Source organism: Pseudomonas sp. KCJK9016 (assembly GCF_046231795.1).
Taxonomy (GTDB): domain Bacteria; phylum Pseudomonadota; class Gammaproteobacteria; order Pseudomonadales; family Pseudomonadaceae; genus Aquipseudomonas; species Aquipseudomonas bananamidigenes.
Map to the genome: position 1 here is coordinate 57,672 of NZ_JBJJMM010000013.1, position 109,701 is coordinate 167,372.

The 109,701-nt window shown below is 61.1% G+C and carries 101 protein-coding genes and 1 pseudogene (1 of these 102 cut by a window edge); 42 read left to right on the forward strand and 60 right to left on the reverse strand.

What is annotated here, in order from left to right; genetic code table 11:
- From dapD to ACK6BI_RS14745, 3 genes are all read left to right on the forward strand, one after another.
- Nucleotides 1–382 carry the 3' portion of a 2,3,4,5-tetrahydropyridine-2,6-dicarboxylate N-succinyltransferase gene (gene dapD, locus ACK6BI_RS14735; RefSeq protein ID WP_409317635.1) on the forward strand. It extends 653 nt beyond the left edge of the window, so only the last 382 of its 1,035 coding nucleotides appear in the window; the start codon falls outside the window, past its left edge; the stop codon is at nucleotides 380–382.
- A 129-nt stretch (nucleotides 383–511) separates the two neighbouring features.
- Nucleotides 512–1,717 (forward strand): aminotransferase class V-fold PLP-dependent enzyme, encoded by a 1,206-nt coding sequence (locus ACK6BI_RS14740; RefSeq protein WP_409317636.1) that lies wholly within the window; start codon nucleotides 512–514, stop codon nucleotides 1,715–1,717.
- Entirely contained in the window at nucleotides 1,714–2,118 is a 405-nt protein-coding gene (locus ACK6BI_RS14745) for a SufE family protein (RefSeq protein ID WP_409317637.1), read from the forward strand. The genes ACK6BI_RS14740 and ACK6BI_RS14745 overlap by 4 nt, the downstream gene beginning before the upstream one ends.
- An 88-nt stretch (nucleotides 2,119–2,206) precedes the next feature.
- Here the strand turns inward: ACK6BI_RS14745 and tcdA are convergent, their stop codons facing one another.
- Nucleotides 2,207–3,025, reverse strand: a complete 819-nt coding sequence (gene tcdA, locus ACK6BI_RS14750; protein WP_260522373.1) for a tRNA cyclic N6-threonylcarbamoyladenosine(37) synthase TcdA — start codon at nucleotides 3,023–3,025, stop codon at nucleotides 2,207–2,209.
- A 213-nt stretch (nucleotides 3,026–3,238) separates the two neighbouring features.
- Between tcdA and ACK6BI_RS14755 the strand changes: the two genes are divergently transcribed.
- The 4 genes from ACK6BI_RS14755 (at nucleotide 3,239) to ACK6BI_RS14770 (ending at nucleotide 8,456) form a co-directional block, all read left to right on the forward strand.
- Complete coding sequence (locus tag ACK6BI_RS14755; protein WP_409317638.1) at nucleotides 3,239–5,830, forward strand: glycosyltransferase; 2,592 nt, start codon at nucleotides 3,239–3,241, stop codon at nucleotides 5,828–5,830.
- A gap of 211 nt (nucleotides 5,831–6,041) precedes the next feature.
- On the forward strand, nucleotides 6,042–7,193 hold the full coding sequence (gene dapE / locus ACK6BI_RS14760) for a succinyl-diaminopimelate desuccinylase (protein ID WP_409317639.1): 1,152 nt from the start codon (nucleotides 6,042–6,044) through the stop codon (nucleotides 7,191–7,193).
- Nucleotides 7,193–8,002 carry a putative RNA methyltransferase gene (locus ACK6BI_RS14765; RefSeq protein ID WP_409317640.1) on the forward strand — a complete coding sequence of 270 codons (810 nt, stop codon included), beginning with the start codon at nucleotides 7,193–7,195 and terminating at the stop codon, nucleotides 8,000–8,002. The genes dapE and ACK6BI_RS14765 overlap by 1 nt, the downstream gene beginning before the upstream one ends.
- Before the next feature lie 76 nt (nucleotides 8,003–8,078).
- On the forward strand, nucleotides 8,079–8,456 hold the full coding sequence (locus ACK6BI_RS14770; protein ID WP_409317641.1) for a hypothetical protein: 378 nt from the start codon (nucleotides 8,079–8,081) through the stop codon (nucleotides 8,454–8,456).
- Nucleotides 8,457–8,591: 135 nt separating this feature from the next.
- Here the strand turns inward: ACK6BI_RS14770 and ACK6BI_RS14775 are convergent, their stop codons facing one another.
- Nucleotides 8,592–8,801 carry a cold shock domain-containing protein gene (locus ACK6BI_RS14775; RefSeq protein WP_077044286.1) on the reverse strand — a complete coding sequence of 70 codons (210 nt, stop codon included), beginning with the start codon at nucleotides 8,799–8,801 and terminating at the stop codon, nucleotides 8,592–8,594.
- A gap of 239 nt (nucleotides 8,802–9,040) precedes the next feature.
- On the opposite strand from ACK6BI_RS14775, the gene plsB reads away from it, so the two are divergent.
- From plsB to ACK6BI_RS14790, 3 genes are read left to right on the forward strand one after another with little or no spacing between them, the layout of a single operon-like run.
- Nucleotides 9,041–11,545, forward strand: coding sequence for a glycerol-3-phosphate 1-O-acyltransferase PlsB (gene plsB / locus ACK6BI_RS14780; protein ID WP_409317642.1), 2,505 nt, complete (start codon nucleotides 9,041–9,043; stop codon nucleotides 11,543–11,545).
- 51 nt (nucleotides 11,546–11,596) lie between these two features.
- Nucleotides 11,597–11,995: a YbaY family lipoprotein gene (locus tag ACK6BI_RS14785; protein ID WP_409317643.1), complete on the forward strand. Its 399-nt coding sequence runs from the start codon at nucleotides 11,597–11,599 to the stop codon at nucleotides 11,993–11,995.
- Nucleotides 11,996–12,019: 24 nt separating this feature from the next.
- The gene (locus tag ACK6BI_RS14790; protein ID WP_409317644.1) at nucleotides 12,020–12,709 is read left to right on the forward strand and encodes a DUF4197 domain-containing protein; all 690 of its coding nucleotides are present in this window, start codon (nucleotides 12,020–12,022) and stop codon (nucleotides 12,707–12,709) included.
- Between the two features lie 79 nt (nucleotides 12,710–12,788).
- Here ACK6BI_RS14790 and ACK6BI_RS14795 read toward each other — a convergent pair.
- The 3 genes and pseudogenes from ACK6BI_RS14795 to ACK6BI_RS14805 form a co-directional block, all read right to left on the reverse strand.
- A pseudogene (locus ACK6BI_RS14795) lies at nucleotides 12,789–13,199 on the reverse strand (Fic family protein); the annotation flags it as partial.
- Nucleotides 13,200–13,603: 404 nt separating this feature from the next.
- Nucleotides 13,604–16,669: an efflux RND transporter permease subunit gene (locus tag ACK6BI_RS14800; RefSeq protein ID WP_409317645.1), complete on the reverse strand. Its 3,066-nt coding sequence runs from the start codon at nucleotides 16,667–16,669 to the stop codon at nucleotides 13,604–13,606.
- A 6-nt stretch (nucleotides 16,670–16,675) separates the two neighbouring features.
- Nucleotides 16,676–17,776, reverse strand: a complete 1,101-nt coding sequence (locus ACK6BI_RS14805; protein WP_409317646.1) for an efflux RND transporter periplasmic adaptor subunit — start codon at nucleotides 17,774–17,776, stop codon at nucleotides 16,676–16,678.
- Nucleotides 17,777–17,870: 94 nt separating this feature from the next.
- On the opposite strand from ACK6BI_RS14805, the gene ACK6BI_RS14810 reads away from it, so the two are divergent.
- Nucleotides 17,871–18,506 carry a TetR/AcrR family transcriptional regulator gene (locus ACK6BI_RS14810; protein WP_409317647.1) on the forward strand — a complete coding sequence of 212 codons (636 nt, stop codon included), beginning with the start codon at nucleotides 17,871–17,873 and terminating at the stop codon, nucleotides 18,504–18,506.
- A 105-nt stretch (nucleotides 18,507–18,611) separates the two neighbouring features.
- Here the strand turns inward: ACK6BI_RS14810 and ACK6BI_RS14815 are convergent, their stop codons facing one another.
- Complete coding sequence (locus ACK6BI_RS14815) at nucleotides 18,612–19,394, reverse strand: class I SAM-dependent methyltransferase (protein ID WP_409317648.1); 783 nt, start codon at nucleotides 19,392–19,394, stop codon at nucleotides 18,612–18,614.
- A 92-nt stretch (nucleotides 19,395–19,486) separates the two neighbouring features.
- Here ACK6BI_RS14815 and ACK6BI_RS14820 point away from each other — a divergent pair, with 92 nt between their 5' ends.
- A complete protein-coding gene (locus ACK6BI_RS14820) occupies nucleotides 19,487–20,101 on the forward strand; it encodes an energy transducer TonB (RefSeq protein ID WP_409317649.1) in 615 nt (204 codons plus the stop codon).
- A gap of 12 nt (nucleotides 20,102–20,113) precedes the next feature.
- Here ACK6BI_RS14820 and ACK6BI_RS14825 read toward each other — a convergent pair whose 3' ends face one another.
- From ACK6BI_RS14825 to ppc, 6 genes are all read right to left on the reverse strand, one after another.
- Complete coding sequence (locus tag ACK6BI_RS14825) at nucleotides 20,114–20,950, reverse strand: oxaloacetate decarboxylase (RefSeq protein ID WP_409317650.1); 837 nt, start codon at nucleotides 20,948–20,950, stop codon at nucleotides 20,114–20,116.
- Between the two features lie 32 nt (nucleotides 20,951–20,982).
- The gene (locus ACK6BI_RS14830; protein WP_409317651.1) at nucleotides 20,983–21,843 is read right to left on the reverse strand and encodes a DUF72 domain-containing protein; all 861 of its coding nucleotides are present in this window, start codon (nucleotides 21,841–21,843) and stop codon (nucleotides 20,983–20,985) included.
- Nucleotides 21,843–22,151, reverse strand: coding sequence for a hypothetical protein (locus tag ACK6BI_RS14835; RefSeq protein WP_409317652.1), 309 nt, complete (start codon nucleotides 22,149–22,151; stop codon nucleotides 21,843–21,845). Before ACK6BI_RS14835 ends, ACK6BI_RS14830 begins: the two co-directional genes overlap by 1 nt.
- A 256-nt stretch (nucleotides 22,152–22,407) precedes the next feature.
- A complete protein-coding gene (gene tsaB, locus ACK6BI_RS14840) occupies nucleotides 22,408–23,082 on the reverse strand; it encodes a tRNA (adenosine(37)-N6)-threonylcarbamoyltransferase complex dimerization subunit type 1 TsaB (protein WP_409317653.1) in 675 nt (224 codons plus the stop codon).
- A 93-nt stretch (nucleotides 23,083–23,175) separates the two neighbouring features.
- Complete coding sequence (gene adk / locus ACK6BI_RS14845) at nucleotides 23,176–23,823, reverse strand: adenylate kinase (protein ID WP_409317654.1); 648 nt, start codon at nucleotides 23,821–23,823, stop codon at nucleotides 23,176–23,178.
- 300 nt (nucleotides 23,824–24,123) lie between these two features.
- Nucleotides 24,124–26,754 (reverse strand): phosphoenolpyruvate carboxylase, encoded by a 2,631-nt coding sequence (gene ppc / locus ACK6BI_RS14850; protein WP_409317655.1) that lies wholly within the window; start codon nucleotides 26,752–26,754, stop codon nucleotides 24,124–24,126.
- Between the two features lie 214 nt (nucleotides 26,755–26,968).
- On the opposite strand from ppc, the gene ACK6BI_RS14855 reads away from it, so the two are divergent.
- The 3 genes from ACK6BI_RS14855 to ACK6BI_RS14865 all read left to right on the forward strand — a co-directional run bounded on the left by ACK6BI_RS14855 (nucleotide 26,969) and on the right by ACK6BI_RS14865 (nucleotide 28,940).
- Complete coding sequence (locus ACK6BI_RS14855) at nucleotides 26,969–27,313, forward strand: pilin assembly protein (protein ID WP_065259688.1); 345 nt, start codon at nucleotides 26,969–26,971, stop codon at nucleotides 27,311–27,313.
- A 378-nt stretch (nucleotides 27,314–27,691) separates the two neighbouring features.
- Nucleotides 27,692–28,096 carry a DUF4398 domain-containing protein gene (locus ACK6BI_RS14860; RefSeq protein ID WP_065259687.1) on the forward strand — a complete coding sequence of 135 codons (405 nt, stop codon included), beginning with the start codon at nucleotides 27,692–27,694 and terminating at the stop codon, nucleotides 28,094–28,096.
- A 55-nt stretch (nucleotides 28,097–28,151) separates the two neighbouring features.
- The gene (locus ACK6BI_RS14865; RefSeq protein ID WP_409317656.1) at nucleotides 28,152–28,940 is read left to right on the forward strand and encodes an OmpA family protein; all 789 of its coding nucleotides are present in this window, start codon (nucleotides 28,152–28,154) and stop codon (nucleotides 28,938–28,940) included.
- Nucleotides 28,941–29,006: 66 nt separating this feature from the next.
- On the opposite strand, the gene ACK6BI_RS14870 is transcribed toward ACK6BI_RS14865, so the two are convergent.
- The 14 genes from ACK6BI_RS14870 to ACK6BI_RS14935 all read right to left on the reverse strand — a co-directional run bounded on the left by ACK6BI_RS14870 (nucleotide 29,007) and on the right by ACK6BI_RS14935 (nucleotide 44,540).
- Complete coding sequence (locus ACK6BI_RS14870; protein WP_065259685.1) at nucleotides 29,007–29,336, reverse strand: hypothetical protein; 330 nt, start codon at nucleotides 29,334–29,336, stop codon at nucleotides 29,007–29,009.
- Nucleotides 29,333–30,238 carry an alpha/beta hydrolase gene (locus ACK6BI_RS14875; protein WP_409317657.1) on the reverse strand — a complete coding sequence of 302 codons (906 nt, stop codon included), beginning with the start codon at nucleotides 30,236–30,238 and terminating at the stop codon, nucleotides 29,333–29,335. Before ACK6BI_RS14875 ends, ACK6BI_RS14870 begins: the two co-directional genes overlap by 4 nt.
- A 161-nt stretch (nucleotides 30,239–30,399) precedes the next feature.
- A complete protein-coding gene (locus tag ACK6BI_RS14880) occupies nucleotides 30,400–31,677 on the reverse strand; it encodes a flavohemoglobin expression-modulating QEGLA motif protein (protein WP_409317658.1) in 1,278 nt (425 codons plus the stop codon).
- A gap of 33 nt (nucleotides 31,678–31,710) precedes the next feature.
- Entirely contained in the window at nucleotides 31,711–32,265 is a 555-nt protein-coding gene (locus ACK6BI_RS14885) for a hypothetical protein (protein WP_409317659.1), read from the reverse strand.
- A gap of 46 nt (nucleotides 32,266–32,311) precedes the next feature.
- Nucleotides 32,312–33,016 (reverse strand): TetR/AcrR family transcriptional regulator, encoded by a 705-nt coding sequence (locus ACK6BI_RS14890; RefSeq protein ID WP_065259698.1) that lies wholly within the window; start codon nucleotides 33,014–33,016, stop codon nucleotides 32,312–32,314.
- A gap of 118 nt (nucleotides 33,017–33,134) precedes the next feature.
- Nucleotides 33,135–34,637 (reverse strand): lysine--tRNA ligase, encoded by a 1,503-nt coding sequence (lysS, locus tag ACK6BI_RS14895; RefSeq protein ID WP_065259681.1) that lies wholly within the window; start codon nucleotides 34,635–34,637, stop codon nucleotides 33,135–33,137.
- 113 nt (nucleotides 34,638–34,750) lie between these two features.
- Nucleotides 34,751–35,846, reverse strand: a protein-coding gene (gene prfB, locus ACK6BI_RS14900; RefSeq protein WP_260522355.1) for a peptide chain release factor 2 whose coding sequence is annotated in 2 segments (ribosomal slippage) — nucleotides 34,751–35,773 and nucleotides 35,775–35,846 — 1,095 coding nt in all. Because the reading frame shifts where the segments join, the coding sequence is not laid out codon by codon here.
- Between the two features lie 221 nt (nucleotides 35,847–36,067).
- Nucleotides 36,068–37,069 (reverse strand): diguanylate cyclase domain-containing protein, encoded by a 1,002-nt coding sequence (locus tag ACK6BI_RS14905; RefSeq protein ID WP_409317660.1) that lies wholly within the window; start codon nucleotides 37,067–37,069, stop codon nucleotides 36,068–36,070.
- A 48-nt stretch (nucleotides 37,070–37,117) separates the two neighbouring features.
- Nucleotides 37,118–38,128: a chemotaxis response regulator protein-glutamate methylesterase gene (locus ACK6BI_RS14910; RefSeq protein ID WP_409317661.1), complete on the reverse strand. Its 1,011-nt coding sequence runs from the start codon at nucleotides 38,126–38,128 to the stop codon at nucleotides 37,118–37,120.
- Nucleotides 38,125–40,431: a hybrid sensor histidine kinase/response regulator gene (locus ACK6BI_RS14915; RefSeq protein WP_409317662.1), complete on the reverse strand. Its 2,307-nt coding sequence runs from the start codon at nucleotides 40,429–40,431 to the stop codon at nucleotides 38,125–38,127. The genes ACK6BI_RS14910 and ACK6BI_RS14915 overlap by 4 nt, the downstream gene beginning before the upstream one ends.
- Nucleotides 40,428–41,111, reverse strand: a complete 684-nt coding sequence (locus ACK6BI_RS14920; RefSeq protein ID WP_409317663.1) for a chemotaxis protein CheW — start codon at nucleotides 41,109–41,111, stop codon at nucleotides 40,428–40,430. Before ACK6BI_RS14920 ends, ACK6BI_RS14915 begins: the two co-directional genes overlap by 4 nt.
- Nucleotides 41,108–42,385 carry a CheR family methyltransferase gene (locus ACK6BI_RS14925; RefSeq protein WP_409317664.1) on the reverse strand — a complete coding sequence of 426 codons (1,278 nt, stop codon included), beginning with the start codon at nucleotides 42,383–42,385 and terminating at the stop codon, nucleotides 41,108–41,110. The genes ACK6BI_RS14920 and ACK6BI_RS14925 overlap by 4 nt, the downstream gene beginning before the upstream one ends.
- On the reverse strand, nucleotides 42,382–42,918 hold the full coding sequence (locus ACK6BI_RS14930) for a chemotaxis protein CheW (protein ID WP_409317665.1): 537 nt from the start codon (nucleotides 42,916–42,918) through the stop codon (nucleotides 42,382–42,384). Before ACK6BI_RS14930 ends, ACK6BI_RS14925 begins: the two co-directional genes overlap by 4 nt.
- Complete coding sequence (locus ACK6BI_RS14935) at nucleotides 42,918–44,540, reverse strand: methyl-accepting chemotaxis protein (RefSeq protein ID WP_409317666.1); 1,623 nt, start codon at nucleotides 44,538–44,540, stop codon at nucleotides 42,918–42,920. Before ACK6BI_RS14935 ends, ACK6BI_RS14930 begins: the two co-directional genes overlap by 1 nt.
- 350 nt (nucleotides 44,541–44,890) lie before the next feature.
- Between ACK6BI_RS14935 and ACK6BI_RS14940 the strand changes: the two genes are divergently transcribed.
- The 8 genes from ACK6BI_RS14940 to ACK6BI_RS14975 all read left to right on the forward strand — a co-directional run bounded on the left by ACK6BI_RS14940 (nucleotide 44,891) and on the right by ACK6BI_RS14975 (nucleotide 54,924).
- Nucleotides 44,891–45,805 carry a LysR family transcriptional regulator gene (locus ACK6BI_RS14940; RefSeq protein ID WP_065259672.1) on the forward strand — a complete coding sequence of 305 codons (915 nt, stop codon included), beginning with the start codon at nucleotides 44,891–44,893 and terminating at the stop codon, nucleotides 45,803–45,805.
- 144 nt (nucleotides 45,806–45,949) lie between these two features.
- Nucleotides 45,950–47,407, forward strand: coding sequence for a gamma-aminobutyraldehyde dehydrogenase (locus ACK6BI_RS14945; RefSeq protein WP_409317667.1), 1,458 nt, complete (start codon nucleotides 45,950–45,952; stop codon nucleotides 47,405–47,407).
- A gap of 82 nt (nucleotides 47,408–47,489) precedes the next feature.
- Nucleotides 47,490–48,641, forward strand: a complete 1,152-nt coding sequence (ydcS, locus tag ACK6BI_RS14950) for a putative ABC transporter substrate-binding protein YdcS (RefSeq protein WP_260522346.1) — start codon at nucleotides 47,490–47,492, stop codon at nucleotides 48,639–48,641.
- A gap of 214 nt (nucleotides 48,642–48,855) precedes the next feature.
- The gene (locus tag ACK6BI_RS14955) at nucleotides 48,856–49,893 is read left to right on the forward strand and encodes an ABC transporter ATP-binding protein (protein WP_409317668.1); all 1,038 of its coding nucleotides are present in this window, start codon (nucleotides 48,856–48,858) and stop codon (nucleotides 49,891–49,893) included.
- A gap of 1 nt (nucleotide 49,894) precedes the next feature.
- Nucleotides 49,895–50,830: an ABC transporter permease gene (locus ACK6BI_RS14960; RefSeq protein WP_409317669.1), complete on the forward strand. Its 936-nt coding sequence runs from the start codon at nucleotides 49,895–49,897 to the stop codon at nucleotides 50,828–50,830.
- Nucleotides 50,820–51,644: an ABC transporter permease gene (locus tag ACK6BI_RS14965; RefSeq protein WP_065259667.1), complete on the forward strand. Its 825-nt coding sequence runs from the start codon at nucleotides 50,820–50,822 to the stop codon at nucleotides 51,642–51,644. Before ACK6BI_RS14960 ends, ACK6BI_RS14965 begins: the two co-directional genes overlap by 11 nt.
- Before the next feature lie 171 nt (nucleotides 51,645–51,815).
- Nucleotides 51,816–53,240: a gamma-aminobutyraldehyde dehydrogenase gene (locus ACK6BI_RS14970; RefSeq protein ID WP_409317670.1), complete on the forward strand. Its 1,425-nt coding sequence runs from the start codon at nucleotides 51,816–51,818 to the stop codon at nucleotides 53,238–53,240.
- Nucleotides 53,241–53,439: 199 nt separating this feature from the next.
- Nucleotides 53,440–54,924, forward strand: coding sequence for an APC family permease (locus tag ACK6BI_RS14975; protein ID WP_409317671.1), 1,485 nt, complete (start codon nucleotides 53,440–53,442; stop codon nucleotides 54,922–54,924).
- Between the two features lie 75 nt (nucleotides 54,925–54,999).
- On the opposite strand, the gene ACK6BI_RS14980 is transcribed toward ACK6BI_RS14975, so the two are convergent.
- Together ACK6BI_RS14980 and ACK6BI_RS14985 are read right to left on the reverse strand one after the other, a co-directional pair.
- Entirely contained in the window at nucleotides 55,000–55,401 is a 402-nt protein-coding gene (locus tag ACK6BI_RS14980; protein ID WP_409317672.1) for a type II toxin-antitoxin system VapC family toxin, read from the reverse strand.
- Nucleotides 55,401–55,646, reverse strand: a complete 246-nt coding sequence (locus ACK6BI_RS14985) for an AbrB/MazE/SpoVT family DNA-binding domain-containing protein (RefSeq protein WP_065259664.1) — start codon at nucleotides 55,644–55,646, stop codon at nucleotides 55,401–55,403. The genes ACK6BI_RS14980 and ACK6BI_RS14985 overlap by 1 nt, the downstream gene beginning before the upstream one ends.
- 189 nt (nucleotides 55,647–55,835) lie before the next feature.
- Here ACK6BI_RS14985 and ACK6BI_RS14990 point away from each other — a divergent pair, with 189 nt between their 5' ends.
- Nucleotides 55,836–56,141, forward strand: coding sequence for a hypothetical protein (locus ACK6BI_RS14990; RefSeq protein WP_147407019.1), 306 nt, complete (start codon nucleotides 55,836–55,838; stop codon nucleotides 56,139–56,141).
- The gene (locus ACK6BI_RS14995; protein ID WP_409317673.1) at nucleotides 56,113–56,604 is read left to right on the forward strand and encodes a Bro-N domain-containing protein; all 492 of its coding nucleotides are present in this window, start codon (nucleotides 56,113–56,115) and stop codon (nucleotides 56,602–56,604) included. The genes ACK6BI_RS14990 and ACK6BI_RS14995 overlap by 29 nt, the downstream gene beginning before the upstream one ends.
- A gap of 55 nt (nucleotides 56,605–56,659) precedes the next feature.
- Here ACK6BI_RS14995 and ACK6BI_RS15000 read toward each other — a convergent pair whose 3' ends face one another.
- A complete protein-coding gene (locus tag ACK6BI_RS15000) occupies nucleotides 56,660–56,845 on the reverse strand; it encodes a hypothetical protein (protein ID WP_409317674.1) in 186 nt (61 codons plus the stop codon).
- A gap of 403 nt (nucleotides 56,846–57,248) precedes the next feature.
- Between ACK6BI_RS15000 and ACK6BI_RS15005 the strand changes: the two genes are divergently transcribed.
- Nucleotides 57,249–58,877 carry a glucan biosynthesis protein D gene (locus ACK6BI_RS15005; protein ID WP_409317675.1) on the forward strand — a complete coding sequence of 543 codons (1,629 nt, stop codon included), beginning with the start codon at nucleotides 57,249–57,251 and terminating at the stop codon, nucleotides 58,875–58,877.
- A 39-nt stretch (nucleotides 58,878–58,916) separates the two neighbouring features.
- Here ACK6BI_RS15005 and ACK6BI_RS15010 read toward each other — a convergent pair whose 3' ends face one another.
- From ACK6BI_RS15010 to ACK6BI_RS15025, 4 genes are all read right to left on the reverse strand, one after another.
- Nucleotides 58,917–59,450, reverse strand: coding sequence for a GNAT family N-acetyltransferase (locus ACK6BI_RS15010; RefSeq protein ID WP_409317676.1), 534 nt, complete (start codon nucleotides 59,448–59,450; stop codon nucleotides 58,917–58,919).
- An 89-nt stretch (nucleotides 59,451–59,539) separates the two neighbouring features.
- Complete coding sequence (locus ACK6BI_RS15015; protein WP_409317677.1) at nucleotides 59,540–60,646, reverse strand: NADH:flavin oxidoreductase/NADH oxidase; 1,107 nt, start codon at nucleotides 60,644–60,646, stop codon at nucleotides 59,540–59,542.
- Between the two features lie 214 nt (nucleotides 60,647–60,860).
- Nucleotides 60,861–62,570 carry a single-stranded-DNA-specific exonuclease RecJ gene (recJ, locus tag ACK6BI_RS15020; RefSeq protein ID WP_409317678.1) on the reverse strand — a complete coding sequence of 570 codons (1,710 nt, stop codon included), beginning with the start codon at nucleotides 62,568–62,570 and terminating at the stop codon, nucleotides 60,861–60,863.
- 54 nt (nucleotides 62,571–62,624) lie between these two features.
- Nucleotides 62,625–63,167 carry a YaeQ family protein gene (locus ACK6BI_RS15025; protein WP_065259657.1) on the reverse strand — a complete coding sequence of 181 codons (543 nt, stop codon included), beginning with the start codon at nucleotides 63,165–63,167 and terminating at the stop codon, nucleotides 62,625–62,627.
- A 146-nt stretch (nucleotides 63,168–63,313) separates the two neighbouring features.
- Between ACK6BI_RS15025 and ACK6BI_RS15030 the strand changes: the two genes are divergently transcribed.
- Nucleotides 63,314–64,513, forward strand: a complete 1,200-nt coding sequence (locus ACK6BI_RS15030; protein ID WP_409317679.1) for a CaiB/BaiF CoA transferase family protein — start codon at nucleotides 63,314–63,316, stop codon at nucleotides 64,511–64,513.
- On the forward strand, nucleotides 64,440–65,420 hold the full coding sequence (locus ACK6BI_RS15035; RefSeq protein ID WP_409317680.1) for a TIGR02285 family protein: 981 nt from the start codon (nucleotides 64,440–64,442) through the stop codon (nucleotides 65,418–65,420). Before ACK6BI_RS15030 ends, ACK6BI_RS15035 begins: the two co-directional genes overlap by 74 nt.
- Before the next feature lie 174 nt (nucleotides 65,421–65,594).
- On the opposite strand, the gene ACK6BI_RS15040 is transcribed toward ACK6BI_RS15035, so the two are convergent.
- The 12 genes from ACK6BI_RS15040 to ffh all read right to left on the reverse strand — a co-directional run bounded on the left by ACK6BI_RS15040 (nucleotide 65,595) and on the right by ffh (nucleotide 76,535).
- A complete protein-coding gene (locus ACK6BI_RS15040) occupies nucleotides 65,595–65,876 on the reverse strand; it encodes a DUF3509 domain-containing protein (RefSeq protein WP_065259654.1) in 282 nt (93 codons plus the stop codon).
- Nucleotides 65,877–66,040: 164 nt separating this feature from the next.
- The gene (locus ACK6BI_RS15045; RefSeq protein ID WP_409317681.1) at nucleotides 66,041–66,448 is read right to left on the reverse strand and encodes a DNA-binding protein; all 408 of its coding nucleotides are present in this window, start codon (nucleotides 66,446–66,448) and stop codon (nucleotides 66,041–66,043) included.
- A 128-nt stretch (nucleotides 66,449–66,576) separates the two neighbouring features.
- A complete protein-coding gene (locus ACK6BI_RS15050) occupies nucleotides 66,577–67,926 on the reverse strand; it encodes a transporter substrate-binding domain-containing protein (RefSeq protein ID WP_409317682.1) in 1,350 nt (449 codons plus the stop codon).
- Nucleotides 67,927–68,045: 119 nt separating this feature from the next.
- Nucleotides 68,046–69,455: a threonine synthase gene (thrC, locus tag ACK6BI_RS15055; protein WP_409317683.1), complete on the reverse strand. Its 1,410-nt coding sequence runs from the start codon at nucleotides 69,453–69,455 to the stop codon at nucleotides 68,046–68,048.
- A 103-nt stretch (nucleotides 69,456–69,558) separates the two neighbouring features.
- On the reverse strand, nucleotides 69,559–70,863 hold the full coding sequence (locus ACK6BI_RS15060) for a homoserine dehydrogenase (protein ID WP_011332618.1): 1,305 nt from the start codon (nucleotides 70,861–70,863) through the stop codon (nucleotides 69,559–69,561).
- Between the two features lie 131 nt (nucleotides 70,864–70,994).
- Nucleotides 70,995–71,726, reverse strand: a complete 732-nt coding sequence (dsbC, locus tag ACK6BI_RS15065) for a bifunctional protein-disulfide isomerase/oxidoreductase DsbC (RefSeq protein WP_065259650.1) — start codon at nucleotides 71,724–71,726, stop codon at nucleotides 70,995–70,997.
- Nucleotides 71,727–71,867: 141 nt separating this feature from the next.
- Nucleotides 71,868–72,764, reverse strand: a complete 897-nt coding sequence (xerD, locus tag ACK6BI_RS15070; protein ID WP_409317684.1) for a site-specific tyrosine recombinase XerD — start codon at nucleotides 72,762–72,764, stop codon at nucleotides 71,868–71,870.
- Nucleotides 72,765–72,963: 199 nt separating this feature from the next.
- The gene (gene rplS / locus ACK6BI_RS15075) at nucleotides 72,964–73,314 is read right to left on the reverse strand and encodes a 50S ribosomal protein L19 (protein ID WP_409317685.1); all 351 of its coding nucleotides are present in this window, start codon (nucleotides 73,312–73,314) and stop codon (nucleotides 72,964–72,966) included.
- A 46-nt stretch (nucleotides 73,315–73,360) separates the two neighbouring features.
- Entirely contained in the window at nucleotides 73,361–74,113 is a 753-nt protein-coding gene (trmD, locus tag ACK6BI_RS15080; RefSeq protein ID WP_409317686.1) for a tRNA (guanosine(37)-N1)-methyltransferase TrmD, read from the reverse strand.
- Between the two features lie 3 nt (nucleotides 74,114–74,116).
- A complete protein-coding gene (gene rimM, locus ACK6BI_RS15085) occupies nucleotides 74,117–74,653 on the reverse strand; it encodes a ribosome maturation factor RimM (RefSeq protein WP_409317687.1) in 537 nt (178 codons plus the stop codon).
- 5 nt (nucleotides 74,654–74,658) lie between these two features.
- Nucleotides 74,659–74,910 carry a 30S ribosomal protein S16 gene (rpsP, locus tag ACK6BI_RS15090; protein ID WP_065259645.1) on the reverse strand — a complete coding sequence of 84 codons (252 nt, stop codon included), beginning with the start codon at nucleotides 74,908–74,910 and terminating at the stop codon, nucleotides 74,659–74,661.
- A gap of 248 nt (nucleotides 74,911–75,158) precedes the next feature.
- Nucleotides 75,159–76,535: a signal recognition particle protein gene (ffh, locus tag ACK6BI_RS15095; RefSeq protein ID WP_409317688.1), complete on the reverse strand. Its 1,377-nt coding sequence runs from the start codon at nucleotides 76,533–76,535 to the stop codon at nucleotides 75,159–75,161.
- 210 nt (nucleotides 76,536–76,745) lie between these two features.
- Here ffh and ACK6BI_RS15100 point away from each other — a divergent pair, with 210 nt between their 5' ends.
- The 3 genes from ACK6BI_RS15100 (at nucleotide 76,746) to ACK6BI_RS15110 (ending at nucleotide 80,364) form a co-directional block, all read left to right on the forward strand.
- Nucleotides 76,746–77,558: an inner membrane protein YpjD gene (locus tag ACK6BI_RS15100; protein WP_409317689.1), complete on the forward strand. Its 813-nt coding sequence runs from the start codon at nucleotides 76,746–76,748 to the stop codon at nucleotides 77,556–77,558.
- A 12-nt stretch (nucleotides 77,559–77,570) separates the two neighbouring features.
- A complete protein-coding gene (locus ACK6BI_RS15105; RefSeq protein ID WP_409317690.1) occupies nucleotides 77,571–78,812 on the forward strand; it encodes a transporter associated domain-containing protein in 1,242 nt (413 codons plus the stop codon).
- 235 nt (nucleotides 78,813–79,047) lie between these two features.
- Nucleotides 79,048–80,364 (forward strand): MFS transporter, encoded by a 1,317-nt coding sequence (locus ACK6BI_RS15110; RefSeq protein ID WP_409317691.1) that lies wholly within the window; start codon nucleotides 79,048–79,050, stop codon nucleotides 80,362–80,364.
- 46 nt (nucleotides 80,365–80,410) lie between these two features.
- Here the strand turns inward: ACK6BI_RS15110 and purT are convergent, their stop codons facing one another.
- The 5 genes from purT to ACK6BI_RS15135 form a co-directional block, all read right to left on the reverse strand.
- Entirely contained in the window at nucleotides 80,411–81,592 is a 1,182-nt protein-coding gene (purT, locus tag ACK6BI_RS15115; protein WP_409317692.1) for a formate-dependent phosphoribosylglycinamide formyltransferase, read from the reverse strand.
- A gap of 100 nt (nucleotides 81,593–81,692) precedes the next feature.
- The gene (locus ACK6BI_RS15120; RefSeq protein ID WP_179692548.1) at nucleotides 81,693–82,160 is read right to left on the reverse strand and encodes a preQ0 transporter; all 468 of its coding nucleotides are present in this window, start codon (nucleotides 82,158–82,160) and stop codon (nucleotides 81,693–81,695) included.
- Between the two features lie 64 nt (nucleotides 82,161–82,224).
- A complete protein-coding gene (locus ACK6BI_RS15125; RefSeq protein ID WP_409317713.1) occupies nucleotides 82,225–82,434 on the reverse strand; it encodes a DUF1289 domain-containing protein in 210 nt (69 codons plus the stop codon).
- Nucleotides 82,435–82,436: 2 nt separating this feature from the next.
- Nucleotides 82,437–82,961, reverse strand: a complete 525-nt coding sequence (locus tag ACK6BI_RS15130) for a gamma carbonic anhydrase family protein (RefSeq protein WP_409317693.1) — start codon at nucleotides 82,959–82,961, stop codon at nucleotides 82,437–82,439.
- A 28-nt stretch (nucleotides 82,962–82,989) separates the two neighbouring features.
- Nucleotides 82,990–83,589, reverse strand: a complete 600-nt coding sequence (locus ACK6BI_RS15135) for a CoA pyrophosphatase (RefSeq protein WP_409317694.1) — start codon at nucleotides 83,587–83,589, stop codon at nucleotides 82,990–82,992.
- Between the two features lie 147 nt (nucleotides 83,590–83,736).
- Here ACK6BI_RS15135 and ACK6BI_RS15140 point away from each other — a divergent pair, with 147 nt between their 5' ends.
- The 7 genes from ACK6BI_RS15140 (at nucleotide 83,737) to nagE (ending at nucleotide 92,292) form a co-directional block, all read left to right on the forward strand.
- A complete protein-coding gene (locus ACK6BI_RS15140) occupies nucleotides 83,737–84,288 on the forward strand; it encodes an NUDIX hydrolase (RefSeq protein WP_409317695.1) in 552 nt (183 codons plus the stop codon).
- A 49-nt stretch (nucleotides 84,289–84,337) separates the two neighbouring features.
- Nucleotides 84,338–84,853 carry a murein L,D-transpeptidase family protein gene (locus tag ACK6BI_RS15145; RefSeq protein WP_409317696.1) on the forward strand — a complete coding sequence of 172 codons (516 nt, stop codon included), beginning with the start codon at nucleotides 84,338–84,340 and terminating at the stop codon, nucleotides 84,851–84,853.
- A gap of 282 nt (nucleotides 84,854–85,135) precedes the next feature.
- Nucleotides 85,136–85,867, forward strand: a complete 732-nt coding sequence (locus tag ACK6BI_RS15150) for a GntR family transcriptional regulator (protein ID WP_260522321.1) — start codon at nucleotides 85,136–85,138, stop codon at nucleotides 85,865–85,867.
- Between the two features lie 30 nt (nucleotides 85,868–85,897).
- Nucleotides 85,898–87,004: an N-acetylglucosamine-6-phosphate deacetylase gene (nagA, locus tag ACK6BI_RS15155; protein ID WP_409317697.1), complete on the forward strand. Its 1,107-nt coding sequence runs from the start codon at nucleotides 85,898–85,900 to the stop codon at nucleotides 87,002–87,004.
- The gene (locus ACK6BI_RS15160; protein WP_409317698.1) at nucleotides 86,985–88,007 is read left to right on the forward strand and encodes an SIS domain-containing protein; all 1,023 of its coding nucleotides are present in this window, start codon (nucleotides 86,985–86,987) and stop codon (nucleotides 88,005–88,007) included. Before nagA ends, ACK6BI_RS15160 begins: the two co-directional genes overlap by 20 nt.
- Before the next feature lie 35 nt (nucleotides 88,008–88,042).
- Entirely contained in the window at nucleotides 88,043–90,553 is a 2,511-nt protein-coding gene (ptsP, locus tag ACK6BI_RS15165) for a phosphoenolpyruvate--protein phosphotransferase (RefSeq protein WP_409317699.1), read from the forward strand.
- Nucleotides 90,554–90,576: 23 nt separating this feature from the next.
- Nucleotides 90,577–92,292, forward strand: coding sequence for an N-acetylglucosamine-specific PTS transporter subunit IIBC (gene nagE, locus ACK6BI_RS15170; RefSeq protein ID WP_409317700.1), 1,716 nt, complete (start codon nucleotides 90,577–90,579; stop codon nucleotides 92,290–92,292).
- Nucleotides 92,293–92,470: 178 nt separating this feature from the next.
- Here nagE and ACK6BI_RS15175 read toward each other — a convergent pair whose 3' ends face one another.
- A complete protein-coding gene (locus ACK6BI_RS15175) occupies nucleotides 92,471–92,782 on the reverse strand; it encodes an NGG1p interacting factor NIF3 (RefSeq protein WP_409317701.1) in 312 nt (103 codons plus the stop codon).
- A gap of 5 nt (nucleotides 92,783–92,787) precedes the next feature.
- Nucleotides 92,788–96,684: a phosphoribosylformylglycinamidine synthase gene (gene purL, locus ACK6BI_RS15180; RefSeq protein ID WP_409317702.1), complete on the reverse strand. Its 3,897-nt coding sequence runs from the start codon at nucleotides 96,682–96,684 to the stop codon at nucleotides 92,788–92,790.
- 285 nt (nucleotides 96,685–96,969) lie between these two features.
- Between purL and mltF the strand changes: the two genes are divergently transcribed.
- Entirely contained in the window at nucleotides 96,970–98,430 is a 1,461-nt protein-coding gene (gene mltF, locus ACK6BI_RS15185) for a membrane-bound lytic murein transglycosylase MltF (RefSeq protein ID WP_409317703.1), read from the forward strand.
- 43 nt (nucleotides 98,431–98,473) lie between these two features.
- On the opposite strand, the gene pdxJ is transcribed toward mltF, so the two are convergent.
- The 8 genes from pdxJ to lptF form a co-directional block, all read right to left on the reverse strand.
- The gene (gene pdxJ, locus ACK6BI_RS15190) at nucleotides 98,474–99,217 is read right to left on the reverse strand and encodes a pyridoxine 5'-phosphate synthase (protein ID WP_007957371.1); all 744 of its coding nucleotides are present in this window, start codon (nucleotides 99,215–99,217) and stop codon (nucleotides 98,474–98,476) included.
- A gap of 111 nt (nucleotides 99,218–99,328) precedes the next feature.
- Nucleotides 99,329–100,018: a DNA repair protein RecO gene (recO, locus tag ACK6BI_RS15195; RefSeq protein WP_409317704.1), complete on the reverse strand. Its 690-nt coding sequence runs from the start codon at nucleotides 100,016–100,018 to the stop codon at nucleotides 99,329–99,331.
- Nucleotides 100,019–100,185: 167 nt separating this feature from the next.
- Nucleotides 100,186–101,088: a GTPase Era gene (era, locus tag ACK6BI_RS15200; protein ID WP_065261871.1), complete on the reverse strand. Its 903-nt coding sequence runs from the start codon at nucleotides 101,086–101,088 to the stop codon at nucleotides 100,186–100,188.
- Entirely contained in the window at nucleotides 101,081–101,770 is a 690-nt protein-coding gene (rnc, locus tag ACK6BI_RS15205; protein WP_065261872.1) for a ribonuclease III, read from the reverse strand. The genes era and rnc overlap by 8 nt, the downstream gene beginning before the upstream one ends.
- Nucleotides 101,771–101,952: 182 nt before the next feature.
- Nucleotides 101,953–102,807, reverse strand: coding sequence for a signal peptidase I (gene lepB, locus ACK6BI_RS15210; protein ID WP_409317705.1), 855 nt, complete (start codon nucleotides 102,805–102,807; stop codon nucleotides 101,953–101,955).
- Nucleotides 102,808–102,816: 9 nt separating this feature from the next.
- Complete coding sequence (gene lepA, locus ACK6BI_RS15215) at nucleotides 102,817–104,613, reverse strand: translation elongation factor 4 (RefSeq protein ID WP_065261874.1); 1,797 nt, start codon at nucleotides 104,611–104,613, stop codon at nucleotides 102,817–102,819.
- Between the two features lie 172 nt (nucleotides 104,614–104,785).
- Nucleotides 104,786–105,847: an LPS export ABC transporter permease LptG gene (gene lptG, locus ACK6BI_RS15220; RefSeq protein ID WP_409317706.1), complete on the reverse strand. Its 1,062-nt coding sequence runs from the start codon at nucleotides 105,845–105,847 to the stop codon at nucleotides 104,786–104,788.
- Nucleotides 105,840–106,961 carry an LPS export ABC transporter permease LptF gene (lptF, locus tag ACK6BI_RS15225; RefSeq protein ID WP_409317707.1) on the reverse strand — a complete coding sequence of 374 codons (1,122 nt, stop codon included), beginning with the start codon at nucleotides 106,959–106,961 and terminating at the stop codon, nucleotides 105,840–105,842. Before lptF ends, lptG begins: the two co-directional genes overlap by 8 nt.
- 307 nt (nucleotides 106,962–107,268) lie before the next feature.
- Between lptF and ACK6BI_RS15230 the strand changes: the two genes are divergently transcribed.
- Genes ACK6BI_RS15230 through ACK6BI_RS15240 form a run of 3 tightly spaced genes read left to right on the forward strand, consistent with a single transcriptional unit; the run spans nucleotide 107,269 to nucleotide 109,646 of the window.
- Complete coding sequence (locus ACK6BI_RS15230) at nucleotides 107,269–108,759, forward strand: leucyl aminopeptidase (protein WP_409317708.1); 1,491 nt, start codon at nucleotides 107,269–107,271, stop codon at nucleotides 108,757–108,759.
- A gap of 60 nt (nucleotides 108,760–108,819) precedes the next feature.
- On the forward strand, nucleotides 108,820–109,248 hold the full coding sequence (locus ACK6BI_RS15235) for a DNA polymerase III subunit chi (RefSeq protein ID WP_409317709.1): 429 nt from the start codon (nucleotides 108,820–108,822) through the stop codon (nucleotides 109,246–109,248).
- Between the two features lie 8 nt (nucleotides 109,249–109,256).
- Nucleotides 109,257–109,646 (forward strand): DNA polymerase III subunit chi, encoded by a 390-nt coding sequence (locus ACK6BI_RS15240; protein WP_409317710.1) that lies wholly within the window; start codon nucleotides 109,257–109,259, stop codon nucleotides 109,644–109,646.
- Nucleotides 109,647–109,701: the final 55 nt, after the last annotated feature.

A 109,701-nucleotide genomic window follows, 5' to 3' on the forward strand; every position in this document is an offset into this window, starting at 1 on the left:
CATGATCGAAGGCCGTGTCTCCGCTGGCGTGTTCGTCGGCAAGGGTTCGGACCTGGGCGGCGGCTGCTCGACCATGGGCACCCTGTCGGGCGGCGGCAACATCGTGATCAAGGTCGGCGAAGGCTGCCTGATCGGCGCCAACGCCGGTATCGGCATCCCGCTGGGCGACCGCAACACCGTCGAGTCGGGCCTGTACGTGACCGCCGGCACCAAAGTCGCACTGCTGGACGAAAACAACAACCTGGTCAAAGTCGTGAAGGCGCGTGAGCTGGCCGGCCAGACCGACCTGCTGTTCCGTCGCAATTCGGAAACCGGTGCCGTGGAATGCAAGACCCACAAATCGGCGATCGAACTGAACGAAGCGCTGCACGCTCACAACTAAGCAGCACATTGACCGGTGTGGGAGCGAGCCTGCTCGCGAAGCTTTTGGCGTCCATAAGGACGCCTTCGCGAGCAGGCTCGCTCCCGCAAGGTTTTGTGTACACCCGCCCAAGTTCACAGGGCTGAACAGATGATGATCCCCTCCCCCTGGCGCGCCGATTTCCCGGCCATCGCCGCCCTGCAACGGCAGGACCAGACCTATCTGGACAACGCCGCCACCACGCAAAAACCCCAGGCCCTGCTCGACGCGCTGGCGCATTACTACGCCAATGGCGCAGCCAACGTGCACCGTGCGCAGCACTTGCCCGGCGCTCACGCTACGCAGGCGTTCGAGGACAGTCGCCTGAAGGTCGCGCAGTGGCTGAATGCCGGTGACAGCGGGCAGATCATCTTCACCCACGGCGCCACCAGTGCGCTGAATCTCCTGGCGTACGGCCTGGAGCATCTTTTCCATCCGGGCGATGAAATTGTCATCAGCGCCCTGGAGCATCACGCCAACCTGCTGCCGTGGCAGCAACTGGCACAACGTCGCGACCTGAAACTGGTGATCCTGCCGCTGGACGATGACGGTGTGATCGACCTCGCCGCCGCCGTTCACCTGATCGGTCCGCGCACCCGTCTGCTGGCGGTCAGCCAATTGTCCAATGTGCTCGGCGCGTGGCAACCGTTGCCGGCGCTGCTGGCGATGGCCAAGTCGCACAATGCGCTGACCGTGGTCGATGGTGCTCAAGGCGTGGTCCATGGCCGCCATGACGTGCAGGCCCTGGGTTGCGACTTTTACGTGTTTTCCAGCCACAAGCTGTACGGCCCCGATGGCCTCGGCGTGCTGTTCGGGCGCAACCAGGCGCTTGAGCGACTGCGCCCGTGGCAGTTCGGCGGCGAAATGGTGCTGGAAGCCAATTATCACGAATCCCGTTTCCGCCCTGCGCCGCTGGGTTTCGAAGCGGGCACGCCGCCGATCGCCAGCGTGATCGGCCTCGGTGCGACCCTCGACTACCTCGCGGGACTGGATCTGGACGCGGTGGCCGCCCACGAAGCCGCGCTGCACAACTACCTGTTGCGCGGCCTCGCCGCCCGCAATGGCATTCGCCTGCTGGGCAAGCCACAACTGGCGCTGGCCAGTTTTGTCGTCGAAGGCGTGCATAACGCCGACCTGGCGCACTTGCTGACCGAACAGGGCATTGCCGTGCGCGCCGGGCATCATTGCGCGATGCCGTTGCTCAAGCGTTTCGAACTGGCCGGGGCGATCCGCGTGTCGCTGGCGCTGTACAACGATTCCGAAGATCTGGAGCGCTTCTTTGACGCGCTGGATCAGGCGCTGGAGTTGTTGCGATGAGCCTGCCGGCCGAGGCTGCCGAAGCCCTGCAAACCTTTCAGAATGCTGCCGGCTGGGAACAACGGGCGCGCCTGCTGATGCAGATTGGTGATCGCCTGCCGCCGTTGAGCGATACGGACAAGTGCGAGGCCAACCGGGTGCACGGCTGCGAAAGTCAGGTGTGGCTGGTCGGGGAGTTCCGCGATGGCCGCTGGCAGTTCGCGGCGAGCAGTGATGCCCGGATGATTCGCGGGTTGGTGGCGTTGTTGCTGCTGCGGGTCAACGGTTTGTCTGCCGCTGAGTTGCAGCAAATCGATCTGCCAGATTGGTTTAATCAACTCGGCCTGTCGCGGCAACTATCGCCTTCTCGCAGCAATGGCTTGAATGCCGTGCTCAAGCGGATGAATGAGTTGGCTGGTTAATCGCTTTCGCGAGCAGGCTCGCTCCCACATGTGAATGCATTCCAATGTGGGAGCGAGCCTGCTCGCGAAGAGGCCTTGAGGCGCCACATCAAGCCTGAGGCTTGACCCGATCCGCCGGCCGCCGGACGCCCGCGACAATCTTGTCCACGGCCTTGGTCGCCGCAACCATGCCGAACGTCGCCGTCACCATCATCACCGCGCCAAACCCGCCGGCGCAGTCCAGCTTCACGCCATCACCGACAAAACTCTTCTGCAGGCAGATGCTGCCATCCGGTTTCGGATAGCGCAGCTGTTCGGTAGAGAACACGCAAGGCACGCTGTAGTGACGGGTCACGGTGCGCGAAAAACCGTAGTCGCGGCGCAATGTAGAGCGCACTTTCGAGGCCAGTGGATCATTGAAGGTGCGGTTGAGGTCGCAGACCTGAATCAGCGTCGGATCGATCTGCCCGCCGGCGCCGCCGGTGGTGATGATCTGGATCTTGCGGCGCTTGCACCAGGCGATCAGCGCAGCCTTGGCGTTGACGGCGTCGATACAGTCGATCACGCAGTCGATATCCGGCGTGATGTACTCGGCCATGGTGTCGCGGGTGACGAAATCGGCCACGGCGTGCACCTTGCAGTCCGGGTTGATCCCGCGCAGACGTTCGGCCATCACCTCGACCTTGGGCTTGCCGACGGTGCTGTCCAGTGCATGCAACTGCCGGTTGGCATTGCTGACGCAGACGTCGTCGAGATCGAACAACGAGATTTCGCCCACCCCGCAACGGGCCATGGCTTCCGCCGCCCAGGAACCGACGCCGCCTACGCCGACAATCGCCACGTGGGCGGCGCGCAGACGCGCCATTCCCTCAACGCCATACAAACGGGCGATGCCTGCAAACCGCGGATCTTCTGTACTCATGACCATTACCCCAAAAACCGGCGCGCATTATAGGGCCACGCAGCGACAAGTTTTAAGCTTCGAGCTACAAGTGTAAGAACTTAAGTCAAAGTGTATTGCCCAACGTCCGGCATTTCCCTGTCTGTTGTAGGACTCGGCGAACTGCCGGTGTAGGATGCGCGCCCTCAGGCGTCAACCAGCCGACCCTTCGTTCCACAGACCTTGGAACCCGACACAGCTATGTCATCGCGTAAATTTGGACTCAACCTGGTGGTGGTTCTGGCAATCGCCGCCCTGTTCACCGGTTTCTGGGCGCTGATCAACCGCCCCGTCTCCGCGCCGAACTGGCCGGAGCAGATCTCCGGTTTCTCCTATTCACCGTTCCAGCAGGGACAATTCCCGCAGAAGGATCAGTATCCGTCCGACGATGAAATGCGTCGGGACCTGGAGATCATGAGCAAGCTGACGGACAACATCCGCATCTACTCGGTCGACGGCTCCCTGCAGGACATCCCGAAGCTGGCTGAAGAGTTCGGCCTGCGCGTGACCCTGGGCATCTGGATCAGCCCGGATCAGGAACGCAACGAACGGGAAATCACCCGCGCCATCGAACTGGCCAACACTTCGCGCAGCGTTGTTCGCGTGGTGGTCGGTAACGAAGCGATCTTCCGCAAGGAAATCACCGCCGAACAACTGAGCGTGCTGCTCGACCGCGTGCGTGCCGCCGTGAAAGTACCGGTCACCACGTCCGAGCAATGGCACGTCTGGGAAGAGCACCCGGAGCTGGCCAAACACGTCGACCTGATCGCCGCCCACATCCTGCCCTACTGGGAATTCATTCCGGTGGACAAGGCCGGGCAGTTCGTTTTCGACCGCGCCCGCGACCTGAAAAAGATGTTCCCGAAAAAGCCGCTGCTGCTGTCCGAAGTGGGCTGGCCGAGCAACGGCCGCATGCGCGGTGGCGCCGATGCGTCGCCGGCGGATCAGGCAATCTACCTGCGCACGCTGGTCAACAAACTCAATCGCCAGGGCTTCAACTACTTCGTGATCGAAGCGTTCGACCAGCCGTGGAAGGCCAGTGACGAAGGCTCGGTAGGCGCCTACTGGGGCGTGTTCAACGCCGCACGCCAGCAGAAATTCAACTTCGAAGGCCCGGTGGTGGCGATCCCGCAATGGCGCGTGCTGGCCATCGGTTCGGTGGTGCTGGCGCTGTTGTCGCTGACCCTGCTGATGATCGACGGCTCGGCCCTGCGCCAGCGCGGTCGTACCTTCCTGACCTTTATTGCATTCCTGTGCGGGTCGGTGCTGGTGTGGATCGGTTACGACTACAGCCAGCAATACAGCACGTGGTTCAGCCTGACAGTGGGTTTCCTGCTGGCGCTCGGTGCGCTGGGGGTGTTTATCGTGCTGCTGACCGAGGCCCATGAACTGGCCGAGGCGGTGTGGATCCACAAGCGTCGCCGCGAATTCCTGCCGGTGGTCGGCGATTCGGACTACCGCCCGAAAGTGTCGATCCATGTGCCGTGCTACAACGAGCCGCCGGAGATGGTCAAACAGACCCTCAACGCCCTGGCCAATCTCGACTATCCGGACTTCGAAGTCCTGATCATCGACAACAACACCAAGGATCCGGCGGTTTGGGAACCGGTGCGCGACTATTGCGAAACCCTCGGCCCGCGCTTCAAGTTCTTTCACGTTTCGCCCCTGGCCGGTTTCAAGGGCGGCGCGTTGAACTACCTGATCCCGCACACCGCCAAGGACGCCGAAGTGATCGCGGTGATCGACTCCGACTACTGCGTGCACCCGAACTGGCTCAAGCACATGGTGCCGCACTTCGCCGACCCGAAAATCGCCGTGGTGCAGTCACCGCAGGACTATCGCGACCAGAACGAAAGCACTTTCAAGAAGCTCTGCTACGCCGAATACAAAGGCTTCTTCCACATCGGCATGGTGACCCGAAACGACCGCGACGCGATCATCCAGCACGGCACCATGACCATGACCCGTCGTTCGGTTCTGGAAGAACTGGGCTGGGCCGACTGGTGTATCTGTGAAGACGCCGAACTGGGCCTGCGGGTATTCGAAAAAGGCCTGTCGGCGGCGTATTACCATGACAGTTACGGCAAAGGTCTGATGCCGGACACCTTCATCGACTTCAAGAAGCAGCGTTTCCGCTGGGCCTACGGTGCGATCCAGATCATCAAGCGTCACACCCGCAGCCTGCTGCGGGGCAAGGACACTGAACTGACTCGCGGCCAGCGCTATCACTTCCTTGCGGGCTGGCTGCCGTGGGTGGCGGACGGCATGAATATCTTCTTCACCGTCGGCGCGTTGCTGTGGTCGGCGGCGATGATCATCGTGCCGCAGCGGGTCGATCCGCCATTGCTGATCTTCGCGATCCCGCCGCTGGCGCTGTTCATTTTCAAGGTCGGCAAGATCATCTTCCTCTACCGTCGCGCCGTGGGCGTGAACCTCAAGGACGCGTTCTGCGCCGCACTGGCGGGCCTGGCGTTGTCGCACACCATCGCCAAAGCGGTGCTGTACGGTTTCTTCACCAGCAGCATTCCGTTCTTCCGCACCCCGAAGAACGCCGATAACCACGGCTTCTGGGTGGCGATTTCCGAAGCCCGGGAAGAGCTGTTCATCATGCTGCTGTTGTGGGGCGCGGCGCTGGGGATTTTCCTGGTGCAGGGCATTCCGAGCAACGACATGCGTTTCTGGGTGGCAATGCTGCTGGTGCAGTCGCTGCCATACGTGGCGGCGCTGATCATGGCGTTCCTGTCGTCGCTGCCGAAACCGGCGGCAGCGCCTGAACCGGCACCTGTCGTCTAATTCCTCGACGAAGCACTAAACGGCGGCCAATGGTCGCCGTTTTGCTTTAAGATAACCGCCATTTTGCGGGGCCAAGACCCCGATGGCCTGCCACTAGACCTGTGGAGCGAGCTTGCTCGCGATGAGTCCGTCACATTCAACACTTATGTTGAACAGGACATCGTCATCGCGAGCAAGCTCGCTCCCACATTTACAGCATCCGGAGTTTTCCATGACGGCCCACGCCGACCTCTCGCCGACCCTCCAACTGGCCATCGACCTGATCCGCCGTCCGTCCGTGACGCCGGTCGACGCCGATTGCCAGACGCAGATGATGCAGCGCCTGGGCGATGCCGGTTTCCAGCTGGAACCGATGCGCATCGAAGATGTGGATAACTTCTGGGCGACTCACGGTAAAGGCGACGGCCCGGTGCTGTGCTTCGCCGGTCACACCGACGTGGTACCGACCGGACCGGTGACCGCGTGGCAGATCGACCCGTTCGACGCGGTGATCGACGAGCACGGCATGCTCTGTGGCCGTGGCGCGGCGGACATGAAAGGCAGCCTGGCCTCGATGACCGTGGCCGCCGAACGCTTCGTCGCCGACTACCCGGATCACAAGGGCAAGGTTGCGTTCCTGATCACCAGCGACGAAGAAGGCCCGGCGCATCACGGCACCAAGGCTGTGGTCGAGCGTCTGGCAGCCCGTAACGAGCGTCTGGACTGGTGCATCGTCGGCGAGCCATCGAGCACGGCGCTGGTGGGTGACGTGGTGAAGAACGGTCGTCGCGGCTCCCTCGGCGCCAAACTGACCGTGCGCGGTGTGCAGGGCCATGTGGCCTATCCGCACCTGGCGAAGAACCCGATCCACCTCGCCGCGCCGGCCCTGGCCGAGCTGGCTGCCGAGCATTGGGATCACGGCAACGATTTCTTCCCGCCGACCAGTTTCCAGATCTCCAACGTCAACTCCGGCACCGGCGCGACCAACGTGATTCCGGGCGATCTGGTGGCGTTGTTCAACTTTCGTTTTTCCACCGAGTCGACGGTCGAAGGCCTGCAAAAGCGAGTCGCCGACATCCTCGACAAACACAACCTGGACTGGCACATCGACTGGGCGTTGTCCGGTCTGCCGTTCCTCACCGAACCGGGCGCGCTGCTCGATGCCGTGTCGTCGAGCATCAAACAGATCACCGGCCGCGAGACCAGGGCGTCCACCAGTGGCGGCACGTCCGATGGCCGCTTCATTGCCACCATGGGCACCCAGGTGGTTGAACTGGGCCCGGTCAACGCGACCATTCACCAGGTCAACGAGCGTGTGCTGGCTTCCGATCTCGATTTGCTGACCGAGATCTACTACCAGACCCTGATCAAGTTGCTCGCCTGATGCTCTCGTGCCCGATCTGCAGTGAACCGCTGAACGCGGTGGACAACGGCGTGGTCTGCCCCGCCGGCCACCGCTTCGACCGCGCACGTCAGGGTTACCTGAACCTGCTGCCGGTGCAGCACAAGAACAGTCGCGATCCCGGCGACAACCAGGCCATGGTCGAGGCCCGCCGCGACTTCCTGAACGCCGGGCACTATGCGCCGGTGGCCAGGCGCCTGGCGGAACTGGCGGCGGGTTATGCGCCGGCCCGTTGGGTCGATATCGGTTGTGGCGAGGGCTACTACACCGCGCAGATCGCCGAAGCCTTGCCGGACGCTGACGGCTACGCGCTGGACATCTCGAAGGAAGCGGTCAAACGCGCCTGCAAACGCAATCCGACGCTGACCTGGTTGATCGCCAGCATGGCCCGGGTGCCGCTCGCTTCCGGCAGTTGCCAATTCCTGGCCAGCGTCTTCAGTCCGCTGGACTGGGAGGAGGCCAAGCGTCTGCTCAGCGTCGGCGGCGGCCTGATGAAAGTCGGCCCGACCAGCGGCCATCTGATGGAACTGCGCGAACGCCTGTACGACGAAGTGCGGGAGTACACCGACGACAAGCACCTGGCCCTGGTGCCGGAGGGCATGGCGCTGGTCCACAGTGAAACACTCGAATTCAAACTGACGCTGGACAAGCCCGAGGATCGCGCCAACCTGCTGGCGATGACGCCTCACGGCTGGCGCGCCAGTGCCGAACGCCGTGCGGCGGTGATAGAACAGCCTGAGCCGTTCGTGACCACCGTGTCGATGCGCTACGATTATTTCGTTCTTCAATAACTTTTGGACTCGGGCAAGTAGCCCGGGGCCGGCTAAATCCGCGAATGGATTTTTCAGACCCGCAGTGAGGATATCCATGCGCCAACCGGACATCGAGATTTACCTGAAAGACGCCGACGTCGACCACAAGGCCATTTCCACCTGGCTGGGCGCCGCCCTCGGCCCATGCAGCGACTGGGAACAGAAAGGCCAGACCTGGAAGTGCAAGGCCGGCAACATTCCGGTGACCTGGCTGCCGAAAGCCGTGGGCAAGTGGAACAGCCTGTACCTGGAAAGCGATGAAACCCCGTGGGACGACGACATCGCCTGCGCCCGGGCCGCTTTCGCCGCGCTGAACGTCGAAGTGCGCTGCGCGCCTGGCAGCTGGGTCGAGGAGGAAGGTGAGGAATCGGCCGATCGCTGGATCCGGATCAGCGCCGATGGTGAAGAAGAAATCACCTGGAAAACTGCGTAACAGACAATGCACAAAACCTGTGGGAGCGAGCTTGCTCGCGATGGGGCCCTTTCAGTCAACAATGATGCTGAATGTCAGCCTGCTATCGCGAGCAAGCTCGCTCCCACAGAGTTTTCGGTGTTCTGAAGATTTGCGTTACAGACCTACAACGTCTTCGGCCTGCAACCCCTTCTGCCCTTCCACCACCGCGTATTCGACCTGCTGACCTTCGGTCAGCGAACGGTGGCCTTCGCCGCGGATCGCGCGGTAGTGCACGAACACGTCCACCCCGTCTTCGCGCTGGATGAAGCCGTAGCCCTTGGCATCGTTGAACCACTTCACGCTGCCGGTTTCACGTGTTGCCATCTGTTCATACTCCTTTTTTATTATTGAACAGGCTTTTCGCAGGAAAGCCTTTGCGGAACGTCAGCCTGCGTCCGACGTCCATAAAAGGGCCCCGGCGACAGACCGCCGAGTATATGACAGGCGACGAAACTCTCAACAGGAGATTACTTCGCCGCTTTTTTGCCGATTTTCGAGTAATCCGGCAAACTGTCGCGCCTACCGAGCATTTGCTCGGTTTCTTCAACTCACGCAGAAGCCGTATGACCCGTTCCCCGTTCCGCCGTCTTGTTTTTGGCACCTTGCGCCGACTGTTGTATCTCTGGGTTCGCTCCGAGACGATCAACCAGTCGTCGTTCACCCTCAACCTCGACCGCAGTCGTCCGGTGTTCTATGTCCTGCAAAACCCTTCGCTGACCGATCTGGCCGTGGTCGACACCGAGTGCACCAAGGCCGGCCTGCCGCGCCCGGTGCTGCCGGTGTCCGTGGGTTCATTGATCGAACCGGCGGCGTTCTTTTATCTGACGCCGGACCCGGACTGGCTCGGCCGTCAGGACAAACGCGGCGCACCGCCGACGTTGACCCGGCTGGTCAGCGCCCTCAGCCAGAATGCCGCCGAAGACGCGCAGATCATTCCGGTCAGCGTGTTCTGGGGCCAGTCGCCGGACAGCGAAAACAGCCCATGGAAACTGCTGTTCGCCGACAGCTGGGCGGTCACCGGGCGTCTGCGCCGGCTGTTGAGCATCATCGTGCTGGGACGCAAGACCCGGGTGCAGTTCTCCGCGCCGATCCACCTGCGCGAACTGATCGAACACAACAAGGGCCACGAGCGCACCGTGCGCATGGCCCAGCGGATCCTGCGAGTGCACTTTCGCAACCTGAAAGCGGCGGTGATCGGCCCGGACATTTCCCACCGGCGCAATCTGGTCAAGGGCCTGCTCAACCAGCCATTGGTCAGGCAGGCCATCCTCGACGAAGCCGAGCGCGAGAACATCTCCCTGGAAAAAGCCAAAGCCCAGGCCCTGCGCTACGGTAACGAGATCGCTTCGGATTACACCTACACCGCGATCCGCTTTCTGGAAGTGGTATTGAGCTGGTTCTGGAACAAGATCTACGACGGGATCAAGGTCAACCACATCGAAGGCGTGCAGAAGGTCGCCCCGGGTCACGAAGTGATCTACGTGCCGTGCCACCGCAGCCATATCGACTACCTGTTGCTCTCCTATCTGTTGTTCCGCAACGGTCTGACCCCGCCGCACATTGCCGCCGGGATCAACCTCAACATGCCGGTGATAGGCGGTCTGTTGCGTCGTGGCGGCGCGTTCTTCATGCGGCGTACGTTCAAGGGCAATCCACTGTACACCTCGGTATTCAACGAATACCTGCACACCCTGTTCACCAAAGGGTTTCCGGTCGAGTACTTCGTCGAGGGCGGGCGCTCGCGCACAGGGCGCATGCTCCAGCCGAAAACCGGGATGCTGGCGATCACGATGCGCAGCTTCCTGCGGTCCTCGCGGATGCCGATCGTGTTCGTGCCGGTGTACATTGGCTACGAGCGCGTGCTTGAAGGCCGGACTTACCTCGGCGAACTGCGTGGCGCGAGCAAGAAGAAAGAATCGATCTTCGACATCTTCAAAGTCATCGGTGCCCTCAAACAGCGCTTCGGCCAGGTGGCGGTGAACTTCGGCGAGCCGATCAAACTGGCGCAATTCCTCGACAGCGAACAACCGGGCTGGCGCCAGCAGGAACTGGGCCCGCAGTACAAGCCTGCGTGGCTCAACGAAACCACCAACCGTCTCGGCGAGAAAGTCGCGCAGCATCTGAACGAAGCAGCGGCGATCAACCCGGTCAATCTGGTGGCGCTGGCGCTGCTGTCGACCACTCGCCTGGCACTGGACGACCGCGCCATGGCGCGAGTGCTGGATCTGTACCTGGCGCTGTTGCGCAAAGTCCCGTACTCGCCGCACACCACCCTGCCTGAGGGTGATGGCCGGGCGCTGATCGAACACGTGAAGGACATGGATCTGCTGTCCGAGCAGAACGATGCACTGGGCAAGATTCTCTATCTGGACGAGCAGAACGCCGTCCTGATGACCTACTACCGCAACAACGTGCTGCACATCTTCGCCCTGCCGGCGTTGCTGGCGAGTTTCTTCCAGAGCACTTCGCGCATGAGCCGCGAACAGATCCTGCGCTACACCCGCGCGCTGTATCCGTACCTGCAGGCGGAGTTGTTCATCCGCTGGAGCCTGGAAGAACTGGATGCGGTGATCGATCAGTGGCTGGAGGCCTTCGTCGAACAAGGCCTGCTGCGCTTCGAGAAAGACGTTTACCTGCGCCCCGCTCCAAGTTCACGGCATTTCGTGCTGCTGACCCTGCTGTCGAAGAGCATCGCCCAGACCCTGCAGCGCTTCTACATGACGGTATCGTTGCTGCTCAACGCCGGTCAAAACGCCCTCAGCGCCGAAGAACTGGAAGATCTGTGCACGGTCATGGCCCAGCGCCTGTCGATCCTGCATGGCCTGAACGCGCCCGAGTTCTTCGACAAGAGCCTGTTCCGTCACTTCATCCAGACCATGCTCGACCTCGATGTGTTGCGTCGCGACGAAGCAGGCAAGTTGAGCTATCACGAACTGCTCGGCGAACTGGCCGAAGGTGCAGCCAAACGGGTACTGCCGGCGGAAATTCGTCTGTCGATCCGTCAGGTGGCCTTGCATCGCAGTGAGGATGCGGCCGATCAGCCCGCCGCCTCCACGCAAAACGACTAGATTGCTACAGGCGTCAGGCTTTTTCTGGCGCCATCGATGCGGAGAATTCCGATGAAAAAACTTTCCCTGCTGGCCGCGGCCACATTGCTCAGCGCCTGCCAGTCCGCTACACCGGGCGGCAAAGCGAGCCTCGACGGCGAAGTGTTCTACCTGCAACGCATCGCTCTGCCTCCAAGCGCGACCTTGAGCGTGAGCCTGCAGGACGTTTCGCTGGCCGATGCGCCTGCCGTCGTGCTCGATGAACAGAAAGGCCCGGTCAAAGGCCAGGTGCCTCTGCCGTTCCACTTGAGCTACGATCCGGCCCAGGTCAAACCCGGCCACCGTTATTCCGTCAGTGCGCGCATCGAAGTCAATGGCGAGCTGATGTTCATCACCACCGAAAACCATGCCGTGCAACTGGATGGCAAGGATCCGCAGCCACTGAAGATCCGCGTCGACTCTGCCCGCTAACGCTTATCGAACAAGGAAGCTTGCATGCTCCGCCCTACCCTTCGCTTCGCCGGCCTGTGCGCAGGCCTGATGATCTCCGCCAGCGCCATGGCCCTGTCCCTCAGCGACCTGTCGCAAGGCGACGCCACCGGCGGTCTCAAGGATGCCCTGACCCAGGGCGCGCAACTGGCCGTCAAACAACTCGGCACCCCGGGTGGTTTCAGCAATAACCCGGAGGTGAAAATCGAGCTGCCAGGCAAACTCGGCAAGGTTGCCGGCAAGATGAAAGCGTTTGGCATGGGCGCCCAGGTCGATGAGCTGGAAACCGCCATGAACAAGGCCGCGGAAACCGCCGTGACACAGGCCCAGCCGATCCTGGTCGATGCGGTGAAGAAAATGAGCGTGGCCGACGCCAAAGGCATCCTCAGCGGCGGCAACGATTCCGCCACCCAATACCTGGACAAAACCAGTCGCGAACAGATCCGCGCGAAGTTCCTGCCGATCGTCAAACAGGCGACCGACAAAGTAGGCGTGGCGCAGAAGTACAACTCGTTCGCCGGTCAGGCTGCGACGCTGGGTGTGGTCGACGCGAAGAGCGCCAACATCGAAAGCTACGTGACCGAACAAGCGCTGAACGGCCTGTTCGAGATGATCGGCAAACAGGAAGAAACCATCCGCAAGAACCCGGCCGCTGCGGCGACGAGTCTGGCGAAGAAGGTGTTTGGTACGCTCTAGGCCGACGCTGCACGGGAGCGAGACAACTCGCTCCCGTCCTTCAACACACCGGCTGGACTGCGTAAGAAGCGACAGTCGACGGCGGTGCATGCACCGTGTTGCCCTCGCCAACCTGTACCACCACTTCATCGTTCGTCCTGAAAAAACCGGGACTGTATTGCGCGTCATCGATCCCCTCGACGCCCACCCGATGCATTGCCGCGATCAAGTCGACGCTCAAGGGCTGGTAACGGTTTTCCCGGGCGAAATTCATCATCCTGTAATTGCCCATGACCATGCGCTCATCCGGCGTGCGCGGCTGCCGTTGATACTTGAGCATGTCCTTGGCAACTCGCGTTGTCGTTGCCGCACCTTCCAAATGGCTGCTGGCGATCACTACGTCTTCGATCAGATCATTGAGCAAATAACTGAAATGCGACCGTTCGCCGATCTGCCCGGTCATGCATTCCAGCGAAGCGGAAGTCGCCTGCAGATCGACGGCCGAAAGGGTTTCCCGTGCCGATGGTGTAGCCCATAGCCCATAGCCACTCAAACACGATGAGCGTTAGCTCGAGTAAAGCTTTTGACGTGCCGGCCCCATCGGCAGGCTGAGTGGAGGGATTTATCCGGGGGCAGGCGCGCAGCGCCGTTTGGCGAAGCCAAACACATCGAGAGGAGGTGCAGCGAAGCAAACCGTAGGCGATGCCCCCGGATGAATCCCGTAACGAAGGAACACCGAGCCAAAGCGAGGTGCCGAACGCCGGGGCCAAGCGTTTTTGGTTACTTTTTTGGCGTTTGAAAAAAGTGACTCGCCGTCAGGGCGAAACCGCCAGCCGCAACGCCGAACAAACGGATATTCACAAAGAACACCCAAAGCATGGTCGGCCCGAAGGCCGCCACGTTCACCAAACCCAATCAAGCCTCCTTGCGAACCCGGAACCAGGCCGCATACAACGCCGGCAAAAACAACAGCGTCAAGGCAGTCGCCACAATCAACCCACCCATGATCGCCACCGCCATCGGCCCGAAAAACACACTGCGCGACAACGGAATCATCGCCAGCACCGCCGCCAGCGCGGTCAGCACAATCGGCCGGAACCGCCGTACCGTCGCCTCGATAATCGCCTGCCAGGGCTTGAGGCCCGCCGCAATATCCTGCTCGATCTGATCCACCAGAATCACCGAGTTGCGCATGATCATCCCCGACAGCGCAATCGTCCCCAGCATCGCCACGAACCCGAACGGCTGGCGGAATACCAACAGAAACAGCGTCACCCCGATCAACCCCAGCGGCGCCGTCAGGAACACCATCGCCGTTCGTGAGAAGCTGCGCAGTTGCACCATCAGCAACGTCAGCACCACGACGATGAACATCGGCACACCGGCATTCACCGATTTCTGGCCGCGCTCGGAGTCTTCCACGGTGCCGCCGACGTCCAGCAGATAACCGTCAGGCAACTCGGCACGGATCGGATCGAGGGTCGGCTGAATCTGCTTCACCAGCGTTGCCGGTTGCTCCTTGCCATAGATATCGGCCCGCACCGTCACGGTCGGCAGTCGATTGCGATGCCAGATGATGCCTTCCTCGAAACCGTATTCCAGGGTGGCGATCTGCGACAGCGCAACGCTGCGACCATTGTCGGTCGGCACTGCCAGGCTCGGCAGCAGCGACAGCTCGGTGCGCTCGTGCACGGTGCCGCGCAGGAGGATTTCGATCAGCTCGTTGTCTTCGCGGTACTGGCTGACACTGGAGCCGGTCAGCGAACTCTGGAGGAATTTCGCCAGGTTCGCCGTACTCACACCCAGCGCCCGGGCGCGGTCCTGATCGATGTTCAGGTACACGACCTTGCTCGGCTCCTCCCAGTCCAGATGCACGTTCACCACGTGCGGATTCTCGCGCACCTTGGCTGCGACTTTCCGGGCCAGCGCACGGACTTCCTCGATGTGCTCGCCAGTCACGCGAAACTGCACCGGATAGCCGACCGGTGGGCCGTTCTCCAGCCGCGTGACCCGCGAGCGCAGGGCCGGGAACTGTTCGTTCAAGGTATCGATCAGCCACGTGCGCAGTGCTTCACGCTCTTCGATGGTTTTCGCCAGCACGACGAATTGGGCAAAGCTTGCCGCCGGCAGTTGTTGATCCAGCGGCAGGTAGAAACGCGGTGAACCGGTGCCGACGTAGGCCACGTAATTGTCGATGCCGGCGCGGTCCTTGAGCATCGCTTCCAGCCGTTTGACCTCGGCGGTGGTGTTGGCCAGCGAAGCGCCTTCCGCCAGTTTGAGGTCGACCATCAGTTCCAGGCGGTTGGAGGCCGGGAAAAACTGCTGTGGGACAAACTTGAACAGCATCACCGAAGCGACGAACAGTCCCACCGTCAGCACGATCACCGTCTTGCGCCGACGCACGCACCATTCCACCAGCCGTCGGACCCTTTGGTAGAACGGCGTGCCATAGGGGTCCGGTTGACCGTCGCCACCGTGTTTGGCCGCATGAATTTTCGCCAGATCCGGCAGCAACTTTTCCCCGAGATACGGCACGAACATCACCGCCGCCACCCACGAAGCAAGCAACGCGATGGTGACGACCTGGAAAATCGAGCGGGTGTATTCACCGGTGCCGGACTGGGCAGTGGCAATCGGCAGGAAGCCTGCGGCAGTGATCAGCGTACCGGTCAGCATCGGGAACGCGGTGCTGGTCCAGGCGTAACTGGCCGCCTTGATCCGGTCGAAACCCTGCTCCATTTTGATCGCCATCATTTCCACGGCGATGATCGCGTCGTCCACCAGCAAGCCCAGCGCCAGCACCAGCGCCCCGAGGGAGATCTTGTGCAGGCCGATCCCGAGGTAATACATGCAGGCGAAGGTCATCGCCAGCACCAGCGGAATGGTCAGCGCCACCACCATGCCGGTACGCACACCGAGGGAGAAGAAGCTCACCAGCAGCACAATGGCCAGCGCCTCGACCAGCACCTGGACGAACTCGCCGACACCGGTTTTCACCGCCGCCGGCTGATCGGAAACCTTGCGCAGTTGCATCCCGGCCGGCAGGTTTTTCTGGAGGCGAGAGAATTCGCTTTCCAGCGCCTTGCCCAGCACCAGAATGTCGCCACCGTCCTTCATCGCCACTGCCAGGCCAATCGCATCTTCGCCCATGAAGCGCATGCGTGGCGCTGGCGGATCGTTGAAGCCACGTCGCACATCGGCGACATCGGAGATGCGGAACGTGCGATCGCCGACCCGGATCGGGAAGTTCCTGATCTCGTCGACCGTCTGGAAATTCCCCGAGACCCGCAGTTGCAGGCGTTCGCTGCCGGTTTCGAAGAAGCCGGCAGTGGACACCGCATTCTGTTCTTCCAGCGCCTGCTGAACCGAAGCCAGCGGCAGGCCCAGGGTGGCGAGTTTGACGTTGGACAGCTCGACCCAGATCTTTTCGTCCTGCAGCCCGAGCAAATCGACCTTGCCCACGTCCTTGACCCGTTGCAGCTGGATCTGGATGCGATCGGCGTAATCCTTGAGCACGGCGTAGTCGAAACCGTCGCCGGTCAGCGCATAGATATTGCCGAAAGTGGTGCCGAACTCATCGTTGAAGAACGGGCCCTGGATCCCCGGCGGCAGGGTCTGGCGGATATCGCCGACCTTCTTGCGCACCTGATACCAGAGGTCCGGGATTTCCACCGAATGCATCGAGTCGCGGGCGATGAAGGTGACCTGGGATTCGCCGGGGCGGGAAAACGAAACGATGCGTTCGTACTCGCCGGTTTCCATCAGCTTCTTTTCGATGCGCTCGGTGACCTGACGTGAGACTTCCTGCGCCGTGGCGCCGGGCCAGCGGGTCTGGATGACCATAGCCTTGAAGGTGAACGGCGGGTCTTCGCTCTGACCGAGCTTGGTGTAGGACAACGCGCCGACGATAGCCAGCAGAAGCATCAGGAACAGTACGATCTGGCGATTACGCAACGCCCATTCGGAAAGGTTGAAGCGCATCGGGACTTACTCCTTGTCCGCCAGTTTGACCACACGGTTGGAGCGATCCACGGGACGCACCTGCTGCCCTTCCAGCAAAACATGGACGCCGGCGGCCACGACCCAATCGCTGGCATTGAGGCCTTCCAGGACCGGTACGGTTTTCTCGCCGAATGGGCCGACGCGCACGGAGGTCTTTTTCAAGGTGTTGTTGGCGCTCACGACCCAGACGTAGGTCGCACCGTTTTCTGCGGTCAGGGCCGAGAGCGGCACCGACAGCGGGATCACGTCGGCGGTCTGCACGAACACTCGGGCGCTCTGGCCGAGTTCGACCGGCACGTTGCCGGCGGTGAAGGCGATGCGAGCGGCGAAGGTACGGGATTTCGGATCGGCCGCCGGCGACAGTTCACGGATCTTGCCGGCGAAGCGCTGGTTCGGTTGAGTCCAGAGTTCCACAGAAACAGGCTGCCCGACCTTGAACCGTCCGAAGCTTTGTTCCGGCAGACTGATCGACACCTCGCGTTCGCCGTCGGTCGCCAGGGTAAATACGGTTTGCCCCGCCGCCACGACTTGCCCGACTTCCACCGTACGCCTGGCCACTACTCCGTCCTGGGGCGCGCGCAAAACGGCATAGCTGGCCTGATTGGTCGAGACGTTGAATTCGGCTTTGATCTGTTTGAGGCGCGCCTCACCGGAGCGGTAGAGGTTTTCGGCATTGTCATAGGCCGAGCGACTGACCATCTGCCGCTCCATCAGCGTCTTGTAGCGATCACGCTCGGCGCGCGCCAGATTGAGGTTGGCTTCGGCGGCAGTAACCTGAGCGCGAGTGGCTTCCAGTTGCAGGCGCACGTCCTGCGGATCGAGCTCGGCCAATGGCTGATCGGCTTTCACCCGCTGGCCTTCCTCGACCAGTCGTCGGCTGACTTTACCGCCGATCCGGAACGCCAGATCCGGTTCATACCGGGCGCGAACCTCGCCCGGATAGCTTTCCATCGACTGCACCGAAGGCTCTGGCTGGACCACCATGGCCGGTCGGACGCCGACTTGCGCGACCTCCTCCTGGCCACATGCCGACAAAAAAACAGCCAGACCGATTGGCAACGCGACAGACAACGCATGGCGGAACATGGTGAAGGACCTTTCGCTAAGGTGGCTTGGAATAATTATACTGGCCGGTATGTTATTAATAGCAAACTCACCAGTCCAGTATTAAAAGCGAAGAATGCCGAACACTCTTTCAGCACCAAACGGCCCCGGCCGCCCGAAGGATCCGGCCAAACGCCAGGCCATTCTCGAAGCGGCGAAAATCCTGTTTCTGCGTCACGGCTACGCCAACACCAGCATGGACGCGGTGGCTGCCGAGGCTGGCGTGTCGAAGCTGACGGTCTACAGCCATTTCAACGACAAGGAAACGCTGTTTTCCGCCGCCGTCGTGGCCCGATGCGAGGAGCAATTGCCACCGCTGTTCTTCGAATTGCCGGACGGCATTGCGGTGGATAATGTGTTGCTGAACATTGCCAGAGGCTTCCATCACCTGATCAACAGCGATGAGTCGGTGAACCTGCATCGCCTGATCATGGCCCTGGGCAGTCAGGATCCGAAGCTGTCACTGATCTTCTTCGAGGCCGGTCCCCAGCGCATGGTGCAGGGCATGGAAAGGCTGCTGCGACGGATCGATGAAACCGGCGCGCTGCGCATCGACAACCCGCACAACGCCGCCGAACACTTCTTCTGCCTGATCAAGGGTGCGGGGAATTTCCGGCTGCTGTACGGCTGCGGAGAACCACTGACCGGCGAGGCAGCAGAAAGCCATGTGCAGGAAGTGGTCGAGTTGTTCATGCGGGCCTACAGGCCCTAGAAATCCAGAGTTTGGGCTGGCCCCTTTGCGAGCAGGCTCGCTCCCACATTTCAAATGCATTCCAATGTGGGAGCGAGCCTGCTCGCGAAGGACAGTGACCCGGGCTCAGGCCTTGAGCGCTTTCTTCGGGTAGATGTCATAACGACTGGACTTGCCGTCCAGCGCATGACTCGGCTTGGGCCCCTCGATACACGGTGCCTTGCGCGGACGCTTGACCACCACCCGGTGCGAGGCCAGCGCCAACGCTGCTTCCAGCAGTGCCGGTGCATCCGGATCATCGCCCACCAGCGGGCGGAACAGGCGCATTTCCTTCTTCACCAAGGCCGTTTTCTCACGGTGTGGAAACATCGGGTCGAGATAGATCACCTGCGGTGGCTCGCCCTCCCAGTTACGCATGACCTCGATGGAGTTGCCCTTGAGCAGCTTCATTCGCGCCACGATGGGCGCCACGTCGAAATCTTCCGCCGCCCGGGCCAGGCCATCCTCCAGCAACGCGCCGATCAGCGGCTGACGTTCGATCAGGCTCATCTCGCACCCCAGGCTCGCCAGTACGAACGCATCCTTGCCCAGGCCGGCCGTGGCATCCAGCACCCGTGGACGCACGCCCTGGGCGATGCCCACGGCCTTGGCGATCATCTGTCCGTTGCCGCCACCGTACAACCGGCGATGGGCCGCCCCACCCTCGACGAAGTCCACCCGTACCGGGCCCGGCGCATCCGGCCCCAGCTGTTGCAGCTGCAGGCCCTGCTCACCGACCTGCAAGGCAAACTCGCCATCAGCCAACTGCAACGGCAGATTCAGGCGCTCGGCCCACTGCCCGGCCTGCGCCTCGAAAGTCGGGCCGAGGGCTTCGACATGGATGCGGCAGGCCGCGGGTTGCTCAATCATGAAAACACGCTCAAAAAAGTTAAGGATCGGCAAAAACCGCCGATAACCCAATCAACGCGCATTTTGCCAGAGCTGAGCGTCGACCGAAAAAAATGTCAGGCATTCTTCCCACATCGATTGGCTACATTTCGCCCGCAGGCGATTTCAGCCGTCATAACACTCAAGCATTGGGCGGCGTCAGTCACCTGTGGCAGGATTTCTTTGCCCAGGCACTGGCCGAACAAGCGAGTGATGGGGTGCCGGCCTGCGGCACATTTCCGCCGGTCGATCTGGAAAGCCCTGAAGAACCGACCATCGGCAGCGAACTCCACGCCCACATCATCGACCAGCGCGAATGCAACGTGGTGGACACTCCGGTTCGCCCGCCTGAGCCACTGTTCCTGCCGATCGCCGAAATCGACATGGAACTGGCCCAGCCGTACCCTCCGTTCCCGCCGGAGGACATCAAGACTCAGCAAAAGCAGCAGGACTTCGACAGCAGCTGGGTACGCCCGATCGTGATCAACAACGGCCAGCCGCTGCCTGAGCCAGGCCCTGCCCCGCAGAAGAAACCGTTGTATCTGCCGATTGCCGAGTTCGACCTGGACCTGCTCCAGCCGTACCCGCCGTTCCCGCCGGAAGAACTCATCGAACAACAGAAAGCCCTGGACTTCGATAACGGCTGGGTACGCCCGATCGTTCAGCAGAACCTGCGCATCGCTGCCTGATCCCGCCTCGCTTCAATCCTTGAAGAATTGATTGGCCCTGGCGTACGGCATCGAGCGCGAGGTGAAGTCGAACGTGCCCGACTGCTGGATTTCCTCGGCAGCCCGGAAAAATTCGCCAAACGCCGCCAGTGCCAGCGCCGAGCCGGTGCTGATGCGCTTCACGCCCATGTCCTGCAACTGTTGCACAGTCAATTTAAGGCCACCAGACATCAATACGTTGACCGGTTTCGGTGCCACTGCACGCACCACAGCCAACACTTCTTCAGCCGTTCTCAACCCCGGTGCGTAGAGCACGTCGGCACCGGCCTCGGCGAACGCCTGCAAACGGCGAATGGTGTCGTTGATATCGGGATGACCGTGCAGGTAGTTTTCCGCGCGGGCCGTCAGGATGAAGGGAAACGGCAGCGTGCGCACCGCCGCAACCGCGGCTTCGATCCGCGCCACGGCGTGTTCGAAACAGTAGATCGGCGCATCCGGACGTCCCGTGGCATCTTCGATGGAACCGCCCACCGCACCCGCTTCGGCTGCGCGCATCAAGCTTTGCGCGGACTCGACCGGGGCGTCGGCAAAACCGTTTTCCAGATCCACCGCCACCGGCAAGTCCGTGGCGGCGGCAATCGCCCGAACGTTGTCCAGAGTCTGTTCGAGCCCCAACGCACCATCAGGTTTTCCTTGAGAAAACGCATGACCGGCACTGGTGGTCGCCAGCGCCTGGTAACCCAGGCTGGCAAGCATCTTCGCCGAACCTGCATCCCACGGATTGGGAATCACGAATATCCCGGGACGCGCATGCAGCGCTTTGAAGGCTTCGGCTTTGCGGGTTTGTTCTTTTAGGGCTGGGGCATCCATGGACAGGCTCCTGGGCAGGAAAAAAATCCGCCTCAGAGCAGGTCAAGTTGCTCGGCGGCGGGTTCTCTGTATAGCTCAGGCAGCGATGGCAGGCCAGGCAAACGTTGCATCAGTTGCGCATGGAACCGTTGCGCCAGCTTCGCCGCCAGAATGTTATCGGCGGTGTGCAGGAAGATGTACGGCGTGCGGCCCTCTTCGATCCACTCGGCGATCTTGGCCACCCATGGCACCAGAAACGGATCATTGGCTTCAAGTTCGGGATGGCCGATGAAGCGCACCTGCGGGAATTGGGTGAACGCTGCCGGACGCGTCGGCACGCGGGGCTTTTTCGATTGCGCATGAATCACCGAAGACTCGGTGGACAGACAACTGAACAACGCACGCGGATCGAGGCAGATGCGCTCGACGCCGCGATCCAGCAACAGGCGATTGAGCAGGCGTTCACTGTCGCCTTTGGCGAAGAACTGTTCATGGCGCACTTCCACCGCCAGCGGTCGATCAAACGCATCGATAAAGGCTGCCAGCTCTGGCAATCGCTGCGGAGTAAAGCTTTTCGACAGTTGCAGCCACAGCGGCGACACGCGCTCGCCGAGAGGAGCAAGTAGCTGGATGAAGCTTTGCGCGGCGGTCAGTTGATCGCGCAGATCACCACCATGGCTGATGTCGCCGGGGAATTTGGCAGTGAAGCGAAAGTGCTCGGGCATGACTTCGGCCCAACGCTGCACGGTGGCTGGTGACGGACTGGCGTAGAAAGTCGTGTTGCCTTCCACGGCGTTGAACACTTGCGAATACAGGCCGAGGAAATCGGTGGTCCTGGCATCTGCCGGATACAGATACTCGCGCCAGGCGTTTTCACTCCAGGACGGGCATCCGAGGTAGTAAGGCAGACCCATCAGATGTAGAGATCAAGGCCCAGCACGTCTGCTTCCCAATCGACAAAACCGGCGGTGCTCAGGTAGCTGGCCAGGGCCATGGCCACGCTTTTTTTCATCGCACGGTGATAAATCATGTCCTGTTGACGGGCGGGCAGGTTGCTCAGGCGTTGCGCGGCGGATTTGGCAGCACGGGCGGCCAGTTGTGCCTCGGAGGGGAATTCCGGTTCACCTTCGATATCGTCGACGGACTCATCCAGCGCCGGACTGCCTTTGCGAGGCTTGCGCTTGATGGGATAGGAATGAGTGGAAACGCCGTCTATACGCATAAAGTCATGCTCGGTATCGATGATGGCAATTTAGCGGCACCTGACCGACTTAGCAAATCGCCGAGTGATAACTAGAACACATAAAACACAAAAGGTTTAAAGCGCGGGGTTGGAAACGGACGATTGGCAGCGTTCAGCCATAACGCCGCACCTTGTGGGAGCGAGCCTGCTCGCGAAGAGGCCGGCACATTCAACATCAATTTACGCTGACACGACGCCTTCGCGAGCAGGCTCGCTCCCACAGGGTTGGGGTGGATCAGCGGGCTTTCGGCGTGGCGACCTTATCGCGCAGGTAAACCGGCTGGGCGTCGTCCGCCGGAATCGACTCGCCACGCTCCCAGGCGAACCGGGCCAGGGTCAGCAGGTCTTCGGCATGGGGCAGCATGCTTGCATCGGTACCGCTCGCCGTAACAGCCAGGCGCTCGCCATAGCCCCAACCGGTGCCCGCACCGAACCAGTCGCCGGCAGCATCATCCGGCAGTGCGACGGTTTCCGGCGGCAACACCGCCTCGGTACCGACCAGACGCATCTCTCCCGCCGTCTCGCGATAGCAGCCCCAATACACTTCATCCATTCGTGCATCGATGGCCGCTGCAACCTGTTTCACACCGTGCTCGCGATAAGCGCGTTGCGCCAGCACCGCCAGGTTCGATACCGGCAACACCGGACGTTCCAGAGCAAACGCCAGGCCTTGCACCACGCCGATGGCGATGCGCACACCGGTGAATGCGCCCGGGCCACGACCGAAGGCGATCGCGTCCACTGCCTGCAATGTGGTGCCGGCGTCCGCCAGCAGTTGCTGGATCATCGGCAGCAGTTTCTGCGCGTGCAGGCGCGGGATCACCTCGTAATGGCTTGTGACCTTGCCGTCGTGCAGCAAGGCAACGGAGCAAGCTTCAGTCGCGGTGTCCAGGGCCAGCAAGGTACTCATCGATGTGTCCGTAAATCAGGTGGGGAAAAGTGCGCCAGTATAAACAACTACGGCCCGCAAGCGGGCCGTGGATGATGCAGCGGATCAGGTTTTTCAGCTCAGCGCTTCAAGCACCTTGGCGGTGATCGCTTCAACCGAACCGACACCCGGAATGTGGCTGTACTTCGGCTTGCCGTTGGCGGCCGACAGCTTCTGGTAGAAATCCACCAGCGGCTTGGTCTGCGAGTGGTAGACCGACAGGCGATGGCGCACGGTTTCTTCGGTGTCGTCCTTGCGCTGCACCAGCTCTTCACCGGTGATGTCGTCTTTGCCGGCAATTTTCGGCGGGTTGTAGACGATGTGGTACACGCGGCCGCTGGCCTCGTGAACGCGACGGCCAGCAATACGCTGAACGATTTCTTCGTCGTCAACGGCGATTTCAACCACGGCATCCAGCTCGACACCGGCTGCCACCAGCGCTTCAGCCTGAGGGATGGTGCGCGGGAAACCGTCGAACAGGAAACCCTTGGCGCAGTCAGCCTGGGCGATGCGATCTTTGACCAGCGCAATGATCAGGTCATCCGACACCAGGCCGCCGACATCCATGATGCCCTTGGCCTTGATGCCCAGCTCGGTGCCGGCCTTGACCGCAGCGCGCAGCATGTCGCCGGTGGAAATTTGCGGAATGCCGAATTTCTCGGTGATGAACTTAGCCTGAGTACCTTTACCGGCCCCGGGAGCTCCCAGCAGAATGACGCGCATTAGATGTGCTCCTCAATTTTTTTATAAAAAGCTTTTGCAAAACAACGGATTCGCCTCATGGGGCGAAATCCTGAAAATAGGGTCGTGACCGCTCAAACGGCCAGAGGCTGACCAAGATACACAGCAGGCTGCCCCCACACAAGACGCCAAAAGTCGGAGAAACCGGCGTCTGCCGCGACCTTGCGACGCGGTTCCCCAAGTCGCAACCCCGTCATTAACTGTCGCTTGCCCGCCTGTTTCCCACGATCGATAAACGGCACCCGCCGCGAACCCCGGGTACCTCGTCCCCCGCAGAAAACCTTAGCCGGTATTTCGCAAACCGGCGGCAATCCCCGCCACAGACACCAGCAACGCCTGTTCCACCGGGCTGTCCTGCTCGACGTTGGGCTGTCGCGAACGGGCCAGCAATTCAGCCTGCAATAGATGCAGCGGGTCGAGATAGGTGTTGCGCAGGCGGATGAATTCCAGGGTGTCCGGGCTATGTGCCAGCAGTTGCGACTGACCGGTCAGGCCGAGGACCACGGAACATGCCTGCGACAATAGGTCGCGTAAGTGCACACCCAAAGGTAACAAGTCCGACTCAACCAGTCGCTCATCGTAGGACAACGCAATGTCGGCGTCGGCCTTGGCCAGCACCATTTCCAGCATGTCGATGCGGGTGCGGAAGAACGGCCACTGTTCGCGCATCTGCCCCAGGAGCTCGCCTTCGCCGCGCTCCAGTGCCTTGCTCAGCGCGGTTTCCCAACCCAGCCAGGCCGGCAGCATCAGGCGTGTCTGGGTCCAGCCGAAGATCCACGGAATCGCCCGCAGACTTTCGATGCCACCGGCGCGGCGCTTGGCCGGCCGACTGCCCAGCGGCAGACGCCCCAGCTCCTGCTCCGGCGTCGACTGGCGGAAATACTCGACGAACTGAGGATTTTCCCGCACCACGGCGCGGTAGGCGGCGACACCGTCGGCGGCCAGTTCATCCATCAGATGCCGCCATTGCGGCGTCGGTGGCGGTGGTGGCAGCAAAGTCGCTTCGAGCACGGCAGCCAGATAGAGATTGAGGTTTTGCTCGGCGATGTCCGGCAGGCCGAATTTGAAGCGAATCATTTCCCCCTGTTCGGTGGTGCGGAACCGTCCGGCTACCGAGCCCGGCGGCTGCGACAGGATCGCCGCGTGAGCCGGGCCACCGCCACGGCCCACGGTGCCACCGCGACCGTGGAACAACAGCAGTTCGACCTGCTGCTCGCGGCAGATCTCCACCAGCCGCTCCTGCGCCCGATATTGCGCCCACGCTGCAGCGGTGGTGCCGGCGTCCTTGGCCGAGTCGGAATAACCGATCATCACTTCCTGCGGGCCTTGCAGGCGTGCGCGGTAGCCCAGCAGCAGCAACAGGCGCTCGATCACCGGGCCGGCGTTGTCGAGGTCGGCGAGAGTTTCAAACAACGGCACCACGCGCATCGGCCGCAGTACACCGGACTCTTTGAGCAGCAGTTGCACCGCGAGTACATCCGAAGCGGCGCCGGCCATGGAGATCACGTAGGAGCCCAGCGACGCACCCGGTGCGGCGGCGATTTCCTTGCAGGTGGCGAGCACTTCGGCGGTGTCGGCCGAAGGCTTGAAATACGCCGGCAGCAGTGGTCGGCGGTTTTGCAGCTCGCGACTCAGGAAGCTGATGCGCTGCTCTTCGTCCCAATCCTCATAACGCCCGAGGCCGAGGTAATCGGTGATTTCGGTCATCGCTGCACTGTGGCGCGACGCGTCCTGACGCACATCCAGACGAACCAGGAACAGGCCGAACGTGACGGCCCGACGCAGGCAGTCGAGCAGCGGGCCGTCGGCGATCACGCCCATGCCGCATTCGTGCAGCGAGTGGTAGCACAGTTCCAGCGGATCGAGCAGGTCGCGATTGTTGTGCAGCACATCAGCCGGTGCCGGCGTGGTGGCGGTCAGCGAGGCATGGGCCCAATTACGCGTGGCGCGCAGGCGTTCGCGCAATTGCTTGAGCACCGCTCTATAGGGTTCGGCGCTGTCACCGGCCCTGGCCTTGAGCGTATCGCTGGCCTGTTGCATCGACAGTTCGGCCGCCAGGTGATCGACATCCCGCAGGTACAGATCCGCCGCCATCCAGCGCGCCAGCAATAGCACTTCGCGGGTCACGGCTGCGGTAACGTTCGGGTTGCCGTCGCGGTCTCCGCCCATCCATGAAGCGAAGCGGATCGGCGCGGCTTCCAGTGGCAAACGCAGGCCAGTGGCGGCGAACAGCGCCTGATCGGCCTTGCGCATGTGGTTGGGAATCGCCTGCCACAGCGAATGTTCGATCACCGCAAACCCCCACTTGGCCTCGTCCACCGGCGTTGGTCGAGTGCGGCGAATTTCCTCGGTATGCCAGGCTTCGGCGATCAGGCGTTGCAGGGTGTTGTGGATTTGCTCACGCTCGGCGCTGGTCAGGTCGCGGTGATCCTGCGCCGCCAGTTGCGCGGCAATCGCGTCGTACTTCTGGATCAGCGTGCGCCGGGCCACTTCGGTCGGGTGCGCGGTCAGCACCAGCTCGATTTCCAGTCGCGCCAGCTGGCGGGCCAGCGAATCGGCGCTGTGCCCTTCTTCACGCAGGCGGGCGAGCAGTTCCGGCAGCACACGGGATTCGAACGGCGCCGCCTGCGACTCTTCGCGGCGATGGATGAGCTGGTACTGCTCGGCGATGTTCGCCAGGTTGAGAAACTGGTTGAACGCTCGCGCCACCGGCAACAGCTCATCCTCGCTCAATTGATTGAGGCTGGCGCTGAGTTCGGCGTCCATCGAGCCACGCCGGTCGGCCTTGGCGCCCTTGCGAATCTGCTCGATCTTGTCGAGAAACGCCTCGCCATACTGGTCACGGATGGTGTTGCCCAACAGCTCACCGAGCAGGTGAACGTCTTCGCGCAAGCGTGCATCAATATCGGTCATCGGCATCTCTCCAGCAGTAATCGGTAACGGATCGCAAGTGAGCGGATGAACAGAGAGTGCCGCTGCGGGACGCTTCTTACAAGCAGACGACGAAGGGACTTTAAACCTTGTCCCTGGAAGCTAGTCTCAACAGTAAGCCCCACAACGGCTTGCCGCCGACTGACGGCGGACACTCACCCAGACCTGCCACGAGCAGGTACGACATGAGGTCATCATGAAAATCCGTGAACTCGCCCAGCATTGGGAAGAAACCGCCAAGGGTCGCCTGACCGACACTGGCTACACGATTCATCTGGATGTGGAAGCTGCCGCACGGCTGGCGGCGATCGCCGAGATGTACCCCAAACGCCATGCCGAAGAACTGCTCGGCGAGCTGATCGGCGCGGCGCTTGAAGAGTTCGAAGCGAGCCTGCCTTATGTGAAAGGCTCGACCGTGGTCGCCACCGATGAAGAAGGTGATCCGCTGTATGAAGATGTCGGTCCGACACCGCGTTTTCTCGCGCTTTCGAGAAGGCATTTGCAAGACCTCTGCGCTGCTGCCGGCAAACAAAAACACTGACACCAATGAGATCAAAACTGTGGGAGCGAGCCTGCTCGCGAAAGCGGGGCATCAGTCGACATCGATAGTGACTGTGCCACCGGATTCGCGAGCAGGCTCGCTCCCACATTGACTTTATTCCTGCCTGCAAACAGGTGTGTTTTTGGCATTTTAAACGCCTGCGCGTACCCCTCAGCACCGCCAAAGTTCCCGCCTTAGAGCCTTGCCCGTTCGGTCAGATTTTTTTTGGGCGATGAGCCATCTTTTCTGAACTTTTGAAAAATGCCTTCGGTCGGAACAGGTAACCACGCCTGGAACGAGCGTTTCAAAACGCACTTGCACATGACGGTTGCGGCTCCGCTACCAGGATGGATTTCGAAGCTTCCAAGGAATTAACCAATGGAGTTGAAGACCATGAAGACCCAAACCTCGTTCTCTCACCTGCGCGGTCTGAAACTGGCCGCCCTGGCCATCGGCACCAGCTTCGTACTGGCCGGTTGCGCCGGCAATCCTCCGACCGAGCAGTACGCCGTGACTCAATCGGCGGTCAACAGCGCGGTCAGCGCCGGCGGTACCGAATTCGCCGCCGTGGAAATGAAGCAGGCGCAGGACAAGCTCAAGCAAGCCGAAATCGCCATGCACGACAAGAAGTATGACGAGGCCCGCACGCTCGCCGAGCAAGCCGAGTGGGACGCCCGCGTTGCCGAACGCAAGGCTCAGGCGATGAAAGCCGAGCAGGCGCTGAAGGATTCCCAGAAAGGTGTTCAGGAACTGCGTCAGGAAAGTCAGCGCACTGTGCAGTAAGCGCGCATCCCGACCGCAAGGCTGAATCTCTTATCGATAGAAAGGACGAACGATTATGCGTAAACAACTGATGATCCCCGCTCTCCTGGCCGCAAGCGTTGCCTTGGCTGCCTGCTCCACGCCGCCCAACCCGAACCTGGAACAGGCCCGCACCAACTACGCCGGCCTGCAGGCCAACCCACAGGCGAGCAAGGTGGCGGCACTGGAAACCAAGGACGCCAGCGATTATCTGGACAAGGCTGACAAGGCCTATCTGGACAAGGAAAAAGCGTCCAAGGTCGACCAGCTGGCCTACCTGACCAACCAGCGCGTGGAAGTGGCCAAGCAGACCATCGCCCTGCGCACCGCTGAAAACAACCTGAAGAACGCCGCCGCCCAACGTGCCCAGGCCCGTCTGGATGCCCGCGATCAACAGATCAAACAGCTGCAGGACAGCCTCAACGCCAAGCAGACCGACCGCGGTACCCTGGTGACCTTCGGTGACGTGCTGTTCGCCACCAACAAGGCCGACCTGAAATCCAGCGGTCTGGTGAACATCAACAAACTGGCGCAGTTCCTCCAGCAAAACCCGGATCGCAAAGTGATCGTCGAGGGTTATACCGACAGCACCGGTTCGGCGAGCTACAACCAGTCGCTGTCCGAGCGTCGTGCCACTTCCGTACAGGTCGCACTGATCAAGATGGGCGTCGATCCGTCGCGCATCGTGACTCAGGGCTATGGCAAGGAATACCCGGTGGCGGATAACGGCAGCGTTTCGGGCCGTGCAATGAACCGTCGGGTGGAAGTGACCATTTCCAACGACAACCAGCCAGTGATGCCGCGTTCGGCTGTCAGCTCGAACTAAGCGTCACGCTGGAATGAGAAAGCCCCGCCTGAGTGATCAGGCGGGGCTTTTTTGTCTGTCGCAGGTTTATTCTTCGAGCTTCTGCGGCGTCTCCTGCCCCATGCAGCGCACGGCCTTTTTCTGGCTGTTGACCAGCACCCCGGTCAAACCTTTCTGTTCGGTGTCGAACAGCACCAGCACGCCATCGATGCACTGCGCCACTTGCGGCGCCGGGGTCAGCGAGACCTTGTAGTCCTCGCCGGGAATGGTCTTGAGCATGGTGAATTCGTTGAGCAGCAACGCATCCTCGGGTTTGGCGAAGTGCAGGTAGCCGTAGTACCACAGGGCGCCGACGGTGCCGAGGATGCTGCAGATACCGGTGATGATCAGCGGGATGGCGTTGCGTTCTTCAGTCATTGCGGACTCTCGTTTTCAGAATTCGGGGGTTGCGGGTAATTCGGGACTTCGCCGAGGCGGCGCAGTCCGTTGAAATGCTCGGGGTCGTCGAGGTAGCGCAGCATGACCTGGCGCCACACCGGATCGCCGAAGGTCTGCACATGCCCACCGCGAGTCAATTGCAGGACCCGGGGTGGCGGCGCAGCCTGATACAGGCGAATGCCGTTGGAAAGGGGCACCAGCGGATCGTCGATGCTGTGGAAGATCAGTTTCGGTACGCCTTTGAGCTGCGGCATCGAGTTGATCGCACTGTCGCTGTCCGGCACCAGCCACGACAGCGGCACCTGGAACGGCCAGGTCATCCACGAGGTGCTGAGGGCGTATTGGCCGACGCTGCGGTAACTGGCCGGAACCCCGTCGAGCACAAAGGCCTTGAGCTGTTTTTGCCTGTCCGGATGCTGCACCAGCCAATGCACGGCCATCGACCCACCGAGGCTCTGGCCGAGCAGGATCAGCGGCTTGCCTTTGACTTCCGGCGCTTGATCCAGCCAGGCAAACGCGGCGTCGATGTCCTGATAGATCGCCGGCAGGCTCGGTTTGCCTTCGGACAGGCCGTAACCGCGATAGTCCACCAACAGCACCTGATAGCCGTTTTTCGGCAACCACCAGCTCCCGCCCAGGTGCATCGGCAGGTTGCCGCCGTTACCGTGCAGGTGCAGCACCGTGCCCTTGACCTCGACACCGGGTCTGGCCGGCAGCCACCAGGCGTTCAGCTTGAGGCCGTCTGCGGTGGTCAGGGTGACGGTGCGGTAGTCGAGCTTCGCCCTTTCCGGGGTGAATATCTGGCCTGGCTCGGGGTAGAACAGCAAAGAGCTGCAACCGCCGAGGGTCAGGAGCAGGCAAAGGATGCCGAGGATTCTCATCCGGTGAAACCTCGCGAAGAGAGTTGAAACACAACCCTGAGGAAAACAAATGACCTTGTGGGAGCGGGCTTGCCCGCGATGGCGGCGGATCAATCGACATCAATGTTGAATGTCAGACCGCTATCGCGGGCAAGCCCGCTCCCACAGAGGACGGTGTGGGCCTACAGAATGTTGGAGTAATCGGCCTCGATCCGGTCCAGGCTCAAGTGATTGAGGAAGTTGGAGAAGCACATCCACGCCGACAACGCATTCATGTCACGGAACTGGTCCGGCAGGTACTTGGGCGGCACCACCAGGCCTTCGTCCACCAGTTGCCGCAGGGTCCGCATGTCCTCCAGCGTGGTCTTGCCACAGAACAACAGCGGAATCTGCTCGAGCTTGCCCTTGCGCACGGCCAACTGAATGTAGTTGTAAACCATGATGAAGCCCTTGAGGTAGGACAAGTCTTTGGTGAATGGCAGACCGGTCGGCGTCGATCCACGGAAAACCCGACTGGCGTTGCCGTAGCTTTCCGCCAACTCGAAGCCCTGTTCACGGAAGAACTCGAAGACCTGCAAGAAGTCCGCGCCCTCCTCGACCATGTGAATGGCGCGGGTGCGATTGGTCAGTTTGCGCAGGCGGCTCGGATAGGAAGCGAACGTGATGATTTCCATCAGGATCGCCAGGCCTTCCTGAGTCACCGTCGACGAGGGCGGCCCCTTGGACAGGAAAGTGCAGATCGGCTGATTCAATCCGTTGAGCGTGGTACCGACGTGCACCAGTCCTTCGTGGACTTCCAGCGCACGCACGTCGCGGTCGTTGAACATCGCGTCGGTGCGGATCTTGATGTAGTCGGCGCCCGCCGCCGCATCGGCGACGATACCGTCGGACTCAAACACCCGGATGGTTTCCTCGGCCTCGCCGAACACCTTGTTCAACCGGGTTTGCAGCAAGTGCACGGCATCCTTGGCCGTGAGCGACTTCGGTTCGTCCTTCAGGTCGCCGCGGCCATCAATGTTATTCAGATAGTCCGACATCATCAGGCCAAGGTCGGCCAGCGTCGGGTCACCGGCATGGAACGCATCGGATGCGGCGCCGTACAGCTCCTGGGAAATCAGGCCGAAATCTTCGGTGCCGCGCGCTTCGAGCATGCGCACCACCATGCGGTATTCCTTGCACATGCGCCGCATGATCTGGCCGACCGGGTTGAACTGACCGAGCTGGCGGGTGATATCCCGTTCGATGTTCTGGAATTCCAGCTTGACCTTGCTCGAATCGAAGGTCAGCGCCCGGTTGAGGTAATAGTCCCGATCCACCGCCGGCATTTCCTTGCCCTTGGCCTTCAGAAACCCCTTGCGGATGTTCTCGTCCCACTTGACCGCATCGAGCACGCGGATCGGCGTCTGCGCCAGCACAATGCGATCGGACAGCGTGCGTATCGTCTGCTGGTAATCGTCCACCCGAAACTCCTGTAGAAAACGTGACGAACTGAATTATTTGGCTTTGGCCTGATGCTGATAGCGCACCGCTTCGACGAATACGTCAGAGTTGGCCGGATCGTCGAGGTAAGCAAAGACCTTTTCCAGCGCGCTGTCGACCAGCACACCGTCACCGTCATCGGTCTGGAACCCTTGCCCGTCGAGGCTTTTCTGCGCGATGGCCTGGTTGATCTGTTCGAGGTCGAGGTTGTAGATCACCAATTCGCGCTTGTCGGTGATCTCGAAACCGGCGATGGTGAAGTGCCCGCCATAATGCGCCGGCACCTTTGCCGACAGGTACCAGCGGTTGCCATGGCGCGACACGGTAAAGGGGTAGGCTTCACGCTCCTGAGGCCGCGCCTTGAACCAGGTCACCGCCTGATAGCGGTCATTGCCCAGGCGTGTCAGCTCGAGATTCATCGGTTCGCCCCAGGCATTGGTGCTCGCCCATTGCCCGAGCAGCCCTTTGGGCGCCGGCTCACGGGCGGGCAGCGGATCCTTGAAGGTCACCAGACAACCGCTGAGCAGCAGGAACGACAGCGCGATCAACGCGCCACGCCAGGCTTTCATTCGACACTCCCTATGAACCGAACTCGCCACCGGACCTGTGGGAGCGTTACACCGACGCGAGTACCAGGTGCATGTAGCGCGTCAGAATGCCGAGCATGTCCTCTTCGGCCAAAGGCTCGGCGTCGTTGAGCAGGCCCTGATATTCCATCCGTCCGATAATCGCCGTCAACACCTTGGCGTCCTGCTTCGGCTCGCGCGAGCCCAGCACCTGGAACAACTGGCAGGTGCCCTGCAACAGAATCTGCTGATGAGAACGGACCAGTTCCGCCAGTCGCGGGTTGAGCAGTGCTTCCTGGCGGAAAGCCTGTTCAGCCATCAAATGCTCCCGGCGATTGACCAGTTGCCGGTGCACGTAGTCGGCCATCAACCGGGCGATATCGTCCGCCAGCTGCGAACGCGACTCCGGGCTGCCGTCGCCGCTGACCACCATTTCGCGCAACAGGCCTTCGTTGTTGATCCACAGCTTGGCCATGTAGGCCGCACTGCGTTCGACGTACTGGGCGAAGGTATCGGTGAGCAGGTCATCGATGTCCTTGAAGTAATAAGTGGTGGCCGACAACGGCACGCCAGCCTCGGCCGCCACCGCGCGATGGCGCACGGCGCGCACGCCATCGCGCACGACAATGCGCATCGCCGCATCGAGAATGTCCTGGCGACGCTGCTCGCTGCCCTGTCGGCTGGCCTTGCGACCCTGGTACTGAACACTTTCAGCGACCGCAGTGGCGATACCCGCTGCACCTTCTTGAGCCATTGCACCGATCACGACAGGCATACCTCTGTTGTTTTGTTCAAAATTAACCATTTGATACGTTTGTACCAGACAGGCAATAAAAAGCCGCCCATTTCAGGCGGCTTTTTTATTGAAACACTTACGCTTGTGGCCGCATGTGCGGGAACAGGATCACGTCGCGGATCGACGGCGAGTTGGTGAGCAACATCACCAGACGGTCGATACCGATACCCTCGCCTGCCGTTGGCGGCATGCCGTACTCCAGCGCGCGAACGAAATCGGCGTCGTAGTGCATGGCTTCGTCGTCGCCGGCGTCCTTGTCGGCCACCTGGGCCATGAAACGCTCGGCCTGGTCTTCCGCATCGTTGAGCTCGGAGTAGGCGTTGGCGATTTCACGGCCACCGATGAACAGCTCGAAACGGTCGGTGACGTTCGGGTTCTCGTCGTTGCGACGGGCCAGCGGCGAAACTTCGAACGGGTACTGGGTAATGAAGTGCGGCTGCTCGAGCTTGTGCTCGACCAGCTCTTCGAAAATCATCACCTGCAGCTTGCCCAGACCTTCGAAGCCCAGCACCTTGGCGCCGGCCTTTTTGGCGATTTCACGCGCCTTGTCGATGTCGTTCAGGTCATCGGCGGTCAGCTCGGGGTTGTACTTGAGGATCGAGTCGAACACCGAGAGACGGGCGAACGGCTCGCCGAAGTGGAACACCTTGTCGCCGTATGGCACATCGGTGCTGCCCAGCACCAGTTGTGCCAGTTCGCGGAACAGTTCTTCGGTCAGGTCCATGTTGTCTTCGTAGTCGGCGTAAGCCTGGTAGAACTCCAACATGGTGAATTCAGGGTTGTGACGAGTCGAAACGCCTTCGTTACGGAAGTTGCGGTTGATCTCGAACACTTTTTCGAAGCCACCGACCACCAGACGCTTCAGGTACAGCTCCGGCGCGATACGCAGGAACATTTCCATGTCCAGCGCGTTGTGGTGGGTTTCGAACGGTTTGGCCGCGGCGCCACCAGGAATGGTCTGCAGCATCGGCGTTTCGACTTCGAGGAAGTCGCGCTTCATCAGGAAGCTGCGGATGTGCGCGATCACTTGCGAACGCACGCGGAAGGTCTGGCGCACGTCTTCGTTGACGATCAGGTCAACGTAACGCTGACGGTAGCGCTGTTCGGTGTCGGTCAGGCCGTGGTGCTTGTCCGGCAGCGGGCGCAGGGATTTGGTCAGCAGGCGCACGCTGGTCATCTCGACGTACAGGTCGCCCTTGCCGGAACGGGCCAGGGTGCCTTCGGCGGCGATGATGTCGCCCATGTCCCAGGTTTTCACCGCGGCCAGGGTTTCTTCGGACAGGGTCTTGCGGTTGACGTAGACCTGAATGCGACCGGTCATGTCCTGGATCACCATGAACGAGCCACGGTTGAGCATGATGCGACCGGCAACCTTGACCGGGATTGCAGCCTCTGCCAGCTCTTCCTTGGTCTTGTCCGCGTACTGTTTCTGCAGCGCATCGCAGTAGTTTTCGCGACGGAAGTCGTTCGGGAAGGCATTGCCCTTGGCGCGCTCGGCAGCAAGCTTTTCCTTGCGCAGGGCGATCAGGGAGTTTTCTTCCTGTTGCAGGGCTTGCGAATCGGGTTGTTGGTCGCTCATGTCTTTAAATTTTCCATCACAGGTTCGTTGCCCCCGAGCCTGACGGCCCGGGGATCGCCAGCAAGGCTGGCTCCTACAGGAATCGCGGTGTCAGGCGATCCTGTATTGCAGGCTTACAGCCCCGATTTCAGGCTGGCTTCCAGGTAACCGTCGAGGTCGCCGTCGAGGACTTTCTGGCAATCGCTGCGCTCGACGCCGGTACGCAGGTCCTTGATGCGCGAGTCATCGAGAACGTACGAACGGATCTGGTGACCCCAGCCGATATCGGACTTGCTGTCTTCCAGCGCCTGGGAGGCGGCGTTGCGTTTCTGCATTTCCAGCTCGTACAACTTGGCCCGCAGCATTTTCATGGCGGTGTCCTTGTTCGCGTGCTGGGAACGTTCGTTCTGGCAACTGACCACGGTATTGGTCGGGACGTGGGTGATACGTACCGCGGAATCCGTGGTGTTTACGTGCTGACCACCGGCACCGGAAGAACGGTAGGTGTCGATGCGCAGATCCGACGGGTTGATGTCGATCTCGACGCGGTCGTCGATCTCGGGGGACACGAACACCGCCGAGAACGAGGTGTGGCGACGGGCGCCGGAGTCGAACGGGCTCTTGCGCACCAGACGGTGTACACCGATCTCGGTACGCAACCAGCCAAAGGCGTATTCGCCCTTGATGTGCACGGTCGCGCCCTTGATCCCGGCGACTTCACCGGCCGACAGCTCCATGATGGTCGCGTCGAAACCGCGCTTGTCGGCCCAGCGCAGGTACATGCGCAGCAGGATGTTGGCCCAGTCCTGGGCTTCGGTGCCGCCGGAACCGGCCTGGATGTCCAGGTAGGCGTTGTTCATGTCCATCTCGCCGCTGAACATGCGACGGAATTCCAGCTGCGCCAGGGACTCTTCGAGACCTTGCAGCACTTCGACGACGTCGTTGACCGCGCCTTCGTCGTTTTCTTCGACGGCCATGTCGAGCAGCTCACGGGAGTCGGCCAGGCCGGTGGCCAGTTCGTCAAGAGTCTCGACGATCTGCGCCAGCGCAGAGCGCTCGCGGCCCAGTTCCTGGGCGTATTCGGGCTTGTTCCAGACGGCAGGATCTTCAAGCTCGCGATTGACTTCGATCAGACGCTCATGCTTTTGATCGTAGTCAAAGATACCCCCGAATAGATTCGGAGCGCTCGGACAAGTCCTTGATGGTGTTCAGGATCGGATTGATTTCCATGGCGGGCAGCACTCGTTGGCAAACTTTTGAAAGCCGGCGAGTATAACGTAATCAGGCTGTCACGGCAGCCCGTCCGGCGGCTCTTGAGACGATTCACTTGACATGATGCTGATCGATTGTGGGAGCGAGCCTGCTCGCGAAGACTGTGCATCAGGCGACATCGATGTCGACGGTGCGGCCGCTTTCGCGAACAGGCTCGCTCCCACGGGGGTATTGCCTCCCTATTCGATCCCCACCTGATTGCGCCCGTTGTTCTTCGCCTGATACAGACCACGATCCGCCGCCGAGATCAGCAACCGGCAATCGCTGCCCGCCTCGGGCACCATGGTCGCCAGGCCGATGCTGATGGTCAGGCTGGAACCTTCAGCCGGCGCATTGTGCGGAATCTTCAGCGCGGCGACGGTCTGGCGCAGTTTTTCCGCCACCAGCCGCGCCCCGCCCGGCGAGGTATTGGGCAACACCAGCGCAAACTCTTCTCCGCCATAACGTGCCGGCAGATCGGACGGCCGTGCGCTGGCCTCGCGAATCGCCGTGGCGACCTTGCGCAAGGCTTCGTCGCCTTCGACATGACCGAAGGTGTCGTTGTAGGACTTGAAGTAATCAACGTCGATCATCAGCAACGACATCTGGCTCTGGTCCCGCAGCGAGCGGCGCCATTCCAGTTCCAGGTATTCGTCGAAGTGCCGGCGGTTGGACAGCCCGGTCAGGCCGTCGGAGTTCATCAAGCGTTGCAGTACGAGGTTGGTGTCGAGCAACTGCTGCTGGCTGACCCGCAGCGCGCGATACGCCGCGTCCCGTTGCAGCAGGGTCATATAGGAGCGCGAGTGGTAACGGATGCGCGCAACCAGTTCGATGTTGTCCGGCAGTTTCACCAGGTAATCGTTGGCCCCGGCGGAGAACGCCGCGCTCTTGATCAGCGGGTCTTCCTTGGTCGACAGGACGATAATCGGGATGTCCTTGGTCGCCGGATGATTGCGGTATTCGCGCACCAGCGTCAGACCATCGAGACCGGGCATCACCAGATCCTGCAGGATCACCGTCGGTTTGATCCGCACCGCATGGGCCACAGCCTGTTGTGGATCGGAGCAGAAGTGAAAGTCGATGTTCTCTTCATTCGACAGCCCGCGGCGCACGGCTTCGCCAATCATCGCCTGATCGTCCACCAACAACACCATGGCGGCGTTCTCGTCGGTTTTGATGTCATCGATCTGTAAATCATTCATGGGCGGTCACCTGAGTGATGCGGAGGCCAGGATTGCGGATGAATACGTTCATTTGGGGAAAATCTCCAGCAATCGTGGCGCAATCTTTTCCAGTGGACGGATTTCTACGGCTGCATCAATGGCCGCGGCGGCCTTGGGCATGCCGTACACGGCACTGCTTTGCTGATCCTGCGCGATGGTCAGATAGCCCTGCTGACGCATGAGCTTAAGCCCTTGGGCCCCGTCGCGTCCCATCCCGGTCAATAAAACCCCGACAGAGTCACCATTCCAGTAATGGGCCACGCTTTCGAAAAACACGTCGATCGAGGGGCGATAGATCTCGTTGACCGGCTCGGCGGTATAGGCCAGCGTGCCGTTCTTGAGTAACCGGATGTGATGATTGGTGCCGGCCAGCAGCACCGCACCCGCCTGCGGCGGCTCGCCTTCCCGGGCCAGGCGCACGTCAAGGCCGCTGGCGCTGGCCAGCCATTCGGCCATGCCGGCGGCGAACACCTGATCGACGTGCTGCACGAGCACGATGGCGGCAGAAAAATTGCGCGGCAGGCCTTTGAGCAGAACCTCCAGCGCCGCCGGGCCACCCGCTGACGAGCCGATCGCCACCAGCCGCTGGCATGACGCCGAACTGCGCGGCGGGGTCTGGGCCGGCCGCGAGCGCGCGGTCTTTTCGCCGATCAGCCAGCCGATGTTAAGGATTTTGCGCAGCAGCGGTGCCGCCGCCTGCTGGGCGTTGCCGGCGCCGAGGGCCGGCGTGTCGACTACGTCCAGCGCACCATGGCCCATGGCCTCGAACACCCGGTGCACGTTTTGCTGGCGGTCGACGGTGACGATGACAATCGCGCAGGGGCTCTCGGCCATGATTCGACGGGTGGCCTCGACGCCGTCCATCACCGGCATGATCAGGTCCATCAGGATCAGGTCCGGCGTATCTTCCGCACACAGCCGCACCGCTTCGGCGCCGTTATTGGCGACCCAGAGCACCTGATGCGCCGGTTCGAAGGCCAGCGCCCGGCGCAGGGCCTCCACCGCCAGGGGCATGTCATTGACGATCGCGATCCTCATGCCCGCGCTCCTCCGATGAGTTCAACCACAGCATCGAGCAAGGCGTCGTCATGAAAACTGGCCTTGGCCAGATAATAGTCCGCCCCGGCGTCCAGTCCCCGGCGCCGGTCTTCTTCGCGATCCTTGTAGGACACCACCATCACCGGCAGCGATTGCAGGCGATTGTCACGACGCAGCAGCGTCACCAGTTCGATGCCGTCCATGCGCGGCATGTCGATATCGGTGATCAACAGATCGAAATCCTCGGAACGCAGGGCGTTCCAGCCGTCCATGCCGTCGACGGCCACCGCCACGTCATAGCCGCGATTGAGCAGCAGCTTGCGTTGCAGTTCACGCACGGTGAGCGAGTCGTCGACCACCAGAATCCGCTTGCGCGCCGCTTCCGCACCCTGACGGCCATGGCGGGCGATACGCTCCAGGCGCCCGGTGTTCAGCAACTTGTCCACCGAGCGCAGCATGTCTTCGACATCGACGATCAGCACCACCGACCCGTCATCGAGCAAGGCCCCGGCGGAAATGTCCTGCACCTTGCCCAGTCGCTCGTCCAGCGGCAGCACCACCAGCGTGCGCTCGCCGATGAAGCGCTCGACCGCCACGCCGTAGATCGCCTCGCGCTCGCGGATCACCACGACCTTCAGCATTTCGCTGTTGTTCTGACTGGCCGGGCGCTGCAACAACTGACTGGCCGCGACCAGACCGACATGCCGCCCCTCGTGCCAGAAATGCTGACGGCCTTCGACCTGCACGATGTCGTCCGGCGCCAGGTCGCACATGCGCTCGATGTGTGCCAAAGGGAAAGCGTAGGCCTCGTCGCCGACCTCCACCACCAGACTTCGCACCACCGACAGGGTCAGCGGCACTTCGAGATGAAAGCGACTGCCCTCGCCTGCCGTCTGCTCCAGCACCACCGCGCCGCGCAACTGGCGGACCATATGCTGCACCGCATCGAGACCGACACCACGGCCGGAGACTTCAGTGACCTTGTCCCGCAGGCTGAAACCAGGCAGGAACAGGAAGCTCAGCAGTTCCTCTTCGCTCAACTGCGCGGCGGTTTCCGCCGGCGACAACTGACGCTCGACGATGCTGCGCCGGACTTTTTCCAGGTCCACACCATTGCCGTCGTCACTCAGTTCCAGCACCAGCAGGCCGGCCTGGTGCGAGGCCCGCAGGCGTATCAGCCCCTCTTCGGGCTTGCCTCTGAGCAAACGTTCCTGCGGCGTTTCGATGCCGTGATCCACTGCGTTACGCAGCAGGTGGGTCAGCGGCGCTTCGAGCTTTTCCAGCACGTCGCGGTCGACCTGGGTTTTCTCGCCTTCGATTTCCAGGCGCACCTGTTTGCCGAGGCTGCGGCCCAGGTCCCGCACCATGCGCACCTGTCCGGACAGCACATCGGCGAACGGCCGCATACGGCAGGCCAGCGCCGTGTCATACAGCACTTGCGCACGCTGACTGGCCTGCCAGGCAAACTCGTCGAGTTCGGCGTTTTTCTCCGAAAGCAATTGCTGGGATTCAGCGAGCAGACGTCGCGCATCCTCCAGCGCTTCCTGGGCCTCCAGACTCAGGGCATGTTCCTTGAGATGCACATTGAGACTTTCCAGCGCCCGCAGGCCATTGTTCTGCATGCGCTTGAGGCGCTGCATGGTGGCCAGGTGCGGTTTGAGGCGCTGGGTTTCCACCAGGGATTTGCTCGACAGATCGAGCAGGCTGTTCAGGCGTTCGGCCGTCACCCGCAGCACCCGCTCGCCGCCTTCGGCAGCGCGCTTGCTCTTGCGCGGTGCGGGTGAAGGTTCCGCCGGGAGAGTCTCGACGGGAGCCTCAACCGGCACCGGTTCACTCAACGGCGCAGGCACAGGCTCAAGCTGCAGTTCGGCCATCGCCGGCTTATTCGGTGCAACAACTTCGACCACCGGCCCTGCCGGATCGAGCAGCTTGCCCATCAACGCCACATAGGCGTCGATGTCCGCCGGTTGCGGGCCATTGGCCGGCGTGGCGATGCGCATCAGCAGGTCGGTGCCCTGCAACAGCGCATCAATATGTTCCGGACGCAGGAACAGGCGCCCCTCCTGGGCACTGACCAGACAATCTTCCATGACGTGGGCGACGCTGACGCCGCTGTCGATGCCGACGATCCGCGCGGCCCCCTTGAGCGAGTGCGCCGCACGCATGCAGGACTCAAGCTGATCGGCCTGGGTCGGATTGCGCTCGAGCGCCAGCAGCCCGGCACTCAGTACCTGGGTCTGGGCTTCGGCTTCGAGGCTGAACAGCTCCAGCAGGGACGCGTCGCGCATTTGCTCGGGGGTCATGTGAGGCTCCGGGTCACGGCAGACAGCAACTGTTCTTCATCCAGCCAGCGCAGGCTGCGGCCTCTGAAAGGCAGCACACCGCGGGTGTATTTGGCACTGGCCTGCGCCCCGGAGTGCGAGGCGGCATCAAGAATGCGTTCGTCGATCGCGTGAATGCCATCGACTTCATCCACCGGCACCACCACCGGACCGCCCTGAGCCGCAATGATCAGCATGCGCGGCATGATCCGCGCCCCCGTTACCGGGGCAGCACTGCTATCGAGATCGAGCAGCTCGACCAGCGACAGGCATGCCACCAGTGCGCCGCGCACGTTCGCCACGCCAAGCAGAGCCCGCGAGCGCTGGTGCGGCAAGGAATGAATGGCCTGCATCGGCGCGACCTCCACCAGACTGCGGGTGGCCAGGCCGAGCCATTCTTCGCCGAGGCGGAACATCAGCAGCGAACGGGTTTTCAGCTCGGTTTCGACCTGGGTCGCCACCGGATCGCGCTCGTCCTGCTGCAATGCATAGCGGTCGAGCAGGCGCGTGGCTGCGGCGGAGTACACCGAGCAATTGCGGCAATGAATGTGTTCCTCCAGCAACGGACAGGACTTGTCGCCGTGAATGCCGATGCGGTTCCAGCAATCGTCGATCGCCCGGGCGTCTTCGTGGGTGACGTTCAAGGTGTCGGACGGGATCATCGTTTACGCTCACTGTCTGCGGTGCGACCGCTGCGGGCGGCACGCTCCTGCAATCGTCTGGCACCCGCCGCATCACCCTGGGTCTGCAGCAGCGCGGCCAGGTGCATCAGGGCTTCGGGGTGTTGCGGTTCAAGGTACAGGGCTTTGCGATAGTAGCTCTGGGCTTCGAGCGCAGAGCCTGCGACATCACTGAGCAGCCCGAGCCAGTAGAACACCTGGGCCACCGGTTCATGACTGCGCAAATACTGTTCGCACGCGGCACGGGCCTCGGCGCTCTTGCCTTCGTTGGCCAGGGCGGCAATGTTGGCCAGCAGGGTCGCCGCGTCGGGATTCGGGCTTTTGGCGGTGGCGGGCAACGGCGTCACAGCGGCAAACGGGCGATTGCGCACCGGCGGCGGTGGCGTGCTGCGCACCGGTTGGCGCACGGGCAACGGGGTCGGGACAGCGACCGGCATCGGCAGCGGTTCGGGCTGCGGATCGCTGTGGCGAGTGAACGCGAAAGACTGCGGAATCCCGATCGAACGCATGCCCAGTCTTCCGAGCAGACTGCCCTCTGCCGGGCCGATAAACAGCACGCCGTCGACATGGGTCAGGCGCTTGAGCACGGCAAATACCTGCTGCTGGGTCGGCTGATCGAAATAGATGAGCAGGTTACGGCAGAACACAAAATCGAACGGCGGCTCGTTGGCCAGCAACGCCGGATCGAGCACGTTGCCCACTTGCAGGCGTACCTGTTCGCGGACGATTTCATTCACCCGATAACCCTCGTTCTCCGCCAGGAAGTGCCGCTCGCGAAAGTCCAGCGCCTGGCCGCGAAACGAGTTCCTGCCGTAGAGCGCCCGTCGCGCCTTGTCCACGGACAGGGGGCTGACGTCCATGCCGTCGACCTTGAATTGATGGGGTTTGAGGCCTGCATCCAGCAATGCCATGGCAATCGAATAGGGTTCTTCACCAGTGGAGCACGGCAGACTGAGGATGCGCAGCGCCCGCATGTTGTTCAGTTCGGCCAGGCGTTTGCGTGCCAGTTTGCCCAGGGTGGCGAAGGATTCCGGGTAACGGAAAAACCAGGTCTCGGGGACGATCACCGCTTCGATCAGCGCTTGCTGTTCGTCCCGCGAGCCTTGCAGCGTTTGCCAGTACTCGTCGGCCGTGACCGTTTGCGACAGGGTGATGCGCTGGCGTACCGCCCGCTCGATAATCGCCGGCCCCACCGAAGCGACATCAAGGCCGATGCGTTCCTTGAGGAAGTCGAAGAAGCGCTGATCGCTGCTCATGGCTGTTCCTCAAGTCGCTTTGGGTCCAGCGGCGGCGTCGGAAACAGCAACGAACGCACTGACTCGTCCAGCAGGTCGTTGACCCGCACCCATTGCACCAGCCCGCGAGCATCCTCCCGGACCAGGCCCAGGTACGGCGCCTGACGATTGTCGAGACCGTACGGCTGGAAATCATCCGGGTTGCAACGCAGGGTGTCGGTGGCCTGTTCGAGAATCAGCCCGAGCCATTGCGACGGCTGCGAATCGTCCGCACGGTAATGCACCAGCACCAGACGTGTGCTGGTGCGTACCTCGGCGGGTTGACCGAAGGTCAGGGCACTCAGATCGATCACCGGCACGACCGAGCCGCGGTAGGCGAACACGCCCGCCACCCAGTGCGGCGCCCGGGCAATCGGTTTCAACGGCAGGCGCGGCAGCACTTCGGCCACTTCGGTGGCGCGCAAGGCATAGCGCTCGCCGCCGATGTGAAACAGCAGGAACAGGGCCTGTTTCGCCACGGGTGCAGCGTTGCGTCTGGCGGTGATTTCGCTCATCAGACTTTGAATCGCGAAACGCCGCTGCGCAGGCCCACGGCCACCTGGCTCAGCTCGTCGATGGCGAAACTGGCCTGACGCAACGACTCGACCGTCTGGCTGCTGGCATCACCCAGTTGCACCAGCGCGTGGTTGATCTGTTCGGCGCCGGTGGCCTGGGCCTGCATACCCTCGTTGACCATCAGCACCCGCGGCGCCAGCGCCTGTACCTGATGGATGATCTGCGACAGCTGCTCGCCGACCTGCTGCACTTCGGCCATGCCACGACGCACTTCCTCGGAGAACTTGTCCATGCCCATCACCCCGGCGGACACCGCCGACTGGATCTCGCGGACCATCTGTTCGATGTCATAGGTGGCCACGGCGGTCTGATCCGCCAGCCGCCGCACTTCGGTGGCGACCACGGCAAAACCGCGGCCGTATTCACCGGCCTTCTCCGCTTCGATCGCGGCGTTCAGCGACAGCAGGTTGGTCTGGTCGGCAACCTTGACGATGGTCACTACCACCTGATTGATGTTGCCGGCCTTCTCGTTGAGGATCGCCAGTTTGGCGTTGACCAGATCCGCCGCGCCCATCACCGAGTGCATCGTTTCCTCCATGCGCGCCAGGCCTTGCTGCCCGGAGCCGGCCAGCACCGAGGCCTGATCGGCGGCGGTGGACACTTCGGTCATGGTACGCACCAGATCCCGGGAGGTCGCCGCGATCTCGCGGGATGTAGCGCCGATTTCAGTCGTGGTGGCGGCGGTTTCGGTGGCGGTGGCCTGCTGTTGTTTGGAGGTGGCGGCGATCTCGGTCACCGACGTGGTGACCTGCACCGACGAGCGCTGGGCCTGGGACACCAGCGCGGTGAGCTCGGTCATCATGTCGTTGAAGCCGGTTTCCACTGCGCCGAACTCATCCTTGCGCTCGAGGTTCAAACGGCTGCTCAGGTCGCCCGTGCGCATGGTTTCCAGGATCTGCACGATGCGGTTCATCGGTGCCATGATTGCACGCATCAGCAGCAAGCCACAGAGGCCCGCCGCGAGCACCGCCACCACCAGCGAAACGAACATGCTGAACTTGGCACCCGCCACGGCATCATTGATAGCGTTCATGGCCTGCTCGGAGACCTTTTTGTTCTCGTCAATGATGTCGTTGAGCTTCATGCGGCCGTTGATCCACGCCGGAGTCAACTTCTCGTTGAACATCTTGATTGCTTCGACTTCCTGATTACGTTTGTGCAGGTCCAGCACGACATCCTGGATCTGCATGTAATCGTCGTGATCCTTCTCGAATGCGGCGAACTCGGTGCGATCCTCGTCGGTGAACAGCGTATTGCGGTAGCTGCCCATGAACATCTGAAGCCTGGCCTCGAACGCCTTGTAATTTGCCGCGTCTTCGGCACTGACGCCCTGGCCTTCCTTGAGCCCCAGCAACTCCTGGGTCTTCAAGTAGCTGTCGACCCAGCTGCCGCGGATCATCGAGCTGTAATAGACACCGGGAACCGCGTCATCACGCACGCTGCTCTCGCTGGCCTCGATCTTCAACAACCGTGAATACGAGACAACCACCATCAACAGCATGATGGCGATAATCACCGCAAAGCTCGCCAAAATGCGTTGGCGCAACGTCCAGTTCTTCACAGTCAGTCCTCGGGGCCAGATCGAAATTGCGGGGGAGTATAGCTGAGGGCGGTGTTTCATTTATAAGACGGTTTGCCGCGCTCAGGCCTTCCGGTAGTAAACGGGGCGGGCTCTGGGCAGGGACTTTCAAGGAATCGGAGGGTGGCGTACCAGTGACGTAATGGCAAAAAGAGGCGATGGATCGGTCATTCGTTGGTAGATGATCTGCAACCCACTACCGCGGCATCCCCCCGTAGGACCTTGCGAATGTAACTCACGTCTTTGCTTGCAGCTTCGCTCGCAACGCCCCTCTGAAAAATCGATATACACTCGAGGCAATCTATAAAAACCGCCCACCGGGTAAACCTTCCATGATGACCTTGCGTCAGATCCGCCATTTCATCGCCGTGGCCGAGACCGGCTCGATCTCCGCCGCTGCGCAAACCGCGTTCATTTCCCAATCGACCCTGACCCTGGCCATCCAGCAACTGGAGGAAGAAATCGGCGTCAGTCTGTTCAACCGCCACGCCAAGGGCATGACCCTGACCCATCAGGGCCACCAGTTCCTGCGCCAGGCGCACCTGATTCTGGCCACCGTGGACAACGCCAAGCGCAGCCTGCAACAGAGCACCGATCAGGTCGCCGGGCAGTTGATCGTCGGCGTGACCAGTCTGGTGGCCGGTTATTACCTGGCGGATTTACTCACCCGTTTCCAGCGCGCCTATCCCAATGTCGAAATCCGGGTGATGGAGGACGAGCGGCCGTACATCGAGCATCTGCTGGTCAGCGGCGAGATCGATGTCGGTGTGCTGATCCTCTCCAACCTCGAAGACCGTCACGCCCTGCAGACCGAAGTGCTGACCCACTCGCCGCACCGTTTGTGGCTGCCGGCCCAGCATCCGTTGCTGGAACACGACAGCATCAACCTCGCCGATGTTGCCCGGGAGCCGTTGATTCAGCTGAACGTCGATGAGATGGATCGCAACGCCCAACGCCTTTGGCGCGGTGCCGGGCTGCAACCGAAAATTACCCTCAGAACGGCGTCTACAGAGGCGGTGCGAAGTCTGGTGGCGGCGGGCCTCGGCGTGTCGATCCAGCCTGACATGACCTACCGCCCCTGGTCGCTGGAAGGCGACATTATCGAGGCCCGACCGATTGCCGACCTCAGCCAGACCCTCGACGTCGGTCTGGCCTGGCGTCGTGGCACTGCGCGCCCCGCGCTGGTCGATCCGTTCCTGACCGTGGCCCGCGAGCAGCCTCACGGCGGACGCAAGCCATCTATTTAATCGAATGCCACCTTCAGTATTTAGAATTTGTCGACCCCGGAGCCGCGCACTAGTCTTGCTGCATCGATAAGACGGTCGGCTCCCGGAACAGGGAGCAACATGCCTTTAAAACAAAAAGAAACGCAAGAAAAGAGAACCCTCAAAATGGCTGGCGCGCAGACCCACATGCACACCGCGTTGCTGATCGACGGCGAACTGGTCACCGGCCAGGGTTTTGTCGAGCCGATCCTCAACCCGGCCACCGGCGAAGTCCTGACCCAGATCGCCGAAGCCAGCACCGAGCAAGTTGAAGCCGCCATTTTCGCCGCCCACCGCGCCTTTGCCGAGTGGTCGCGCACCACCCCGCAACAACGCTCTAATCTCCTGTTGGAAATCGCCAACGCCGTCGAACAGCAGGCCGATCAATTGGCCCGCCTCGAAGCCCTGAACTGCGGCAAGCCGCTGCACCTGGCGCGGCAGGACGATTTGACCGCCACCGTCGATGTATTCCGCTTTTTCGCTGGCGCCGTGCGCTGCCAGACCGGCCAGCTCAGCGGCGAATACGTGCCGGGCTACACCAGCATGGTGCGCCGCGATCCGATTGGCGTGGTTGCTTCGATTGCACCGTGGAACTACCCGATCATGATGGCCGCGTGGAAGATCGCACCGGCCCTCGCCGCCGGCAATACGCTGGTGTTCAAGCCGTCCGAGCACACGCCGCTGTCGATCCTGGCGCTGGCTCCGGCACTGGCCGAAATCCTGCCGCGCGGGGTGATCAACATCGTCTGCGGTGGCGGAGAAGGCGTTGGCAGTCACTTGGTCGGGCATCCGAAAGTGCGCATGGTGTCGCTGACCGGCGATATCGTCACCGGCCAGAAAATCCTCCAGGCCGCCGCCAAAACCCTCAAACGCACGCACCTCGAACTCGGCGGCAAGGCTCCGGTGATCGTCTGCAACGACGCGGATCTGAAAGCCGTGGTCGAGGGCGTGCGCACTTATGGCTATTACAACGCCGGGCAGGATTGCACGGCGGCTTGCCGGATCTACGCCCAGGCGGGGATTCACGACAAATTGGTCGCCGAGCTCGGCGCGGCGGTCAGCAGCCTGCGCTTCGCCGGCAAACGCGATGCCGACAACGAGATCGGCCCGCTGATCAGCACTCGCCAGCGCGACCGGGTGGCCAGTTTCGTCGAGCGCGCCCTCGGCCAGCCGCACATCGAACGGGTGACCGGTGCGGCGGTGCATTCCGGCGCAGGCTTCTTCTATCAGCCGACCCTGCTGGCCGGGTGCAAACAGAGCGATGAAATTGTCCAGCGCGAAGTGTTCGGCCCGGTGGTGACCGTGACTCGCTTCGACGAACTGGCGCAAGCAGTGGACTGGGCCAATGACTCGGAATACGGCCTCGCTTCGTCGGTCTGGACCCAGAACCTCGATAAAGCAATGCAGGTCGCCGCACGGCTGCAATACGGCTGCACCTGGATCAACAGCCATTTCATGCTGGTCAGCGAAATGCCCCACGGTGGCCTGAAACGCTCCGGTTACGGCAAAGACCTGTCCAGCGATTCGCTACAGGACTACAGCGTGGTGCGGCACATCATGGCCCGCCACGGCCAGCATCTCTGACTACGCTAATAACAAGCCGCTGACGGCATGCTCCACCGCGTTCACAACTGCCCCGACCATAATTTAAAGAAGAGGGTTCATCATGTTCGTGCACAAGACCGCACTGCTCAGTGCAATCACCACGGCCCTGCTGGCCAGCGCCGGCGTTCAGGCGGCGGATCCGCTGAAGGCAGTCGGTGCCGGCGAAGGCCAGCTGGATATCGTCGCCTGGCCCGGCTACATCGAACGCGGTGAAAGCGACAAGGCTTACGACTGGGTGACCGGTTTCGAGAAGGAAACCGGCTGCAAGGTCAACGTGAAAACCGCCGCCACCTCCGACGAAATGGTCAGCCTGATGGCCAAGGGCGGTTACGACCTGGTGACCGCGTCGGGCGATGCCTCGCTGCGCTTGATCGTCGGCAAGCGTGTGCAGCCGATCAACACCGCGTTGATCCCGAACTGGAAATCCCTCGACCCACGCCTGAAAGACGCGCCGTGGTACGTGGTCAACAAACAGACCTACGGCACCCCGTACCAGTGGGGCCCGAACGTGTTGATGTACAACACCAACGTATTCAAGACCGCGCCGACCAGCTGGAGCGTGGTATTCGAAGAACAGAACCTGCCCGACGGCAAGCCGAACAAGGGTCGCGTGCAGGCCTATGACGGCCCGATCTACATCGCCGACGCGGCGCTCTATCTGAAATCCACCAAGCCTGAGCTGGGGATCAAGGATCCGTACCAGCTCACCGAAGATCAGTACAAAGCCGTACTGGAACTGCTGCGCGCGCAGCAGAAGCTGATCCACCGCTACTGGCACGACACCACGGTGCAGATGAGCGACTTCAAGAACGAAGGCGTGGTCGCGTCCAGCGCCTGGCCGTATCAGGTCAACGGCCTGATCACCGACAAGCAGCCGATCGCTTCGACCGTGCCGAAAGAAGGCGCCACCGGTTGGGCCGACACCACCATGCTGCACGCCGAAGCCAAACACCCGAACTGCGCGTACAAGTGGATGGACTGGTCGCTGCAACCGAAAGTCCAGGGCGATGTGGCGGCCTGGTTCGGCTCGTTGCCGGCGGTTCCGGCGGCGTGTCAGGGCAGTGAACTGCTCGGTGCTGAAGGCTGCAAGACCAACGGGTTCGATCAGTTCGACAAGATCGCCTTCTGGAAAACCCCGCAGGCCGAGGGCGGGAAGTTTGTGCCCTATAGCCGGTGGACGCAGGACTACATTGCGATCATGGGTGGCAGGTAATCGATCTTTTCTGTGGGAGCGAGCCTGCTCGCGAAGGGACCGGCACAGCCAACATTGATGTCGACTGACATAACGCTTTCGCGAGCAGGCTCGCTCCCACATCAGATCAGCACGCATACCGCGACCTCACTTGGCACCCGATAACCGATAGTCGTTTTTCAGAAGTCCAGGCAGGGCCGCTGCGACGGCCCTCGCCTTTTTGGAGCACCGCACCATGACGCTTGCAGTCCAGTTCACCAACGTTTCCCGGCAGTTCGGCGAGGTGAAAGCCGTTGACCGGGTTTCCATCGATATCCAGGACGGCGAGTTCTTTTCCATGCTCGGCCCCTCCGGCTCGGGCAAGACCACATGCCTGCGTCTGATCGCCGGGTTCGAGCAACCGAGCGCGGGCTCGATCCGCATTCACGGCGCCGAAGCCGCCGGTCTGCCGCCCTATCAGCGCGACGTCAACACGGTGTTTCAGGATTACGCACTGTTCCCGCACATGAACGTGCTGGACAACGTCGCCTACGGTTTGAAAGTCAAAGGCGTGAACAAGAATGAACGTCACAAGCGCGCCGAAGAAGCCTTGGACATGGTCGCCCTCGGTGGCTACGGCGCACGCAAACCAGTGCAGTTGTCCGGCGGTCAGCGCCAGCGTGTCGCCCTCGCCCGCGCCCTGGTCAATCGTCCGCGAGTGCTGTTGCTCGACGAGCCGTTGGGCGCCCTCGACCTGAAGCTGCGCGAACAGATGCAGAGTGAACTGAAGAAGCTGCAACGCCAGCTCGGCATCACCTTCATCTTCGTCACCCACGACCAGACCGAAGCGCTGTCGATGTCCGACCGTGTGGCCGTATTCAACAAGGGCCGCATCGAGCAGGTCGACACCCCGCGCAATCTGTACATGAAACCCACCACCACGTTCGTCGCCGAATTCGTCGGCACTTCGAACGTGATTCGCGGTGATCTGGCGCGCCAGCTCAGTGGCCATCCGCAGCCGTTTTCGATCCGTCCGGAACACGTGCGTTTCGCCGAAGGCCCGTTGGCCGGCCATGAAATCGAAGTCAGCGGCCTGCTCCACGACATCCAGTATCAGGGCAGCGCCACGCGCTACGAGTTGAAACTGGATAACGGCCAGACCCTGAGCATCAGCCAGGCAAACAATCAGTGGGGCGACAGCAGCGCGCAGCACCAGACCGGCCAGCGCATCAGTGCACGCTGGGCGCGGGAAGCGATGACTCCGCTGCACGACACCGTTGCGAGCGGGGTGTGACATGACCGCCCTCGCCCTCCCTCAATCGGCGCCGCTGCGCAGGTTTTCCAACCTGCTCTATCGCAAGCCGAATCTGTATCTGTCGATGCTGCTGGTGCCGCCGCTGCTGTGGTTCGGCGCGATCTATCTGGGCTCGCTGCTGGTGCTGTTGTGGCAAGGTTTCTACACCTTCGACGACTTCACCATGGCGGTCACCCCGGACCTGACCCTGGCCAACTTCGCCGCACTGTTCCAGCCGTCGAACTTCGACATCATCCTGCGCACGCTGAGCATGGCCGTCGCGGTGTCGATCGCCAGCGCCATCGTCGCGTTCCCGATCGCCTACTACATGGCGCGCTACACCACCGGCAAGACCAAGGCGTTTTTCTACATCGCGGTGATGATGCCGATGTGGGCCAGTTACATCGTCAAGGCCTATGCCTGGACATTGCTGCTGGCCAAGGGCGGCGTGGCGCAATGGTTCGTGCAGCACCTGGGGCTGGAGCCGGTGTTGCAGTTCATTCTGGGGATTCCCGGGGTCGGCGGCAGCACCTTGTCGACCTCGCATCTGGGGCGGTTCATGGTGTTCGTCTACATCTGGCTGCCGTTCATGATCCTGCCGATCCAGGCCTCGCTGGAGCGCCTGCCGCCGTCCTTGCTGCAAGCCTCCGCCGACCTTGGGGCCACACCGCGCCAGACTTTCATGCAGGTGATTCTGCCGCTGTCGGTGCCGGGCATCGCGGCCGGCTCGATCTTCACGTTCTCGCTGACCCTGGGCGACTTCATCGTGCCGCAACTGGTGGGCCCGCCAGGCTACTTCGTCGGCAGCATGGTCTACGCGCAGCAAGGCGCGATCGGCAACATGCCGATGGCGGCGGCGTTCACGCTGGTGCCGATCGTGTTGATCGCCATTTACCTGTCCATTGTCAAACGACTGGGGGCCTTCGATGCACTCTGACTCTTCGTCACAAGGGCATGCCTCTTTAGGCCTGAAAATCGCAGCCTGGGGCGGGCTGGTGTTTCTGCACTTCCCGATCCTGATCATCTTCCTCTACGCCTTCAACACCGAAGACGCGGCGTTCAGCTTTCCACCGAAAGGCTTCACGCTGCACTGGTTCAGCGTGGCGTTTTCCCGACCGGACGTGCTGGAGGCAATCAAGCTGTCGTTGCAGATCGCAGCCATTGCCACGCTGATCGCCATGGTGCTCGGCACACTGGCTTCAGCGGCGTTGTACCGCCGGGACTTCTTCGGCAAACAGGGCATTTCGCTGATGCTGATCCTGCCGATTGCATTGCCGGGGATCATCACCGGGATCGCGCTGCTGGCGACCTTCAAGACGCTGGGGATCGAGCCGGGGATGTTCACCATCATCGTCGGCCACGCGACCTTCTGTGTGGTGATCGTCTACAACAACGTCATCGCCCGTCTGCGCCGAACCTCACACAGTTTGATCGAAGCATCGATGGATCTCGGCGCCGACGGCTGGCAGACCTTCCGCTACATCATCCTGCCAAACCTCGGCTCGGCGCTGCTCGCCGGCGGCATGCTGGCGTTTGCGCTGTCGTTCGACGAAATCATCGTCACCACCTTCACCGCCGGCCATGAGCGCACCTTGCCACTGTGGCTGCTCAACCAGTTGAGCCGCCCACGGGACGTGCCGGTGACCAACGTCGTGGCGATGCTCGTGATGCTGGTGACCATGCTGCCGATCCTCGGCGCCTACTACCTGACCCGGGGTGGCGAGAGCGTAGCCGGCAGCGGCGGGAAGTAACCGAATAACCGAAGAAACCGGAACGAAATGTGGGAGCGAGCCTGCTCGCGAAGGGGCCGGCACAGCCAATATTGATGTCGACTGACCTGGCGCTTTCGCGTGCAGGCTCGCTCCCACAATGAAACCCGGTTTCTTCAGAAAAATAACAATTGCTTCAAAGAGGACTACCCCATGCAAACCAAACTCTTGATCAACGGCCAACTGGTCAACGGCGAAGGTCCGGCGCAACCGGTGCTCAACCCGGCGCGCGGCGAGGTGCTGGTGGACATCAACGAAGCCACCGAAGCCCAGGTCGATGCCGCCGTGCGCGCCGCCGACAGTGCCTTCGCTGAATGGTCGCAGACCACGCCGAAAGACCGTTCGGTGTTGTTGCTCAAACTCGCCGACGCCATCGAAGCCCACGGCGAAGAACTGGCGAAACTGGAATCCGACAACTGCGGCAAACCCTACAGCGCCGCGCTGAACGACGAGATCCCGGCGATTGCCGACGTGTTCCGTTTCTTCGCCGGCGCCAGCCGTTGCATGAGCGGTTCGGCCGCTGGCGAATACCTGCCCGGCCACACCTCGATGATCCGCCGCGACCCGGTGGGCGTGATCGCCTCCATCGCGCCGTGGAACTACCCGCTGATGATGGTCGCCTGGAAAATCGCCCCGGCCCTCGCCGCCGGTAATACCGTGGTGCTCAAGCCGTCGGAACAAACCCCGCTGACCGCGTTGCGTCTGGCCGAACTGGCGTCGGATATTTTCCCGGCTGGTGTACTCAATCTGGTGTTCGGACGTGGGCCGAGCGTGGGCAGTCCGCTGGTGACCCATCCGAAAGTGCGCATGGTCTCGCTGACCGGTTCCATCGCTACCGGCTCGAACATCATTTCCAGCACCGCCGACAGCGTCAAACGCATGCACATGGAACTGGGCGGCAAGGCTCCGGTGATCATCTTCGACGACGCCGATATCGATGCCGCCGTCGAAGGCATTCGTACTTTCGGCTTCTACAACGCCGGCCAGGATTGCACCGCCGCGTGCCGGATCTACGCCCAGCAAGGCATCTACGACAAGTTCGTCGAGAAACTCGGTGCGGCGGTCAGCAGCATCAAGTACGGCCTGCAGGATGATCCGTCGACCGAGCTGGGGCCGCTGATCACCGCCCAGCATCGCGACCGCGTGGCCGGGTTTGTCGAGCGCGCCGTAGCGCAGCCGCACATCCGCTTGATCACTGGCGGCAAGGCGGTGGACGGCAACGGTTTCTTCTTCGAGCCGACCGTTTTGGCCGACGCGCAGCAGGACGACGAAATCGTCCGTCGTGAAGTGTTCGGCCCGGTGGTGTCGGTGACCAAGTTCACCGATGAAGCCCAGGCGCTGGAATGGGCCAACGATTCGGATTACGGCCTGGCGTCCTCGGTGTGGACGGCGGATGTAGGACGTGCGCATCGCCTGTCCGCCCGTTTGCAGTACGGCTGCACCTGGGTGAATACGCACTTCATGCTCGTCAGCGAAATGCCCCATGGCGGTCAGAAACTGTCCGGCTACGGCAAGGACATGTCCATGTACGGACTGGAGGACTACACCACGGTTCGGCATGTGATGTTCAAGCACTGACACACTGACGGCCCTCCCACAGTTCCCGTGGGAGCGAGCCTGCTCGCGAAGGTGTCAACTCCGGCTTCAAGGCAGAAACCGGCTAAACGCACCAACAGGATTAAACACCCGACAATAACTACCGATCCGGGCGGCGCTCACCGAGCCCCGCCACGGTTTCGGCCATCCGAAATCTGCCGATTTCACGGAGCAGACACACATGAGTGCATCACCCGATCTCTCAGCCGCCGTTGCCGACAGCGATGCCGAACAACTGCGCCAACTGGGCTACACCTCCAACTTCAACCGCAGCATGAGCCTGTGGGAAAACTTCGCCCTTGGCTTCACTTATCTGTCACCGGTCGTAGGGGTCTACACCCTGTTCGGCCTGTGCCTGGCCGCTGGCGGTCCACCGATGTTCTGGGCTTACTTGCTGGTCGGTTGCGGTCAGCTGCTGGTGTGCCTGGTCTTCGGCGAAGTGGTTTCGCAGTTCCCGATTTCCGGCGGTGTCTACCCTTGGGCGCGTCGCCTGGTGGGCAAGAAATGGGCGTGGATGGTCGGCTGGATCTACTCCATCGCCCTGTGCGTGACCATCGCCGCCGTGGCGGTCGGCGCCGGCCCGTACCTCGCGGCCATGCTGGGTTTTGAACCGAGCAACAACACCAACATCGTCATTGCGCTGGTGCTGACATTGTTCGCAACGCTGGTCAATCTCAGCGGCACCCAAACACTGGCACGCATTGCCATGTTCGGCTTCCTCTGCGAACTGGTGGGCGCGGTGATCGTCGGTGTGTACCTGCTGATTTTCGAGCGTCACCAGCCGATCAGCGTGCTGTTCAACACATTCGACATCCGGGTCGACGGCTCTTACTTGCCGGCGTTCCTCACCGCATCACTGGCGGGGATGTTCCTCTACTACGGCTTCGAGGCCTGTGGCGATGTGGCCGAAGAAACCCCGAACCCGAGCAAGAAAATCCCGGTGGCCATGCGCATGACCATCTACATCGGCGGCATCGCGGCGATGTTTGCGTGCCTGGCGCTGATCCTCGCTGTGCCGGACATGCAGGCGGTGATCAACGGCACCGACAAGGACCCGGTCACCACCATCCTCAACAACGCCTTCGGCCCGGTCGGTTCGAAAGTGGTGATGGGCGTAGTGATGATTTCCTTCATCTCCTGCGTCATCAGCCTGCAAGCAGCAGCGAGTCGTCTGCTGTATTCCTACGCTCGCGATGAAATGGTCATCGGCAGCCGACTGCTGAAAAAGATTTCTCCTACGACCCAGGTTCCGGTTGCCGCGCTGTTCGTGTCCGGCGTCCTGCCCGGCCTGATCATCGCCCTCGGCTTCTTCCTGCAAGACGCCGTGGCCACCATCGTCAGCTTCGCCGCCATCGGCATCTACCTCGCATTCCAGATGATCGTCCTCGCCGCCCTGTACGCCCGCAGCAAAGGCTGGAAACCCAGCGGCAAATTCACCCTCGGCGCCTGGGGCTGGCCGGTGAACATCGGCGCGCTGGTGTACGGCGTCGGCGCAATCATCAACATGGCCTGGCCCCGCACCCCGGATGCGGCGTGGTACATCAACTACGCGATGGTGCTGAGCACGGTGATCGTGATTGGGTTGGGGCTGGTTTATATGTGGATTGGCAAGCCGTATGACCATGGGAAGGCGCCGGCTGGGGATGCTTGGAAGGTGAGTCGCTAAACACAGTCGACCCGGAAATTCAGATATTTCCGGGGCGATTTACGAATCCAGGATACTTAAAAACGCGCCTAAAAATCAGGAAGGTGTAATCAACTCGACGGAGGGGAAATAATTGCGGTAACGCTTAGAGTCGCGTGTCAACAACGGTAGTTTTTTTACAGCCGCATGAGCACCAATGAAAAAATCCGCCAACACATTGTGTTTTCCTCCGCCGACCTTTCGATAACGAACGAACGCTTTACCAGCTAAAAAGAGCGCAGGTCGAGGAATTTCCTGCATGACTAAGCCGAGCTGATTAACCACCCCATCCAGAGCTTCAAACGTTGAAAACGTCTGGGATAACTCTGCATAGACGATCGGGTTAATGACCAACTCATGAATTAGAGACTGAGCGCGAAGTTGCTGGATAGACCAGTCAGCCCAAGCTGGGTCGTCTTCCAAAATATCAATCAACACATTGGTATCAACCAACACCATTAATCATCACCCCGAAGCAACGCCATCAAATCATCGGTCCGCCATTTGATATCGGCTTTGCCACGAACAGCATCAAATCGATCCGGAATTTTCGCTTTGCCTGCATCGGGCTTCGCACTGTGCAGCACCACCTCTCCCTGCTCATTGACACTGAACTCAATCGCCGAGCCCGGCGTGAGATGCAAGGCATCACGGATTGGCTTGGGAATCGTCACTTGACCCTTACTCGTCATGGTTGTCGTCATGTCATGCTCCTTGAGTATTACTCGCCACACCAACGTAATACTTGGTTTCGGGATCTGCAACCGCCGCTGATCGTAGGACTACTCCGACCGATTTAAAGGACGACAGCGCAGTGCTTTAAAGCGTTTTGCTCTGACGATAAACAGCTGCCATAGGTTGGATCGTCGGGAAGAAAACCTGAGGTTCGTTCCGTGGATTCGAATGAATATAGGAAAAATTGCGGCTCAGGGGCCTCCTCTCTGCAGAACATGCAAAAACAGGAAATTCCTACAGATGCTGCCTACGAGAAAGATCTTCAATTCCGACAACAAGCGTCGATTAACCGGGCTTGGCACCATAAGCACCTGACCGATACGCTTCTTTTCGGCAGCGAAGTCAGCAGCCCGGTGTCGAAGCCGGAACAAAGTCAAAATGGCGCAACCGCACTCATTCGAGTGGCGGCTCTATTCTCAATATTGGAGTCGACGAATGCCCAATCAAACTCAAAATTCCTCTAAAGATCATCCTTACTTCATCCCCACCGTATTCACCCGCCACAACCGCTTCCTCCACGCCCTTCTGCTCGATCACCAAGCCTGGTTTTGCGCTCAGGATCTGGGCCGCATGATGGGACATCCCTTGAACCCACGCGTCACCCTGAAACTCGACCCCGACCAACGCCGTACCGTCCGCCTGCGCAAGTACGGCAAAGTTGTCGAGACGCCAATGGTCAGCGAATCCGGCATGTACGCGCTGCTCGTCCATCATTTCATTCCGGAAAACCGCAATCTGCGGCAATGGCTGAGCAATGAGGTGATTCCCATCCTGCGGGAAACCAGCTCAGCAACAGCGGAAAACTACCCGAGCCTGAGCTCCGTGCATTGGGCCGGAGTCACCGTGCCGCTGCTCCACTGGCAACAACAGGCCTGGGTGAAATGGCGGGACATGCCTGAGTTGATGCTGGCACACCGTCCCCGGTAAATCTCAAAAATTGAAAAGGGGCGAACTTCACAGTCCGCCCCTTTGGTTTTTCACTTCAAAACCGCGAAACACTCCTCATCGCATCCACCAGATACCGCATCGCAATCCGGTCGCTCTCCGACAACTCCCGGTAACGCTCCACCAGCTTCAGTTCATCAGGACTGAGCCGGCGTCTTCGCCGGATGTGGGTGAGGCAGGGAAAGATGCCCAACATTTCGGTGATGCCTTGTCCTTTTGCCATGGACGATGTCCTTTTCCAGTACGTCAGAAATTTCTCGAAAACTCCATCGCCCTGCTCCTTTAGCAGCGATTTGAGCCCTGCCGGTCGGATCGATCGAGACCGGCCTTGCCCATAGAATAGAAATTAATTCGGCGCTGAAAAGCGGTTTTTAGAGTAATTAGTCGAAAAAAGCAGATATGCCCTGTAAATCAGAAAAAGCTGTGGGATAAGTAACCGTAACGTCTTGTTTCATTGAGACGCTATCGCGGTGCCATCAATGATTTTTGCAAAATCAGCGAACGGATTAAGCTAGCGCGCATCTGTTACTAGTCCGTAGCGTTTGGCCGAAGGCTTGTCCGAACCGTAATTTCTGATCCAGTACGTGCCAGGAACGGCGCGGGATTGTCCACGACAGGTTGTATCTATGCACCGCAGGAATTTGCTCAAAGCGTCCATGGCCATTGCGGCCTATACCGGTCTTTCGGCCACGGGCCTGCTGGCCTCCCGGGCCTGGGCCGCCTCTGGCGGTGCCGCCGACGGTGAAGCCCAGGCCTTCGACTTCGAAACGCTGAAGCGCCAGGCCAGACAACTGGCCGGCAGCGCCTATCAGGACACCAAACAGGTGCTGCCGCCAACCCTGGCGACCATGACCCCGCAGAACTTCAACGCGATCCGCTACGACGGCGAACATTCGCTGTGGAAGGAGAACAAGGGTCAGCTCGACGTGCAGTTTTTCCACGTCGGCATGGGTTTCCGTCAACCGGTGCGCATGTACAGCGTCGATCCCAAAACCCGCACGGCCCGCGAGGTGCATTTCCGCCCTCAACTGTTCAACTATGAAAACACCTCGGTCGACACCCAACAGCTCAAGGGCGACCTGGGTTTTGCCGGCTTCAAGCTGTTCAAGGCACCGGAACTGGATCGCCACGACGTGGTGTCGTTCCTTGGCGCCAGCTACTTCCGCGCAGTGGATGCCACTGGCCAATATGGCCTCTCCGCCCGTGGACTGGCCATCGACACTTACGCCAAAAAGCGCGAGGAATTTCCCGATTTCACCAAGTTCTGGTTCGAGACTCCGGATCAGAACGCGACCCGCTTCGTGGTCTATGCCCTGCTCGATTCGCCGAGCGCGACCGGCGCCTATCGCTTTGACATCGACTGCCAGGCCGAGCGCGTGGTCATGGAGATCGACGCCCACGTCAACGCCCGCACCGCCATCGAACAACTGGGCATCGCGCCGATGACCAGCATGTTCAGTTGTGGCACCCACGAGCGCCGGATGTGCGACACCATCCACCCGCAAATCCATGACTCGGATCGTCTGGCCATGTGGCGCGGCAACGGCGAGTGGATCTGCCGCCCGCTGAACAACCCGGCGACCCTGCAATTCAACGCCTTCGCCGACACCGACCCGAAAGGTTTCGGCCTGGTGCAGACCGACCACGAGTTCGCCAACTATCAGGACACGGTCGACTGGTACAGCAAGCGTCCTAGCCTGTGGGTAGAACCTACAACCGCGTGGGGCGAAGGCTCTATCGACTTGCTGGAAATTCCTACAACCGGCGAAACCCTCGACAACATCGTCGCGTTCTGGACGCCGAAAAAACCGGTGGCTGCCGGCGATTCTCTGAACTACGGCTACAAGCTCTACTGGAGCGCCCTGCCGCCGGTCGGCACGCCGCTGGCGCGGGTGCATGCGACCCGTTCGGGCATGGGTGGATTCGTCGAAGGCTGGGCACCGGGTGAACATTACCCGCCAGTCTGGGCCCGTCGTTTTGCCGTGGACTTCACCGGTGGCGGTCTGGATCGCCTGCCGCAGGGCACCGGGATCGAACCGGTGGTGACGTGCTCCAACGGCAAGGTGCAGGACTTCAGCGTGCTGGTGCTGGATGACATCAAAGGTTACCGGATCCTGTTCGACTGGTACCCGACCAATGACAGCGTCGATCCCGTGGAGCTGCGCCTGTTCATCCGCACCAACGACCGCACATTGAGCGAGACCTGGTTGTACCAGTACTTCCCGCCGTCGCCGGACAAGCGCAAGTACCCTTGAAAGATCGCTGGTAACTGAGCAAGCCTGCTCGCGATGACGTCAGTCCAGGCGACAGTAAAAGTGAATATCGTGGGGTTCGAGAGCAAACAGCCCGGGATCCGGTTGCTCCAGCAACCGACAACCCTGGCGCTGATAGAACTCCACGGTATTGCGCGATTCCGTCGCCGAGACATACAACGCCTCGGCCCCAAGCTTGCGGCCATGCTCACAGGCACGGGAAAACAAGCGCCCGCCAAGCCCCTGCCTACGCCAGGCACGGCTGATGTGCAGAAATTTCAACTGCCGCATGCTCAGGCCCTCATTGTGAATAACCCGGTTATCCACAACCACCGCCGCCACCAGCGTTTCCTCATCGAAAAGTCCGTGTAACCAACCGCCGCTGCGCCAGCATTTTTCCAATACCCGCGCATTCTCCTCCGCCTCCCCCTCGGGCCATCCGCGCATGTCGAAACGCGCCGGATACAGAATCAACTCACCGTTTTCCACGCGATAACATTCCTCGACCAACTCACTACGGTCAATCAGCGTCAACAGTGGCAAGTCCGATTCAGTCAGCGCGCGTTCGATCAACATGCGATCCATTCCTTTGCAATCCTGGGCGGCAGGCAAGAAAAACCCGCCGGTTCATTGGCGGGTTTTATAGGCTTTGCGACCGGTCGGAATCAATCCCGCAAATCAGACTCGTGAATCGGCTGGTCACGATGGGTCGCCCGCTGATATTGCGCCGGCCACACCGCTTTGCGACCGCCCAGGTCATCGTCGGCATGCAACGGCCAGTAAGGATCACGCAGCAGCTCGCGGGCGAGGAAAATGATATCGGCCTGACAGGTCCTCAGAATGTGCTCGGCCTGAGCCGGCTCGGTAATCATGCCCACGGTGCCGGTGGCAATGCCTGACTCCTTGCGCACCCTTTCGGCGAAGCGCGTCTGATAACCCGGCCCCACCGGAATTTCGGCATTGGCTGCAGTGCCACCCGAGGAGACGTCGACAAGATCCGCACCAAGCGCTTTCAAGCGTCGCGCCAGCTCCACGGTTTCATCTGGGTTCCAGCCGTCCTCGACCCAATCGGTGGCCGAAAGACGCACAAATACCGGCAATTCTTCCGGCCAGACGGCGCGCACTGCTTCCGTCACTTGCAGCACCAGACGAATACGGTTTTCGAATGAGCCGCCGTACTGGTCGCGGCGCTGGTTACTCAGTGGCGAAAGAAACTGGTGCAGCAGATATCCGTGTGCCGCATGCACCTCGACCACACTGAAACCGGCGGTCAGCGCACGTCTGGCCGCGGCCACGAAATCCTGAATGACTTGGGCGATCTGCTCCTCATCCAGCTGTTTCGGTTGGGTGTGTTGCGGGTCGAAAGCAATCGGCGAAGGCCCCACCGGCGTCCAGCCGCCATCCTCGGGTTTGACGCTGCCATGCTTGCCGATCCATGGCCGATGAGTGCTGGCCTTGCGCCCGGCGTGGGCCAGTTGAATGCCGGCCACTGCGCCCTGCGCATTGATGAATCGGGTGATGCGTTGCAGCGGTGCGATCTGTTCGTCGTTCCACAGGCCCAGGTCTTCGGCGGTGATCCGCCCGTCGGCCGTGATCGCCGTGGCTTCGGTAAATACCAGGCCAGCGCCCCCCACGGCACGGCTGCCGAGGTGCACCAGATGCCAGTCGTTGGCCAGGCCATCAACGCTGGAATACTGGCACATGGGCGACACGGCGATGCGGTTGGACAGGGTCAGTTGGCGGAGGGTGAAGGGTTCAAGCAGCAGACTCATGGGGCACCTCTCAAATCAGTGGGCAGGCTCCAGGGTTCTGTTTGAAAAGTCGACGAGTGACAGGAAAAAGGTACAGCACCCGCCCCCGCGGGCAAAAAAATCGACAAGACGTCACAAGGCCAATCAAGCAGTGCTTAGAGCCTAGTCGACATCCGGGGATGCAGGAGGGTTCAGAGTGATTCTGTGTGTGTAAGTCCGCCTGCTCGCGAAAGGGTCAACGCGGTTCGATGTGGGCAATCATCAACTGCACCGTCTCATTGCCGCGAAATTCGTTGACGTCAAGCTTGTAGGCCAGCTCAACCCATTGAATGGTCGGATTTGGCCACACGTCACGATCAATGCCGAACGCGATACCATCGAGCTTCACCGAACCGCATTCGCTTTTCAGCACCACTTTCAGGTGCCGTTCGCCGACCACCCGTTGTTCGACCAGCTGAAACACGCCATGAAACAGCGGTTCCGGGAAATGCTGGCCCCATGGCCCGGCGTGGCGCAGGGCGCGGGCCAGCTCCAGATGAAACTCTTCGACAGCCAGGGTGCCATCCGACAGCAGGCGTCCGGTCAGGTCTTCTTCGCGAAGCTGCCTGCGCACCTCGGCATCGAAGGCTTCGGCGAACAACGGAAAATTTTCCTGCGGCAAGGTCAGACCCGCCGCCATCGCGTGGCCACCGTACTTGCTGATCAGATCAGGATGCTGCGCTGCCACCACGCTCAGCGCATCGCGAATATGAAAGCCCTGCACCGAGCGCCCCGACCCTTTGAGCAAGCCGTCGCCGGCATCGGCAAAGGCGATGGTCGGACGGAAATAACGCTCTTTCATCCGCGAAGCCAGAATGCCGATGACACCCTGGTGCCATTCCGGGTCGAACAGGCACAGGCCGAACGGCATCGACTCGACCGGCAAATCCTTGAGCTGGGCCAGCGCTTCGCGCTGCATGCCCTGCTCGATGGATTTGCGATCCTGGTTCATGCCGTCCAGTTGCGCGGCCATTTCCCGCGCCAGTGCAAAATCGTGGGTCAGCAGACACTCGATGCCCAGGCTCATGTCATCCAGTCGCCCCGCCGCGTTCAGGCGCGGGCCGACGATGAAGCCGAGATCGGTGGACGTGATGCGCGACGCGTCACGCTTGGCCACTTCGAGGATCGCCTTGATCCCGGGCCGCGCACGCCCGGCGCGAATCCGTTCCAGCCCCTGATGCACCAGAATCCGGTTGTTGGCGTCCAGCGGCACCACGTCGGCAACGCTGCCCAATGCCACCAGATCCAGCAGTTCGCCGATGTTCGGTTGCGGCTTGCTCTCGTACCAGCCGAGGCTGCGCAGGCGTGCGCGCAAGGCCATCAACACATAGAAAATCACTCCGACGCCGGCCAGCGCCTTGCTCGGAAATTCACAGCCGGGCTGGTTGGGATTGACCAGCGCATCGGCCTGCGGCAGTTCATCGCCGGGCAAGTGGTGGTCGGTGATCAAGACCTTCAGCCCCGAGCGTTTCGCGGCGGCCACGCCTTCGACGCTGGAAATGCCGTTGTCCACGGTAATCAACAACTGCGGTTCGCGGGTCAGCGCGACTTCAACGATTTCCGGGGTCAGGCCGTAACCGTATTCGAAACGGTTCGGCACCAGATAATCGACGTGCGCCGCACCCAGCAAACGCAAACCGAGCACACCGACGGTACTGGCCGTCGCGCCGTCCGCATCGAAGTCACCGACGATCAGGATCCGCTGACGCTGCTCCAGCGCCGTGACCAGAAGATCCACCGCCGCATCGATCCCCTTGAGCTGCTGAAACGGAATCAGCCGCGCCAGGCTCTTGTCCAGCTCCGCTTCGGACCGCACGCCCCGCGCCGCGTACAGGCGAGTCAGCAGCGGCGGCAGGTCACCGAGAAATGGCAGAGTGGCGGGCAACGGGCGGGGATCGATACGCATGGGGTGACAGGAACTTCTCTTGAATACGTGGGATTTTTCGGGAGTGGCGCGGACTCAACCGCGCTCGCCCAGCAACCAGGTCAGCTGCACTTCGTGCTGGCCACGGTCGTCGGTGACGAAGACCGTGCCTTCGCTGATCATCACGTCCCACTTGATGACGCGGGGCATGTCCTGAGCCAGGGTTTCCAGGACTTCCTGCGGGACGGCGGCGATGTTGACGTTTTTCAGGCCCTTGACCGCCGGCACCACTTTGCCTTCCCAGACGCGCAGGCTGCCGTAGGCCAGCAGGCTGGTGCGCTCGGTGCGACGGGAGCACCAGGTCAGGCGATCGACATCCGGCTGGCCGACTTCGATCCAGTGCAGAACGCGATCGTCCAGACTCTTTTCCCACAGCGCAGGTTCGTCCACGTCCGACAGACCACGACCGAAGGACAGTTGCTCGCTGTACCAGAGCGCGTAGGCCAACAGGCGCACGGTCATGCGTTCTTCGGTTTCCGAAGGGTGGCGGGCGATGGTCTGCTTCACGTTCTCGTAGACGTTGCGGTCAAGATCGGTGAGGTTCAGTTCGAATTTGTAGGTAGTGGACGGCTGGGCCATGAACGGGCTTCTTGATACGAGGAAAGTCGGCAAGTCTAACCGATGCCGCAGGCAATCCACGAATTGATGGCGATCAACCTTGCATGACTGACGGCCGGCTATGTTAAAACGCTGTATCTGCCCAGCCTTGTCCTACAGGATTTCGCATGCCGTTCGCCAACAAACCCCTCAGCGGTCTGAAAGTCATTGAATTGGGTACCTTGATCGCCGGCCCGTTCGCCTCGCGCATCTGCGGTGAGTTCGGCGCCGAGGTGATCAAGATCGAATCGCCGGACGGCGGTGATCCGCTGCGCAAGTGGCGCAAGCTGTATGAAGGCACCTCCCTGTGGTGGTTCGTCCAGGCGCGCAACAAAAAATCCCTGACGCTGAATCTGAAACACCCCGACGGCCTGGCTGTCCTGAAAAAGCTGCTGGGCGAAGCCGATATCCTGATCGAGAACTTCCGCCCCGGCGTCCTGGAGAAACTCGGCCTGAGCTGGGAAACCCTGCATGCGCTGAACCCGAAACTGGTGATGGTGCGCCTTTCAGGCTTCGGGCAGACCGGCCCGATGAAAGATCAGCCGGGGTTCGGCGCCGTCGGCGAATCCATGGGCGGCCTGCGCTACATCACCGGTTTCGAGGACCGACCACCGGTACGCACCGGAATTTCCATCGGCGACTCGATTGCGGCGCTATGGGGGGTGATCGGCGCATTGATGGCCCTGCGTCATCGCGAGGTCAACGGCGGCCTCGGCCAGGTCGTCGACGTGGCGTTGTACGAGGCGATTTTCGCGATGATGGAAAGCATGGTCCCGGAGTTCGACGTGTTCGGTTTTATCCGCGAACGCACCGGAAACATCATGCCGGGTATCACGCCGTCCTCGATCCACACCAGCGCCGACGGCAAACATGTGCAGATCGGTGCCAACGGCGATGCGATTTTCAAACGCTTCATGCTGATCATCGGCCGCGACGACTTGGCCAATGACCCGACGCTGGCCAGCAATGACGGGCGTGACACCCGTCGCGACGAGTTGTATGGCGTGATCGACCGCTGGGTCAATTCGCTGCCGCTGCAAACCGTGCTGGATCTGCTGAACCAGGCTGACGTCCCGGCCAGCCGGATCTTCAGCGCCGAAGACATGTTCAACGATCCCCAGTACCTGGCCCGGGAAATGTTCCTGCACGCCAAACTGCCGGACGGTAAACCTTTCAAGATGCCCGGCATCGTGCCGAAACTCTCTGAGACACCCGGTACGTCCGAATGGGTCGGACCGCAGCTCGGTGAACACAATGCGCAGGTACTCCACGATCTTGGCTACGACGAGAAGCAGATCGCCCGGCTGCGCGAAGACGGAGCCATCTGAGCTGAAACATCAACAGGTCCCTGCCTTCAACCGCGCCCACCACTGGTGGACGTGGCGGCTGTTCGGCCTGCTTTTTCTGCTGGTGCTGCCAGCGTGGGCGCAGGCCAAACCGACGCTGATCTGGCTGTTGCGTGACCTGCCGCCCCTGACCATTTTCGAAGGCCCGAAAAAGGGCCAGGGCGTCATCGATCAACTGATGCCGATACTGATAGCCGGCATGCCGCAATACGAACACACCCTGATGCGGGTCAACCGCGCCCGCGGCATCCAGATGCTGCATGAACACACGTTTGCCTGCGATCCCTCATTGGTCTGGAACAAGGAAAGGGCGCAATGGATTGCGTTCTCCGTTCCCGCCTTCCGCGCCGTCAGTAATGGACTGGTGATTCTTCACAAAGATCGCGAAAGACTGGAACCGTTTCTGGTCGAGGGCCAGGTCGATCTTTCATCGTACATGGCCAAAGGCGAGAAAAAGGTCGGGGTGGTGGCAGAGCGAAGTTATGGTGACTACGTCGACGATCTGCTGCGCCAAGCGCCGAACGACTCGTTGACGCCTCACTATGGCAACGATGCGCTCAGCAGCCTGCTCTCGATGCAGCGACTGGGTCGCCTGCAAGCGGTACTGGGTTACTGGCCGGAAATCCGTTACCAGGCACGCCAGGTTCAGATCAATGAAGACGAACTGGAATTTTTCCCCATTCACGGTGCCGACAAGTACATCTCCAGCCATGTCGGCTGCACCGACACCACTCAGGGTCGACAAGCGATACGCGAAATCGATCAACTGCTGCGCACGTTACCCCACGAACAGCTGAATCAACTCTACGCCGAATGGCTCGACCCTGATATGCGCCCGGACTATCTGGAACAGGCACGGATTTATTTCCGGGAGCAGGCTGCGCAGTAAATCCCGGGCAAAAAGAAACCCCGAGAAGTGGGGAGACGACTCGGGGTTAAACGTGGCCTTGATCAAAGACCCGTGGCAGCAAGCGACAAGCACCGGAGCACAATGCTTGATCCTGCTGCTATCGGGTCTGACTGACAGGGATGCAGGAAGGTTCCCACAAAAGACAAATCTGTTTCAAAGCGCCGGATGCTTGTCCCGGGCGGCATTGCGCAATGCCGCGATCACGCAGGGCTCCAGCCGGCCTTCGGCAATCAGGATGTCGCGGTGCAGACCGTCGACCACATCCGTCAACTGGCGCTTGTCACTCAATTGTGCCTGATTGAATTCTCGTTCCACCACGATGGCGCCACTGCCGTTCTTCAGCGTCACCAGACATTCGCCATGCAGACCGCACGGGGCCAGCGTTACCTGATACGGGCTCAGAGCCTCACCGAGCAATAGACTGATACTTTCCATCCCGATCTCCACTCAATAGTCCGAAAACACAGTGCCTGGGGCGTGTACACAATCAATGACCACCGGCCCGAGAAGAAAGTTCTGTACTTCGGCGACCTCTTCCGGAGCATCACCGTCCTGTTCGAGCATGCATGGAGAAGATGACAGAAAAATAACCGTTGGCTTCAGGAGCCGACCGAACATCGGGGCTGTGACAGGTAGCTGTCGAGCAGATTTCGCATCAGTACCGCAGAAACCGGTGTGCACAGTCTGCCCAGAAGCCGTACGCCGCCCTCACCCAGCACAGGATCCAGGTCGGCCAGCAGACTGGGGGCCACTGCCCCCAGCATGATCAACGCTTGCGCCTCCTGTCGGGCAGCCAGATGCCTGATCAAGGCCAGTCCTTCACCGCTTTTGAGTTGCGGATTGCAGATGGCGATATCGACAGCCCCTCGCCGGTCTAGCGAACGTTTGGCCGCACCCAGCGAAGGCGCGGTCAACACATCGTAGATTCCCATGGCGTTGAGCATCTGATGCAACGCCATCAACTGAAATGGATCGGGCTCGAGAAGCAGGATTCTGAGCGAGCGCATCGGACGACCTCTTGCAAGACAAACACGGCTTCTTGCCGCGGGGGTCTGTCACTCTAGGCCTCCCATGAGAAAAGTAGCCACGTCTTATAGGACGTTTCCTATATTCAACCAGACATCGCCGTCCGCTTTCAGGCCTGTCTCTGGGTGATGTCCGTCCAGCCCCCCAGCAAACCGCGTAACGCTCCGTCGGCACCGTAGAATGGCACGGTCCACTGATAGACCTGCCGTGGGCCGCTCTTGAACATCAGTTGCCGCTTGCTGAACAGTGTCCTGCCAGTGCGCAGCTGCACCATGAACTCATCATGCAGCATCAAAGCAGTGGCTTGCGGAAGCACGTCAAGTTGATACAGCGTCCGCCCCTGCACCTGCTCGAGACGCACACCCAGCGCCTCTTCATAACTGCGGTTGCACATCACCAGACATCCCTGCAGATCGCGAACGAATACCGGGTCAGGCATGGCATCGATCAGTGCATGCTGAAAGGCCAGTTGATCGCCAAGCTTCTTCTCCACCTCACCTCGGTGCTTTATCTCGGCCGCGAGCCGGCGATTCCATAACAGCGAAAGCAGGCCCAATACTCCGAAGGCGCCCATGCCCCAACAGCTCCACTTGAGCACGCGTACTCCAAGCGACGGCGTCGGAGCAGGCGAAATGCCTTCCAGCCATTTCAGGCGCATGGCGCGCAGTTCGGCAACCGAAAATGCCCCCAGCGCCTTGTTCAGAATGCTCAGCAGCTCCGGCATACCTTTGCGCACCGCCAGATGATCCGCTTCCCACTTACCCTCCACCAGCCCCCCGACCTTGAGCAAGCCTGAGGGATACAACTGCGCACCGATCTCGTTTTCGATCGTTGCGTAGGCCTCGCCACTCTCGACCAAGGCCCGGGCCTCGGCGTACGTCTTGACTGAACGTATCTCTATCGCGGGGTAATCCCGGCGAATGATGTCCTCCAGAGCGTGTCTCACCGGCAGCACAAGAACCCGCTTTTGCAGATCGTCAAACGATTGAACTGCCGCTCCGCCGGCATGCCCGACGAACACCCATCCCGCCCCGCCGAAGGCATGGCTGAAATCCAGGAATTGCCGACGTTCCTCGTTCATTGCCAGGGTCGTACTGATATCGGCAATACCGCTTTCAAGTCGCTCCAGCATATGGTCGGTGGAGAATGACTCCTGATGCACGAACTGCAAACCGGTCATGGCGCTGATGCGCATCAGCACATCGTTGTTCAAACCGCTCCACTGGCCGTGTTCGTCCTGAAACAGATACAGCGGGTACTGCACCGAGGCGACTGTCACCCTGGGATTGTCACGTATCCACTGGCGCTCCCGGGCGTCCAGTTCGATCGATGGAACATCCAGCGTCGGCGCATGGGGGCTCATGGACAGATGAGCCGCCTCGCTCCACTGCAAAAATCCCGAAATGCCCAACAAAACCAACCAGCTCAGTGCCGGCTTCAATCCTGAGTAAAACCGCATTGCCACATCCTTCGTCTTCGACTCGCCCATCCTTCATCGGCGAAACCCGAGCAGTGTGGCATGCAAAAACAAGAAAGCCCGTCAGGAGACGGGCTTCAAAATGTGACAGCTTTCAGGGCTTAAAGCGGCTTGCCGCGGTTGCCATGCTGGCTGACAAAGGCCTGCACGGCTTTCAGTTCGTTTGCCAGAACGGTGCAGCGTTCTTCTCTCTCAAACAAATCAGAAAGATGTGCAGGCAGTTCGAGAGCTTTTCCTACACCGGCTTTTTCCACCGCATCGGGGAACTTGACCGGATGGGCAGTGCCCAGGATCACCATCGGAATGTCCAGGCTGCGACGGCATTCGCGGGCGGCTTTAACACCGATGGCGGTGTGCGGGTCCAGTACCTCACCGGTTTGTCCGAAGACTTCGGCGATGGTTTCGCAGGTTTGCGCATCGTCGACGGCCAGCGAATCGAACAGCTTGCGCGCCTCGGTCCAGCGTTCCTGTTCGACGCTGAAACCGCCGCCCTGCCTGAACGAGTCCATCAGACCGGCAATCGCCGCGCCGTTGCGACCGTGCAGGTCGAACAGCAGACGCTCGAAGTTGGACGAGACCATGATGTCCATCGATGGCGACAGTGTCGCGTGCAGGGTTTCCTTGACGTACTGGTTGCCGCTCATGAAGCGGTGCAGGATGTCGTTGCGGTTGGTGGCGACGATCAGTTGATTGATCGGCAGGCCCATGTTGCGCGCCAGGTAGCCGGCGAAGATGTCGCCGAAGTTGCCGGTCGGTACCGAAAACGATACGGAGCGCGCCGGGCCACCCAGTTGCAGGGCTGCGTGGAAGTAGTAAACGATCTGGGCCATGATCCGCGCCCAGTTGATCGAGTTCACCGCCACCAGGCGTGTGCCCTTGAGGAAGCTCTGGTCGGCGAAGCTGGCCTTGACCATTTCCTGGCAGTCGTCGAAGTTGCCTTCGATGGCGATGTTGTGAATGTTCTCACCGAGGATGGTGGTCATCTGCCGACGCTGCACTTCGGACACACGGTTGTGCGGGTGCAGGATGAAGATATCGACGTTTTCGCAATGCTTGCAGCCTTCGATGGCGGCCGACCCGGTGTCACCGGAAGTGGCACCGACGATCACCACGCGCTCGCCGCGCTTTTCCAGCACGTAGTCGAGCAGACGTCCGAGCAGTTGCAGGGCGAAGTCCTTGAACGCCAGGGTCGGGCCGTGGAAAAGCTCCATGACCCATTCGTTGCCGTTGAGCTGGCGCAGCGGTGCCACGGCGTTGTGAGCGAACACGCCGTAGGTTTCTTCAAGAATTTTCTTGAAATCGGCGTCCGGAATGCTGCCGGTGACAAACGGGCGCATGACGCGGAAAGCCAACTCGTGATACGGCAGGCCGGCCCAGGAGGCGATTTCTTCCTGGGTGAAACGTGGCAGGTTTTCCGGAACGTACAAACCACCGTCGGTGGCCAGACCGGCCAGCAGGACATCTTCGAAATTCAGGGCCGGTGCCTGGCCGCGGGTACTGATGTAACGCATGTTTTCAAACCTTCGGTTCGAGCTTCGAGCTTCAAGCTTCAAGCTGCAAGCTGAGCAACACGGCGTCAGGCTTGCGGCTTGCAGCTCGTAGCTCGCCGCTGCTTTAGTTTAGGTGCTCGACACGGATCCGTACGACCGGACCGACTACGCCAGCCAGCGCTTCGAGGGCGGCGATCGCATCGTTGATGTGCTGTTCCAGAACACGGTGGGTCAGCAGGATCATCGGCACCAGGCCGTCGTGTTCCTCGACTTCCTTCTGCATGATCGACTCGATGTTAATGCCGCGCTCCGAGAGGATGCTCGCCACCTGAGCAAGGACGCCCGGATGGTCCTTGGCCTGGATGCGCAGATAGTAGGCGCTTTCGCAGGCTTCGATCGGCAGGATCGGATGGGCCGACAGCGAGTCAGGCTGGAAGGCCAGGTGCGGCACACGGTTTTCCGGGTCGGAGGTCATGGCGCGAACCACGTCCACCAGGTCGGCGATCACCGACGATGCCGTCGGCTCCATACCGGCGCCAGCGCCGTAGAACAGGGTCGAACCGGCAGCGTCACCGTTGACCATCACTGCGTTCATCACACCGTTGACGTTGGCGATCAGGCGATCGGCCGGGATCAGCGTCGGGTGTACGCGCAGCTCGATGCCGGCGGCGGTGCTGCGTGCCACGCCCAGGTGCTTGATGCGGTAGCCCAGCGCTTCGGCGTAGTTCACGTCGGCGGTGGTCAGTTTGGTGATGCCTTCGGTGTAGGCCTTGTCGAACTGCAGCGGGACACCGAATGCGATGGACGCCAGGATCGTCAGCTTGTGCGCCGCGTCGATGCCTTCGACGTCGAAGGTCGGATCGGCTTCGGCGTAACCCAGCGCTTGCGCCTCGGCGAGCACATCTTCGAAGGTGCGACCCTTTTCGCGCATCTCGGTGAGGATGAAATTGCCGGTACCGTTGATGATCCCCGCCACCCAGTTGATACGGTTGGCGGACAGGCCTTCACGGATCGCCTTGATCACCGGAATGCCGCCGGCAACCGCCGCCTCGAATGCCACGATCACGCCTTTCTCGCGCGCCTTGGCAAAAATTTCATTACCGTGAACGGCAATCAGAGCCTTGTTCGCGGTGACCACATGCTTGCCATTCTCGATGGCCTTGAGTACCAGCTCGCGGGCAACGGTATAGCCGCCCATCAGCTCTATGACGATGTCGATCTCAGGGTTCGTGGCCACTTCGAAGACATCGTTGGTAATCGCAATACCGGTCGTCTGGAACTGAGGCTTTGGCGTGCGCATGGCAATTTGTGCCACTTCGATTCCACGCCCGGCACGACGAGCGATTTCCTCGGCGTTGCGCTGAAGTACGTTGAAGGTACCGCCACCGACGGTCCCTAACCCACAGATGCCTACTTTGACCGGTTTCACTGTGAACTCCCCATAAAACGGCCGACGCGAGGCCGGCCGTGAAAACAACCGCGCAATCGCGGCTCTCTATTGATGGCCCGGACAAACTGCCGCCGGGCCACGCTCGTCACGCCTTGACGTGACGAAGCGAATTACTTCGCGCCCAGCGCCAGTTTGGCGACTTGTGGCGCAGGCTGGTAGCCCGGAATGACTTGTCCGTCGGCCAATACGATGGCCGGCGTGCCGTTCACACCGATCGACTGACCGAGAGCGAACTGTTTGGAAACCGGGTTATCGCACTTGGCGGCCTTGATTTCCTTGCCATCGACCATTTTGTCCATGGCCGCTTTCTTGTCCTTCGAGCACCACACGGCTTGCAACTGCTCGTCGCCCGGCGAACCCAGGCCCTGACGCGGGAATGCCACGTAACGCACCTCGATGCCGCGCTTGTTCAGCTCAGGCACTTCAGCATGCAACTTGTGGCAGTACGGGCAAGTGGTGTCGGTGAACACGGTGATGTGCGACTTGGTCTCGCCCACGGCCGGATAGACCACGGTCTCGGCGACCGGAATTCCGTTGATCAGTTTGGAAATGCCCAGGCGTTCGGTTTTTTCGGTCAGGTTGACCGGTTTGCCATCCTTGAGCTGGAACATGTAGCCCTGGACGATGTACTGGCCGTCGGCGCTGGCGTAGAGCACACGGCTGCCCTTGAGCTTGACTTCGTACAGGCCCGGCAGCGGACTGGCGGTGATGGTGTCCACCGGAACATCGAGCTGGAGGTTTTCCAGGCTCTGGCGGATGGCTTTGTCGGCCGCATCGTCGGCGACGGCAAAGGTGCTGACCAACGCAATGGCTGCGGCGGCGAAAATCTGGGTCAGACGCATGAGAACTCCTGAAGGCGGACAAATGGAGCGATCAGAACGCCCGTGCCGGAACACCGGGTCATAACCGCCCATCGTGCAAACCGGCAAAGCCTACCACATAAGGCCCACATGGCCGAATGCGCCTGTCGCAATACAGAACGCTCAACCCCGCGGGTGATGTTTCGCGTGCAGATCCTGCAGTCGTGCCCGCGCGACATGGGTATAGATCTGCGTGGTGGACAGGTCGCTGTGGCCCAACAGCATCTGCACCACTCGCAAGTCCGCGCCATGGTTCAGCAGGTGTGTGGCAAAGGCATGACGCAGCGTGTGTGGCGACAGCGATTTGCCAATCCCGGCAACCTTGGCCTGATGCTTGATGCGATGCCAGAAGGTCTGGCGAGTCATCTGTTCGCCGCGCTGGCTGGGGAACAGCACATCACTGGGACGTCCGCCCAGCAACTCGGCACGCCCATCGCGCAGGTAACGCTCGACCCAGACAATCGCTTCCTCACCCATTGGCACCAGTCGCTCCTTGCTGCCCTTGCCCATCACCCGCAACACGCCCTGACGCAGGTTGACCTGTTCCAGGGTCAGACTGACCAGTTCGGTCACCCGCAGCCCGCAGGCGTAAAGCACTTCGAGCATGGCACGATCTCGCTGACCGATGGCTTCGCTCAGGTCCGGTGCCTTCAGCAGCGCTTCGACGTCAGCTTCCGACAGGGATTTTGGCAATGGCCGACCCAGCTGGGGCATGTCGACGCGCAAGGTCGGATCGACCGAGATCAGTTTTTCCCGCAGCAGATAACGATAAAAACCACGTGCGCCCGAAAGAAACCTGGCGGTTGAACGCGGTTTGTAATTCTGCTCCAGACGCCAGGCCAGGTGATCGAGGATCAACTCGCGACCGGCGTTGATCAGCTCAAGGCCTTTCTCCTGCAGCCAGCCGTTGAACAGGGCGAGATCACTGCGATAGGCGTCGCGGGTGTTGTCGGAAAGCCCCTTCTCCAGCCACAGGGCGTCGAGAAACTGGTCAATCAGCGGGTGGTCGATGGCGGGCATAAAAACTCTGGCAAGACAGGGATGGCGGACAGTCTTTCATAGCCCGCTCACTCACGAAACCGCCAGGCAACAAAACCTGGCAACACCGGTACCGGGCGCTTGTCATCATCAATGACTACAAAGCTGAAATGCATCGGATAAATTGCGGACAACAAAAAAGCAGCCCGTAGGCTGCTTTTTTCTGCATCGGAAGCTGGACTTAAGCCAGTTTTTCCTTGATGCGGGCTGCTTTACCCGACAGGTCGCGCAGGTAGTACAGCTTGGCTTTACGTACATCACCGCGACGCTTGACAGCCATGCTGTCGATTTGCGGGGAGTAGGTCTGGAAAGTACGTTCTACGCCAACACCGTTGGAGATTTTACGAACGGTGAACGCACTGTTCACGCCGCGGTTACGCTTGGCGATGACAACGCCTTCGAACGCCTGCAGACGGGAACGATCGCCTTCCTTCACTTTCACCTGAACGACAATGGTGTCGCCCGGGGCAAAGGCAGGGATCTCTTTCTTCATCTGCTCTGCTTCGAGTGCAAGGATGATTTTGTTGGTCATGCTGTGCTCCTAAGGTAAATCGTCGGGATTTACCATCGATACGTTGTTAACTATCGTCCCGCTCGCGGATGTATTCCTCGAGCAGCTTCTTCTCTTCTCCAGAAAGCGAGCGGCTTTCCAGAAGATCGGCGCGTCGTTCCCAGGTCCGGCCAAGGGACTGCTGTAAACGCCAACGCCGGATGTGTGCGTGATTGCCGCTTAGCAATACGTCGGGAACACGCTGATCCGCATACACCTCCGGTCGGGTGTAATGCGGGCAATCCAGCAAACCATCCGTGAAGGAGTCTTCCTCCGCAGAGTCCGCATGCCCTAAAGCTCCGGGCAGCAGTCGTGTAACCGCATCTATCAGGACCATCGCCGGCAGCTCGCCGCCAGACAGGACATAGTCCCCAATCGACCACTCTTCATCGACATGAGCCTCAATAAAGCGCTCGTCAATGCCTTCATAACGACCGGCAATCAGGATCAATGCATCCGATTTCGCCAGTTCGCGTACCGCCGACTGAGTCAGCTGACGGCCTTGGGGGGACAGGTAAATCACCTTCGCCGCCTCCCCGGCTGCTGCCTTGGCCTGAACCAGAGCATCCTCCAGGGGTTTGATCTTCATCACCATGCCCGGACCACCGCCAAACGGGCGATCGTCCACAGTGTGATGCCGATCCGTCGTGTAATCCCGCGGATTCCAACAGGTCAGCTGCAACAGCCCCTGTTTGACCGCACGACTGGTAATGCCGTACTCACTGATGGCCGAGAACATCTCGGGGAACAGCGTAATGACGTCTACGCGCAGGCTGGCCATTGCTTAGAAGTCCGCGTCCCATTCCACCCTCATCACGCCTGCTTCCAGGTCGATTGCCAGCACGCATTGCTCCGTATAAGGCAACAACCGCTCGCGATCATCCAGGCTGCCGACGCAGGGCTTGACCACCAGTACATCGTTCGCGCCGGTCTCCAACAGGTGATCAACCTTGCCGAACAGTTGTTCGTCCTGGTTGATGACTTTCAGACCCACCAACTGGTACCAGTAGTACTCGTCGGAAGTCAGGTTGGGCAAAAGGCTTCGCGAGATGCAAATCTCGTAACCGCTCAGAAGACGGGCTTCATCACGATCGTCGAGGCCTTTGAGCTTGGCGACCAGATCCTTTTGAGTGGAACGGCCACTGACCAGCTCTGCCTGCTTGACCACACCTTCGCGCCGAAGCGTCCAGTTACGGTAATTCAGCAGGTTTTCAATCGGATCGGTAAAGGAAAAGACCTTCACCTCGCCGCGAACGCCGTGAACCGAAAAAATCTTGCCGACAACGATAAGGTCGTCCGCTTTTTCTGGCGTCGCGTTCATATAGCTCAGGCTGCAGCCTTGGCTTTTTCCTTCAGCAACTGAGCAACACGCTCAGATGGCTGCGCGCCAACGCTCAACCAGTAGTTCAGACGCTCGTCGTTTACGGACAGACGAACTTCCTGACCACGGGCAACCGGGTTGAAGAAGCCGATCTGCTCTTTGTGGGAACCATCACGCGGGTTACGCGAGTCGGTTACGGTCAGGTGGTAAAACGGGCGCTTTTTGGAGCCGCCAAGGGCAAGACGGATTGTTAGCATGTGAACATCGTTCCTGTAGTCGGTGCTGCAAATCTAAATGCACAGCGGGCATGGGTGCCCGAAAGGCCGCATATTCTAAGGAATATCCGGACTTTTGCAAATGACTTTTTCCGGCGCCTGTGGCATGCCGTGCAGATTTGCGATAGAGCCGTCGATGAAAACGGCCGGTCAGCTCCCGCCGAATGCGGGTTTACTGTGAATCCCGCTTCCATGCGGGACTGCGCCGGTACGACGACCGGCGAGTTCTTTTACAGTTTCGGCATGCCGCCGCCGGGCAACATTCCACCCATGCCGCGCATCATTTTCGCCATTCCGCCCTTGGCGGAGAATTTCTTCATCATCTTCTGCATCTGCTTGTGCTGCTTGATCAAGCGACCGATGTCCTGCACCTGAGTGCCGGATCCCATGGCGATCCGGCGCTTGCGCGAACCACTGATCAGTTCGGGGTCGCGGCGCTCGGCCGGGGTCATGGAGTTGATGATGGCCTCCATCTGCTTGAACTGCTTCTCTGCCGCGCTCTGGGCATTGCCCATCTGCGCCAGGTTGACGCCGCCGATGCTCGGCAGCTTGTCCATGAGTCCGCCAAGGCCACCCATGTTTTTCATCTGTTGCAGCTGATCACGGAAGTCTTCGAGATCGAAGCCCTTGCCCTTCTTCAGCTTCTTGGCCAGTTTGTCGGCCTTTTCCTTGTCGAGGGTCGCTTCAGCCTGCTCGATCAGACTGAGCACGTCGCCCATGCCGAGAATCCGCGAGGCGATGCGTTCAGGGTGGAACGGATCCAGCGCTTCGCTCTTCTCGCCCATACCGATGAACTTGATCGGCTTGCCGGTAATGGCACGTACGGACAACGCGGCACCGCCACGGGCGTCACCGTCGACCTTCGTCAGGATCACACCGGTCAGCGGCAGAGCGTCGCCAAAGGCCTTCGCCGTGTTGGCGGCATCCTGACCGGTCATGGCATCGACCACGAACAGGGTTTCGACCGGATTGATCGCCGCGTGCAGCGCCTTGATCTCGCCCATCATCTCATCATCGATGTGCAGACGACCGGCGGTGTCGACGATGACCACGTCGATGAATTTCAGTTTTGCTTCTTTAATGGCCGCATTGGCGATGTCGACCGGCTTCTGGCTCAGGTCGGACGGAAAGAACGTCACGCCGATGTCGTTGGCCAGGGTTTCCAGCTGCTTGATGGCGGCAGGACGATAGATGTCCGCCGACACGACCATGACCGACTTCTTCTTGCGCTCTTTAAGGAAGCGCGCCAGCTTGCCGGCCGTGGTGGTTTTACCCGCACCCTGCAGACCGGCCATCAGAATGACGGCTGGTGGTACGGCGCTGAGGTTCAAGTCTTCGTTGGCCGCGCCCATCAGGCTTTCGAGTTCGGCCTGGACGATCTTCACGAACGCCTGGCCCGGTGTCAGGCTGCGCGACACCTCGGTGCCGACAGCGCGCTCCTTGACCGAATTGACGAAGTCCTTGACCACCGGCAGGGCGACGTCGGCCTCGAGCAGCGCCATGCGCACTTCACGCAGGGTGTCTTTGATGTTGTCTTCGGTCAGCTTCGCCTTGCCGGTGACATGGCGCAGCGTCTGCGAGAGACGGTCGGTTAGGTTTTCAAACATTGCGCGATCCTTTCAGGCCCTGTGTAGACCGGGATAATGGCGGCCCGGACCGGAATCAACATGTACTCGGCGAGCCTGCGGCGTGGGCAGGTCGCGGATTATAGCGAAGACTGCGTCTGGCGGACACCTCGCTGTCAGCTCGTTGAGTCTTTCGTGCGATGGCGGTTCTATGCCAAACTCAGCCCCTTTCGGGCCTGCCTAACAGGATTTATGCTCCCCTTGTCACCGAGTTTGCTGACCACCCTCGCCGCCGCCCTTCTCTATGCCGCTGCGACCCTTTATCAGGGCACCCGCCTGGCCACTGGCGCCAAGGCCGACAAGCGCCTGCTGGTCACGCTTGGCGTGTTCGCCGTGGTGGCCCACGGCGCCAGCCTGCTGACCCACCTGTTGACGCCGATCGGCCTGGGCCTGGACTTCTTCAGTGCTTCGAGCCTGATTGCCGCCGCAGTCATCGCCCTGACCTTGCTGGCCTGCTCGCGAATCCCGGTGGAAAACCTGTTGGTCCTGCTGTTCCCGCTGGGAGCGATCACCGTGTTGCTGGCGCAGTTCGCGCCGACCGGCACCGTGCAGATCATCGACGAAGAACCGGGCATACTTGCGCACATCCTGCTGTCGATCCTCGCCTATGGCATGTTCACCATCGCCGTGTTCCAGGCGTTGCTGCTGCTGGTACAGGATCACCAGCTCAAGAACAAGCACCCGTCCGGGCTGATCAGGAACTTCCCGCCGCTGCAAACCATGGAAAGCCTGCTGTTCGGCTTTCTTTGGGCGGGCTGGACGCTGCTGTCGCTGTCGCTGATTTCCGGCTGGCTGTTCGTCGAGAACCTGTTTGCCCAACATCTGGTGCACAAGACCCTGCTGGCCTGCCTGGCCTGGGTCGTGTTCAGCGTGCTGTTGTGGGGCCGCAACCGCCTCGGCTGGCGCGGCCACAAGGCGATCCGCTGGACCCTCGCCGGTTTTTGCCTGCTGATGTTGGCGTATTTCGGCAGCAAATTGGTCCGTGAATACATCCTGCATATCTGACGGGCGGCATAAATGGACGGTTTGCCCATAGGGCCGATGCTCGCGGTATTTGTCCTGCTGATTCTCTGGTCGGGACTGTTCACTGCAATCGAGATCGCGCAACAGCATCTACTGGCGCAACGCACAGCCTCGCGCGCCAGCGACAAACCGCTGGCGAAACTCGGTTTCCCGCTCGACAGCCTGATTCTGTGCAACACCCTGTGCCGCGCATTGGCCGTGGTACTTGCCACGCTGCTGGCGATTTTCCTCTGTGAAGAAAACGGTCCCTGGGCAGCCGTCCTAGGTGCCGGCGGCGTGTTGCTGGTATTTGCCGACTACTTCCCGCGCACCCTCGCCCAACGCTATCCGGACGCCGTGCTGTCATTCGGCAATTCGTTGCTCGCCGTGCCGCTGAAAGTGATCTATCCCCTCGCATGGCTGCTGAGCAGCATCAGTGGCTTGCTGATGCGCCCACTGGTGCGCAAGGCTCAGGTCGTGCAGCAGAGCGAAGACGACATCCCGCCGGAACGCCTTGACGACACGGAACATCCGTCTCGGCCGCACCCGGTTTCCGGCATCCATGCGCTGGACAACATCACGGTCAACGACATCCTGGTCCCCCGCAGCGACGTCGACGGCATCAATCTCGACGATTCCATCGAAGAGATCACCGAGCAGTTGCGCCACAACAAGCGCACGCGCCTTCCGGTCTTCCACAGTGACATCAACCAGGTCGAGGCCGTCCTCAACACCCGACAGATCCGACACTTGCTGGACGATCGCAGCCTGACCCGCGAAGCGTTGCTGGCCGCCAGTTACGAGCCCTACTTCGTTCCGGAAAGCACACCGCTGCAACTGCAACTGCTGAACTTCCACAAGCAGCAGCGACGTCTGGGCATGGTCGTGGACGAGTATGGCGAAGTGCTGGGTATCGTCACCCTGGAAGACATTCTCGAAGAAATCGTCGGCGAATTCGAAAGCGAGCACAGCCTCGACAATCCGCACATCCATCCGCAGGCCGACGGACGCATGATCATCGACGGCGCCGCCTCGATCCGCGAACTGAACAAATGCCTGGGTTGGCATTTGCCCAGCGATGGCCCCAGGACGCTCAACGGCCTGGTGACCGAAGCACTGGAAACCATCCCGGAAAGCGCGGTGTGCCTGAAGATCGGACGCTATCGCCTGGAGATTCTCGAAACCGAAGAGAACCGTGTGAGCAAAGTACTCATCTGGCACACCAGCGCGGCACCGGTGCTCGCCGCTGTCCGCTAGTTCGCCCCTTGTTCATTCGTTAGCCACCTTCCTATAATCGGGGCGCTTACCCAAGCCCCGCCGAGCCGTGTGCTTACCCCGCACCCGCCAGGTTCCGGCCGGTTCACCGCCGCATTCCGAATTACACCGACGACTGTTCCTACCTGAAACAGCGCTCGCGCCCTATCCCACATCCCCGGGTAGTCGACCATAATAATTCGCTCCAATGGAGCTCATGACTGTCAGGGATCACCGCATGACGACCAGTACCGCTTACAGCGACACCGCGCCGACCCACCCGACCAACTCCGCCACTCGGGTGGCCACCGCGAGCTTCATCGGCACCGCCATCGAATTCTATGACTTCTACGTCTATGCCACTGCCGCCGCACTGGTGATCGGACCGGTGTTCTTTCCGCAGACGTCCGGTACGGCACAGATGCTCTCGGCGTTTCTCACCTTCGGCATCGCCTTCCTCGCCCGCCCGTTGGGTTCGGCATTGTTCGGCCATTTCGGCGATCGCATCGGGCGCAAATCGACGCTCGTGGCCTCACTGCTGCTGATGGGTGTCTGCACCACGTTGATCGGCGTGCTGCCGGGTTACGACAGCATCGGGGCCTGGGCGCCGATCCTGCTGTGCGTGCTGCGCTTCGGCCAAGGCCTGGGATTGGGAGGCGAATGGGGCGGCGCAGCGCTGCTGGCGACCGAAAACGCGCCGAAAGGCAAACGGGCGTGGTTCGGCATGTTCCCGCAGCTTGGCCCTTCGATCGGTTTTCTGGCGGCCAACGGCCTGTTCCTGACCCTGGCCATGACCCTCAGCGACGAACAGTTCCGCACCTGGGGCTGGCGCATTCCGTTCCTGCTCAGTGCCGTGCTGGTAATGGTCGGTCTGTACGTGCGTCTCAAGCTGCATGAAACCCCGGTATTCGCCAACGCCATCGCCCGCCAGGAGCGGGTGAAAGTGCCGCTGGTCGAACTGTTCAGCCAATATTGGGCTCCAACACTCCTGGGCGCGGCGGCCATGGTGGTCTGCTATGCACTGTTCTACATCTCGACCGTGTTTTCCCTGAGCTACGGCGTATCGACGCTGGGCTACAGTCGCGAAACGTTCCTCGGACTGTTGTGCTTTGCGGTACTGTTCATGGCCGCTGCCACGCCTTTGTCAGCCTGGGCGAGCGACCGTTTCGGACGCAAACCCGTGCTGATCGCCGGTGGTGTGCTGGCGATTCTTTCCGGCTTTCTGATGGAGCCATTGCTGACTCAGGGTTCGACCTGGGGCGTGGCGCTGTTCCTGTGCATCGAGCTGTTTCTGATGGGCGTGACCTTCGCTCCGATGGGTGCGCTGCTGCCGGAGTTGTTTCCGACACACGTGCGTTATACCGGCGCATCGGCGGCCTACAACCTCGGCGGGATTGTCGGGGCCTCGGCGGCGCCGTTCTTTGCGCAGAAACTGGTGGCGATGGGTGGTTTGAGTTACGTCGGCGGGTATGTATCGGGGGCGGCTGTGCTCAGCCTGATCGCTGTGCTGTGCCTGAAGGAAACGCGCCATAGCGACCTGAACCAGGTGCCATAAGCGCATTGATTGCTCCCGCAAGGGCGGGAGCAATCGGACCGCGAGATTACAGCTCTACAACGACCGCCTGGGAGGCGCGGGTCGCCTTGGCGCGAGCCGCTTCAATCGACTCGTCACGCGCCAGGGCTACGCCCATGCGACGCTGACCATTGACTTCAGGCTTGCCGAACAGGCGCAACGCTGTATCCGGCTCGCTCAGAGCGGCGCCGAGATTGGCAAATGCGGTCTGGGTCGACTGACCTTCCACCAGAATCACCGCCGAGGCCGATGGGCCGAACTGACGGATCAGCGGCACCGGCAGGCCGAGGATTGCACGAGCGTGCAGGGCGAACTGCGAGAGGTCCTGGGAAATCAGGGTCACCAGACCGGTGTCGTGCGGACGCGGCGATACTTCGCTGAACCACACCTGATCCCCCTTGATGAACAGCTCCACGCCGAACAGGCCCCGGCCACCCAGTGCTTCGGTCACGGCTTTGGCAACACGCTCGGATTCTGCCAGCGCAATCGGGCTCATGGCCTGCGGCTGCCAGGACTCCTGATAGTCGCCCTTCTCCTGACGATGACCAACAGGTGCACAGAAGGTCGTGCCGCCGACGTGACGAACGGTCAGCAGGGTGATTTCGTAGTCGAAATCGATGAAGCCTTCGATGATTACGCGACCTTTGCCGGCACGGCCGCCTTCTTGCGCGTAGTCCCAGGCTTTCTGCACGTCATCGACGCTGCGCAGCAGGCTCTGGCCCTTGCCCGACGAACTCATCACCGGTTTGACGACGCACGGGAAACCCAGGTCCTGAACGGCCTTGCTGTAGTCCTCGAAAGTGTCGGCGAAGTGGTACGGCGAAGTTGGCAGATCCAGCTCTTCGGCGGCCAGACGACGAATGCCTTCGCGGTTCATGGTCAGTTGGGCGGCGCGAGCGGTCGGGATCACGGTGAAGCCTTCGGCTTCCAGTTCGACCAGGGTGGCGGTGGCGATGGCTTCGATTTCCGGCACGATGAAGTGCGGTTTCTCGGCTTCGATCACCGCACGCAGCGCAGCGCCGTCGAGCATGTTGATCACGTGGCTGCGATGGGCGACCTGCATGGCCGGCGCATTGGCATAACGGTCAACGGCGATCACTTCAACGCCCAGGCGTTGCAGCTCGATCACCACTTCCTTGCCCAACTCACCACAGCCACACAGCAATACGCGGGTCGCGGTCGGCGACAATGGAGTTCCGATACGGGTCATCTCAGGTCCTCAAAGAAGCGGATCATCGAGGGACGCGGCCAAAGGCGCACTTCCCATGGGGAGAAAGCGCGGCATTTTACATGAACCTGAGGGTTTGGCTTCAGCCGGCGACAGCCTGTTTGCGTTCGCGCCAGGCCATGATCAGCCAGACCGCAGTGACACCGGCGAACTTCGAGGCCAGCGCGGTGATGAGCACCGGCGGTGTGAGCAGATCGATCATGCCGAAGAAGATGAACGTATCGAGGGGAATGCTCAGCGCCGAACTTATCCACAAGCGGTCACGCAACGGGCGCTTGGTAATGGTGAACACCAGCCAGTCGATGCACTCGGAGACCGCGAAAGCCGTAGCGCTGGCCAGCGCAATCGATGGATCGGAAGTGACGTACGACAGCACGAGCGCCGCCAGCATCGCCACAATCGCGCCATGCCCGAAACGGATCTGCACCATGTCGCGCAGCACGAACACCAGCCCGCCCCAGGCCGACCAGATGACGTCCAGATGCGGCGCGGTGGAGAAGGCGAAGTTGATCAGCACGACACTGCTGATGTAAGCGATGAGGAAAATCATGGACGTGACCTGTCAATTTGGCGCACAGGTTACTTCAGCCCTTCGGTGACGCCAATCGCATCGACTATTGCCCGGGCGTTTTGCCGATCATCCAGACCAGGCCACTGGCCTTCGCCCGCTCATGGCACAACCCGAGCACCACCCGTCTCTCGTCATTGGTCATCCGGCTCCAGCGGGTGATCTCCTCGACCGTGCGCTGGCAGCCGGTACAGATGTCATCCTCGTCCAGTGCGCAAATACTGACGCAGGGCGAGGCGACAGGTCTTTCGGACAGTGTCATTCTTCTTGCTCGACCAGATCCCGCGCATAGCGCTGCGAGTTATGCACATAGTGCGCAGCACTGGCTTCGAGCATCTTCTTTTGCGGCTCGGTGAGTTCGCGCACCACTTTGCCCGGCGAACCCATCACCAGCGAACCATCGGGAATTTCCTTGCCTTCACCGATCAACGAATTGGCGCCAATGATGCAATTCTTGCCGATCTTCGCGCCGTTGAGGATGACGGCGTTGATGCCGATCAGGCTGTAATCGCCGACCGTACAGCCGTGGAGCATGGCGTTGTGGCCGATGGTCACGCCAGTGCCGATGGTCAGTGGATAGCCCATATCGGTGTGCATGACAGTGCCATCCTGCACATTGCTGTGCTTGCCGATCAGGATCAGCTCGTTGTCGCCTCGCAGTACAGCGTTGAACCAGACGTTGGCGCCCTCTTCCAGTTTGACCTTGCCCACCAGCACGGCATTGGGGGCCACCCAGCTCTGCGGATGGGTCTCGACTCGGGCGTCGCCCAGGCGGTATTTCATCTTGTTTTCCTCAGGGCTCACGATGGCTTCAGGTGTTGATAAAGCTTTTCGGTGGTCGATGCAGGCTGATTCTGGCGTCATAGAGCAGGTTGATCAACTCGACGATCATGATCGCCGTCAGCCCCCAGATCTTGTATTCGCCGTAACGATAGCTCGGCACGTACCAGCTGCGACCCTGATAATCGATGCGGTGGGTGTGTTCGCGGGGATCCTTGCGGAAAAACTCCAGCGGCACGCTGAATACCGCAGCGATCTCGGCATCATTGGCCTGGTATTCGACGAAATCCGGAATCACTCCGACATAAGGTGTGACCTTTATGCCATGCAGGGAGATCAGCGGGCTGAGCGGCCCGATCACTTCGACCAGACCGGGCGGCAGACCGATTTCCTCTTCGGCTTCACGCAGCGCGGTGAAGGTCAGGTCGGGATCTTCCGGATCACGCCTGCCACCGGGAAAGGCAACCTCGCCACCGTGGGTCGAGAGCCCGCTGGCGCGCAAGGTCAGGACAAGCTCCGGTTCGTCACTGCGAGTAATCGGCACCAGAACGGCGGCCTCGGGAAAACGCGTGTCGGTCTCCAGCGTGCGCGGCGTGTGATTGCTTACCCGGTGCAGTAGCTCGTCCAGCATAAGTATTCTCGATCTGTGCCTTACCCTGCATCATGCACCAATCATGACGACCGCCCAAGCCCCGGACAGGCGTCATGTCGCGAAACGACAACTTGCCGACAGCCACTTCTGCGCGCCAAGATAGGCGCAGCATTCAGGAACTCCAGCATGAAATTTTGCAGCCAGTGCGGCAACCCGGTTACCCAGCGCATTCCCGATGGCGATTCGCGGCTGCGATTTGTCTGCGACGGCTGTCAGACCATTCACTATCAGAACCCCAACATCGTGGCCGGGTGTGTGGCGACCTGGGGTAGCAAGGTTCTGCTCTGCCGCCGGGCCATCGAACCGCGCCTTGGTTACTGGACGCTGCCCGCCGGCTTCATGGAGAACGGCGAAACCATCGAACAGGCCGCGATCCGCGAGACCGCCGAGGAAGCCTGCGCCCGGGTACGCAACCTGAGCATCTACACCCTGATCGATGTGCCGCACATCAGTCAGGTGCATGTGTTCTTCCGCGCCGAGCTTGCAGATCTGGACTTTGCCGCCGGCCCCGAAAGCCTCGAAGTGCATCTGTTCGACGAAGAGCAGATTCCGTGGGACGAGCTGGCTTTCCGCACCGTGGGACGTACCTTAGAATGCTTCTTCGCTGACCGCCGTGCCGAGCTCTACCCGGTTCGCTCCGAGTCGATTCCACCGCTGGCCCAGCCTGCCATCACCTGAAAACACCTATAAATAAAGTATCTGCGTCACTTCCTGGGGAATTGTTTCAATGCGCTGGTTGCTTGCCCTGTTCTGCCTGTCGTTCGTCACTGTTTCCCAAGCGTCATTCGTGACCACCGTGACGCCCTCGAACACCCCGATGATCGAAAAAATCCTGGTGCTCAAATCCGCTCATCAACTGCAACTGATCGCCGACGGCAAACCCATCAAGACCTATCGCATTTCTCTGGGCAAAGGCGCGAAGAAAGGCCCGAAGCTGATCGAAGGCGACAAACGCACACCTGAAGGCCTGTACTGGATCGACTGGCGCAAGGTCAGCGAAAAATTCAATCTGGCCATGCACATCTCCTACCCGAACATCAGCGATTCGGCGCGTGCCCGGCGTGAAGGCGTCGAGCCAGGCGGGATGATCATGATCCACGGCACGCCGGACTCGGAAGAAACCCCCGAGGACCTGTTCCATACCCTGGACTGGACCGACGGCTGCATCGCCATGCGCAACATGGACATGCGCGAAGTCTGGGGCCTGGTGCCGGACGGTACGATGATCGAGATCCGCCCATAACGCCCGACCACTGGTCGTCCTCAAAAAAAAATTCAAGAGATCGCCGTTTTCGGCAGCACCGGCAGGAGTGATACCACTCTGATCCGCAGGCGCTGGCGCAGACCGCGATCTTTTGCTTTTTGCAGCCCACCACTAATACCACTTGAAAACACCCTGCCCTGGACCCGCGATTTCATGGGGCTTATGGCCGATCCGCTGCGTTGACATGGTATTCAAGTGGTATTAATTTCCGCCCGAGAAGCGAGCCACAACAATCCTATACTCGCGCCGGAAATCGCCTACATGAACGACCTCCACGCCCTACGCCCGGACGACTCTCAGCCTACGCCGCTGTACCTGCAACTGGCGCGCAATCTGGAATCGGCGATTCATGCCGGGCAATGGAAAGCCGAGCAGGCGATGCCGTCCGAACGCCACCTCAGCGAGCAATTGGGCATATCACGAGTCACCGCCCGCAAAGCGCTGGAAGTCCTGCTCGATCAGGGTCTGATCCGCCGCCTGCAGGGCTCCGGCACTTTCATCACCCCACGCCTTGAACAACCGCTGTCACGCCTGTCGGGATTCAGCGAAATGCTGCGCCTCAAGGGCTTCGTGCCCGGTTCGCAATGGCTTGAGCGGGAAATCACCCTGCCGACCCACGAAGAGCTGATCCGCCTGGGCCTGTCGCCGAACGACAAGGTGGCGCGCATGAAACGCCTGCGCAAGGCCGACGACACCGTGATGGCCATCGAAATGAGCACCCTGCCCGCCTCGATCATGCCCAGACCGCAAGTGGTGGGCGACTCGCTCTACGAACACCTCGACAGCATCGGCAAACCGGTCGTCCGCGCCTTGCAGCACATTCAGGCCATCAATGCGTCGGACGAATTCGCCGCCCTGGTCGGCATCGCTCCCGGCACCGCGATGTTGCTGATGACCCGCGTCGGTTATCTGGAAGACAACACGCCGATCGAAGTCACCGATACCTATTGCCGCAACGACTATTACGACTTTGTTGCAGAGCTGCGCCGCTGACCGGCAGCCAGGCCAAACGAGAGAAGCGAAATGTCCGAAGACAACATCCTCACCGCTGACGGCTGGATTCGCGGCCGGCTGATCCACGAACACGGCAGGGTCGTGTCCATCGAAGGCGTGCCTTGTGATCCGGCGGACAACGACCTGCCCTATCTGCTGCCGGGTTTCATCGACCTGCACGTCCATGGCGGTGGCGGCAAAGACATCATGGAAGGTGCCAGCGCTTTCGAAACCATCACCAGAACCCACGTGCGTTTCGGCACCACCTCGCTGCTGGCCACCACCATGACCGCGCCAAGTGCCGAGATCGCCAGCGTGCTCAAGGATGTCGGCGAATTCTGCGAACAGCGTCCGAAGGGCTGCGCCCGTGTTCTCGGCGTTCACCTCGAAGGCCCGTACATCAATCCCGGAAAACTTGGTGCACAGCCGAATTTTGCCCACACCGCGTTGATGGCTGAAGTCGAAGCGTATCTGGCGCTGGCGCCGATCCGGGTAATCACCATCGCCCCGGAAATCTCCGGCCACGACGACTTGATTCGAGAACTGAGCCGTCGTGGCATTCGCATGCAGATCGGTCACACCCTCGGCAGTTACGAGGAAGGTGTCGCCGCCCTTGAAGCCGGCGCCACCAGTTTCACCCATTTGTACAACGCCATGAGCCCGCTGCATCACCGCGAACCGGGCATCGTCGGCGCCGCCCTCGCCCACGCCAGATTCGCCGAGCTGATTCCGGACTTGCTGCACGTGCATCCCGGCGCGATCCGCGTCGCCCTGCGTTCGATCCCTTGCCTGTATTGCGTCACCGACTCCACCGCCGCTGCCGGCATGCCCGACGGTGAGTACAAGCTTGGCAGCCACACGGTCACCAAATGCCTGGGCGGCGTCCGCCTGCCGGACGGCACGCTGGCCGGCAGCACCCTGACCATGGATCAGGCCCTGCGCAATCTGGTGAAGATCGGTCTGCCGCTCGCCGAGGCCTCGCAACGTCTTTCGCAATTCCCCGCCGACTACCTCGGCATCACCGAACGCGGGCGCCTGCAACCCGGCGCCCGGGCCGACTGCGTGCGGCTGGATCGCTCACTCACACTGACCGCCGTCATGGTCGAAGGAGAAGACATTGACTTCAAAAATGCTTGAGGAGGCGCTGTCCTCGTTCGAGGCCGTGCAAGCCCAACTGCAACAGCTCGATGCTTCGATGATCGAGATCGCCGGTCGTCTGCGCCGTCAGCCGCCACAAGTGGCGATGACCGTCGCCCGTGGCAGTTCCGACCATGCGGCGAGCTACTTCGCCTACCTGACCATGCAGCAACTGGGGATTCCCGTGGCCTCGCTGCCGATGTCGGTGGTGACCATGCAGCAAGCGCCGTTGAAGGTCAGCGGCCAGGTCGCGTTCGCGTTTTCCCAGTCGGGCCAGAGCCCGGATCTGGTCAACAGCCTGCGTCTGCTACGTAAACGTGGCGCCCTGAGCGTGTCGATGGTCAACGCTTCCGATTCGCCGTTGGAGGCCGCGTGTGAATTCAGCCTGCCGCTGCTGGCCGGCACCGAAAGCAGCGTCGCCGCGACCAAGAGTTTTATCGCCACCCTCAGCGCCAGCGCCCGCCTGATCGCGCACTGGAAAGAAGACAGCGAACTGCTCGAGGCCCATAACGCTCTCCCGGAAGGCCTGCACGAAGCCGCGCAACACGACTGGAGCGCCGCCATCGATGCCCTGCGCGATTGCGAACGCTTGATGGTAATCGGCCGTGGCGCCGGTTTCGCCATCGCTCAGGAGGCCGCGCTGAAATTCAAGGAAACCTCGGCGATTCAGGCCGAAGCCTTCAGCAGTGCCGAAGTGCGTCACGGCCCGATGGCGTTGATCGACGAAAACTATCCTCTGCTGGTCTTCGCCCCGCGCGGTGCCGAGCAGGCCGGCCTGTTGAGCCTGGCGGCGGAAATGCGCCAGCGCGGTGCCCGCGTACTGCTGGCCGCACCGGATGACGTGCTCGAACGCGACCTGACCCTGAGCCGCGCCGAACACCCGGCGCTCGATCCGATCCTGGCGATCCAGAGTTTCTACGTGATGGCCGCCCGACTGGCCGTGGCCCGCGGCATGGACCCGGATCAGCCGCGCCACCTGAGCAAAGTCACCCGTACGCACTGAGTCCGAACCGAACGTTTTCCTGATGAGACCGAGCCATGCACAACAACAATAAAGAGCTGACTTTAAGCGCCCCGCTCAGCGGCCCGGTGCTCACGCTCGCCAAAGTTCCGGATGCCGTGTTCGCCAGTGGCGCAATGGGCGACGGCATTGCCATCGATCCGTTGAACGACACCTTGTATTCACCGTGCGCCGGCGTGGTGATCCATGTCGCGCGTACCGGTCACGCGCTGACCGTGCGTGCCGACAACGGCGCGGAGATCCTTCTGCACCTGGGGCTCGACACCGTCGAATTGCAGGGCGAAGGTTTCTCGATGCTGGTCAAGGAAGGCACGCGGGTCAGCTGTGGCCAGCCGCTGGTGCGCTATGACCTGGACAAGGTCGGTCGCCGATGCAAAAGCCTGATCAGTCTGCTGATCGTGACCAACAGCCAGGATTTCCAGGCGCGGCCCATCACCCTGAAAACGGTAAAAACCGGTGAGCCGCTGCTGCACATCGTCGCTCGCCGCAGCGCAGCAGCGAACACAGAAGAATCCGTCGGCCCGGAAGTTCATGGCCATGTGCGGGTTGCCCATCGTGGCGGTCTGCATGCACGCCCGGCGGCGTTGATCCGTCAGACGGCGCAGGGTTTCAAGAGCCAGTCGCAACTGCATTTCGCCGGCAAGTCAGCGCCGTGCAACAGCCTCATTGGCCTGATGGGCCTGGCCGTTGGCGAGCAGGATGAAGTGCAGGTCAGTTGCCAGGGTTGCGATGCGCAAGCGGCGTTGCAAGCCTTGCTCACTGCACTGGCCACCGCGCTGCCCGACGATCATCACGCGGCGCCCCCCGCAGCCGCCCCGCGCAATCGTCCGGCCGAGGGCGGCGTGTTGCATGGTGTTTGCGCCGCACCGGGTCTGTCGAGCGGGCCGCTGTTTCGCTTGAATGCCATCAGCCTGCCGACAGACTCCGGCGACCATCAGCCCGAGCAACAATTGCGGATTCTCGACACGGCGCTGAACCAGGTTCGCAGTGAAATCGACGGCACCCTCGCCCAGGCGAAAAAACAGCGCAACGTTGACGAGGAAGCGATCTTCGCCGCGCATCTGGCATTGCTGGAAGACCCGGCCCTGCTCGACGCCGCGCAACAATCGATTGCGACCGGCACCGCCGCGACCCACGCCTGGAGCCTATCCATCGATACGCAATGCGAAGTGCTGCAAAACACTGGCAGCCCGCTGCTGGCCGAGCGTGCCAATGACCTGCGCGACTTGAAACAACGGGTGTTGCGCGCGCTGCTCGGCGAAGCCTGGCATTACGAAGTGCCGGCCGGCGCCATCGTCGCCGCCCACGAACTGACCCCTTCGGACCTGCTGCAACTGAGTACGCAAGGCGTTGCCGGCTTGTGCATGGCCGAAGGGGGCGCGACGTCCCACGTGGCGATTCTGGCCCGGGGCAAAGGCTTGCCATGCCTGGTCGCCCTGGGTTCGGCGTTGCTCGATCAGGCGCAAGGCCAATCCGTGGTCCTCGATGCTGACGGCGGTCGCCTCGAACTGACACCGAACGCCGAACGTCTGGCCGACGTCCGGCAAGCGCAATTGGACAATCAGCAACGTCGTGAAGCCCAGCAACTCCAGGCCCATCTCCCGGCCGAAACCCGCAACGGCGTGGCCATCGAAGTGGTCGCCAATGTCGCGTCCAGCCATGAAGCGGCGGATGCGTTCGCCAACGGCGCTGATGGCGTCGGCCTGTTGCGCACCGAGTTTCTGTTCGTCGATCGCCACACCGCGCCGGACGTCGAAGAGCAACGCAGCGCTTATCAATCTGTCATCGATGCCATGGGCGACAAGTCGGTGATCATCCGCACCATCGACGTCGGCGGCGACAAGCAACTCGACTACCTGCCGCTGCCAGTGGAAGCCAACCCGGTACTCGGCCTGCGCGGTATTCGTCTGGCTCAGGCCCGTCCGGAAATCCTCGATCAGCAACTGCGCGCCCTGCTGCACGTCAGTCCGCTGCAGCGCTGCCGGATCCTGCTACCGATGGTCACCGAAGTCGACGAACTGTTGCACATCCGCCAGCGGGTCGATGCGCTATGCCTGGAACTGGGTATCAGCCAGCGTCCGGAAATCGGTGTGATGATCGAAGTCCCGGCCGCCGCGCTTCAGGCCGAACAACTGGCCGAACACGCCGACTTCCTTTCCATCGGCACCAATGACCTGTCGCAATACACCCTGGCCATGGACCGCGACCACGCCGGCCTCGCCGCTCGAGTCGATGCCTTGCACCCGGCGCTACTGCGTCTGATTGCCATGACCTGCGAAGGTGCGGCGGTGCACAAGCGTTGGGTCGGCGTCTGTGGCGCACTGGCTTCCGATCCGCTGGCGACGCCGGTGTTGATCGGCCTGGGCGTGACCGAACTGTCGGTGAGCCCGGTACAAATTGGTGAAATCAAGGATCGCGTGCGCCAGCTGCACGAAGCCGAATGCCAACGTCTCGCCCGGGACTTGCTCAAGCTGAGCAGTGCCGCCGCGGTGCGTCATGCCTGTCATCAACATTGGCCTCTGCGCTGACAAAAACAACAAGGACAATCGCCATGTACCAACTCTTCATCGAAGGTCTGCAACGTCTTGGCAGGGCACTGATGCTGCCCATCGCGATCCTGCCGATTGCCGGTCTGCTGCTGCGTCTGGGCGACACCGACCTCTTGAACATCGCGATCATCCACGATGCCGGCCAGGTGATCTTCGCCAACCTGGCGATGATTTTCGCCATCGGCATTGCGGTGGGCTTCGCCAGAGACAACAACGGCACCGCAGGCCTGGCCGGGGTGATCGGTTATCTGGTGATGATCTCTACACTGAAAGTGCTCGACGCCAGCATCAACATGGGCATGCTCGCCGGGATCGTCAGCGGCCTGATGGCCGGTGCGCTGTACAACCGCTTCAAGGACATCAAGCTGCCGGAGTACCTCGCCTTCTTCGGCGGACGACGCTTTGTGCCGATCGTCACCGGTTTTGCGGCGGTGGGTCTGGGCGTACTGTTCGGCTATATCTGGCCGCCGATCCAGCACGGCATCAACAGCTTCGGCAGCTTGATGATGGAAAGCGGCAGCTTCGGCGCCTTCGTCTTCGGCGTGTTCAACCGTCTGCTGATCGTCACCGGCCTGCACCACATCCTCAACAACATGGCGTGGTTCGTGTTCGGCAACTTCACCGACCCGACCACCGGCGCCCTGGTCACCGGCGACCTGTCGCGTTACTTCGCCGGTGACCCGAAAGGCGGCCAGTTCATGACCGGCATGTTCCCGATGATGATCTTCGGCCTGCCCGCCGCGTGCCTGGCAATGTACCGCAACGCCCTGCCGGAACGGCGCAAGGTGATGGGCGGGATCTTCCTGTCGATGGCCCTGACCTCATTCCTGACCGGCGTCACCGAACCCATCGAATTCGCCTTCATGTTCCTGGCTCCGCTGCTGTATCTGGTGCATGCGCTGCTGACGGGCCTGTCGATGGCGATCACCAACGCGCTGAACATTCATCTGGGTTTCACCTTCTCCGGCGGCTTCATCGACATGGTGCTCGGCTGGGGCAGGTCCACCAATGGCTGGCTGGTGATTCCGGTGGGCCTGGCCTATGCGGTCATCTATTACGCGGTGTTCGACTTCTGTATCCGTCACTTCAACCTGAAGACGCCGGGGCGCGAAGACGTTGCCACCGCCGACAAAGCGGTGCTGACCGAAAACGAACGCGCCGGCGCGTACATCAAGGCCCTCGGTGGCGCCGAGAATCTGGTCACGGTCGGTGCATGCACCACGCGGCTGCGACTGGAAATGGTAGATCGCAACAAAGCGTCGGATACCGATCTGAAAGCACTGGGCGCGATGGCCGTTGTGCGTCCGGGCAAGGGCGGCAGCCTGCAAGTGGTCGTCGGGCCGATGGCCGACAGCATTGCCGATGAGATTCGCCTGGCGATGCCCGCATTGGGCCGAACCGTAGTGGCTGCCCCTGTCGACGTCGTTGCAACCAGCGAGCCCGTCACAGTCTCCGCACCGCTGGCACAGCAATGGCTGACCGCTCTGGGCGGCAGCGACAATGTGCTGCAACTGGACTGCATCGCCATGAGCCGGATTCGCCTGCAACTGGCCGATGGCAAGGCACTCTCGGAAAGTCGATTGAAAGAGCTTGGATGTTTGGGCGTCAGCGCACTGGAAGATGGTGTGTGGCACTTGCTGGTGGGCGAGCGGGCGCAGAGTTTGAGTGCGGCGCTGGAGGGGTTGGTTAATCGGAGTGAGGTGAGTGCGAAGGTTTAGGTTCACCACTCAACACGATGAGCGTTAGCTCGAGTACCGCTTTTGACTTACCGGCCCCATCGGAAGGCTGGGTGGAGGGATTCATCCGGGGTGGGCGCACAGCGCCGTTCGACCCGAAAAACCAAAAAACCCGCTGAAATCACTCTCAGCGGGTTTTCTGTTCAAACGGCAAGGAAGATCAAAAATCTTCCAGCCGCCACACTTCATAAGCCGGTGTCTCGTAAGGATGGCTGGCCTTCAAAGCCACCACCACCCCACGAATCAACTCATCGTCGACAACAAGCTCAACCTTCCATTCCTCGACCCGCTCGACCCGCCCCGCCTCACCAATGAACGGCTGACTGCCGTCCAGAGGTCGAAACTGACCCGATCCAGGCACCTGCCACGCACAATGATCATAGTCACCAATCCGCCCGCCACCGGCGGCGAATACAGCATCCTTGACCACTTCGACATGACTGTCGGGAACAAAAAACGCGAGCTTGTACACGGCGCTTAGTTCACCCACACGCGCGCGTTACGGAACATGCGCATCCACGGAGCGTCTTCGGTCCAGTCTTCCGAGCGCCACGAGTTCTGCACGGCGCGGAACACACGTTCCGGGTGCGGCATCATGATCGTCACGCGACCGTCGCGGCTGGTGAGGCCGGTGATCCCGCGCGGCGAGCCGTTCGGGTTGGCCGGGTAGGCTTCGGTGACCTTGCCGTGGTTGTCGACGAAACGCATCGCCACGCAACCGGACAGATCGGCTTCCAGCAGCGCCTCTTCGCTTTCGAATTCGGCATGGCCTTCACCGTGAGCGATGGCGATCGGCATGCGCGAACCGGCCATGCCCTGCAGGAAGATCGAGTTCGACTCCTGGATCTGCACCATCGCCACCCGCGCTTCGAACTGTTCGGAGCGGTTGCGCACGAAGTGCGGCCAGAACTCGCTGCCCGGGATCAGCTCGTGCAGGTTGGACATCATCTGGCAACCGTTGCACACGCCGAGTGTGAAGCTGTCGTTGCGCTCGAAGAAACCCTGGAACGCATCGCGGGCTCGGCTGTTGAACAGTGCGGACTTGGCCCAGCCTTCACCGGCGCCGAGTACGTCGCCATAGGAGAAACCACCGCAGGCCACCAGACCTTTGAACTCGTTCAGGTCGACACGGCCGGCCAGAATGTCGCTCATGTGCACGTCGATCGCGCTGAAACCGGCGCGGTCGAATGCGGCGGCCATTTCCACCTGACCGTTGACGCCCTGCTCACGCAGCACGGCAACCTGAGGGCGGATGCCTTTCTTGATGTAAGGCGCAGCAATGTCCTGGTTGACGTCGTAGCTCAGCTTGACGCCCAGGCCCGGGTTGTCTTCTTCCAGCAGTGCATCGAACTCCTGCTGGGCGCAGTCGGCGTTGTCACGCAGACGCTGGATCTGGTAGCTGGTCTCGGCCCACTGACGCTGCAACAGACGACGCTGACCGTCGAACACGGTTTCACCATTGAAGGTGATGATGATCTGGCCGTTGTTGATCGGCTGACCGATCACCGAAACGCAGTCGCCCAGACCGGCAGCGCTGAACTGCGCGAGGATGTCCGGAGTCGCGTCCTGACGAACCTGGATCACCGCACCCAGTTCTTCGTTGAACAGGATGGCGGCGATTTCTGCCGAGTTTTCCGCAACGCTGTCCAGGTTCAGGTTCAGACCGCAGTGGCCGGCAAAGGCCATTTCCATCACGGAGGTCAGCAGGCCACCGTCGGAACGGTCGTGGTACGCCAGCAGGTGACCGTCGGCGTTGAGGCCCTGGATCACGGCGAAGAAGGCTTTCAGGTCTTCGGCGTCATCGACGTCCGGAGCCTGCTTGCCGAGTTTGCCGTGAACCTGAGCGAGGATCGAGGCGCCCATGCGGTTCTGGCCGCGACCGAGGTCGATCAGGATCAGGTCGGTGGTGCCCTTGTCCATGCGCAGTTCCGGTGTCAGGGTCTGACGGATGTCAGCCACTGGCGCAAAACCGGTCACGATCAGGGACATCGGCGAGGTGACGGTCTTGTCTTCGCCGTTGTCGTTCCAGCGGGTGGCCATGGACATGGAGTCCTTGCCCACCGGAATGGTCAGACCCAGTTCAGGGCACAGCTCCATGCCGACCGCCTTCACGGTGTCATACAGACGTGCGTCTTCGCCCGGGTGGCCGGCAGCGGACATCCAGTTCGCCGACAGTTTGATGTCGGAGAGCTTGTTGATGCGCGAGGCGGCAATGTTGGTCAGGGTTTCGCCGATGGCCATGCGGCCCGACGCCGGGGCGTCCAGCAGAGCCAGCGGAGTGCGCTCGCCCATCGCCATCGCTTCACCGGTGTAGACGTCGAAACTGGTGGCGGTGACGGCCACGTCGGCCACCGGAACCTGCCATGGGCCGACCATCTGGTCACGGGCCACGAGGCCGGTGATGGTGCGGTCGCCGATGGTGATCAGGAAGCTCTTGCTCGCCACGGCCGGGTGATGCAGGACGCGCTCGATGCTGTCGGCGATGTCCAGGGTCGAAGGATCGAAATCATCACCCAGCTCGGCTTCGCGAACCACCGAACGGTGCATGCGCGGCGGTTTGCCCAGCAGCACTTCCAGCGGCATGTCCACCGGATTGTTGCCGAAGTGGCTGTCGGTCACGGTCAGTTGCGGCTCGGCGGTGGCTTCACCGACGACGGCGAACGGGCAGCGCTCGCGTTCGCAGATGGCCTTGAAGCGCTCGAAGTCGGCCGGAGCAACCGCCAGGACGTAACGCTCCTGGGATTCGTTGGACCAGATTTCGTGCGGGGCCATGCCCGGCTCGTCGTTTGGAATGTTGCGCAGTTCGAAACGGCCACCGCGGTCGCCGTCGTTGACCAGCTCCGGGAAGGCGTTGGACAGGCCGCCCGCACCCACGTCGTGGATGAAGCTGATCGGGTTCTTGTCACCCAGTTGCCAGCAACGGTCGATGACTTCCTGGCAACGACGTTCCATTTCAGGGTTTTCACGCTGAACCGAAGCGAAGTCCAGATCCGCCGAACTGGCACCGGTGGCCATGGAAGAGGCCGCACCGCCGCCCAGGCCGATCAGCATCGCCGGGCCGCCGAGCACGATCAGCCTGGAGCCGACCACGATCTCGCCTTTCTGCACGTGCTGCTCACGGATGTTGCCCATGCCGCCAGCGAGCATGATCGGCTTGTGATAGCCGCGGACTTCGTCACCGTGCGGCGTAGTGATCGACTGTTCGAAGGTACGGAAATAGCCGGTCAGGGCCGGACGGCCGAATTCGTTGTTGAACGCGGCGCCACCCAGCGGGCCTTCGATCATGATGTCCAGCGCGTTGACGATGCGCTCAGGCTTGCCGTACGGCACTTCCCATGGCTGTTCGAAGCCCGGGATCTGCAGGTTCGACACGGTGAAACCGGTAAGGCCGGCCTTCGGTTTGGCGCCACGGCCGGTTGCGCCTTCGTCGCGGATCTCGCCACCGGAACCGGTGGAAGCACCCGGGAACGGAGCGATCGCCGTCGGGTGGTTGTGGGTCTCGACCTTCATCAGGATGTGCACCGGCTCCTGCACCGCACCGTACTGGCGGGTCTCCGGATCCGGGAAGAAGCGGCCGGCGACGTTGCCGACGATCACCGAGGCATTGTCCTTGTATGCGGACAGCACGCCTTCGCTGTGCATCTGATAGGTGTTCTTGATCATGCCGAACAGGCTTTTTTCCTGGCTCTCGCCGTCGATATCCCAACTGGCGTTGAAGATCTTGTGGCGGCAGTGCTCGGAGTTGGCCTGGGCGAACATCATCAGTTCGATGTCGTGCGGGTTGCGCTTGAGACCGTTGAAGGCGTTGACCAGGTAATCGATCTCGTCTTCGGCCAGGGCCAGGCCCAGCTCGACGTTGGCCTTCTCCAGCGCGGCGCGACCACCGCCAAGGATGTCGATGGCGGTCAACGGCTTCGGCTCGGCGTGGCTGAACAGACCGGCAGCCTGTTCGAGATTGCCCAGAACGATCTGGGTCATGCGGTCATGCAGGACGTCGGCGATCTGCTGCGCTTCGGTTTCGCTGAACTGGCCGGCCACGTAGAACGCGATGCCGCGTTCCAGACGCTGGATCTTGCTCAGGCCGCAGTTGCGGGCGATGTCGCTGGCCTTGCTCGACCATGGCGAGATGGTGCCGAAACGCGGCAGCACCAGAAACAGACGACCGGTCGGCTCTTGAACCGGAACGCTTGGGCCGTACTTCAGAAGGCGCGCAAGCACCTGCTGTTCGTCGCCGGTCAGGACGCCGGTGACTTCGGCGAAGTGAGCGAATTCAGCATACAGGCCACTGACAGCTGGAACCTTCTGGCTCAGTTGCTCAAGGAGTTTGCTGTGGCGAAAGGCAGAAAGGGCAGGAGCGCCGCGCAGGATCAACATCTTCGGGACAGCCTCGGGAAGGGGTGTGCTTTGAGGCCGTGCATTCTAGCCTAAACCGCCCTCAACATCACCCGAAACGCTACGCACGGTTGCACTCGGACCTCAAACTGTGTTTCTGCCTCTGGAGTCAGCATTCCAGCCTGCAGGACAGCAGCTTATTTTTTCTGTCACAAAATGCTGTCCGGCCCCATTCCTGCGGGGTTGCGGGCGCTTTTTCAATCGCTAGCAGACTACCCCTCCACTGTCGAGATATGGCGCCCGTTGCGCTTTGCGTATACTGCGCACATGTTTTTCCCAACGGCTTTGCGTCCGCGGTACGCCAAATGGCTGATCGCTACCGGACTCTTCCTGATGCTCAGTGGCTGTGTTGATAAACCCAACACACTCGAGCGCGTAAAGGAGGATGGTGTGCTGCGGGTGATCACCCGTAACAGCCCCGCCACCTATTTTCAGGATCGCAGCGGCGAGACCGGCTTCGAATACGAGCTGGTGAAGCGCTTCGCCGACGATTTGGGAGTGGAGCTGAAGATCGAGACCGCCGACAACCTCGACGACCTGTTCGACCAGATCGGCAAGCCCAATGGTCCGGTGCTGGCTGCCGCCGGCCTGGTCAGCAGCGATCAGCGCAAGAAACAGGTGCGCTTTTCCCACTCCTACCTCGAAGTCACGCCGCAAATCATCTATCGCAACGGCCAGTCCCGGCCAACAGACGCCAGTGAACTGGTCGGCAAGAAGATCATGGTGCTCAAGGGCAGCACCCACGCCGAACAGCTTGCCGAGCTGAAACGCAAATATCCCGGAATCGAATACGAAGAGTCCGACGCCGTCGAAGTGGTCGACCTGCTGCGCATGGTCGATGAAGGCCAGATCGACCTGACCCTGGTCGACTCCAACGAAGTGGCGATGAATCAGGTGTATTTCACCAACATCCGCGTCGCCTTCGACCTCGGTGATGCCCGCAGCCAGAGCTGGGCGGTGGCCGCCGGCGAAGACAACAGCCTGCTCAACGAAATCAACAACTATCTGGACAAGGTACAGAAAAACGGCACCCTGCAACGCCTGAAGGACCGTTATTACGGCCACGTCGACGTCCTCGGCTACATGGGCGCCACGACTTTCGCCCAGCATTTGCAGCAGCGGCTGCCCAAGTACGAGCAACACTTCAAGGCCTACGCCAAGAAAGAGAAAGTCGACTGGCGCCTGCTCGCGGCCATCGGTTATCAGGAATCGCTGTGGCAACCGGCGGTCACGTCGAAGACCGGCGTGCGCGGCCTGATGATGCTGACCCAGAGCACCGCGCAGGCCATGGGCGTATCCAACCGCCTGGACCCGAAGCAGAGCATCATGGGCGGAGCCAAATACCTGGCCTACATGAAGGATCAACTGGACGATTCGATCCAGGAGCCGGACCGTACGTGGTTCGCGCTGGCTGCCTACAACGTCGGCAGCGGCCACCTGGACGACGCGCGCAAACTGGCATCACGGGAAGGCCTGAACCCGGACAAATGGCTGGATGTGAAGAAAATGCTGCCGCGCCTTTCGCAGAAGCAGTGGTACAGCAAGACCCGCTATGGCTACGCCCGTGGTGGCGAGCCGGTGCATTTCGTGGCGAACATCCGTCGCTACTACGACATCCTGACCTGGGTGACCCAGCCGCAACTTGAGGGCGATCAGGTGGCCGAAGGCAATCTGCATGTGCCGGGGATCGACAAGTCCAAGCCGGCGCAGGAAAACCCGCCGCTCTGATAAACACTGCGGGAGCCGGCTCCCACAGTGTCTGTGTTGATGCTCAGGCCTTTGCCGCCGCCAGAATCAACGCTTTCATCTCCGAGACCGCCGACTTGAAGCCGACGAACAACGCATGTGCCACCAGCGCGTGACCGATGTTCAGTTCGTTGATGCCCTTGATCGCCGCCACGGCTTCAACGTTGTGATAATGCAGACCATGACCGGCGTTGACGATCAGCCCCTGCGCCAGACCGAATGCCACGCCGTCCGCCACACGCTTCAACTCTTCGGCCACTTCTGTCGGTGTCTCGGCATCGGCATAACGCCCGGTGTGCAGCTCGATGGCCGGTGCTCCCACTCGCTTCGAAGCAGCGATCTGCCGCTCGTCAGCGTCGATGAACAGCGACACTTCGCTGCCGATCTTCGACAGACGCTCGACCGCTGCCCTGATCCGCTCTTCCTGACCCGCCACGTCCAGACCGCCCTCGGTGGTCAACTCCTGACGGGTTTCCGGCACCAGACAAATGTGGGCCGGACGAATGCGCTCGGCGAACGCCATCATTTCTTCGGTGACACCCATTTCGAAGTTCATGCGGGTTTGCAGCACATCCTTGAGCAGCAGCACATCACGCTCCTGGATATGGCGACGATCCTCGCGCAGGTGCACGGTGATGCCGTCGGCGCCCGCCTCTTCCGCGTCCAGCGCAGCCTTGACCGGATCCGGATAGCGCGTGCCCCGAGCCTGACGCAGGGTGGCGACGTGGTCGATGTTCACGCCAAGAAGAATGCGGTTGCTGGTGGTCACGGATACGCTCCTGAAGGGAAAGATTCGGCGCACAGCATACACGGTGAAGGGGCTGTTGACGTCTGGGCGCAGTGAGCGCCCGTCGTGCCGTGCCCAGACGTCAACAGACCCTCAGGGTTTGCGAAACAGCTCGCGGCTCACGAGAGGACGACCGCCCAGGTGAACAGCCAGTGCCTGACGCATCAAGCGTTTGGCAGCGGACAACGCACCGGGGGCAGTCCAGTCCGCTTCGGCCATGGCCAGCAGCTCGATGCCGTTGAACAGACCGGGTTGCAGCAGATAGACCCGCTCGAGTCCGGCGTCCACCTGCAAGCGATAGAGACCATCCGCAGCGATGGGCTCGTCATTGATGTCGGTGCTCAGGGAAAAGCCGTAGCCCAGCTCGTCGAGCAGACGCCATTCGAAGGAACGCAGCAACGGCTCCAATGGCCGGCCTTCGGCAAGGGCCAGCAGCGTGGCGGCGTAATGATCGAACACCGCCGGGTGCGGGTCTTCGGCCGGCAGCAGGCGAATCAGCAACTCGTTGAGGTAGAGACCGCTGAACAGCGCCTCGCCAATCATCCACGTCGCGCTGCCGGTGCTTTCCATGCGCCCGACATTTTTCAGCTCCCCCTTGCCACGGAACTCCACTTCCAGTGGCACGAACGGCCGTGCCAGCGTCCCGGCCTTGCCCCGTGCACCGCGCAATACCGCACGCAGCCGACCTTGCGGCGTGAGGAAGTCCACCAACGCGCTGGTTTCGCGGTAGGCGCGCGAATGCAGGACGTAGGCGGGTCGGGTGGGAGCTGAGCTTTGCGACATTGAATTCTCGATGACGAAATGCAGTTTTACACACAACCAAAAACTACTGTGGGAGCGAACCTGCTCGCGATGGGGGTGTAACAGACAACAAGGATGTCGACTGAAATACCGCCATCGCGAGCAGGCTCGCTCCCACAGTGGGTACCGGTGCTCTCGGGATCAGCGCTTTACAGGTCGCCGTAACCCAGCGAACGCAACGCACGCTCGTCGTCGGACCAGCCGCCCTTCACCTTGACCCACAGGTTCAGCATGATTTTGGAGTCGAACAGCAACTCCATGTCCTTGCGTGCCTCGGTACCGATGCGCTTGATGCGCTCGCCCTTGTCACCAATGATGATTTTCTTCTGACCGTCACGCTCGACGAGGATCAGCGCATGGATATGAAGTGTCGCGCCCTGCTGCTTGAACTCTTCGATTTCCACGGTGATCTGGTAAGGCAACTCGGCACCGAGCTGGCGCATGATCTTCTCGCGCACCAGCTCGGCGGCGAGGAAACGGCTGCTGCGGTCGGTGATCTGGTCTTCCGGGAAAAAGTGATCGTTCTCCGGCAGGTGCTCGGCGATGACCTTTTCCAGCGCATCGAGATTGTGACCCTGCTGCGCCGAAATCGGAATGATCTGCGCATTCGGCAGCTGTTCCTGCAACCAGGACAGGTGCGGCATCAGCTCGGCCTTGTCCTCGATGCGATCGGTCTTGTTCAGCGCGACGATCAGCGGGCCGGTCACGTACTGCACGCGCTCCAGGACCATCTGGTCCTCTTCGGTCCATTTGGTGCGATCGACCACGAAGATCACCACGTCGACGTCCTTCAACGCCGCCGAAGCAGTTTTGTTCATGTAACGGTTCAGGGCTTTCTCGCCACCCTTGTGCATGCCGGGCGTGTCGACGTAGATCGCTTGCACGTCGCCTTCGGTCTTGATTCCGAGCATGTTGTGGCGAGTGGTCTGCGGCTTGCGCGAGGTGATCGCCAGCTTCTGGCCGAGAATGTGGTTCAGCAGCGTGGACTTGCCCACGTTCGGGCGGCCGACGATGGCAACATAGCCACAGCGCGTTGCGTTTGTATCAGTCATTGCCATTCTCCACGCCCAGGGCAATCAGTGCTGCGGCGGCCGCTACCTGTTCGGCAATGCGACGGCTCACACCCTGACCCCGGCTTTTTACATTCAACAGGACAACTTCGCACTCGACGAAGAAGGTACGACAGTGGGGCTCACCCTGGATATCCACCACTTCATAGCGTGGCAGTTCACAACCACGCGACTGCAGGAATTCCTGCAGACGGGTTTTCGGATCCTTGTTGGTATCGACCAGCGTCAGACCTTCGAACTCCCCGGCCAGCCAGGCCAGGACGCGCTCACGGGCGACTTCCATGCCGGCGTCTAGGTAGATCGCGCCAATCAAGGCTTCCAGGGCATCGGCCAGAATCGACTCACGACGGAAACCGCCGCTTTTCAGTTCACCGGAGCCCAGGCGCAGGTATTCGCCCAGATCGAACCCGCGGGCCAGTACGGCCAGGGTCTCGCCTTTCACCAGACGTGCGCGCAAGCGCGAGAGCTGGCCTTCACGGGCGAGCGGAAAACGCTCGAACAGTGCCTCGCCGGCGACGAAATTGAGGATTGCATCGCCGAGGAATTCCAGACGCTCGTTGTTGCGTCCGGCAAAGCTGCGGTGCGTGAGGGCCAGGACCATCAGTTCCTGGTCCTTGAAGGTGTAACCGAGCTGACGCTCGAGACGGCTGAGAGAAACGCTCACGGTTTGACCACGCTGAGTTCGTGGCTGGATTCCACCGCCATCGCCGGGATAGGGCGCAGGCCTGGGACAATTAACGCTGTGTTCAAAAATGACGTCCTGAATATCGTGGCTTCATGCCCCGGTGCCGGTTGTGCCGACGCCAGAAATGCATTCGGCGCTGTGGTCAACAGCGCCGTGATTGTTTACTTGATCAGGCCGACCCGCGAGAAATTCGGCAGGTGGCTGAGTTTCGGTTCCGGCCAGCTCATCCAGACCGCGAAGGCCTTGCCGACGATGTTCTGGTCGGGAACCATGCCCAGCAGGTCCTTTGGAATGTTGGGATCATCCCAGTAGCGACTGTCGTTGGAGTTGTCGCGGTTGTCGCCCATCATGAAGTAATGCCCGGCCGGCACGATCCAGGTGTGGTCCGGGGTGGCGCGGTAACGGCTCATTTCCTTGCGGATCAGGTGCTCGGCGGCGCCGAGTTTTTCCTTGTAGAGCTCCGCGCTGCCCAGAGTGCCCGGCTCGGAACCGACCAGTTGCTCGGCAATCGATTCACCGTTGACGAACAGACGCTTGTCGGCGGTGTAACGCACCGTGTCGCCCGGCAGACCGACCACACGCTTGATGTAGTTGACGTTCGGGTCGCTCGGGTAGCGGAACACCATTACATCGCCGCGTTGCGGATCACCGACTTCGATGACTTTTTTGTCGATCACCGGCAGACGGATCCCGTAGGAAAACTTGTTCACCAGAATGAAGTCGCCGACGTCCAGGGTCGGTTTCATCGAACCGGACGGAATCTGGAACGGTTCCACCAGGAACGAACGCAGCACCAGCACGATGAACAGCACCGGAAAGAACGACTTGCCGTATTCGACCAGCAGCGGTTCCTTGTTCAGTTTCTCGACCACCAGCACATCAGGCTGGCTGACGCTGCCCTGATAGGACGCGATGGCGGCGCGCCGACGCGGTGCCAGGATCAGCAGATCGAGCAACGCCAACAGGCCGCAGACGAACACGGCGATAACCAGCAACAGCGGGAAATTTAGTGACATAGGACCTGACTATTCCAACCTGAGCACGGCAAGGAAGGCTTCCTGTGGAATCTCCACGTTGCCGACCTGTTTCATGCGTTTCTTACCGGCCTTTTGCTTCTCGAGCAGTTTCTTCTTGCGACTGACGTCACCGCCGTAGCATTTGGCCAATACGTTCTTTCTGAGCGCCTTGACGGTTGTCCGGGCAACGATCTGACCGCCAATGGCAGCCTGGATCGCCACGTCGAACATCTGACGAGGAATCAGTTCTTTCATCTTCTCGGTCAACTGGCGACCTTTGAAGTGCGAATTGTCACGGTGCACGATCAACGCCAGAGCATCGACCCTGTCGCCGTTGATCAGCACGTCCAGTTTCACCAGATTAGCCGATTGGTAACGATCGAAATGGTAATCCAGCGAAGCATAGCCGCGGCTGGTGGATTTCAGACGGTCGAAGAAGTCCAGGACCACTTCGTTCATCGGCAGATCGTAAGTCACCTGGACCTGGTTACCGAGGAACAGCATGTCGACCTGCACGCCACGTTTTTCGATGCACAGGGTGATGACGTTGCCCAGGTGTTCCTGTGGAACCAGGATATTGGCCCGCACGATCGGTTCGCGCATGTCTTCGATCGACGACACGTCCGGCAGCTTCGACGGGTTGTCGACGTAAATCGTTTCACCGGTTTTCAGTACCAGCTCGAAGATTACCGTCGGCGCCGTGGTGATCAGGTCCAGGTCGTATTCGCGCTCCAGGCGCTCCTGGATGATTTCCATGTGCAGCATGCCGAGGAAGCCGCAACGGAAGCCGAAGCCCAGCGCGTCGGAGCTTTCCGGGGTGTACTGCAGCGACGAGTCGTTCAGGGTCAGTTTCTGCAACGCTTCGCGGAAATCCTCGAAGTCATCGGAGCTGACCGGGAACAGGCCGGCGTAAACCTGCGGCTGGATGCGCTTGAAGCCCGGCAGCACTTCTACGTCCGGGGTGGAACTGAGGGTCAGGGTGTCACCGACCGGTGCACCGTGAATGTCCTTGATGCTGGCGATGATGAAGCCTACTTCGCCGGCCTTGAGATCCGCAGTGGCAGTGTGTTTCGGGGTGAATACGCCGACGCTGTCGACCAGATGCACCTTGCCGGTGGACTTCACCAGGATCTTGTCGCCCTTTTTCACGCGGCCATGACGCACACGCACCAGGGAAACGACGCCCAGGTAGTTGTCGAACCAGGAATCGATGATCAACGCCTGCAGCGGATCTTCGATATTGCCGGTCGGCGCGGGAATGGTCGTGACCAGGCGCTCGAGCACTTCGTCGACACCCAGGCCGGTCTTGGCGCTGCAGGTGACGGCGTCGCTGGCGTCGATGCCGATGATCTTTTCGATCTCGTCCTTGACGCGATCAGGCTCGGCCTGCGGCAGGTCGATCTTGTTCAGGACCGGCATGACCTCGAGGCCCTGCTCGATGGCGGTGTAGCAGTTGGCCACGGACTGGGCTTCGACACCCTGCCCTGCGTCGACCACCAGCAAGGCACCTTCGCACGCGGCCAGGGAACGGCTGACTTCATAGGTGAAGTCGACGTGGCCCGGGGTGTCAATGAAGTTCAGCTGATAGGTGACGCCGTCTTTGGCCTTGTAATGGAGGGTAACGCTGTGGGCCTTGATGGTGATCCCGCGTTCACGCTCCAGCTCCATGGAGTCGAGGACCTGGGCTTCCATCTCGCGATCGGCCAGGCCGCCGCACATCTGGATGAATCGGTCAGCCAGCGTCGACTTGCCATGGTCAATGTGGGCGATGATGGAGAAATTGCGGATATGACTCAAATCACTCACGGATCAACACTCAAAAAGGCTGCAGGCTTGGCCCGCCGAAAAATAGCCGGGAATTGTACCTGATACACGGCGCAAGCGTCACGTTCGCCTGTCATCCGGTTTGCATGCAAAAACGCCCCGATCTGGCGATCGGGGCGTTTTCAGGACTGGAACCTGGGTGAAACCTTGTTCATCAACCGGCGCGACGCAGCAACCAGACGCCCGCCAGTGCGCAGACCCCGGCCGGCACCAGCACCGCGAACAGCGGCGAGAAACCGAACACCAGACTGGATGGACCGAGCAGATCCTGCACGATACGGAAGGTGAACCCCACCAGTACACCGGTAAACACCCGCTGACCGAGGGTCACCGAACGCAGCGGACCAAAAATGAACGAGATCGCCATCAGCACCAACGCAGCGGTGACCAGCGGCTGCAGCACCTTGACCCAAAAGGCCAGCCAGTAACGGCCATTGCTCAGCCCCTGATCCGCCAGGTAATGGATATAACCCCACAGCCCGCTGATCGACAGCGCTTCCGGCGCCATGACTACGGTATTCAACAGTTCCGGGCTGATGGAAACATCCCAGTCCTCGGTCGGTTTATTGACGACTTCGGTGCTGCGCTCGTGGAACAGTGTGGTGGTGATATCGGTGAGCTGCCAGCGCTTGCCATCGAACTCGGCGCGCTTGGCGAAGCTCGAGCTCAGCAGATGACGCTCCTTGTCGAAGTGATAGCGGGTCACGCCATACAGCAGGCCATCGGGCTGAACGGCGTTGATATGGATGAACTCGTCGCCCTGACGGTGCCACATGCCGTGCTTGGCGCTCTGTGCGTCGCCGCTGCCCTGAGCCAACGAACGATTGGCCTGCGCCATGCTCTCGGTAGCCGGAGCAACGTATTCGCCGATCAGCACGCCGGCCAGCATCAGTACCAGCATCGGTTTCATCACCGCCCAGACGATGCGCCCGATGGATACACCGGCAGCACGCATGACGGTCAGCTCACTGCTGCTGGCCAGACTGCCCAGACCGATCAGACAGCCGATCAGCGCTGCCATCGGCAGCATGTCGTAGAGCCGGCGCGGCGCGGTCAGCACCACAAAGCTCAGCACATCGACCAGCGTATAGGTATCGCTGACATCACCCATTTCGTCGATGAAGGCGAACAGCGTGGCCAAGCCAAGAATGATCGCCAGCACCGCGATAATCGCGATGAACACGCTACTGCCGATGTAGCGGTCGAGTTTAACCACGGGCCACCTCCAGCGCAGCGCTGCGACGGCTGGCCAGCGTCAGGCGCAACGGCTCCCAGTACAACAGGCCGATACCGATGGCCAGGAAGATGCCGTGCACCCACCACAGGCCAAGCCCTGCCGGAATCTTGCCTTTTTCGAGGGCACCGCGAGCGGCAATCAGGATGGTCAGATAAGCCATATAAAGAAGAATCGCCGGCAGCAGCTTGAGGAAGCGTCCCTGACGCGGATTGACCCGCGACAACGGCACCGCCATCAGGGTCACGATGAACACCAGCAGCGGCAGCGACAGGCGCCATTGCAGTTCGGTTTTTGCACGGATGTCGTCGCTGGCCAACAGCGTCGAGGTCGGCATGGCGTCACGGTCGGTGACTTCCTCGCTGACATCCGGCTTGGGCAGCAACACACCATAGGTTTCGTAGTGGATGGCACGGTAATTGGCCAGTCCCGGGCTGCCGTCATAACGGTAGCCATTGTGCAGGATCAGGTAACGGTTGCCGTCGGGACGGATTTCCTGCCGGCCCTTCTCGGCCACCAGCACGGAAATCCCGCGATCGGCCTGGTTGGCACCGAGGTTTTTCTGCGAGATGAACACGCTGCCCAGATTGACCCGGTCGTCGCTCAGGGTTTCGGTGTAGGTCACCCGGGTGCCGTCGCGCAAGGCCTGGAAGCGCCCGGGCTCAAGGGTGTCGAATTCGGTCAGGGCGTCCTGCTTGTTGAGCAGCAGCTGGAACTGGTTGGCGCCTTGCGGAGCCAGGCTCAGGCTCAGCCAGGCTACTACCAGTGCCACCAGCGTGGCCGGGAACAGCGTCATGCGGAACAACCGCTGCTGGCTCATGCCGGTGGCCGACAACACGGTCATTTCGCTTTCCAGGTACAACCGACCGTACGCCAGAAGGATCCCGAGGAACAGGCCCAGCGGCAGGATCAACTGCATGAAGCCCGGCAGGCGATAGCCCATGATCAGGAACAGCGATCCCGGATCGAGCTGGCCCGCTGCGGCCTGGGCAAGGTATTTGATGAAACGACCGCTCATGATGATGACCAGCAGCACGGCGCTTACCGCACTCAGGGTCAACAGGACTTCGCGGGACAGATAACGGAAGACGATCAAACCAGACACTCCAGGGTTGTCAGGCTAAGGCGGCCAAACAAGCAAACGTCCCGATGGCCCCGCAAGGCAGAGCCATCGAAAAAAGATGCGGCATTATCCTGTGATTGAGGGCGCCTGTCACTGCGCACACTCACGCAAGGGCGCAATCCGTTGAAGATCGTACAACCGAGGGTTGTCAGGCGCAGGGAGCGAGGTTCAAACTGCGGCCCTTGTCGCAGGCGCTGGCCTGCGCCTTTTCTTCTATAAGCAGGCGACTGCGAACATCGTCGAACGCCTGCGTGTTGACCATTCATTCAGGGATCCGGACATGGAACTGGTTGTAAAAAGCGTTAGCCCAGAAACGTTGAAAACCGCCACCCTGGTGGTTGCCGTCGGCGAAGGCCGCAAACTCGGCGTCGCGGCCAGACAGGTCGACGAACTGAGCGGCGGCGCCGTCAGCGCTGTCCTCAAGCGCGGCGATCTGGCCGGCAAGATTGGCCAGAGCCTGTTGCTGCACAGTCTGCCGAACCTGAAAGCCGAACGTGTGCTGCTGGTCGGCGTGGGCAAGGATGAAGAACTGGGCGACCGCCCGTTCCGCAAGATCGTGGCCGGCATCCTCAACACCCTCAAGGGTCTGGGTGGCAGCGATGCCGTACTGGCGCTGGATGAAGTCATCGTCAAGGGCCGCGACAGCTACGGCAAGACCCGCCTGCTGGCCGAGACCCTGATCGATGGCGAATACACCTTCGACCAGTTCAAGAGCCAGAAAGCCGAACCCCGCGCCCTGAAGAAAATCACTCTGCTGACCATCAAGGCTGCGCAGGCCGAAGTGCAACGCGCCGTGAACCACGCCACTGCAATTGCCAATGGCATGGCCTTCACCCGCAACCTGGGCAACCTGCCGCCGAACATCTGCCACCCGACCTTCCTCGGCGAACAGGCCAGGAACCTCGGTAAAGAGTTCAAGGACCTGAAAGTCGAAGTCCTCGACGAGAAGAAGATCAAATCCCTGGGCATGGGTTCGTTCTACGCGGTCGGCCAGGGCAGCGCTCAGCCACCGCGCCTGATCGTCATGCAATACAACGGCGGCAAGAAATCCGAGAAGCCGTACGCGCTGGTCGGCAAGGGCATTACCTTCGACACCGGCGGCATCAGCCTGAAGCCAGGCGCCGGCATGGACGAGATGAAGTACGACATGGGCGGCGCCGCCAGCGTGTTCGGCACCCTGCGTGCCGTGCTGGAACTGAAACTGCCGATCAACCTGGTGTGCATCCTGGCCTGCGCCGAGAACATGCCGAGCGGCACCGCTTCGCGTCCGGGCGACATCGTCACCACCATGAGCGGCCAGACCGTCGAGATCCTCAACACCGACGCCGAAGGTCGTCTGGTGCTGTGCGATGCACTGACCTACTCCGAGCGTTTCAAGCCGCAGGCAGTGATCGACATCGCCACCCTGACCGGCGCCTGCGTGGTTGCTCTGGGTGCTCACACCTCGGGCCTGCTGGGCAACAACGACGAGCTGATCGAACAACTGCTGAGCGCCGGCAAGGCCGCCGACGACCGCGCCTGGCAACTGCCGCTGTTCGATGAATACCAGGAGCAACTGGACAGCCCGTTCGCCGACATCGCCAACATTGGCGGGCCGAAGGCCGGCACCATCACGGCCGCGTGCTTCCTGTCGCGCTTCACCAAGAACCTGAACTGGGCGCACCTGGACATCGCCGGCACCGCGTGGACCAGCGGCGGCAAGGACAAGGGCGCCACCGGTCGTCCGGTTCCCCTGCTGACCCAGTACCTGCTGGATCGCGCCAAGGCCTGAAACCGATGACTGCAAGCGACGTCTCTTTCCAGGGGTGTCGCTTGCAGCTCAGGAACTGCAATGACCAAAGTCGACTTCTATATCCTGCCCAGCGCTGCCCCCTCGGCGCGCCTGGACTTTGCCTGCAAGCTTACCGAGAAAGCCTGGCGCATGGGCCACCGCATCTACCTGCATTGCAGCGATGCCGCCCAGCGCGATGACCTCGATGCACGTTTGTGGGCGTTCAAGGGCGAAACCTTCGTGCCCCACGGGCCGGCCGAGCGCGAACCGGAAGGGGCGATCGTGCTTGGACTGGGCGAAGACTGCGGCCAGCACCAGGACTTGCTCGTCAATCTCGACCTGAAGGTCCCCGCCTTCGCCAGCAAGTTCGCCCGCGTGGCGGAAGTGGTGGTGGAAGACCCGGCGATCCGTTCAGCAGCGCGGGAGAGTTTCCGTTTCTACCGGGAACAGGGCTATCCTCTGCAAGACCACCGTTTACAGCGACTCTGAGTACGCCGATGGACACTCCAAAACCGCTGCAGAAACCCGCCCACCTGCTGGATGACCTCGAATCCATCCGTCAGCTTCTGGGCGATGACAACCTGCAACCGCCGCTTTTGACCGACACCGTCGATGAAGGCGAACAGATACCGATGTTGTTCGACTCGATCGACAACACCCCACACGCCGTCGAGCCGCCGCCAGCCCCCGTCGTGAAGCCCGCCACTGCGCCGGCTGCACCTGTGGACAAAGGCCCCGACGCGCTACTGCACCTGGACAGCGAACTGCGCGCCGCTGCGCAATTGATCATGCAAGATGTGATCGACGATTTCGCCCCGCACATTGAAACCGAGATCAAACGTCGGCTGGATGCGCGGATGGAGCGGCTTCTCGCCCAGTACGAATAATTCCCCGATCTCCTGTGGGAGCTGGCTTGCCAGCGATAGCATCACTGCGGCGTTC

Excerpts from the sequence above, each read along its gene's own strand:
- ACK6BI_RS14740 (WP_409317636.1), top strand. The coding sequence starts at position 512 with ATGATGATCCCCTCCCCCTGGCGCGCCGATTTCCCGGCCATCGCCGCC.
- ACK6BI_RS14745 (WP_409317637.1), top strand. The coding sequence starts at position 1,714 with ATGAGCCTGCCGGCCGAGGCTGCCGAAGCCCTGCAAACCTTTCAGAAT.
- tcdA (WP_260522373.1), bottom strand. The coding sequence starts at position 3,025 with ATGGTCATGAGTACAGAAGATCCGCGGTTTGCAGGCATCGCCCGTTTG.
- ACK6BI_RS14755 (WP_409317638.1), top strand. The coding sequence starts at position 3,239 with ATGTCATCGCGTAAATTTGGACTCAACCTGGTGGTGGTTCTGGCAATC.
- dapE (WP_409317639.1), top strand. The coding sequence starts at position 6,042 with ATGACGGCCCACGCCGACCTCTCGCCGACCCTCCAACTGGCCATCGAC.
- ACK6BI_RS14765 (WP_409317640.1), top strand. The coding sequence starts at position 7,193 with ATGCTCTCGTGCCCGATCTGCAGTGAACCGCTGAACGCGGTGGACAAC.
- ACK6BI_RS14770 (WP_409317641.1), top strand. The coding sequence starts at position 8,079 with ATGCGCCAACCGGACATCGAGATTTACCTGAAAGACGCCGACGTCGAC.
- ACK6BI_RS14775 (WP_077044286.1), bottom strand. The coding sequence starts at position 8,801 with ATGGCAACACGTGAAACCGGCAGCGTGAAGTGGTTCAACGATGCCAAG.
- plsB (WP_409317642.1), top strand. The coding sequence starts at position 9,041 with ATGACCCGTTCCCCGTTCCGCCGTCTTGTTTTTGGCACCTTGCGCCGA.
- ACK6BI_RS14785 (WP_409317643.1), top strand. The coding sequence starts at position 11,597 with ATGAAAAAACTTTCCCTGCTGGCCGCGGCCACATTGCTCAGCGCCTGC.
- ACK6BI_RS14790 (WP_409317644.1), top strand. The coding sequence starts at position 12,020 with ATGCTCCGCCCTACCCTTCGCTTCGCCGGCCTGTGCGCAGGCCTGATG.
- ACK6BI_RS14800 (WP_409317645.1), bottom strand. The coding sequence starts at position 16,669 with ATGCGCTTCAACCTTTCCGAATGGGCGTTGCGTAATCGCCAGATCGTA.
- ACK6BI_RS14805 (WP_409317646.1), bottom strand. The coding sequence starts at position 17,776 with ATGTTCCGCCATGCGTTGTCTGTCGCGTTGCCAATCGGTCTGGCTGTT.
- ACK6BI_RS14810 (WP_409317647.1), top strand. The coding sequence starts at position 17,871 with ATGCCGAACACTCTTTCAGCACCAAACGGCCCCGGCCGCCCGAAGGAT.
- ACK6BI_RS14815 (WP_409317648.1), bottom strand. The coding sequence starts at position 19,394 with ATGATTGAGCAACCCGCGGCCTGCCGCATCCATGTCGAAGCCCTCGGC.
- ACK6BI_RS14820 (WP_409317649.1), top strand. The coding sequence starts at position 19,487 with ATGTCAGGCATTCTTCCCACATCGATTGGCTACATTTCGCCCGCAGGC.
- ACK6BI_RS14825 (WP_409317650.1), bottom strand. The coding sequence starts at position 20,950 with ATGGATGCCCCAGCCCTAAAAGAACAAACCCGCAAAGCCGAAGCCTTC.
- ACK6BI_RS14830 (WP_409317651.1), bottom strand. The coding sequence starts at position 21,843 with ATGGGTCTGCCTTACTACCTCGGATGCCCGTCCTGGAGTGAAAACGCC.
- ACK6BI_RS14835 (WP_409317652.1), bottom strand. The coding sequence starts at position 22,151 with ATGCGTATAGACGGCGTTTCCACTCATTCCTATCCCATCAAGCGCAAG.
- tsaB (WP_409317653.1), bottom strand. The coding sequence starts at position 23,082 with ATGAGTACCTTGCTGGCCCTGGACACCGCGACTGAAGCTTGCTCCGTT.
- adk (WP_409317654.1), bottom strand. The coding sequence starts at position 23,823 with ATGCGCGTCATTCTGCTGGGAGCTCCCGGGGCCGGTAAAGGTACTCAG.
- ppc (WP_409317655.1), bottom strand. The coding sequence starts at position 26,754 with ATGACCGATATTGATGCACGCTTGCGCGAAGACGTTCACCTGCTCGGT.
- ACK6BI_RS14855 (WP_065259688.1), top strand. The coding sequence starts at position 26,969 with ATGAAAATCCGTGAACTCGCCCAGCATTGGGAAGAAACCGCCAAGGGT.
- ACK6BI_RS14860 (WP_065259687.1), top strand. The coding sequence starts at position 27,692 with ATGGAGTTGAAGACCATGAAGACCCAAACCTCGTTCTCTCACCTGCGC.
- ACK6BI_RS14865 (WP_409317656.1), top strand. The coding sequence starts at position 28,152 with ATGCGTAAACAACTGATGATCCCCGCTCTCCTGGCCGCAAGCGTTGCC.
- ACK6BI_RS14870 (WP_065259685.1), bottom strand. The coding sequence starts at position 29,336 with ATGACTGAAGAACGCAACGCCATCCCGCTGATCATCACCGGTATCTGC.
- ACK6BI_RS14875 (WP_409317657.1), bottom strand. The coding sequence starts at position 30,238 with ATGAGAATCCTCGGCATCCTTTGCCTGCTCCTGACCCTCGGCGGTTGC.
- ACK6BI_RS14885 (WP_409317659.1), bottom strand. The coding sequence starts at position 32,265 with ATGAAAGCCTGGCGTGGCGCGTTGATCGCGCTGTCGTTCCTGCTGCTC.
- ACK6BI_RS14890 (WP_065259698.1), bottom strand. The coding sequence starts at position 33,016 with ATGGCTCAAGAAGGTGCAGCGGGTATCGCCACTGCGGTCGCTGAAAGT.
- lysS (WP_065259681.1), bottom strand. The coding sequence starts at position 34,637 with ATGAGCGACCAACAACCCGATTCGCAAGCCCTGCAACAGGAAGAAAAC.
- ACK6BI_RS14905 (WP_409317660.1), bottom strand. The coding sequence starts at position 37,069 with ATGAATGATTTACAGATCGATGACATCAAAACCGACGAGAACGCCGCC.
- ACK6BI_RS14910 (WP_409317661.1), bottom strand. The coding sequence starts at position 38,128 with ATGAGGATCGCGATCGTCAATGACATGCCCCTGGCGGTGGAGGCCCTG.
- ACK6BI_RS14915 (WP_409317662.1), bottom strand. The coding sequence starts at position 40,431 with ATGACCCCCGAGCAAATGCGCGACGCGTCCCTGCTGGAGCTGTTCAGC.
- ACK6BI_RS14920 (WP_409317663.1), bottom strand. The coding sequence starts at position 41,111 with ATGATCCCGTCCGACACCTTGAACGTCACCCACGAAGACGCCCGGGCG.
- ACK6BI_RS14925 (WP_409317664.1), bottom strand. The coding sequence starts at position 42,385 with ATGAGCAGCGATCAGCGCTTCTTCGACTTCCTCAAGGAACGCATCGGC.
- ACK6BI_RS14930 (WP_409317665.1), bottom strand. The coding sequence starts at position 42,918 with ATGAGCGAAATCACCGCCAGACGCAACGCTGCACCCGTGGCGAAACAG.
- ACK6BI_RS14940 (WP_065259672.1), top strand. The coding sequence starts at position 44,891 with ATGATGACCTTGCGTCAGATCCGCCATTTCATCGCCGTGGCCGAGACC.
- ACK6BI_RS14945 (WP_409317667.1), top strand. The coding sequence starts at position 45,950 with ATGGCTGGCGCGCAGACCCACATGCACACCGCGTTGCTGATCGACGGC.
- ydcS (WP_260522346.1), top strand. The coding sequence starts at position 47,490 with ATGTTCGTGCACAAGACCGCACTGCTCAGTGCAATCACCACGGCCCTG.
- ACK6BI_RS14955 (WP_409317668.1), top strand. The coding sequence starts at position 48,856 with ATGACGCTTGCAGTCCAGTTCACCAACGTTTCCCGGCAGTTCGGCGAG.
- ACK6BI_RS14960 (WP_409317669.1), top strand. The coding sequence starts at position 49,895 with ATGACCGCCCTCGCCCTCCCTCAATCGGCGCCGCTGCGCAGGTTTTCC.
- ACK6BI_RS14965 (WP_065259667.1), top strand. The coding sequence starts at position 50,820 with ATGCACTCTGACTCTTCGTCACAAGGGCATGCCTCTTTAGGCCTGAAA.
- ACK6BI_RS14970 (WP_409317670.1), top strand. The coding sequence starts at position 51,816 with ATGCAAACCAAACTCTTGATCAACGGCCAACTGGTCAACGGCGAAGGT.
- ACK6BI_RS14975 (WP_409317671.1), top strand. The coding sequence starts at position 53,440 with ATGAGTGCATCACCCGATCTCTCAGCCGCCGTTGCCGACAGCGATGCC.
- ACK6BI_RS14980 (WP_409317672.1), bottom strand. The coding sequence starts at position 55,401 with ATGGTGTTGGTTGATACCAATGTGTTGATTGATATTTTGGAAGACGAC.
- ACK6BI_RS14985 (WP_065259664.1), bottom strand. The coding sequence starts at position 55,646 with ATGACGACAACCATGACGAGTAAGGGTCAAGTGACGATTCCCAAGCCA.
- ACK6BI_RS14995 (WP_409317673.1), top strand. The coding sequence starts at position 56,113 with ATGCCCAATCAAACTCAAAATTCCTCTAAAGATCATCCTTACTTCATC.
- ACK6BI_RS15000 (WP_409317674.1), bottom strand. The coding sequence starts at position 56,845 with ATGGCAAAAGGACAAGGCATCACCGAAATGTTGGGCATCTTTCCCTGC.
- ACK6BI_RS15005 (WP_409317675.1), top strand. The coding sequence starts at position 57,249 with ATGCACCGCAGGAATTTGCTCAAAGCGTCCATGGCCATTGCGGCCTAT.
- ACK6BI_RS15010 (WP_409317676.1), bottom strand. The coding sequence starts at position 59,450 with ATGTTGATCGAACGCGCGCTGACTGAATCGGACTTGCCACTGTTGACG.
- ACK6BI_RS15015 (WP_409317677.1), bottom strand. The coding sequence starts at position 60,646 with ATGAGTCTGCTGCTTGAACCCTTCACCCTCCGCCAACTGACCCTGTCC.
- recJ (WP_409317678.1), bottom strand. The coding sequence starts at position 62,570 with ATGCGTATCGATCCCCGCCCGTTGCCCGCCACTCTGCCATTTCTCGGT.
- ACK6BI_RS15025 (WP_065259657.1), bottom strand. The coding sequence starts at position 63,167 with ATGGCCCAGCCGTCCACTACCTACAAATTCGAACTGAACCTCACCGAT.
- ACK6BI_RS15030 (WP_409317679.1), top strand. The coding sequence starts at position 63,314 with ATGCCGTTCGCCAACAAACCCCTCAGCGGTCTGAAAGTCATTGAATTG.
- ACK6BI_RS15035 (WP_409317680.1), top strand. The coding sequence starts at position 64,440 with ATGCGCAGGTACTCCACGATCTTGGCTACGACGAGAAGCAGATCGCCC.
- ACK6BI_RS15040 (WP_065259654.1), bottom strand. The coding sequence starts at position 65,876 with ATGGAAAGTATCAGTCTATTGCTCGGTGAGGCTCTGAGCCCGTATCAG.
- ACK6BI_RS15045 (WP_409317681.1), bottom strand. The coding sequence starts at position 66,448 with ATGCGCTCGCTCAGAATCCTGCTTCTCGAGCCCGATCCATTTCAGTTG.
- ACK6BI_RS15050 (WP_409317682.1), bottom strand. The coding sequence starts at position 67,926 with ATGCGGTTTTACTCAGGATTGAAGCCGGCACTGAGCTGGTTGGTTTTG.
- thrC (WP_409317683.1), bottom strand. The coding sequence starts at position 69,455 with ATGCGTTACATCAGTACCCGCGGCCAGGCACCGGCCCTGAATTTCGAA.
- dsbC (WP_065259650.1), bottom strand. The coding sequence starts at position 71,726 with ATGCGTCTGACCCAGATTTTCGCCGCCGCAGCCATTGCGTTGGTCAGC.
- xerD (WP_409317684.1), bottom strand. The coding sequence starts at position 72,764 with ATGCCCGCCATCGACCACCCGCTGATTGACCAGTTTCTCGACGCCCTG.
- rplS (WP_409317685.1), bottom strand. The coding sequence starts at position 73,314 with ATGACCAACAAAATCATCCTTGCACTCGAAGCAGAGCAGATGAAGAAA.
- trmD (WP_409317686.1), bottom strand. The coding sequence starts at position 74,113 with ATGGCCAGCCTGCGCGTAGACGTCATTACGCTGTTCCCCGAGATGTTC.
- rimM (WP_409317687.1), bottom strand. The coding sequence starts at position 74,653 with ATGAACGCGACGCCAGAAAAAGCGGACGACCTTATCGTTGTCGGCAAG.
- rpsP (WP_065259645.1), bottom strand. The coding sequence starts at position 74,910 with ATGCTAACAATCCGTCTTGCCCTTGGCGGCTCCAAAAAGCGCCCGTTT.
- ffh (WP_409317688.1), bottom strand. The coding sequence starts at position 76,535 with ATGTTTGAAAACCTAACCGACCGTCTCTCGCAGACGCTGCGCCATGTC.
- ACK6BI_RS15100 (WP_409317689.1), top strand. The coding sequence starts at position 76,746 with ATGCTCCCCTTGTCACCGAGTTTGCTGACCACCCTCGCCGCCGCCCTT.
- ACK6BI_RS15105 (WP_409317690.1), top strand. The coding sequence starts at position 77,571 with ATGGACGGTTTGCCCATAGGGCCGATGCTCGCGGTATTTGTCCTGCTG.
- ACK6BI_RS15110 (WP_409317691.1), top strand. The coding sequence starts at position 79,048 with ATGACGACCAGTACCGCTTACAGCGACACCGCGCCGACCCACCCGACC.
- purT (WP_409317692.1), bottom strand. The coding sequence starts at position 81,592 with ATGACCCGTATCGGAACTCCATTGTCGCCGACCGCGACCCGCGTATTG.
- ACK6BI_RS15120 (WP_179692548.1), bottom strand. The coding sequence starts at position 82,160 with ATGATTTTCCTCATCGCTTACATCAGCAGTGTCGTGCTGATCAACTTC.
- ACK6BI_RS15130 (WP_409317693.1), bottom strand. The coding sequence starts at position 82,961 with ATGAAATACCGCCTGGGCGACGCCCGAGTCGAGACCCATCCGCAGAGC.
- ACK6BI_RS15135 (WP_409317694.1), bottom strand. The coding sequence starts at position 83,589 with ATGCTGGACGAGCTACTGCACCGGGTAAGCAATCACACGCCGCGCACG.
- ACK6BI_RS15140 (WP_409317695.1), top strand. The coding sequence starts at position 83,737 with ATGAAATTTTGCAGCCAGTGCGGCAACCCGGTTACCCAGCGCATTCCC.
- ACK6BI_RS15145 (WP_409317696.1), top strand. The coding sequence starts at position 84,338 with ATGCGCTGGTTGCTTGCCCTGTTCTGCCTGTCGTTCGTCACTGTTTCC.
- ACK6BI_RS15150 (WP_260522321.1), top strand. The coding sequence starts at position 85,136 with ATGAACGACCTCCACGCCCTACGCCCGGACGACTCTCAGCCTACGCCG.
- nagA (WP_409317697.1), top strand. The coding sequence starts at position 85,898 with ATGTCCGAAGACAACATCCTCACCGCTGACGGCTGGATTCGCGGCCGG.
- ptsP (WP_409317699.1), top strand. The coding sequence starts at position 88,043 with ATGCACAACAACAATAAAGAGCTGACTTTAAGCGCCCCGCTCAGCGGC.
- nagE (WP_409317700.1), top strand. The coding sequence starts at position 90,577 with ATGTACCAACTCTTCATCGAAGGTCTGCAACGTCTTGGCAGGGCACTG.
- purL (WP_409317702.1), bottom strand. The coding sequence starts at position 96,684 with ATGTTGATCCTGCGCGGCGCTCCTGCCCTTTCTGCCTTTCGCCACAGC.
- mltF (WP_409317703.1), top strand. The coding sequence starts at position 96,970 with ATGTTTTTCCCAACGGCTTTGCGTCCGCGGTACGCCAAATGGCTGATC.
- recO (WP_409317704.1), bottom strand. The coding sequence starts at position 100,018 with ATGTCGCAAAGCTCAGCTCCCACCCGACCCGCCTACGTCCTGCATTCG.
- era (WP_065261871.1), bottom strand. The coding sequence starts at position 101,088 with ATGACTGATACAAACGCAACGCGCTGTGGCTATGTTGCCATCGTCGGC.
- lepB (WP_409317705.1), bottom strand. The coding sequence starts at position 102,807 with ATGTCACTAAATTTCCCGCTGTTGCTGGTTATCGCCGTGTTCGTCTGC.
- ACK6BI_RS15230 (WP_409317708.1), top strand. The coding sequence starts at position 107,269 with ATGGAACTGGTTGTAAAAAGCGTTAGCCCAGAAACGTTGAAAACCGCC.
- ACK6BI_RS15235 (WP_409317709.1), top strand. The coding sequence starts at position 108,820 with ATGACCAAAGTCGACTTCTATATCCTGCCCAGCGCTGCCCCCTCGGCG.
- ACK6BI_RS15240 (WP_409317710.1), top strand. The coding sequence starts at position 109,257 with ATGGACACTCCAAAACCGCTGCAGAAACCCGCCCACCTGCTGGATGAC.